This window comes from Cellulomonas humilata (assembly GCF_013359775.1).
Lineage (GTDB): Bacteria > Actinomycetota > Actinomycetes > Actinomycetales > Cellulomonadaceae > Cellulomonas > Cellulomonas humilata.
In genome coordinates, this window is sequence record NZ_JABMCI010000070.1 from 506,274 (window position 1) to 620,150 (window position 113,877).

Annotated in this window: 111 protein-coding genes and 1 tRNA gene (2 of these 112 running past the window's edge); 48 read left to right on the forward strand and 64 right to left on the reverse strand. The window is 70.0% G+C overall.

The window, feature by feature from the left end:
• From HP550_RS19550 to HP550_RS19585, 8 genes are all read right to left on the reverse strand, one after another.
• A protein-coding gene (locus HP550_RS19550) for an RNA polymerase sigma factor (RefSeq protein WP_343048282.1) crosses the window boundary here: on the reverse strand, positions 1-748 show its 5' portion. It extends 422 nt beyond the left edge of the window; the window shows 748 of its 1,170 coding nt (coding positions 1-748); it begins with the start codon at positions 746-748; its stop codon lies off the left edge, out of view.
• 56 nt (positions 749-804) lie between these two features.
• The gene (locus HP550_RS19555; RefSeq protein ID WP_175349493.1) at positions 805-1,134 is read right to left on the reverse strand and encodes a YciI family protein; all 330 of its coding nucleotides are present in this window, start codon (positions 1,132-1,134) and stop codon (positions 805-807) included.
• A gap of 55 nt (positions 1,135-1,189) precedes the next feature.
• Positions 1,190-2,551 carry a wax ester/triacylglycerol synthase domain-containing protein gene (locus tag HP550_RS19560; protein ID WP_210768273.1) on the reverse strand — a complete coding sequence of 454 codons (1,362 nt, stop codon included), beginning with the start codon at positions 2,549-2,551 and terminating at the stop codon, positions 1,190-1,192.
• The gene (locus tag HP550_RS19565; protein WP_175349320.1) at positions 2,548-3,198 is read right to left on the reverse strand and encodes a hypothetical protein; all 651 of its coding nucleotides are present in this window, start codon (positions 3,196-3,198) and stop codon (positions 2,548-2,550) included. The genes HP550_RS19560 and HP550_RS19565 overlap by 4 nt, the downstream gene beginning before the upstream one ends.
• Before the next feature lie 98 nt (positions 3,199-3,296).
• Positions 3,297-3,722 carry a hypothetical protein gene (locus HP550_RS19570; RefSeq protein WP_175349321.1) on the reverse strand — a complete coding sequence of 142 codons (426 nt, stop codon included), beginning with the start codon at positions 3,720-3,722 and terminating at the stop codon, positions 3,297-3,299.
• Positions 3,723-3,754: 32 nt separating this feature from the next.
• Positions 3,755-5,017, reverse strand: coding sequence for an MFS transporter (locus HP550_RS19575; RefSeq protein WP_175349322.1), 1,263 nt, complete (start codon positions 5,015-5,017; stop codon positions 3,755-3,757).
• A 38-nt stretch (positions 5,018-5,055) separates the two neighbouring features.
• Positions 5,056-5,649, reverse strand: coding sequence for a sugar O-acetyltransferase (locus tag HP550_RS19580; RefSeq protein ID WP_175349323.1), 594 nt, complete (start codon positions 5,647-5,649; stop codon positions 5,056-5,058).
• A complete protein-coding gene (locus HP550_RS19585) occupies positions 5,646-6,515 on the reverse strand; it encodes a helix-turn-helix transcriptional regulator (RefSeq protein WP_175349324.1) in 870 nt (289 codons plus the stop codon). Before HP550_RS19585 ends, HP550_RS19580 begins: the two co-directional genes overlap by 4 nt.
• Positions 6,516-6,659: 144 nt before the next feature.
• On the opposite strand from HP550_RS19585, the gene HP550_RS19590 reads away from it, so the two are divergent.
• Positions 6,660-7,679: a zinc-dependent alcohol dehydrogenase family protein gene (locus HP550_RS19590; RefSeq protein WP_175349325.1), complete on the forward strand. Its 1,020-nt coding sequence runs from the start codon at positions 6,660-6,662 to the stop codon at positions 7,677-7,679.
• 7 nt (positions 7,680-7,686) lie between these two features.
• Here HP550_RS19590 and HP550_RS19595 read toward each other — a convergent pair whose 3' ends face one another.
• From HP550_RS19595 to HP550_RS19605, 3 genes are all read right to left on the reverse strand, one after another.
• Positions 7,687-8,328: a winged helix-turn-helix transcriptional regulator gene (locus HP550_RS19595; protein ID WP_175349326.1), complete on the reverse strand. Its 642-nt coding sequence runs from the start codon at positions 8,326-8,328 to the stop codon at positions 7,687-7,689.
• Between the two features lie 5 nt (positions 8,329-8,333).
• Positions 8,334-8,768: a VOC family protein gene (locus tag HP550_RS19600; protein WP_175349327.1), complete on the reverse strand. Its 435-nt coding sequence runs from the start codon at positions 8,766-8,768 to the stop codon at positions 8,334-8,336.
• 63 nt (positions 8,769-8,831) lie between these two features.
• Positions 8,832-9,569, reverse strand: a complete 738-nt coding sequence (locus tag HP550_RS19605; protein ID WP_175349328.1) for an AAA family ATPase — start codon at positions 9,567-9,569, stop codon at positions 8,832-8,834.
• A gap of 118 nt (positions 9,570-9,687) precedes the next feature.
• Here HP550_RS19605 and HP550_RS19610 point away from each other — a divergent pair, with 118 nt between their 5' ends.
• The 4 genes from HP550_RS19610 (at position 9,688) to HP550_RS19625 (ending at position 12,335) form a co-directional block, all read left to right on the forward strand.
• A complete protein-coding gene (locus HP550_RS19610) occupies positions 9,688-10,560 on the forward strand; it encodes a GyrI-like domain-containing protein (protein WP_175349329.1) in 873 nt (290 codons plus the stop codon).
• A gap of 34 nt (positions 10,561-10,594) precedes the next feature.
• Positions 10,595-11,293 (forward strand): LmeA family phospholipid-binding protein, encoded by a 699-nt coding sequence (locus HP550_RS19615; RefSeq protein WP_175349330.1) that lies wholly within the window; start codon positions 10,595-10,597, stop codon positions 11,291-11,293.
• A gap of 121 nt (positions 11,294-11,414) precedes the next feature.
• Positions 11,415-11,879, forward strand: coding sequence for an inner membrane protein YiaA (gene yiaA, locus HP550_RS19620; RefSeq protein ID WP_175349331.1), 465 nt, complete (start codon positions 11,415-11,417; stop codon positions 11,877-11,879).
• A gap of 39 nt (positions 11,880-11,918) precedes the next feature.
• Positions 11,919-12,335, forward strand: coding sequence for a GNAT family N-acetyltransferase (locus HP550_RS19625; protein WP_175349332.1), 417 nt, complete (start codon positions 11,919-11,921; stop codon positions 12,333-12,335).
• A 6-nt stretch (positions 12,336-12,341) separates the two neighbouring features.
• Here the strand turns inward: HP550_RS19625 and HP550_RS22010 are convergent, their stop codons facing one another.
• Together HP550_RS22010 and HP550_RS19635 are read right to left on the reverse strand one after the other, a co-directional pair.
• Positions 12,342-12,902 carry a DUF2510 domain-containing protein gene (locus HP550_RS22010; RefSeq protein WP_210768275.1) on the reverse strand — a complete coding sequence of 187 codons (561 nt, stop codon included), beginning with the start codon at positions 12,900-12,902 and terminating at the stop codon, positions 12,342-12,344.
• A 74-nt stretch (positions 12,903-12,976) separates the two neighbouring features.
• Positions 12,977-13,339 (reverse strand): YciI family protein, encoded by a 363-nt coding sequence (locus HP550_RS19635; RefSeq protein WP_175349333.1) that lies wholly within the window; start codon positions 13,337-13,339, stop codon positions 12,977-12,979.
• Between the two features lie 176 nt (positions 13,340-13,515).
• On the opposite strand from HP550_RS19635, the gene HP550_RS19640 reads away from it, so the two are divergent.
• The 3 genes from HP550_RS19640 to HP550_RS19650 are packed head-to-tail and all read left to right on the forward strand — an operon-like array spanning position 13,516 to position 15,156.
• Positions 13,516-14,097: a hypothetical protein gene (locus HP550_RS19640; RefSeq protein ID WP_175349334.1), complete on the forward strand. Its 582-nt coding sequence runs from the start codon at positions 13,516-13,518 to the stop codon at positions 14,095-14,097.
• A 46-nt stretch (positions 14,098-14,143) separates the two neighbouring features.
• Positions 14,144-14,677: a DUF402 domain-containing protein gene (locus tag HP550_RS19645; RefSeq protein ID WP_175349335.1), complete on the forward strand. Its 534-nt coding sequence runs from the start codon at positions 14,144-14,146 to the stop codon at positions 14,675-14,677.
• A complete protein-coding gene (locus HP550_RS19650) occupies positions 14,674-15,156 on the forward strand; it encodes an HIT family protein (protein WP_343048283.1) in 483 nt (160 codons plus the stop codon). Before HP550_RS19645 ends, HP550_RS19650 begins: the two co-directional genes overlap by 4 nt.
• 20 nt (positions 15,157-15,176) lie before the next feature.
• Here HP550_RS19650 and HP550_RS19655 read toward each other — a convergent pair whose 3' ends face one another.
• Both HP550_RS19655 and HP550_RS19660 read right to left on the reverse strand, forming a co-directional pair.
• Positions 15,177-15,830, reverse strand: a complete 654-nt coding sequence (locus HP550_RS19655) for a class I SAM-dependent DNA methyltransferase (protein ID WP_343048284.1) — start codon at positions 15,828-15,830, stop codon at positions 15,177-15,179.
• A gap of 34 nt (positions 15,831-15,864) precedes the next feature.
• Positions 15,865-16,836 carry a DUF5692 family protein gene (locus HP550_RS19660; protein ID WP_175349337.1) on the reverse strand — a complete coding sequence of 324 codons (972 nt, stop codon included), beginning with the start codon at positions 16,834-16,836 and terminating at the stop codon, positions 15,865-15,867.
• Positions 16,837-17,040: 204 nt separating this feature from the next.
• On the opposite strand from HP550_RS19660, the gene HP550_RS22810 reads away from it, so the two are divergent.
• From HP550_RS22810 to HP550_RS22815, 3 genes are all read left to right on the forward strand, one after another.
• A complete protein-coding gene (locus tag HP550_RS22810; RefSeq protein WP_175349338.1) occupies positions 17,041-17,649 on the forward strand; it encodes a TetR/AcrR family transcriptional regulator C-terminal domain-containing protein in 609 nt (202 codons plus the stop codon).
• A gap of 55 nt (positions 17,650-17,704) precedes the next feature.
• A complete protein-coding gene (locus HP550_RS23135; RefSeq protein WP_210768276.1) occupies positions 17,705-18,448 on the forward strand; it encodes an aminoglycoside adenylyltransferase domain-containing protein in 744 nt (247 codons plus the stop codon).
• Positions 18,449-18,571: 123 nt separating this feature from the next.
• Positions 18,572-19,492 carry a cold shock domain-containing protein gene (locus HP550_RS22815; RefSeq protein WP_175349339.1) on the forward strand — a complete coding sequence of 307 codons (921 nt, stop codon included), beginning with the start codon at positions 18,572-18,574 and terminating at the stop codon, positions 19,490-19,492.
• A gap of 7 nt (positions 19,493-19,499) precedes the next feature.
• On the opposite strand, the gene HP550_RS19680 is transcribed toward HP550_RS22815, so the two are convergent.
• The 10 genes from HP550_RS19680 to HP550_RS19725 all read right to left on the reverse strand — a co-directional run bounded on the left by HP550_RS19680 (position 19,500) and on the right by HP550_RS19725 (position 32,944).
• A complete protein-coding gene (locus HP550_RS19680; protein ID WP_175349340.1) occupies positions 19,500-20,978 on the reverse strand; it encodes a DUF6345 domain-containing protein in 1,479 nt (492 codons plus the stop codon).
• 138 nt (positions 20,979-21,116) lie between these two features.
• Positions 21,117-22,703 (reverse strand): cellulase family glycosylhydrolase, encoded by a 1,587-nt coding sequence (locus HP550_RS19685; protein ID WP_175349341.1) that lies wholly within the window; start codon positions 22,701-22,703, stop codon positions 21,117-21,119.
• 228 nt (positions 22,704-22,931) lie between these two features.
• Positions 22,932-23,765, reverse strand: a complete 834-nt coding sequence (locus HP550_RS19690; RefSeq protein WP_175349342.1) for an SGNH/GDSL hydrolase family protein — start codon at positions 23,763-23,765, stop codon at positions 22,932-22,934.
• A 164-nt stretch (positions 23,766-23,929) separates the two neighbouring features.
• The gene (locus HP550_RS19695) at positions 23,930-25,339 is read right to left on the reverse strand and encodes a hypothetical protein (RefSeq protein WP_175349343.1); all 1,410 of its coding nucleotides are present in this window, start codon (positions 25,337-25,339) and stop codon (positions 23,930-23,932) included.
• Between the two features lie 251 nt (positions 25,340-25,590).
• The gene (locus tag HP550_RS19700) at positions 25,591-26,853 is read right to left on the reverse strand and encodes an MFS transporter (protein WP_175349344.1); all 1,263 of its coding nucleotides are present in this window, start codon (positions 26,851-26,853) and stop codon (positions 25,591-25,593) included.
• Between the two features lie 66 nt (positions 26,854-26,919).
• Positions 26,920-30,060 (reverse strand): polymorphic toxin type 4 domain-containing protein, encoded by a 3,141-nt coding sequence (locus HP550_RS19705; protein WP_175349345.1) that lies wholly within the window; start codon positions 30,058-30,060, stop codon positions 26,920-26,922.
• Positions 30,061-30,333: 273 nt separating this feature from the next.
• Positions 30,334-31,071, reverse strand: a complete 738-nt coding sequence (locus tag HP550_RS19710) for a hypothetical protein (RefSeq protein WP_175349346.1) — start codon at positions 31,069-31,071, stop codon at positions 30,334-30,336.
• Between the two features lie 56 nt (positions 31,072-31,127).
• Complete coding sequence (locus HP550_RS19715) at positions 31,128-31,709, reverse strand: hypothetical protein (protein ID WP_175349347.1); 582 nt, start codon at positions 31,707-31,709, stop codon at positions 31,128-31,130.
• Positions 31,710-31,766: 57 nt separating this feature from the next.
• A complete protein-coding gene (locus HP550_RS19720) occupies positions 31,767-32,360 on the reverse strand; it encodes a hypothetical protein (protein WP_175349348.1) in 594 nt (197 codons plus the stop codon).
• A gap of 86 nt (positions 32,361-32,446) precedes the next feature.
• Positions 32,447-32,944 carry a GNAT family N-acetyltransferase gene (locus HP550_RS19725; RefSeq protein WP_175349349.1) on the reverse strand — a complete coding sequence of 166 codons (498 nt, stop codon included), beginning with the start codon at positions 32,942-32,944 and terminating at the stop codon, positions 32,447-32,449.
• A gap of 505 nt (positions 32,945-33,449) precedes the next feature.
• Here HP550_RS19725 and HP550_RS19730 point away from each other — a divergent pair.
• The 8 genes from HP550_RS19730 to HP550_RS19765 all read left to right on the forward strand — a co-directional run bounded on the left by HP550_RS19730 (position 33,450) and on the right by HP550_RS19765 (position 41,816).
• Complete coding sequence (locus tag HP550_RS19730) at positions 33,450-33,833, forward strand: hypothetical protein (RefSeq protein ID WP_175349350.1); 384 nt, start codon at positions 33,450-33,452, stop codon at positions 33,831-33,833.
• A gap of 886 nt (positions 33,834-34,719) precedes the next feature.
• Positions 34,720-36,585, forward strand: a complete 1,866-nt coding sequence (gene dnaK, locus HP550_RS19735; RefSeq protein ID WP_175349351.1) for a molecular chaperone DnaK — start codon at positions 34,720-34,722, stop codon at positions 36,583-36,585.
• Entirely contained in the window at positions 36,582-37,142 is a 561-nt protein-coding gene (gene grpE / locus HP550_RS19740) for a nucleotide exchange factor GrpE (protein WP_343048285.1), read from the forward strand. The genes dnaK and grpE overlap by 4 nt, the downstream gene beginning before the upstream one ends.
• 80 nt (positions 37,143-37,222) lie before the next feature.
• A complete protein-coding gene (locus tag HP550_RS19745; protein ID WP_175349352.1) occupies positions 37,223-38,188 on the forward strand; it encodes a DnaJ C-terminal domain-containing protein in 966 nt (321 codons plus the stop codon).
• A 2-nt stretch (positions 38,189-38,190) separates the two neighbouring features.
• Positions 38,191-38,613, forward strand: a complete 423-nt coding sequence (locus HP550_RS19750) for a heat shock protein transcriptional repressor HspR (protein ID WP_175349353.1) — start codon at positions 38,191-38,193, stop codon at positions 38,611-38,613.
• Between the two features lie 38 nt (positions 38,614-38,651).
• Positions 38,652-39,830: an aminotransferase class V-fold PLP-dependent enzyme gene (locus HP550_RS19755; protein ID WP_343048286.1), complete on the forward strand. Its 1,179-nt coding sequence runs from the start codon at positions 38,652-38,654 to the stop codon at positions 39,828-39,830.
• A 178-nt stretch (positions 39,831-40,008) separates the two neighbouring features.
• Positions 40,009-40,989 (forward strand): ATP-binding cassette domain-containing protein, encoded by a 981-nt coding sequence (locus tag HP550_RS19760; RefSeq protein ID WP_175349354.1) that lies wholly within the window; start codon positions 40,009-40,011, stop codon positions 40,987-40,989.
• On the forward strand, positions 40,989-41,816 hold the full coding sequence (locus HP550_RS19765) for an ABC transporter permease (RefSeq protein WP_175349355.1): 828 nt from the start codon (positions 40,989-40,991) through the stop codon (positions 41,814-41,816). The genes HP550_RS19760 and HP550_RS19765 overlap by 1 nt, the downstream gene beginning before the upstream one ends.
• Before the next feature lie 26 nt (positions 41,817-41,842).
• Here HP550_RS19765 and HP550_RS19770 read toward each other — a convergent pair whose 3' ends face one another.
• Positions 41,843-45,013, reverse strand: coding sequence for a winged helix-turn-helix domain-containing protein (locus HP550_RS19770; protein ID WP_175349356.1), 3,171 nt, complete (start codon positions 45,011-45,013; stop codon positions 41,843-41,845).
• A 446-nt stretch (positions 45,014-45,459) separates the two neighbouring features.
• On the opposite strand from HP550_RS19770, the gene nrdH reads away from it, so the two are divergent.
• The 5 genes from nrdH to HP550_RS19795 all read left to right on the forward strand — a co-directional run bounded on the left by nrdH (position 45,460) and on the right by HP550_RS19795 (position 49,807).
• Complete coding sequence (gene nrdH, locus HP550_RS19775; RefSeq protein ID WP_175349357.1) at positions 45,460-45,702, forward strand: glutaredoxin-like protein NrdH; 243 nt, start codon at positions 45,460-45,462, stop codon at positions 45,700-45,702.
• Between the two features lie 100 nt (positions 45,703-45,802).
• On the forward strand, positions 45,803-46,219 hold the full coding sequence (gene nrdI / locus HP550_RS19780) for a class Ib ribonucleoside-diphosphate reductase assembly flavoprotein NrdI (RefSeq protein WP_175349358.1): 417 nt from the start codon (positions 45,803-45,805) through the stop codon (positions 46,217-46,219).
• The gene (gene nrdE / locus HP550_RS19785; RefSeq protein ID WP_175349359.1) at positions 46,189-48,336 is read left to right on the forward strand and encodes a class 1b ribonucleoside-diphosphate reductase subunit alpha; all 2,148 of its coding nucleotides are present in this window, start codon (positions 46,189-46,191) and stop codon (positions 48,334-48,336) included. Before nrdI ends, nrdE begins: the two co-directional genes overlap by 31 nt.
• A 34-nt stretch (positions 48,337-48,370) precedes the next feature.
• On the forward strand, positions 48,371-49,345 hold the full coding sequence (nrdF, locus tag HP550_RS19790) for a class 1b ribonucleoside-diphosphate reductase subunit beta (protein ID WP_056087461.1): 975 nt from the start codon (positions 48,371-48,373) through the stop codon (positions 49,343-49,345).
• Positions 49,346-49,507: 162 nt separating this feature from the next.
• Positions 49,508-49,807, forward strand: a complete 300-nt coding sequence (locus tag HP550_RS19795; RefSeq protein ID WP_175349360.1) for a DUF1540 domain-containing protein — start codon at positions 49,508-49,510, stop codon at positions 49,805-49,807.
• Positions 49,808-49,865: 58 nt separating this feature from the next.
• Here the strand turns inward: HP550_RS19795 and HP550_RS19800 are convergent, their stop codons facing one another.
• Together HP550_RS19800 and HP550_RS19805 are read right to left on the reverse strand one after the other, a co-directional pair.
• Positions 49,866-50,621 carry a phosphotransferase gene (locus HP550_RS19800; RefSeq protein WP_343048287.1) on the reverse strand — a complete coding sequence of 252 codons (756 nt, stop codon included), beginning with the start codon at positions 50,619-50,621 and terminating at the stop codon, positions 49,866-49,868.
• A 235-nt stretch (positions 50,622-50,856) separates the two neighbouring features.
• Positions 50,857-51,675: a hypothetical protein gene (locus tag HP550_RS19805; RefSeq protein WP_246281139.1), complete on the reverse strand. Its 819-nt coding sequence runs from the start codon at positions 51,673-51,675 to the stop codon at positions 50,857-50,859.
• Positions 51,676-51,820: 145 nt separating this feature from the next.
• Between HP550_RS19805 and HP550_RS19810 the strand changes: the two genes are divergently transcribed.
• A complete protein-coding gene (locus HP550_RS19810) occupies positions 51,821-55,771 on the forward strand; it encodes a sigma-70 family RNA polymerase sigma factor (protein ID WP_175349362.1) in 3,951 nt (1,316 codons plus the stop codon).
• 6 nt (positions 55,772-55,777) lie between these two features.
• On the opposite strand, the gene HP550_RS19815 is transcribed toward HP550_RS19810, so the two are convergent.
• The 3 genes from HP550_RS19815 to upp all read right to left on the reverse strand — a co-directional run bounded on the left by HP550_RS19815 (position 55,778) and on the right by upp (position 57,602).
• On the reverse strand, positions 55,778-56,443 hold the full coding sequence (locus HP550_RS19815) for an SDR family oxidoreductase (protein WP_175349363.1): 666 nt from the start codon (positions 56,441-56,443) through the stop codon (positions 55,778-55,780).
• 49 nt (positions 56,444-56,492) lie between these two features.
• Positions 56,493-56,762 carry a hypothetical protein gene (locus tag HP550_RS19820; protein WP_175349364.1) on the reverse strand — a complete coding sequence of 90 codons (270 nt, stop codon included), beginning with the start codon at positions 56,760-56,762 and terminating at the stop codon, positions 56,493-56,495.
• Between the two features lie 204 nt (positions 56,763-56,966).
• Positions 56,967-57,602 (reverse strand): uracil phosphoribosyltransferase, encoded by a 636-nt coding sequence (gene upp, locus HP550_RS19825; protein ID WP_175349365.1) that lies wholly within the window; start codon positions 57,600-57,602, stop codon positions 56,967-56,969.
• Between the two features lie 40 nt (positions 57,603-57,642).
• Between upp and HP550_RS19830 the strand changes: the two genes are divergently transcribed.
• On the forward strand, positions 57,643-58,122 hold the full coding sequence (locus HP550_RS19830) for a nucleoside deaminase (RefSeq protein WP_246281018.1): 480 nt from the start codon (positions 57,643-57,645) through the stop codon (positions 58,120-58,122).
• Here HP550_RS19830 and HP550_RS19835 read toward each other — a convergent pair.
• A complete protein-coding gene (locus HP550_RS19835) occupies positions 58,110-58,973 on the reverse strand; it encodes an NAD-dependent protein deacetylase (protein ID WP_175349367.1) in 864 nt (287 codons plus the stop codon). The two genes, HP550_RS19830 and HP550_RS19835, sit on opposite strands and share 13 nt — an antisense overlap.
• A 70-nt stretch (positions 58,974-59,043) precedes the next feature.
• Here HP550_RS19835 and HP550_RS19840 point away from each other — a divergent pair.
• A tRNA-Ser gene (locus tag HP550_RS19840) sits at positions 59,044-59,133 on the forward strand.
• A gap of 64 nt (positions 59,134-59,197) precedes the next feature.
• Here the strand turns inward: HP550_RS19840 and HP550_RS19845 are convergent.
• From HP550_RS19845 to HP550_RS19870, 6 genes are all read right to left on the reverse strand, one after another.
• A complete protein-coding gene (locus HP550_RS19845; RefSeq protein ID WP_175349368.1) occupies positions 59,198-60,301 on the reverse strand; it encodes a site-specific integrase in 1,104 nt (367 codons plus the stop codon).
• 120 nt (positions 60,302-60,421) lie between these two features.
• Entirely contained in the window at positions 60,422-60,649 is a 228-nt protein-coding gene (locus HP550_RS19850; RefSeq protein WP_175349369.1) for a helix-turn-helix transcriptional regulator, read from the reverse strand.
• A gap of 40 nt (positions 60,650-60,689) precedes the next feature.
• Complete coding sequence (locus HP550_RS19855) at positions 60,690-62,219, reverse strand: replication initiator (RefSeq protein WP_175349370.1); 1,530 nt, start codon at positions 62,217-62,219, stop codon at positions 60,690-60,692.
• The gene (locus tag HP550_RS23140) at positions 62,219-63,670 is read right to left on the reverse strand and encodes an FtsK/SpoIIIE domain-containing protein (RefSeq protein WP_210768278.1); all 1,452 of its coding nucleotides are present in this window, start codon (positions 63,668-63,670) and stop codon (positions 62,219-62,221) included. The genes HP550_RS19855 and HP550_RS23140 overlap by 1 nt, the downstream gene beginning before the upstream one ends.
• Positions 63,670-63,981 (reverse strand): hypothetical protein, encoded by a 312-nt coding sequence (locus HP550_RS19865; protein ID WP_175349371.1) that lies wholly within the window; start codon positions 63,979-63,981, stop codon positions 63,670-63,672. The genes HP550_RS23140 and HP550_RS19865 overlap by 1 nt, the downstream gene beginning before the upstream one ends.
• Before the next feature lie 74 nt (positions 63,982-64,055).
• Positions 64,056-64,481 (reverse strand): plasmid replication, integration and excision activator, encoded by a 426-nt coding sequence (locus HP550_RS19870; protein ID WP_175349372.1) that lies wholly within the window; start codon positions 64,479-64,481, stop codon positions 64,056-64,058.
• A gap of 316 nt (positions 64,482-64,797) precedes the next feature.
• On the opposite strand from HP550_RS19870, the gene HP550_RS19875 reads away from it, so the two are divergent.
• Positions 64,798-65,367 (forward strand): XRE family transcriptional regulator, encoded by a 570-nt coding sequence (locus HP550_RS19875; protein WP_246281020.1) that lies wholly within the window; start codon positions 64,798-64,800, stop codon positions 65,365-65,367.
• 17 nt (positions 65,368-65,384) lie between these two features.
• Entirely contained in the window at positions 65,385-65,855 is a 471-nt protein-coding gene (locus HP550_RS19880; protein ID WP_175349373.1) for an NUDIX hydrolase, read from the forward strand.
• Here the strand turns inward: HP550_RS19880 and HP550_RS19885 are convergent.
• Positions 65,805-66,383, reverse strand: coding sequence for an HD domain-containing protein (locus HP550_RS19885; protein ID WP_175349374.1), 579 nt, complete (start codon positions 66,381-66,383; stop codon positions 65,805-65,807). The two genes, HP550_RS19880 and HP550_RS19885, sit on opposite strands and share 51 nt — an antisense overlap.
• A gap of 329 nt (positions 66,384-66,712) precedes the next feature.
• Between HP550_RS19885 and HP550_RS19890 the strand changes: the two genes are divergently transcribed.
• Entirely contained in the window at positions 66,713-73,657 is a 6,945-nt protein-coding gene (locus HP550_RS19890) for a DUF6531 domain-containing protein (protein WP_175349375.1), read from the forward strand.
• Positions 73,654-74,205 (forward strand): hypothetical protein, encoded by a 552-nt coding sequence (locus HP550_RS19895; protein WP_175349376.1) that lies wholly within the window; start codon positions 73,654-73,656, stop codon positions 74,203-74,205. The genes HP550_RS19890 and HP550_RS19895 overlap by 4 nt, the downstream gene beginning before the upstream one ends.
• A gap of 223 nt (positions 74,206-74,428) precedes the next feature.
• Here the strand turns inward: HP550_RS19895 and HP550_RS19900 are convergent, their stop codons facing one another.
• From HP550_RS19900 to HP550_RS19940, 9 genes are all read right to left on the reverse strand, one after another.
• Positions 74,429-75,100 (reverse strand): hypothetical protein, encoded by a 672-nt coding sequence (locus tag HP550_RS19900; RefSeq protein ID WP_175349377.1) that lies wholly within the window; start codon positions 75,098-75,100, stop codon positions 74,429-74,431.
• Entirely contained in the window at positions 75,091-76,407 is a 1,317-nt protein-coding gene (locus HP550_RS19905) for a M23 family metallopeptidase (RefSeq protein WP_175349378.1), read from the reverse strand. Before HP550_RS19905 ends, HP550_RS19900 begins: the two co-directional genes overlap by 10 nt.
• A gap of 15 nt (positions 76,408-76,422) precedes the next feature.
• Positions 76,423-77,001, reverse strand: coding sequence for a hypothetical protein (locus HP550_RS19910; protein ID WP_175349379.1), 579 nt, complete (start codon positions 76,999-77,001; stop codon positions 76,423-76,425).
• On the reverse strand, positions 77,001-79,130 hold the full coding sequence (locus HP550_RS19915; protein WP_175349380.1) for a hypothetical protein: 2,130 nt from the start codon (positions 79,128-79,130) through the stop codon (positions 77,001-77,003). Before HP550_RS19915 ends, HP550_RS19910 begins: the two co-directional genes overlap by 1 nt.
• A complete protein-coding gene (locus HP550_RS19920; RefSeq protein WP_175349381.1) occupies positions 79,127-81,841 on the reverse strand; it encodes an ATP-binding protein in 2,715 nt (904 codons plus the stop codon). Before HP550_RS19920 ends, HP550_RS19915 begins: the two co-directional genes overlap by 4 nt.
• Positions 81,838-82,278 (reverse strand): hypothetical protein, encoded by a 441-nt coding sequence (locus HP550_RS19925; RefSeq protein ID WP_210768279.1) that lies wholly within the window; start codon positions 82,276-82,278, stop codon positions 81,838-81,840. Before HP550_RS19925 ends, HP550_RS19920 begins: the two co-directional genes overlap by 4 nt.
• 2 nt (positions 82,279-82,280) lie before the next feature.
• Positions 82,281-82,508 carry a hypothetical protein gene (locus tag HP550_RS19930; protein WP_175349383.1) on the reverse strand — a complete coding sequence of 76 codons (228 nt, stop codon included), beginning with the start codon at positions 82,506-82,508 and terminating at the stop codon, positions 82,281-82,283.
• Between the two features lie 278 nt (positions 82,509-82,786).
• Positions 82,787-83,068: a hypothetical protein gene (locus HP550_RS19935; RefSeq protein WP_175349384.1), complete on the reverse strand. Its 282-nt coding sequence runs from the start codon at positions 83,066-83,068 to the stop codon at positions 82,787-82,789.
• A 177-nt stretch (positions 83,069-83,245) separates the two neighbouring features.
• A complete protein-coding gene (locus HP550_RS19940) occupies positions 83,246-83,599 on the reverse strand; it encodes a hypothetical protein (protein ID WP_175349385.1) in 354 nt (117 codons plus the stop codon).
• Positions 83,600-83,830: 231 nt separating this feature from the next.
• Here HP550_RS19940 and HP550_RS19945 point away from each other — a divergent pair, with 231 nt between their 5' ends.
• On the forward strand, positions 83,831-84,352 hold the full coding sequence (locus HP550_RS19945) for a hypothetical protein (RefSeq protein WP_175349386.1): 522 nt from the start codon (positions 83,831-83,833) through the stop codon (positions 84,350-84,352).
• A gap of 91 nt (positions 84,353-84,443) precedes the next feature.
• On the forward strand, positions 84,444-85,397 hold the full coding sequence (locus HP550_RS19950) for a hypothetical protein (RefSeq protein WP_175349387.1): 954 nt from the start codon (positions 84,444-84,446) through the stop codon (positions 85,395-85,397).
• Positions 85,398-85,631: 234 nt separating this feature from the next.
• On the opposite strand, the gene HP550_RS19955 is transcribed toward HP550_RS19950, so the two are convergent.
• The 5 genes from HP550_RS19955 to HP550_RS19975 all read right to left on the reverse strand — a co-directional run bounded on the left by HP550_RS19955 (position 85,632) and on the right by HP550_RS19975 (position 90,741).
• Complete coding sequence (locus HP550_RS19955; RefSeq protein ID WP_175349388.1) at positions 85,632-85,913, reverse strand: STAS-like domain-containing protein; 282 nt, start codon at positions 85,911-85,913, stop codon at positions 85,632-85,634.
• On the reverse strand, positions 85,910-86,875 hold the full coding sequence (locus tag HP550_RS19960) for an ATP-binding protein (protein WP_175349389.1): 966 nt from the start codon (positions 86,873-86,875) through the stop codon (positions 85,910-85,912). Before HP550_RS19960 ends, HP550_RS19955 begins: the two co-directional genes overlap by 4 nt.
• Positions 86,876-87,353: 478 nt before the next feature.
• Entirely contained in the window at positions 87,354-88,139 is a 786-nt protein-coding gene (locus HP550_RS19965) for a hypothetical protein (RefSeq protein ID WP_175349390.1), read from the reverse strand.
• Between the two features lie 393 nt (positions 88,140-88,532).
• A complete protein-coding gene (locus tag HP550_RS19970; protein WP_175349391.1) occupies positions 88,533-89,438 on the reverse strand; it encodes a hypothetical protein in 906 nt (301 codons plus the stop codon).
• A 4-nt stretch (positions 89,439-89,442) separates the two neighbouring features.
• Positions 89,443-90,741: a DUF262 domain-containing protein gene (locus HP550_RS19975; RefSeq protein WP_210768280.1), complete on the reverse strand. Its 1,299-nt coding sequence runs from the start codon at positions 90,739-90,741 to the stop codon at positions 89,443-89,445.
• 227 nt (positions 90,742-90,968) lie between these two features.
• Here HP550_RS19975 and HP550_RS19980 point away from each other — a divergent pair, with 227 nt between their 5' ends.
• On the forward strand, positions 90,969-92,228 hold the full coding sequence (locus HP550_RS19980; RefSeq protein ID WP_175349392.1) for a hypothetical protein: 1,260 nt from the start codon (positions 90,969-90,971) through the stop codon (positions 92,226-92,228).
• Positions 92,229-92,926: 698 nt separating this feature from the next.
• Here HP550_RS19980 and HP550_RS19985 read toward each other — a convergent pair.
• A complete protein-coding gene (locus HP550_RS19985; RefSeq protein ID WP_175349393.1) occupies positions 92,927-93,256 on the reverse strand; it encodes a tyrosine-type recombinase/integrase in 330 nt (109 codons plus the stop codon).
• Between the two features lie 102 nt (positions 93,257-93,358).
• Here HP550_RS19985 and HP550_RS19990 point away from each other — a divergent pair, with 102 nt between their 5' ends.
• Together HP550_RS19990 and HP550_RS19995 are read left to right on the forward strand one after the other, a co-directional pair.
• Complete coding sequence (locus HP550_RS19990; protein WP_175349394.1) at positions 93,359-93,805, forward strand: hypothetical protein; 447 nt, start codon at positions 93,359-93,361, stop codon at positions 93,803-93,805.
• A gap of 61 nt (positions 93,806-93,866) precedes the next feature.
• Positions 93,867-94,544, forward strand: a complete 678-nt coding sequence (locus tag HP550_RS19995; RefSeq protein ID WP_175349395.1) for a hypothetical protein — start codon at positions 93,867-93,869, stop codon at positions 94,542-94,544.
• A gap of 556 nt (positions 94,545-95,100) precedes the next feature.
• On the opposite strand, the gene HP550_RS20000 is transcribed toward HP550_RS19995, so the two are convergent.
• Positions 95,101-95,262: a hypothetical protein gene (locus HP550_RS20000; protein WP_175349396.1), complete on the reverse strand. Its 162-nt coding sequence runs from the start codon at positions 95,260-95,262 to the stop codon at positions 95,101-95,103.
• A gap of 300 nt (positions 95,263-95,562) precedes the next feature.
• Here HP550_RS20000 and HP550_RS20010 point away from each other — a divergent pair, with 300 nt between their 5' ends.
• Both HP550_RS20010 and HP550_RS20015 read left to right on the forward strand, forming a co-directional pair.
• Positions 95,563-95,796 (forward strand): hypothetical protein, encoded by a 234-nt coding sequence (locus tag HP550_RS20010; RefSeq protein ID WP_175349397.1) that lies wholly within the window; start codon positions 95,563-95,565, stop codon positions 95,794-95,796.
• A gap of 119 nt (positions 95,797-95,915) precedes the next feature.
• Positions 95,916-96,704: a hypothetical protein gene (locus HP550_RS20015; RefSeq protein WP_175349398.1), complete on the forward strand. Its 789-nt coding sequence runs from the start codon at positions 95,916-95,918 to the stop codon at positions 96,702-96,704.
• Between the two features lie 15 nt (positions 96,705-96,719).
• Here HP550_RS20015 and HP550_RS20020 read toward each other — a convergent pair whose 3' ends face one another.
• The 4 genes from HP550_RS20020 to HP550_RS20035 form a co-directional block, all read right to left on the reverse strand.
• Positions 96,720-97,613, reverse strand: coding sequence for an RNA polymerase sigma-70 factor (locus tag HP550_RS20020; protein ID WP_175349399.1), 894 nt, complete (start codon positions 97,611-97,613; stop codon positions 96,720-96,722).
• A gap of 10 nt (positions 97,614-97,623) precedes the next feature.
• Entirely contained in the window at positions 97,624-98,214 is a 591-nt protein-coding gene (locus HP550_RS20025) for a carboxymuconolactone decarboxylase family protein (RefSeq protein WP_175349400.1), read from the reverse strand.
• A gap of 93 nt (positions 98,215-98,307) precedes the next feature.
• Complete coding sequence (locus tag HP550_RS20030) at positions 98,308-99,477, reverse strand: serine hydrolase domain-containing protein (RefSeq protein WP_175349401.1); 1,170 nt, start codon at positions 99,475-99,477, stop codon at positions 98,308-98,310.
• Positions 99,478-99,504: 27 nt separating this feature from the next.
• Positions 99,505-100,689: a serine hydrolase domain-containing protein gene (locus HP550_RS20035; protein WP_175349402.1), complete on the reverse strand. Its 1,185-nt coding sequence runs from the start codon at positions 100,687-100,689 to the stop codon at positions 99,505-99,507.
• Between the two features lie 163 nt (positions 100,690-100,852).
• Here HP550_RS20035 and HP550_RS20040 point away from each other — a divergent pair, with 163 nt between their 5' ends.
• Entirely contained in the window at positions 100,853-101,473 is a 621-nt protein-coding gene (locus HP550_RS20040) for a hypothetical protein (RefSeq protein WP_175349403.1), read from the forward strand.
• Positions 101,474-101,593: 120 nt separating this feature from the next.
• Entirely contained in the window at positions 101,594-102,955 is a 1,362-nt protein-coding gene (locus HP550_RS20045; protein ID WP_175349404.1) for a hypothetical protein, read from the forward strand.
• 5 nt (positions 102,956-102,960) lie between these two features.
• Here HP550_RS20045 and HP550_RS20050 read toward each other — a convergent pair whose 3' ends face one another.
• The 3 genes from HP550_RS20050 to HP550_RS20060 are packed head-to-tail and all read right to left on the reverse strand — an operon-like array spanning position 102,961 to position 105,289.
• A complete protein-coding gene (locus HP550_RS20050) occupies positions 102,961-103,695 on the reverse strand; it encodes a phosphatase PAP2 family protein (protein WP_175349405.1) in 735 nt (244 codons plus the stop codon).
• Positions 103,695-104,369, reverse strand: coding sequence for a phosphatase PAP2 family protein (locus tag HP550_RS20055; RefSeq protein WP_175349406.1), 675 nt, complete (start codon positions 104,367-104,369; stop codon positions 103,695-103,697). Before HP550_RS20055 ends, HP550_RS20050 begins: the two co-directional genes overlap by 1 nt.
• A 44-nt stretch (positions 104,370-104,413) precedes the next feature.
• Complete coding sequence (locus HP550_RS20060) at positions 104,414-105,289, reverse strand: L,D-transpeptidase family protein (protein WP_175349407.1); 876 nt, start codon at positions 105,287-105,289, stop codon at positions 104,414-104,416.
• Positions 105,290-105,466: 177 nt separating this feature from the next.
• On the opposite strand from HP550_RS20060, the gene HP550_RS20065 reads away from it, so the two are divergent.
• The 5 genes from HP550_RS20065 (at position 105,467) to HP550_RS20085 (ending at position 110,784) form a co-directional block, all read left to right on the forward strand.
• Positions 105,467-105,853, forward strand: coding sequence for a YciI family protein (locus HP550_RS20065; RefSeq protein WP_175349505.1), 387 nt, complete (start codon positions 105,467-105,469; stop codon positions 105,851-105,853).
• Between the two features lie 19 nt (positions 105,854-105,872).
• The gene (locus tag HP550_RS20070; RefSeq protein WP_343048296.1) at positions 105,873-107,069 is read left to right on the forward strand and encodes an RNA polymerase sigma factor; all 1,197 of its coding nucleotides are present in this window, start codon (positions 105,873-105,875) and stop codon (positions 107,067-107,069) included.
• A 5-nt stretch (positions 107,070-107,074) separates the two neighbouring features.
• The gene (locus HP550_RS20075) at positions 107,075-107,869 is read left to right on the forward strand and encodes a tyrosine-protein phosphatase (RefSeq protein WP_343048291.1); all 795 of its coding nucleotides are present in this window, start codon (positions 107,075-107,077) and stop codon (positions 107,867-107,869) included.
• Between the two features lie 124 nt (positions 107,870-107,993).
• Positions 107,994-109,886, forward strand: coding sequence for an AAA family ATPase (locus tag HP550_RS20080; protein ID WP_175349408.1), 1,893 nt, complete (start codon positions 107,994-107,996; stop codon positions 109,884-109,886).
• Between the two features lie 10 nt (positions 109,887-109,896).
• Complete coding sequence (locus HP550_RS20085) at positions 109,897-110,784, forward strand: Fpg/Nei family DNA glycosylase (protein WP_175349409.1); 888 nt, start codon at positions 109,897-109,899, stop codon at positions 110,782-110,784.
• A gap of 9 nt (positions 110,785-110,793) precedes the next feature.
• Here the strand turns inward: HP550_RS20085 and HP550_RS20090 are convergent, their stop codons facing one another.
• Together HP550_RS20090 and HP550_RS20095 are read right to left on the reverse strand one after the other, a co-directional pair.
• Positions 110,794-111,612, reverse strand: coding sequence for a hypothetical protein (locus HP550_RS20090; protein WP_175349410.1), 819 nt, complete (start codon positions 111,610-111,612; stop codon positions 110,794-110,796).
• Positions 111,609-112,262: a DUF1684 domain-containing protein gene (locus HP550_RS20095; protein WP_343048292.1), complete on the reverse strand. Its 654-nt coding sequence runs from the start codon at positions 112,260-112,262 to the stop codon at positions 111,609-111,611. The genes HP550_RS20090 and HP550_RS20095 overlap by 4 nt, the downstream gene beginning before the upstream one ends.
• A 56-nt stretch (positions 112,263-112,318) precedes the next feature.
• On the opposite strand from HP550_RS20095, the gene HP550_RS20100 reads away from it, so the two are divergent.
• The 3 genes in view from HP550_RS20100 to HP550_RS20110 are tightly spaced (at most 19 nt apart) and all read left to right on the forward strand, a layout consistent with a single transcriptional unit that may run on beyond the window.
• Positions 112,319-113,242, forward strand: coding sequence for an LLM class F420-dependent oxidoreductase (locus HP550_RS20100; RefSeq protein ID WP_175349411.1), 924 nt, complete (start codon positions 112,319-112,321; stop codon positions 113,240-113,242).
• 19 nt (positions 113,243-113,261) lie between these two features.
• On the forward strand, positions 113,262-113,846 hold the full coding sequence (locus HP550_RS20105; RefSeq protein ID WP_175349412.1) for a CDP-alcohol phosphatidyltransferase family protein: 585 nt from the start codon (positions 113,262-113,264) through the stop codon (positions 113,844-113,846).
• Positions 113,843-113,877: the 5' portion of a phosphatidate cytidylyltransferase gene (locus HP550_RS20110; protein WP_175349413.1), read on the forward strand. It continues 838 nt past the right edge of the window; only the first 35 of its 873 coding nucleotides appear in the window; the start codon lies at positions 113,843-113,845; its stop codon lies off the right edge, out of view. Before HP550_RS20105 ends, HP550_RS20110 begins: the two co-directional genes overlap by 4 nt.

Here is a 113,877-nt window from a genome sequence, read left to right on the forward strand (position 1 = left end):
TCAGGGCGGGGTCCCACGCCGCGCGGTCCTGCGTGTCGAGGGGGATCAGCTCGCCACTCGTCGACACGCGCGCCGGCCGACGAGCCTCGGTGAGGAGCATCAGCGCCAGCAGCCCGGCCACCTCGCCGTCCTCGGGCAGCAGGGTGCGGACCAGGCGGGCGAGCCGGATCGCCTCGGCGGTCAGGTGCGGGCGGAGCGGGTCGCTGTCCGGACCGGTCGCCAGGTAGCCCTCGTTGAACACGAGGTAGAGGACCGCGAGCACGCCCGAGACGCGCGCGGGGAGGTCCTCCTCCGACGGGACCCGGTAGGGGATGCCGGTGGCCTTGACCTTCGCCTTCGCGCGCGTGATCCGCTGCCCCGTGGCGGACTCCTGCACCAGGAACGCGCGGGCGATCTCCGGCACGGTCAGCCCGCCGACCATGCGCAGGGTGAGCGCCACGCGGGACTCCATCGCGAGCGCCGGGTGGCAGCACGTGAAGATGAGCCGGAGCCGGTCGTCGTCGACGGCGCCCTGCACCGGAGCGTCCCCGTCGCGCAGCATCTGCGCCGCCCTCTGCTTGTCGTCGCGCTTGCTCTCGCGCCGGATCCGGTCGATCGCCTTCCGGTTGGCGGTCGTGGTCAACCAACCGCCCGGGTTCGGCGGCACGCCGTCGGACGGCCACCGCTCGACTGCGACCGCGAACGCCTCGGCAGCCGCGTCCTCCGCGACGTCGAGGTCACCGAAGCGCCTGGTCAGCGAGGCGACCACCCGCGCCCACTCCTCGCGGTGCGCCCGGGCGATCGCCTCCCCGACCGCGGCACGGTTCAGAGGAACGGCCGCACCTCGACCTTCCGGTTGCAGGCGCGCGACCCCTCGGCGGCGAGCTTCAGCGCCACGTCGAGGTCGGGGGCCTCGATGATCCAGAAGCCGGCGACGTGCTCCTTCGTCTCGACGAACGGCCCGTCGGTGACGATCGCCTCGCCCGCACCTCGGTTGTCGATCACGGTGGCGGTGTCGGGCGCCGCGAGGCCGCCGGCGAACACCCAGCTCCCGTCGGCCCGCAGCCCGTCGTTGAACTCGTCGATCGCGGTCATCTCCTCCGGCGTCGCGAAGCCGGACGTCTCGTCGAAGATCACGGACACCAGATACTGCATCTCGGCCATCCCCTGTGCTCGGCGGACCCCCGTCGCGGGCGTCCTCTCATCCCTGCTACGAACGACCTTGCCCCGTTCCGACGCTGCGTGCCGGACTTTCGACGATCCGCCGCAGCTCGGCCCTCAGCTCCGCCGCGAGGGCGTCCGTCTCCGGCACCACGTCGGGGTCGGTGATGACGGTGACGGTGAGCGCTCCCGCGTACGACAGCGCCGCGAACGCGACGCCCACGTTGCCCGCGGTCACCGTGATCGGGACCACGCGCAGGATCGGGGCGCCGGCGAACGCCAGCTCCGCGGAGGGTCCGCGCAGGTTGGTGAGGAACGAGTTGACGAGGTGCTGCCGGTCGATGGCCCACCGGAACAGTCCGACGGCGGCCAGGAGACGGAAGGCAGGGCCGACGAGCGCGGCTGAGGCGCCCCGGGAGCTGGACTTCTGGACCCGGGTGGCGCGGGCGACCTGAGCGATCCGCTCGGGTACCCCTCCCGTGACGGGCACGCGGACGGGCATCACGCCCACCTGGTTGCCCAGGTCGGCGCTGGTGGTCGACGCCCGGGCCGAGACGGGGACCGAGACCACGAGCTCCTCGACGTGCTCGCCGCGGCGGCGCAGGGTGCACGCCATCGCTCCGGTCAGCGCCACCAGCAGCACGTCGTTGACGGTGGCGCCGTGGCGGCGACCGGCCGCGCGCACCGGGTCCAGGTCCACCTCGACCGTGGCCACCTGCCGCCGCGGACCCGTCGGAGCGTTCAGCGAGCACCGGGCGGCCTTCTGGCCACCGCCGCGGCCGAGCTCGACACGGCCGTGGCGCAGCTGCGCCAGGGCGGACGCAGCCCCCCGCAGCAGGCGGACCCGTTCCTTGGCGGCGTCGACGACGAGGTCGCGCGCGCGGGGCGAGGGGACGGGATCCCGCGGCATGCCGAGCGGCTCCGCCTGCCCGTCGACCAGGTGCGCGAGCACGGCGAGGCCACCGATGCCGTCGGCGAGCACGTGGTGCAGCACCACCACCAGCGCGACCCGCCCGTCGCTCAGCCCGCTGACCACCACCGCGCGCCACAGCGGCCGGGAGCGCGGCAGCGGTCGGGTGACGGCGCCGACGGCGACCTGGAGCATCGCGGCGTCGTCGCCCGCGCCCGGACAACGCACCCGGGACACGTGCGCCGCGAGCTCGAAGGCGGGATCGTCCACCCAGTACGGCCGCCCCAGCCCCCACGGCGGTGTCACCAGCCGCTGCCCCAGACGCGGGATGGCCCCGATCCGCTCGGCGAGGGCGGCCTCGACGTGTTCCGGACCCGTGCCGGTCGCCCCGGCGAGCACCAGCACGGCGCCGACGTTCATCGGCACCGGGCCCACGTCCGTGGCCAGCTCGACGAGGTCGCCAGGACCGATCCGCTCGACCGTGCGCGGGCGGGCCCTCACCGCAGGGTGATCGTGTGGAGAGGCGCGCCGGGCAGCTGCGCCTCGTGCGTCGCCGCGAAGCCGAGCGTGATGGAGCTGCCGTCGGTCCAGGCGTAGGTGAACGCGATCTCGGTGCCCCAGCCGCCGGACTGAGTCCCCATCCCGTACGTCGCTACCACGCTGTCCGCGGTGTCCGACCAGGTCAGGCCGGCCGGCAGCTCACCCGGGTACGCACTGAAGCTGGTGCTGGACACGGGGAGGCCCAGCGCGGTCTCGTCGTTGAAGAGCACGACCGACACGACGGTCCCGTCGCTGTCGAGGACCAGCTGGAATCCCTCGGCGTTCGCGTTGACGTCGACGCTGGTGTCCGGCGCTCCCAGGTCGGCTGCGTAGCGCGCGAGACGGGGGTCGTCCCACACGTTGCTGCCGAGCGCCCACTGCCAGATCTCCCCGACGGGTTCCGGAGTCGGCTGCGGCTCCGGGATCGGGTCCGTGGTCTCGTGCCGCGGCTGGTACGACTCCGTCGGCGTCGACGTCGACTCCGTAGGCTGGCTCGTGGGGTCCGCGGCGCACGACCCGAGGAGGGGTGCGCAGCCGAGCGCGAAGATCGCGAGGAGTGCGGATGCCCGTCGCACCGGGGCGCGGGACAGGAACGGTGTCGTCGTCATGAGATTCCCCCGAACAGCTCGCCACGTGAGCTCTCAGCTCGACACTCGTCCTGGCCGTGCCGGGAATCCAGGGTCCAACGTCCCCAACCTCGGCGGCCTCACCGGTACTCGACGACGACCTTGAACGGGTGCGGCGCGTCGAGCGGGGCGGGCCTGCGCTCGTCGACCGAGAAGCACACGGAGTACAGGGCGTAGAAGTCCTCGTCGGGCGCGTCGTCGGCCTCGAACGTGAGCTCGAGCAGGACGTCGCACGCCTGCTGCTGCGCCGCGCCCGCGACATCGATGCCGCTGAGCGTCCACGTCCCCTCGCCGCGCAGCAGGGTCGTGAGCAGCCGCACGGCGCGCGCCACGACCGCGTCGATCGAGCCGAGCACGAGGTTCGCGACCTGCAGGGCGGCCTCATCGGGGCCGGTGGCCGTGCCGCGGACCAGCACCTCGACGTCGTCGGGCAGCAGGGCCAGCCAGTCGTCAGTCACGGCGCCGTCGGCCTCCACGGCACGCCTGAGCTGGGCACTCTCGATCATCACGGGGTCCTCAGGTCGACGTCGGCGACACCCTACCCAGGGGTCGGCGTGTGCTCGTCGCCGAGCCGCGCCCGCCGCACCCCCGTGGCGAGCGACAGGGTCGCGACGACGAGCAGGGTCGCCCCGGCCACGACGAGGGCCGTGCCATAGCCGGCTGCGTCGCCGAGCAGGCCGCCCAGCGGCGCCGCGACGACGATCACCGCGCGGTTGGCGGACCGCCGCGTGGCGTTGGTCCGACCCTGCAACCGGTCGGGTGTCGCGGTCTGCCAGTAGGCCATCTCGTTGGCGTTCTCGGCACCCATGCACAGCCCGAGCAGGAGCTGTCCGAACGCGAAGAGGGCCCACGCGCCGCCGCCCGGTACCAGCAGCGCCGCCGCCGCCATCAGCCCCCACGCCATCCCCGTGCCGAGCCAGGCGACGATGACGACGTGCCCCGTGCCCCACCGGTCACCGAGCCGCACCGCGACGGAGGCCCCCGCGAGCGCCCCGACGCCGGCCGCGGCCAGCGCCAGGCCGAGCGTCGCGGGGCTGAGGTGCAGCGTCCGCAGGGCGAAGGGCGTCATCACGGCACCCGCCACGGCCGAGCACGCGAACCACGCGTGCGTGGAGAGCGCCAGTGGCCGCAGCGTCGCGTGCCGGTAGATCCACCGGACGCCCTCGCGGATCTCGGGGCCGATGTCCCGTACCCGGCGCCGGGACTCGCCTCGAGGCTCGTCCACCTTCACGGTGATCAGGAGGACGGCCGAGACGAGGTAGCTCACGGCGTCGACGAGCACCGCGAGGGGTGCTCCCAGCAGCTGCACCAGACCGCCCGCGACCGCGGGTCCGCTCGCCTGCGCCACCGCGTCGGACTGGTCCAGCCGGGCGTGCGCCGGCCCGAGCAGCCGCGTCGGGACGAGCCGGGGGACGAACGACTGGAACGCCGCGTCGCCCACCACCGTGCACAGACCGAAGACCGCCATCACCCCCGCCAGCCAGCCGACGGTCAGTGACCCCGTGGCGGACAGGACGGGGATGGCCGAGAGCGCGACCGCGCTGAGCAGGTCCGTCGCGACGAGCACGGGTCGGCGGCGGACCCGGTCGACGAGCACCCCGGCGAGCAGCCCGAACAGCAGGTACGGCACCCACCGCGCGGCGTTGACCAGCCCGACGTCCACGGCGTCGCCGGTGAGCACGTCGACCACCAGCACCTGGATCGCCAGGACGGTGATGTAGCTCCCGAACGCGGACGCCGTCGAGGCCGTCCACAGGCGGGCGAAGCCGCGCGACTCGCGCAGGGTCGCCGGTGAGGTCACCGGTGCTTTCTACCGCACCCGCGTCGGTCCGCTGACTGTCAGGCCTCGGAGGCGCCGAATCCCGTGGTCCGGATCAGCCGGGCGGGGACGCCGGCGACGATCGCGTCGGCCGGCACGGCCTTGGTCACCACCGCGCCGGCCCCGACGATCGCGCCGTCGCCGATCGTCACGCCCGGCACGATCGTCACTCCCGCACCCAGCCAGACCTTGCGGCCGATGACCACGGGCGCGGGGAGCATGTCCGCTCGTCGTGCGGGGTCCGTCGCGTGGTTGAGGGTGACGACGGTGCTCCCGTGCCCGATGAGCGTGCCGTCACCGATGGTGATGCCGCCGGCGTCCTGGAACGTGCAGCCCATGTTGATGAAGACGTCCCTGCCGAGCGTGAGGTTCTTGCCGAACTCGCAGAAGAACGGCGGGAAGAGGGTGACCGACTCGTCCACGGGACGACCCGTCAGCCGCGCGAGCAGGGCGCGCACCTCTTCAGGCGTGCGGTAGCCGGTGTTCAGCTCCGCGAGCACCTGCAGCGCGTCCTGGCCGGTCCGGTGCAGGAACGCGTGCTGCGCCGAGCCACCCTCGATGACCGCCCCGCGGCGCACGTGATCGCGGAAGCCCTCCAGGTCGACGTCAGTCATCGCGGGACCGACGGCAGGTCGGCCGCCCAGGAGGCCAACAGGCGCAGGCGCTCGGCCGACGGTGAGCCCGGTTCGGCTGTGTAGACGAGAAGCACCTGCCCCGGCTCGGCGGTGATGGCGAGCTCCTCATAGGCGAGGGTGAGGTCGCCGACCACCGGGTGGTGGAACCGCTTGGTCCCGGCGCCGTGGGTGCGCACGTCGTGGGTGCCCCAGAGCCGGCGGAACGTCTCGCTCTGCGTCGACAGCTCGCCGACGAGGTCCTGCAGGCCCTTGTCGTGCGGGTCCCGTCCGGCCTCGGCGCGCATGATCGCGACGCACATCTCCGCGAACAGGTCCCAGTCCGGGTAGAAGTCGCGCGCCGCGGGGTCGAGGAACTGGAACCGGGCGAGGTTCGGCGTGCGGCCGCCGTCGCCGATGACGGGGGAGTAGAACGCGCGGCCGAGCGCGTTGGTGGCCAGCAGGTCCTGGCGCTGGTCACGCACGAACGCCACACCGTCGGTGATCGCGGACAGTGCCCACTGCAGGCTCGGCCGGGGTGTCGACGACCGGGTCGTGCGCCGGCGTGGCCGTCCCGACGAGGGGATGCCGTCGGCGGCCCGCGCCAGGTCGAACAGGTGCGCGCGCTCGGTGTCGTCGAGCTGGAGCGCCCGCGCGACGGAGTCGAGAACCGACGCCGACGCCCCGCCGATCGCCCCGCGCTCGAGCTTGGCGTAGTACTCGACGCTCACCCCGGCCAGGATCGCGACCTCGCTGCGCCGCAGGCCGGGCACGCGGCGGTTGGTGCCGCCAAGGACGCCCGCCGCCTCGGGGGTCACCTTCGCCCGTCGCGACATGAGGAACTCGCGCACGTCCGCTCGGTTGTCCATGCTCCCGACGGTAGGCCGCGCGGCACCGACGAGGGAGTCCGTGCGGAGAGGTGCACTGCGGGTACACCCCTCAGCAGGGACTCCCCACCTCGCGCCGCGTCCGGTTGCCTGGTGGGCACACCCCCAGAGAGAGGCACCACCACCATGCGCGCAGTCGTCATGTACGCCCCGGGCGACGTCCGGGTCGACGAGACCGAGCGGCCGACGATCGTCGAGCCGACCGACGCCATCCTCAAGCTCGCAGCCACCTGCATCTGCGGGTCCGACCTGTGGCCGTACCGCGGCACGGACGCCGTCGACCACCAGCCGATGGGCCACGAGTACGTGGGCGTCGTCGAGGAGATCGGCTCAGCGGTCCAGAACGTGCAGGTCGGCGACTTCGTCGTCGGGTCGTTCTTCGCCTCCGACAACACGTGCGACATCTGCCTGGCGGGCTACCAGACCCACTGCGTGCACCGTCAGCCCGGCGCGCTCCCCGGCGCGCAGGCGGAGTACGCCCGCATCCCGCTGGCCGACGGCACCCTCGTCGCCACGCCCGGAACCCCCGACCCCGACCTGATCCCGTCGCTGCTGGCCGCCTCCGACGTCCTCGGCACCGGCTGGTTCGCCGCCGTCGCCGCCGAGGTCGGGCCGGGCAAGACCGTCGCGGTCGTCGGTGACGGCGCCGTGGGCCTGCTCGGCGTGCTCGCCGCCAAGCAGCTCGGCGCCGACCGGATCATCGCCATGTCCCGGCACGCGGACCGGCAGGCCCTTGCCCGCGAGCTCGGTGCCACCGACATCGTCGAGGAGCGCGGCGACGCCGGTGTCGCACGGATCAAGGAGCTGACCGGCGGCCTCGGCGCGCACTCCACCATCGAGGCCGTCGGCACCCAGGAGTCGATGATGCAGGCCATCCGCGCCACCCGCGCCGGCGGGCACGTCGGCTACGTCGGCGTCTCCCACAACGTGGCGCTGCCCGGCCAGGAGCTCTTCTTCTCGGGCGTCCACCTGCACGGCGGGCCCGCGCCGGTGCGCCGCTTCCTGCCCGAGCTCATCAAGCTCATCTGGGACCGGCAGATCGACCCGGGCACGGTCTTCGACCTCACGCTGCCGATCGAGCAGGCCGCCGAGGGCTACCGGGCGATGGACGAGCGCCGCGCCACCAAGGTGCTGCTCACGTTCTGACCGAGGGTCAGGCGGCCAGGTGGAACGTGCTGGCGAAGCGGTCGAGGAGCTCACCCCGCCCGCGCAGCACCTCGACCACGCCGGTCGCGATCGCGCGGTCCGGGGCGAGCTCGCCGGAGATGATCCGGCGGATGTCCGGGCCTGCGGCGAACGCGACGTCGACCGGTCCGTCACCCCGCGTCACGTCGAGGGTGGACCCGTCCACGCGGACGACCAGCTCGGCTGGACCGAACCGCGCCCCGTAGGCGGTCGCCGGCAGGGTCACCGCCACCTCCGGCCGGAACGCGGTGCGCAGGGCCATCGTCATCGAGTCGGGGGTGATGATCTGCTCGTCGCGCGGGTCGCCCATGGCCTTGAAGCCCCAGGCGCCGAGCGCGAGCACGACGGGCTCGAGCTCGTGGCCGTAGGGCGTCAGCTCGTAGATGACGATGCGTGAGCGCGGCGCCCGCCGGATGATGCCGGCGGCCTGCAGCTCCTTGAGCCGTGCGGCCAGGATGTTGGTCGGGATGCGGGGGAGCCCTGCGGCCAGCTCCCCGTAGCGGCGCGGCCCGACCAGCAGGTCCCGCACGATGAGCAGCGCCCAGCGCTCTCCGACGAGCTCCAGGGCCTGCGTGAGGCCGCAGTACTGCCCGTACTCGCGTGCAGCCATCGGCCTCAGGCCTGCTGGTCCGCGAGCGCCTCGGTGCCCTGTGTGGCGGCGGCCGGGTCGAACCAGCCGAACTCGAGGATGTTGCCGTCGGGGTCGGTGAGCTGACGCTGGTACATGAAGCCGTAGTCGGAGGCGGGTCGCTCCTCCAGCCCGCCCGCGACGAGCCCGTCGGTGACCCTCGCGTCGACCGCCTCCCGGGTGTCGAGGAAGACGACGGTCGACACCGACGGGTTCATCGCCGGGTCGCCGAGCGGCTTGTCGGTGAAGGTCTGGAAGAACTCGCGCAGCAGGACCATGAGGTAGCTGTGGTCCTGCTCGACGACGAAGCACGCGGCGTTGTGATCGGACATCTGCGGGTTGAGGGCGAATCCGACCCCTGTGTAGAACGCCTTCGCGCGCTCCAGGTCGGTCACGGGCAGGTTGACGAACATCGCGGTCATGGTGCTGCCTCTCGTGGGTCTGGTTCGTGGCGGTACCGACACTTGCAAAAAACAAGTGGACCGTCAAGACCCAGGATCGTCGATCACGTGCCGGAGGTAGCGACGCGGGTCGTCCAGGAACCCGCGGTACCTCTGCACCAGCTCCAGCTCGTCCCAGTCGCAGCGTCGTAGGCCCCAGTCGCCGACCTCGTAGATCGTCGCGCCTGGGATCGCCGCCAGCACCGGCGAGTGCGTCGACAGCAGCACCTGCGACGGCGTCGTGCGCACCAGCGTGGTCAGGTGCGAGACCAGGGCGAGGCACCCGGTGAACGAGAGCGCGGACTCGGGCTCGTCGAGCAGGAACAGACCGGGGTACCGCGGCTTCATGCGTTCGGTGACCAGCGCGAGGAACGACTCGCCGTGCGACATCTCGTGGAACACCGGCTCCGGCCCGCGGCCGGGGTTGTCCTCGAGGTACGAGTAGAACGAGTGCATCGTCTCCGCGCGCAGGAAGAACCCGCCCCGCGGGGCGCCGATCTCGCGCTCCAGCCGCAGGTACCGCCACAGCTCGGACTCGGACCGGCGGGTGGCGTGCCTCGACCCGGTCGAGCCGCCCTCGGCCCCCAGCCCGAACATCATGGCGACGGCCTCGACGAGCGTGGACTTCCCGGCCCCGTTGTCGCCGACGAGCACCGTGACCTGGTCAAGGGCCCAGCCCTCGCGCAGCACCTGGGCGACGGCGGGCACCTGCGTGAACCAGGCGTCGCGCGGAACGGGCTCCTGGTCCTGCACCCGCACGGCGCGCACGGGCAGGGGGCTCATCGGGCAACCTCACCACATGCGAGGGTCTCGTGAAGGGCTCGTCCTGATCGCATCCGACCGCGATGATCGGGTCGCGCGGCGTGTCCGGACGCCAGGGTGGACAGCGGAAGGGGGCACCGTGATCGCCTGGCTGAACCACCTCGTGGACCTCGTGGAGGAGAACCTCACCGAGGAGCTCGACGTCGACGGCCTCGCGACCGCGCTGGGCACCACCGAGTACCACCTGCGCCGCATGTTCTCCACGCTGGCCGGGATGCCGCTGTCGGAGTACGTGCGCCGCCGGCGGATGACCGTCGCCGCGGCGGACGTCGTCAGCGGGTCCGCGGACCTGCTGGGTATCGCCGTGCGCTACGGCTACGGCTCGGCGGAGGCCTTCGGGCGGGCGTTCCAGTCGGTGCACGGCGTCAGTCCGGGCCAGGCCCGGCGCGACGGTGGACCCCTCCGCACCCAGCCTCTGCTGAGGTTCCGCCTGACCGTCGAAGGAGCACTGCCCATGGACGTCCGACTCGTCTCCCGACCCGCGTTCCGCCTCGCCGGGCACGCCACCCGTGTCCCGCTCGTGCACCACGGGGTCAACACCGCCATCCAGCAGCACGTCACCTCGCTGGCCCCGCAGGAGCATGCGCGGTTGAAGGCGTTGGGTGACGCGGAACCGCACGGCCTGCTCTCCGTGAGCACCGACCTCGACCCGGACCGCCGGGAGGGCACGGAGCTCACCTACCTGCACGGGGTGGCGGTGACGGACGCCGTGGAGGTCCCCGTCGACCTCGACGTCATCGGCGTCGACGCCGGCTCGTGGGCCGTCTTCCGCGCGGCGGGTCCCTACCCGGACACCCTGCAGGCGGTGTGGGCGGCGACGGCGAGCGAGTGGTTCCCGTCGAACCCGTGGCGCCTGCGACCCGGGCCCGAGGTGGTCGCGGTACTCGAGCGCGCCGACGACTTCAGCACCGCCACGGTCGAGCTCTGGCTGCCGGTCGAAGCCGGATCGTGAGCCGGCGTCGACATGATCAGGCACGCTGTCCCCCATGAACCCGCGCCTTCGCGACGGACTCCTCGGGGCGGCGGCCGCCGTCCTCGTGATGGTGCTCGCCGTGTGGATCTTCGTGTGGTCGATCAGCGACCCGGCGCAGGGCGGTGCCGCAGCGCCCTCGACGCAGGGGCCGAGCCCGAGCGCCGGGGGCAGCGGCGAACCGCCCTCCGACCTCGACCCCGCCGAGATGTGGCTCGACGACCTCGTGCTCGACGCCGGAACCGTCGTCTTGCCGGACTCGACCCTGCGCGACGTCACCGTCACCGCCCAGGGCGTGCGGACCGGACCCGACGGGCTCGTCGCGAGCGAGATGGTCGTCGACGCCACGGTGCCGTTCGAGGTCGTGGCCGCCGAGATCGGCGAGGACGTCACGGTGCGGTCCGGCGGGTCGTCGGAGGCAGTCGTCGAGCGCACGGTCGAGGTCGGCGGCCGCAGCTTCGACGTCGTCGCGACAGGAGAGGTCGAGGTCGTCGCCGGTCGGATCGTCGTCGAGCCGACAGCCATCGACATCGGCGGCCCCTCGTTCCTCGCCGGCCTCCTCGGGACGGTCGTGCGCGGGCTCGTCACCATCGAGCACGAGGTCGAGGGCCTGCCCGAGGGGCTCGTGCTCCAGGACGTCGTCGTCCAGGACGACGGCTTCCGAGCGCACCTGAGCGGCGAGGACGTCCGCCTCGTCTTCCCCGCCTCGTCGTGACGCGGTGGTGAGGGCGGCCAGGTGAGGTTCGGGCCAGACCCTTGCGGTGGGGCGCCCGGGACCACCACCATCGGGGCCGCGGCTGGCACGGTGCCGGCAGCTCGACCTCCGGAGCGTCCCCATGTCGCAGAACCCCGTCCCCGCACGTCCGACCGCGGCATTCGTCGGCGCGTCCTGGGTCGCCCTCATCATCGCGATCGGCGCCTTCGGCATCGGACTGTGGAACGCGGAGCTGGTCCCGTCGGAGAAGGGCTTCCTCGGCACGCTGCTGCTGCTCGGTCTGTTCTCCGCGATCGCGGTGCAGAAGTCGGTCCGGGACAGGGCCGAGGGCATTCCCGTGACCGCGATCTTCCTCGGCCTGTCGTGGGCCATGGTCCTGACCTCCCTCGTGCTGGTGACCGCGGGCCTGGCCGACGCTCCGCTGGAGCTGTCGGAGAAGGGCTTCTTCGGCCTGGGCTTCGCGATGGCGCTGTTCTCCGTGGTCGCCGTCCAGAAGAACGTCCGCGACCTGGCCGCCGCCGGCCCCGCACCCGCGGCGCCCAAGGCGCCCGTCGAGCCGGACGTCAAGGCGACCGTCTGGCAGTGAGGCTTGCCTGTCACGTTCGCCAGACCGAACAATCGACGTGTGGGACAGCCCGTGACCCTCGTTGATCGCGTGCCGACGCCGGCGGAGCACCGGCGCCTGGCGGAGGCGGTCGGCTGGTCGCACGCCTTCGACTGGGCCACCGTGGCCGCCTCGCTCACCGGGTCCCGGTTGGGGGTCGTGGCGCTGGTCGACGACGAGGTCGTCGGGATGGGCCGCGTCGTCGGCGACGGCGCGCTGTACTTCTACATCCAGGACGTCGCGGTCCTGCCGGCGCACCAAGGCACGGGACTCGGCCGCGCGATCCTGCGGCGGCTGCTCGACCAGATCGCCGACTCAGCGCCGGCGCCCGCGTTCGTCGGGCTCTTCGCGACGACCGACGGCGATGCGCTCTACCGGTCGGAGGGGTTCACGACCGGAGACATGCAGGGGATGTTCCGGCTCGTGCCGCGCACGTAGCCGGGCCTACTGCCCGACGGTGTCCCCGAGGTGCGCGAGCGAGTTCATCGCGACGACCGGCCCGGCGACGAGGACGAAGAGAGCCACGGCGAGCGCGGCTCCCGCCAGCACCCAGGCGATCGGCGTGAGCGTGTGTGCCCCGCGGAACGTCGCGTTCCGGTAGTCGCGCGCCGCCCGGACGCAGAGGAACACGGCCCCCGCCACCCCGACGTACCAGATCGTGTCCGCGCCGTGCATCGCGATGCCGATCGCGCCGGTCACCAGGAGGACGACGAGGGCGATGCCGAACATCGTGAAGCCCCGGCGGCGCAGCCTGAACGCGTCGTCGAGCCGATTGCGCTGGTACTCCGCGCCCTCGACGACGTGGTCGGCGAGGTTGAGGGACTGCCCGATGCGCCCGGAGGGGACGCTGCCGAACGTCGGGGCCGACGCGGTGACAGCGACCGGCACCGGGACCTGCGCGGCGGTCGGCGTCGTGTGCTCGGTCCACGCGGAACCGTCGAACCAGCGCAGCACACCGCGGGTGGCGCCGTCGTCGTACCAGCCTGCGGCGGGGAGCGAGCTCATCCGTCGATCGTCCCAGTGCGCCGCGGGCACCCCGCGAGTTCCGAGCCGATTCACCCGGATGCGGCGACGACCGATCAGCCTTTGCGCAGCAGCTCGTCCGTCTGGGCGTCGGGCATCAGCTCCCGGACCTCCTGCGCGCAGCGGCATCCGGCGGCGATCTTGGCGGCCCACGCCAGCGCCTCCTCGCGCGTGGCGACGTCGACGACCGCGAACCCCCCGATGACCTCCTTGGTCTCCGGGAAGGGGCCGTCGGTGACCATCCCGTCCGTGCCGACGATGCTCGCCCGCTGCCTCTCGAGCCCGCCGGCGAACACCCACACCCCGGCGTCCGCGGCCTCCTGGATCACCGCGTGCGAGGCCTTGCCCACGTCACCCCAGTCCCCGTCGGGGATGTGGTCCATCGCGCCCTCGTTGAACGAGATCAAGTACCGCGGCATCGCATGACTCCCTTGCTCTCGGCAGCCGGCTCCGGCCGCCTCTCACCTGTTCCACGAACGACACGCCCCGGATCCGACACTGTGCCAGGTAGTCCATCGCGCCGCCGCGCCGATGCGTCCCCGAGGCGCGGGCGGTGCTGCCCCTTCGGTCGCGGCAAGGTCGATAGCCTGCGCCGATGAGGACGGCGGGGTGGGTGTCGCGACTGCGCGGCAGGCTGGATCTCAGCGTCGCCGCAGTCGTGTTCACGGTGCCCGAGAGGCGACTACGGGAGATGGACACCGCCACAGGGCCGTGCGTACCCACAGGCAACCGCCAGCGTGCCCTGGCAGGAGCGCTGCGCCAGGAGTACGGCGAGCTCCCGCGGCACACCGCGGCGCTGTACACCGTGCTGACCGGCCTGCCGCCGGAGGGGGCGATGGCGATCGTGGATCGGCAGGGTGACGGGACCCTGCACCGGTGCACCGACGCCTTCGTCGACGCCATGGCCGACGAGCAGGAGCTGCTGCACGGCCTTCTCGACGAGGATCTCGCGGACGGCGACGAGGACCGGACCCGGCTCGCCGCCAGAGTCGACGAGCTCGAGCGTGCGTGGCTCGCCGCCACGGGCTGGCCCCGCGACCTCGTCTCCCTCAGCGGCCGGCTCGCCAGGATGGAGTGGGCGCGTCTCGCGCGAGAGCGGGGCCACCCTCTCTACGCCTGGCACGGTCCCAGCCGGCGGATGTATGTCGCCGTGCCGAGCCGCGCCACATCCCCCTGACGATCCACGGCCTCGGGAGCGGAGTCCACAGCTAGTGTCGTCGGCTGTGCGGATCTACCAGGCGGGATCGTCGATCCAGCGGTTCGAGGTGGTGCACCGGCGGGTCTGGATGCAGCATCCGGTGACTGTCGTGTCCGACGACGGCCACACCTTGGCCGTCCGCCTCGATCCCGGCTCTCGGTTCACGTTCCCCGCGCACCCCTTCGGTCCGCATCCGTGGAGCGTGCACTCCGCCTGGGGGTCGACCGTGGTCCTCCAGCTGCACCGGGCCGGCGACCACTACGGGGTCTGGAAGTTCTTCGACCCCGCGGGGACCTTCCTGCACTGGTACGTCAACTTCGAGGCGCCGATCGTGCGCGGTGCCGAGGGATTCGAGACCGACGACCACGGCCTGGACCTGATCGTCCACCCCGACGGTCGGCGAGAGTGGAAGGACGTGGCCGACCTGCACTGGCAGCGCGTCACGGGACGGATCGACGAGGCCACCGTCGGACTCGTGCTGGCTGCGGCTGCCGACGTCACCGGGCAGCTGGACTCGAGCTCGCCCTGGTGGGCGGCGTGGAACGGATGGACCCCGTGACCACGCCCCGACACGAACCGGCCGGGTACGACTGCCCCTTCTGCCTGCTCCAGCGCGGTGTCTACGACGAGTACAACCAACCCACCGACATCGTGGCGACCACGGAGCTGGCCCTCGCCCGCATCTCGCCCAAGTGGTGGCCGGCCAACCCCGGAGGGGCGTTGGTGATCCCCCGCGAGCACCACGAGAACCTCTACGAGCTCCCCAGAGCGGTGGGTCACGGGGTGTGGGACCTGGTCCAGGAGGTCGCAGTCGCGATGCGCACGGCCTACGCCTGTGACGGCATCTCGATCCGGCAGCACAACGAGCCGGCGGGCGACCAGGACGTGTGGCATCTCCATGTCCATGTCTTCCCGCGCCATCATGGCGACCGTCTGTACGAGCAGAACCGCGAAGCGCGGTGGATCGCCGTCGGCGAGCGCACCCGGTACGCCGGCGCGCTGGCGTCCGAGCTGGACCGTCGACCTGCGTCTTCGTAGGTCTGCGGCGACGGACCTGGTCAGGCGCGCTCCGCCAGCAGCGCGCTGTGCCAGCGGTCAAGCCGGGCGGGGTTGGGGCGAGTCTCAGTGTGTCGGACCACGAACCCCGCACTCTCGAGGCGTCGCGTCAGCTCGTCGACCGGCCACGAGTAGGCCGTCGCCACCGAGTGCGGGAACGGCTCGAGCCGCTCGCTGACGAAGCACCCGAGGAGAAGCGTGCCGTCGTCCCGCAGGCAGCGTCGGAGCTCCCGCAGGACTGCGGGCACTCGTGCAGGCTCGAGATGGATCAGCGAGTACCAGGCCAGGATCCCGGCGGCCGCCTGGTCGGGCAGGCCGAGGTCGTCGAGCCGAGCCACCCGGTAGGACACCGTCGGGAAGCGTGTGCGGGCCAGCTCGACGAACGCCGGGACCAGATCGACACCCTCGACCTCGGCACCCCGCTCCTGGAGAAAGTGGGTCCAGTGCCCGGGACCGCAGCCGGCGTCGACGATCGGGCCAGGGCACTGCGCGGCCCAGTCGGAGATGAGCTGGACGTCGAGAGGGTTCATCGCCGAGAGGGAGCCGAGCGCCGCCGCGTACTCGTCTGCCCGCTCCGAGTACGCCGTCCGCACGGCGTCGTCCGTCGATGCCGCCGGCACTCCGCCTCGTGGTGGGTCGTGGGGCGAGACAGGCACGGGGAGAGCATGGCACCCGCGGACGACGTGCTGCTCAGACGGCGGCGAGCGGCTGCTCCTTGCGTGCGGCACCGTTCGTGGCGTCGAGCGGCGCGTTCGCCTCGAGGACCTCGCGGTACGGGCGCAGGTGCGTGAACAGCTCGTCCTTCAGGGGGTTGCGACGCCGGGTCACGATGACGCGCACCTGGTAGACCGCGACCGCGACGTTGGCGAGGAGCGACAGGGCCGAGACGACGAAGAGGGCGCCCTCGTCGTGCGAGGACTGGACGGCGAACTGGGAGGACGTGACGAACGTCGGGACCGCCATCGTGAACATCATCCACAGGGCGAGCGTGTGCGCGCGGTGCTGGAGCCAGGCGCCCTTCTTGAGGAAGAACGCGGGGATCGTGCAGGAGATCAGCAGCGCCGCACCGGCGTAGAACGCGTGGTCGCCGACGCAGTTGTAGACGTACGCGAAGTTCCACAGGTCGTACGCGACGATCCAGAACCAGAGCATGTCGGGCCAGACCATGTCCTTGGACCTGTCGCGCGACACGATGATCCCGACCCAGCCGCAGATGGTGAGCGCGTTGAGGATGCCGGCGATCCCGTTCATGTAGTTCCAGACGCCGCCGACCATGAACACGCCGTCGTGCATGCCCTGCAGGCCCGCCACCTGGAAGTCACGGATGACCGCCTCGCAGATGTTGAGCGCGAGGATCAGCGCGGGGAAGAGCAGCATCCAGCGGTTCGTGGAGAGTCGCCTGACGTACCGGAGCGCCATGAAGCCGAGGCAGCCGGCAAGTGCGGAGTAGACCTTCACCCAGTGGAACCAGGTGCCGGTCGACGACCCCTCGCCGGCGGTCGTCGGCCAGACGAACACGGTCAGGACCAGGGGCAGCGCGACGAAGAACGCGATGCCGGCCCACTTCCAGCGGCGGGTGACCTCGTTGAGGGCGATGAGGGCGCCGAGGACGACGAACCACATCGCCCACGACTGCCAGCTGATGGTGTCGAACAGGAACATCGCGACCTCCTCGCGGACCGCCCGTGGCCGGCACGGCCCCCGGGGTTGCTCGACGGTAGGAACGCTGCCCCCCAGCGGGCACTGGACACCGAGCGGGATGTGTCCAGCGAGCGGCTAGCGGGGGCGTCGCCGGACGCGGTGCCGGTCGTCCATTGGGACCTTCGACCTACGGCAACCAGGGGTGGGCGGACCGTTGATGGGGGAGTGAGCCACGAGCGACGTCAGGACGCGCGACGCACGGACGCGCGCGACGCCCTCGCGACGGCGCTCAAGACACGGCTCCGGTCCGAGCCGCTGGCCAGGGTCACGGTCACGCACCTGACGCAGGACTGCGGGCTGACCCGGCAGGCGTTCTACTACCACTTCCACGACGTGCCGGAGCTCGCCGCGTGGGTGTTCGAGACCGAGGTCGCGGAGCAGGTGCGCGTGTCGGCCCATCACGACGCGTGGGCGGACGGGCTGGTGCGCCTGATGGGGTACCTGCGGGACAACCGGTCGTCGACGACCGCGGTCCTCGACGGGCTGGGCCGAGCAGGGCTGGAGCGCTTCCTGTTCTGGCAGATGAGGCCGGTGACCGCAGCCGTGGTGGAGGAGGTCGGCGGCGGGGGTCCGGCGAGCCCGGCCGACCGCGCGCTGGTCGTCGACTTCTACACGTCGGCCGTGCTGGCGGTGCTGCTGCGGTGGGTCTCGGACGGGATGGTCGGGGACCCGTACCGGCTCGTCGGCGACGTGGAGCTGATGCTGCACGGCTCCGTGCGGGAGTCCGTCGCGCGGTTGGACGCCCGGGCGCGCGCCCCGCACGGCCGCGCGTAGCCGCTCAGGCCCCTCGCGCTACGAAAGCGCTGGACGACGGCGCGAGGCTGGTGGCGTGGACCAGAGGGCGGCTGTGCTCGCGGAGCTCCAGGCGATCGTCGGAGACGATCTGCTGGGGCTCTACCTCTACGGGTCGTCGGTGGCCGGGGGCCTGCGCCCCGCGAGCGACGTGGATCTTCTCGGTGTGACCCGAACCTCGCTGCACCGGTCGAGCCGAGCGCGTCTGGCGGGCCGGATACGGGCGATCTCCGGGAGCCGGGGCAACGGCCGCTCTCTCGAGCTGACCGTCGTCGTGCAGTCGCAGGTGACCCCGTGGCGCTACCCGCCGACCGCGGACTTCGTGTACGGGGACTGGCTGGGGGACTCGTTCGCCGAGCCCACGGTGACCGGACCTGCGGCGACGCCGAACCTCGCCATCGAGATCACCCAGGTGCTCGGGGCCGGACACGTCGTGGCCGGCCCGTCGGCCTCGGAGCTCCTGGACCCCGTGCCGCCCGGCGATGTCGCTCGCGCTTGTCGCGACTGCATCCCTGGGCTGCTGGCCGACCTCGACGGAGACGAGCGCAACGTCATCCTCACGTGTGCCCGCATCTGGTGCACCCTCGAGTCGGGGGAGATCCGCTCGAAGGACCAGGCGGCGGACTGGGCGCTGCCGCGGTTGTCCGCCGACCTTCGTCCGGTCCTCCAGCACGCGCGTGACCTGTACCTCACCACCACGTACGAGGACGAGACGTGGCCTTCCGGGATGCGAGGGCAGTCACGTGAGCTGGTGGAACGCATCGTGGCCCAGCTCCCGTGAGCGGGCAGCCTCGGTCGTGACCTGGCACGCACGAGGCGACCGGGAGACGACGCACGTCTCACGTATCCCGTCCGGTCGGGAGAGAATGGGTGACAGCAACCCTTGTCGCGACTAGGAGTCACCGTGCCCGAAGGAACTGTCCGTTGGTTCGACGCCGAGCGGGGGTTCGGCTTCCTCTACCTCGGGGACGGGGCCGACGACCTGTTCGTGCACGCGTCCGAGATCGTCGGCAACGACGACGTCCTCCGCGAGGGGCAGGTCGTCGAGTTCGAGCTGGGCGAGGGCGACCGCGGCCCGCAGGCCCGCCGCGTCCGGATCACCGGCGACCACGCCCCGGACGCACTCCTGGGGGTGCTCGGCACGGTCTCCTGGTACGAGCCGGGCAAGGGCTACGGCTTCATCACGCCCGATGGTGGGGGTGCGGAGATCTTCGTGCACAGCTCGGCCATCGTGGGCGGCGGCGTGATCTCGGACGGGCAGCGGGTGGCGTTCCTGGTGGTCGAGGGCGACAAGGGGCCGCAGGCGGACCACCTGCTGCCGCTCGGCGCAGAGGCGACCGGGCGGCCTCGCGCGTCCGACGGGGCGGACGGCACCGTGTCCTGGTACGACGGCGAGAAGGGCTTCGGGTTCGTCACCCCGGACTCGGGCGCCGAGGACCTCTTCGTCCACGTCCGGGCGCTGCCCGCGGGAGTGAGCGAGCTGTCCGAGGGCGATCGCGTGACCTACGACGTCGGCACGAGCGAGAAGGGCCTCCAGGCCCGCAACATCAGGCTCGTCCAGGGTGCACCCGCGGAGTCGGGTCGCAGTCGATCCGGCCCGCCGAGGGAGTCCGGCGGGCCTGTGCGTGGCGGCGAGGGCGTGGTCGCGCGCTACGACGCCGAGCGCGGCTTCGGCTTCATCACCCCGGATGCGGGGGGTGCGGACCTGTTCGTGCACGTGTCGGTGGTGCGGGGTGCCGACGCGCTGGAAGAGGGCGACCGGGTGCGGTACCAGGTGCGCCAGAGCGATCGGGGCCCGCAGGCCGACGGCGTCGAACGGGTGTGAACCGGCCCTAGAGGACCGCCTCGACGACCTTGCGGATGGCGAAGTCGCCGCTTCGGACCTCGACCTCCTCGCGGGCGACCAGGACGGCTGAGTCGTGGTCGATGCGGTAGGAGACGTCCCGCGTGTCCGGCAGGAGGACCAGCTCGGAGTCGCTGCGGCCGTCGCAGCGCAGCTGCCGCTCGAGGTCCGCGATCCTGCGATGGAGAGCCTCGTCGACGTCGACCCCGTAGCCATCGGCCGGTGCAGCCTCGACGGCGCCCACCACAGAGACGGTCCGGTCGGAGACGCTGCACACGGTGCCCCCCGCGTCGAGCGTGACGCTCACGTGACCGTCGTGACCTCGAGCCATCGGAGTCCCGTCGAACACCTGCCGGAAGTGGGCGGTGAAGTCGGCGATCGCGGTCTCGGTCTGGTCACCGTCCTGGCTCGCGCCGCCGTGCTCGGTGACCGTGACGGCGTCGAGGACCAGCTCGGTGTCCAGCTCCAGAGACCGGACCGTCCGCTCGGCGATGTCCCTCGCGGCGTCCACGTCGATCGGTCGGGCGTAGCGGTCCGGCTCGGCCAGGAACGCCTCGTAGGTTCCGTCCGGCGACAGGACGAGGCGTGGGCCGACGAGGGCGTCGCCACCGTCGTCCCGGTGCTCGGGATCGGGCGACGCCGCGGACGCGATCCACGGCCGGAGCCCGAACCGGTCGCCCAGGTTCCGCGCGGCCTCGTCGTCGACGGGCCGGCGCTCCACCGAGAGGCGCATCGGTGACGGCGGCACCGTGATCGTGATGACGACCTCGATCACCGTCGGGCCGGCCCATCTCCACCAGTACCAGTTGTCGGAGACGGCACCGCCGTGGAACAGGCGCTCGTTCCAGAGCCGGTCCTGTGCCTCGTCGGCGGTCGCGCCGCAGGCGGTCGACGACGGGCGGTGGTTCGTCAGGGTCGAGAACGCCGCGTCCTGCCACGACTGGCTGAACGACTTCCCCTTGTTCCACTCCCGGAAGAACCCGGCGCCGAGCCCACCGACGTCATAGGTGAGCCCGTCGAAACCGAAGATCATCCGCGCGCCCTTGTTCGGTTCCGCCCAGGTGCGCCAGGGGTTCTGGCCCCCCTGCATCTCGAGCGAGTGGCAGCCGTGGAGCATCAGGTAGCGCAGTCGCTGGTCGCCGAACGACATCCGCGTGGACTCAGCCAGGAAGGTGTTGTCCCAGGTGCGGCCCATCGCGGCGACGTAGCGGCCGTCCGCCGCCATACCCATGTGCGTGTACGTGTGGAGCACCCGGACGGAGTCCATGCCGAGGCTGTCCTGCCAGTTGTCGTACTCCCGGTTGAACCGCCACTCGCGCACGTCGTCGTCCTGCGCGTGGAAGTTGACCCCGCTGAACTGCCGGACGTAGTCGAGGAATGCCTTCACGTCTCCGTGCGGCGTGCTCAGCGCCGCGTCTCCGTTCGGGAACGCCTGCACCGAGACGCCTGCGTACATGTTGTCGGCCACTGTTCTCCCCTGGTGGTGCGTGGTCCGCACGGTGCGGGCTGCACAGGAGAAGAGCGCGACCAACGGGGGGTGATACCTCGGCTCGCCGCGTGGACGAGTGCCTGGCTACGCAAGCCGACATCCGTCGGGACGTCGTGGTCAGGAACCCATGATGGCGGTGATGATGCCCTGCTGGGTCACCGTCGCGGAGCTCCGGTCGAACAGCGCGAACCCGTACTGGCCGTTGTAGCCGTTGTCCCAGTAGGCCGTGGCCGCGCCGTACTTCTTCGCCGTCGCGACGAGGGTGCGGGCGTAGTCGGCGCGATACCTGTTGTTCGTCGAGTCGAACGCCGTCTTGTCGATCGAGCCGTACTCCCCGATGAACACCGGGTACCCGTTCACCACGAACTTGTCGTGCATCTTCTTCAGCTGGGCGTCCATGAAGTCCTGCTGACCCCAGGTCGACTTCTTCGACGCAGTGGTCGCATTCGGCCCCCACTGCGTGATGGTGCCGTCCTCGGTGCCGGTGAAGTCCCACGGGTCGTAGTAGTGGGCGGAGATCATGAGGCGCTTCTCGTTGCTGGGCACGGCTGACGACCGGTACTGGTCGGTCGGCACGACGAAGCCGTAGCTGCCGGCGGTGTAGTCGATGTTGGTGTTCCAGCCCGGCACCAGCAGCCACCGGGAGGTGTTGTTGCCGCCGGTCTGGCGCACCGTGTCGACGAAGATCTGGTTGTACGCGTTGATGTTGGAGTAGCACGGCTGGGTCGGGTTGCCGTACTGCCCGTCGAAGTTCTCGTTCATGGACTCGAGGATCAGGCGTCCGCCGTAGCCCTGGAACTTCGACGCCACCTGCTGCCAGACCTTCTGGTACTTGGCCTTGATCGTGTCCTGCGAGGACGCGTCGCAGATGAGCCAGGCCCCGCTGACGCTCTTGTAGCCGTCGCCGTGCATGTTGATGATCACGTACAGCCCGCGGTCGTAGGCCAGGTTCACGACCTCCTGGATCCGGCCCAGCCAGGCGGAGTCGACGGTGTAGTTCGGTGCGGAGCCGATCTTGCCGAGGTAGGAGACCGGGATCCGGATCGTCGTGAAGCCGGCGGCCTTGACCCGGTCGATCAGGGCGGACGTCACGACCGGGTTGCCCCACGCCGTCTCGCTGGGGATGCCGTTGACGTTGGCCTCCAGCTGGTTGCCCAGGTTCCAGCCCTTGCCCAGGCCGGCGATGAGCTGCGCGGCGTTGCCCGTGACCGGGCCGGTGGTCGGCGAGGGCGTCGGCGTGGGGGTCGGCGTGGTCGTCGGCCTCGGTGACTGGGACGGCGTGGCCGACGGCGACGTCGTCGGCGTGCTGCTCGGAGTGACCGGGCTCCCGGTGCACGCGACACCGTTGAGCGTGAACGCGCTCGGCTTGGGGTTGGTGCCGGAGTACGTGCCGTTGAAGCCGAACGACGCGCTGCCGTTGGTGGCGATGGATCCGTTCCACGCGGCGTTGCGCACCGACACCGCCGCCCCGGACTGGGTGACGGAGCCGTTCCACAGCTGGCTGACGGTCTGCCCGGCGCCGAAGGAGAAGCGGAGGTCCCATGCGGTGATCGGGTCGCCCAGGTTGGTCACCTGCACGTTCGCGCCGAAGCCGGTCTGCCACTGGTTGGTCACCGCGTAGTCGACACGGCAGCCGGCAGCGGCGCTCGCCTGGCTGGTGACAGCGACGGATCCGGCAACGGCGACCAGGGCCGCTGTGGCCATGGTCAGCACCTTGCGTAGTGAGAGCACGGGGGCATCCCTCTCAGGAACGGCAGCGTCCATGGGTCGTGGCGACCCTGGCTACGGAGGGGCAAGCCCACCAGACAGTCGTCGGCCACGCAGCCATGTGAAGCGATTCACACCGCCCCTGAGGAGCAGATCAGAGGAACCCGAGTCGACACGGAGTGCGGCTGCTCTCGAGCCGGTTCGACCTGGGCGACTTCGGTCACCTCACCGGTGGTGCCTGCCGCAGCCCGGCTTGACCGGACCCAGCGCCGAGTTCACCGCGGCCGTGTAGGCCCTGTAGCCCTCGACTGTCGGGTGGAACGCTCCGGGGTCGGTCGGGCCCAGGATCCACGCGTCCGGCGAGTTCGCACCGTGGCCGTCGAATCGCGTACGAACGTCCACGAACTGGAAGCCTGCGCGGTCGGCCGCGGCAGCGATCACCGCGTCGAGGGTGTCCGCGGAGGCGTTGAGAGTGCTGAGCTCTGCCGACGAGGCAGCGAGGTAGGCGCCGTACTCGGGCGAGAACAGCCGCGGATAGCCGGCCACCACGACGTGGGCGTTCGGGGCGGCTGCGGCGACCTGGGCATACACCGTGTCGAGCAGGGCCGGCAGCTGGCCCGTGGTCCGGGTGTCGACGAGGGCGACCGTGCCTGCGCACTGGGCGTCGGTGCCGCCGAGGCAGGCGGCGACCGCGCTCGACCAGCCGATGTCGTTGCCGCCGATGGTCAAGGTGACCAGGTCCGTGTCGGCGTCCAGCGCGGCGAGCTGGCCCCCGGTGACCAGCGAGGTCGTGGTGGCGCCCGCGCAGGCGACGAAGTCGTCGAGCCGCAGGCGGTGGCGCCCGTCGAGCTGCACGGCGTAGGCGCTCTGCGAGCGGCCGCACTCGGCGTAGGGCGGGACGCCGTACCCGGAGGCGTACGAGTCCCCGAGGGCGTCGTAGACGACGCGCGACGCGGCGGCGGGCGCAGCGCTCGCGACGGAGCCGACGGAGCCGACAAGGGCGAGCGCCGCGATCAGGGCCAGGACCGCGGACCGCATCGTCCGCAACGAGCGCTTCATCTTCGCACCGTAGCCACATCGCCCGAAGCGTGCCGAACGAGACGCCGTACTCCCGACGGTCGATCGTCCGGCTCCGGCCGCCTCATACCGGACGGCCGGTGCGTCGCCCTCCCTTCGTGGAAGCTCGAGCGCCGCACCGGCCCAGGTTCGGATCCGGATGATCGTCAGCTGGTCAACGGCTCGTCCTCGTCTGTGGTGTCGGCCCGCAACTGCGACGGGTCCACGATCCACTCGTACGTGACCGGCCCGTCCAGCGTGTAGTCGACGGTGCCCCACGCGTTGCTCAGTCGGCTCACGTCCGGCGTCACCTTGAGCTCGATCTGCACGCGTGCCGGGTCGCTCGGGATCAGGAATCGGAAGAGCGACAGCTCGGGGTCCCACGTGAGCGCCGGGTAGGCCTGCCCGTTGATGGTCACCGTGGCGTCGGCAAGGGTCAGCGCCGCCGAGTCCTCGGGGCTGTCCGGGTCCAGGGTGAGTCCGAGGAACCGCTGCCCCTCCGGCGCCCACTCCTGCGCCACCGAGCTGAACGCCTGCGCGGCGATCGCGGCCGAGGTGGAGTAGGCCCTGCTCCACGATCCGTTCGACCAGCCGGACGTCTCTCCGTCAGCCTCGACCTCGCGCGGGAACATGAGCTCGGCGTCGGCGCCGCCTGCGAAGTCCTTCTGCAGCAGCTCGGACCGTCCGTCGTCCTCGATCTCGGCCGTGAGGAGCGAGATGGCCTGCGCCGCGCCGCCGATCGCTGCAACGAGCGAGACGTCGGCGGCACCCTTCGGCACCGAGATGCATAGCGAGGCCGTCGCCCCGTCGGCCGTGGCACCAGCCAGGACCTCTTGAGCGGCATCGCCGGCCGGCTGGCCGTCGACCCGGAGCTCATACGCCAGCTCGTTGGTCGAGCGCGCGTCGTCGACGACGGTCAGGTCGGCGAAGACGAACCGCTGCCCGTCCGCCGGGCGCAAGTACGTGCCGTCGACGACGACGTAGTCCGCAGTCCCGAGGGGCAGGACCGTCACGGTCGAGCCGGGCGTGGTGAGCGCGCCGCTCTCGCCGGCTTCCTCGGTGCGGAACTGGTCACCGCGGGCGGCGAACTCGCCGTCGGCTGGATCCAGCGACGCGAGCCACGTGTCGTAGTCCTCGGTGACCGCCTTCGCGCGACTCTCGAGCCACTTCTTGGCTTTGTCCACGTTCTCGATACCCGGCCAGTCGTTTCCCGAGCTGTCCCGCGTGTAGAGGGCGACGTAGTACTTCTCGCCCTTGGCGCGCACCAGGTCCCCCTCGGGCTTCTTCTCGGAGACGACGAGATCGATCGTGTCGTCGTACTGCGAGGTGTATTCGCAGGTGCCGTTGGCGGAACCGTCCGGGGCGTACTCCAGTTCGAGCGACAGCCCGAGCCGCGACGCCACCTGCTTCGGCTCGCCGTAGAACTGCTCGCACGCGCTTGTCAGGGTGTCCGACTGCGCGCGCGTGATCTCGTTGAAACCGATCGCCGAGCCGTCGCCGTCGCTGGCGCACGCGCTCAACGACAGGGCTGCACCAGCACCGAGCACGGCGCTCAGGACGGTCCACGTGGTCTTCATCTGCAACATTCCTCCGGCGATCTGGCGCGGGCGATCCGCAATCCGTCGAGGAACCTAACCGCGACCCGGGGAGGCCATGATCAAGTTGCGGGTGAAAATTGCCCGAGGCACACGACCAACTCCATGTCACGTCAGGAGGTTCGTCGCGTACCGGGCGGCAGGCCCCGACCGGAGGTGTGGAGCTCATCAGAATCGTCCGACACCCAGCTCGCTGACCAGCGACTGGACAAGCAGGTGAGACCGCTCGCGTCTCAACCACTTGCCCGAATCTCACCGCCGCCGGCGACGGTAGTCGCGAGCTCGTGCTCGTCCTCCCACGCCTGCAGCGTCCGGATCCGCACGGCGCACATCGTGGCGGCGACGGCGAACAGTCCGCCCGCGACGGCGAACGGCACCAGGTATCCCACGTGCGCCGCGAGCAGGCCGCCGGCGACGGCACCCACGGTCAGACCGATCAGGCCGAGCAGCCGGCTCACCGAGCCGACCCGGCCCATCATCGCCGCGGGCGTCGCCTTCTGCCGGACCGAGGCGGCCATGACGTTCCACACCACCGCGTGCGCGATGTAGGTCGCGAGCGCGATCGCGACGACGACGACGTTGGTGGTCTGCGAGATGACGAGGAACGACACCGCACCGACGCTCAAGGCCGCCACGATCGTCCAGCCGTACCCGAGCCGGGCGCGCAGCCGGGTGGCGACGACGGAGCCGAGCAGCCCGCCGAGCGCGGAGAACGACAGCAGGAACCCGTAGCCGGCCGCGCTCAGGCCCAGCTCGTCTGTGGCGTACAGGACGAGGTAGGAGAACGGGATCATGTACGCGACGGAGGCGATGGCGCCCACGACGACGAGCAGGCGCACGACCTGGTGGCGCCACGTCCACACCGCACCCTCGCGGATCGCGGCGAGGACACCGGTAGAGCCCTGGGCGCCCTCGTCCGGCGCGACGACGTAGGAACTCCGCAGCCGGCAGTACGCGAACCCGGCGACGAGGTAGGCCGCAGCCGTGAGCGACGACGGCGCGAACGCCGCAGCCGCGAACACGAACCCGCCCAGCGGCGGCCCGACGAACTCGTCCAGCACCGTCTGCGTGCCGGCGATCTGCGAGTTCGCGCGGTCGAGGCCGGCCGGTTCGACCGCCTGCGGCAGGACCGCGAAGGCGGCGCTGTCGGACACCGTCTCGACGATGCCCAGGAACGCGTACACGGCGTACAGCACGACGAGCGGCGCCGCACCAGTCGCCACGAGGACCGCCAGCACCGCGAACATCGCCGCCCGCGAGAAGTTGGCCAGGTAGAGCAGCCGGCGTCGGTCGACCCGGTCGATCAGCACGCCGATGCCGAGCACGGAGAGCACCCGTGGCGCGGAGTACGCCACTGCGAGCGCTGCGATCGCGAGCGGGCTGTCCGTGAGCGTCGCCGCGAGCAAGGGCAGCGCGATGAAGGTGATGCCGTCCGCCAGGTTCGACGACGCGTTCCCGAACCAGATCCGGTGGTACTCATGCCCGAGCGTCGTCACCGTGCCCCTTCCGCAGGCTCTCGTGCCCGTCGTAGGTGCACGTGCACCGACTGACGACGCCCGGCGCTAGGTCCCGGTCAGGGCCAGCAGCTCGTCGGCGTCATCCGACGTCACTGCCACCTTCGCACCTGCGAACGGTGGTTCGTCGACGTCGATCTTCACCAAGGCCTCCAGCGGGTCCTGGCCAGGCCGGGTGATGGTGACCCGGTACTCAGCGGTCTGCAGGAAGTCGACGCCTTTGGGCGGCACCCATCCGCTGGGGGTCGGGTTTCCCCACGACGTCGCGGTCGCCCGGACGTGGACCTCGCCCCCCTCGGCCCGCACCCGCTTGGCCAGGTCTCTGATGTAGCCCTCGACACCTCTGTTCTGAGCGAACTGGTTCACCTGGCGGGGCGCCAGCATGAGCCCTGCCGCTGCCTCGTCGCCGAAGCCCGGTCCCCAGAGGTGTGCCCACTCCCAGTCCGAGGCCTTCAACCCCAGCTCCTTGGCCGTGAAGAGGCTGCCCGACTTCTCGGACGTCTTGTTGAAGTTGGGAGCGTTGACGTTGCGGTTCTCGATGCTCGGCAGGACGCGTCCCTCGATCGTCACCGCTTTCTCCCCGGGCCCGGCCGTGCTCGCGCTGATCTTGGAGATGCCGCCCCGGCCGGCGATCCGCAGGTCGTACTCCGAGAGCACCTTCCGGCTGTTCGCATCGGTCATCAGGTCGGTCGCGTAGCGGAACTTGCTCGCCCCCTTCGCCGCCGGCGCGGCGTACTCCGACATCTCCGTGATGACCTTCTCGACGGGATAGTGCGGGTTCTCGCCCCAGACGCGGAACCAGTTCTCGATCTCGAAGTCGCGCAGACCAAGCGTGCGCGCGTGAGCGACCACGCGCTCCTGGGCGGCAAGGGCGGCGAGGAAACCCTCGCGCAGGGCCTTCAGGCTCTCCGGGCTCGCCGCGGGGTTCGTGGCCAGGTCGCCCAGCAGCTGCTTGGCCTGGGTGGTCGCCAGGAACTTCGCGAGGTTGCGGCCGTGGACGTTGAGCGAGGTGTAGACCGCGTACACCAGCCGCGCGAAGGACTCCCCGGCCGCCGACAGGACATCGTTGAGCCGGGACGCCGGGATCAGGATGTCCGCCCAGGCTCGCTGCTCCTGAGCGCGGGCCATCGCCGCCTTCACGATGCTGGCGCGGGCATCGGCCAGCGTCTTGACGACGGCGGGGTCGGCCGTCGCGGCCACGATGGCGTCGTACTTCGTGGTGAAGGCGACGACGTTGCCGGTCGCCGTGAAGCCGTCCGTCCCGCGGATCGCCGGCAGGAGCGCTCGGGCCGCCTTTCCCACCGATGCCAGGTCCAGCCCTGCGCCGACGGCGGCCACGATCACCCACGCGATCGAGGGGTCGTCGGACACGAGCCCGGCACCGTGCGCCGCATGCATGACCTCGTAGCGGCGGTACTCCTGGAGCGCTTCGAACGCACCGATCCCGGCCGCCGTCGCCGCGCCCAGGACGGCGACGGCCCCTCCTCCGCCGGTCAGCAGCCCGGCCGCGATCGCGATGACCGCGAGCATGATGCTCTTCACCAGACCGCTGGACTCGATGTCCTCCTTCTTGCGAAGCACGATCTGGTGGTAGATCGACCCACGGTCCACCCCCTGGGCGACCATCGCGTTCTCCCGCAGAGCGTCGAAGCCGTAGACCAGGTCGGGATCCTCCTGGAGGGTGTCCCGGGTCTCGGCGATGTCCTTCTCGCGCTGCGCGGAGTGCTCCAGGAGCATCGAGAGCGCTCTCGACTTGGTGAGCACCCCGGCCAGGTCGTCGCGCAGGTCCTCGTCCCGGAGCAGCGGGTACTCCTCGGCAAGGGGCTCGAGGTCCTCGCCGGCGGCCTTGAGCCGTCCGTAGAAGACGTCCAGGTTCGCCGGTACCAGGATCCGTTCCCGCTCGACGTACAGCACGTGCAGGTAGCGGCCGAGCATCTCCCGGGCGACGAAGAGCGCTTCCTTCTCGAAGGCATCCTCGAACGCCGCGACGCGCGGATCGAACCAGGCCTCCACCTCACTGAGCTTCGAGAAGCCGTGCTGCTTCATGAGGACGTCCAGCCTCTGGTAGGCCTCGGTGACCTCCAGCTCGAGCGCCAGGTTGTCGTCCGGGCTCTTGAGTGCGGCGCTCCGCAGGGCGAGGTAGTTGTGATACGCGCTGTACAGGTCGTCGGCGCCGAACAGCTGCGTCTTCGCGTCCTCCCGCTGCTCACCGGCCTCGCCCCGCTCCTCGCGCTCGCCGACGTACAGGTCGATCGCCAGCTCGAAGCTGTCCCAGTTGTCCGTCGTCCCGGTCACGCGGGCCAGGTACTCGGCGCGCTCGGAGGCGGTGAGGCCGGCGATCTTGTCGGCGACGCGCAGCGCGGTGAGGAAGTCCTTCGGCTCCAGGGTGCCCTTCCCGTCCTTGCGGAAGAGGAACTCCCGGGCTTCGGGCGAGACCAGCTCGTACAGCTGACGGCGCAGGTCCGCGGGCTGCTGCATGTACTGCGCTCGGGCGCTCGTCAGGTGTGCCCGGAAGCGCAGCCAGTCCTTGGCCATGACCCTGTCGTCGGGATCGTTCTTCGGGTCCAGCTTCTTGCCGACCTTGTACCCGGTCTGCTCCCAGAAGTACGTGTTGGTCTGCTCGTTGATCCCAGCCTCGCTGCTGTTCCCGAGGGCATAGAAGTCCGTCCGCAGCTGGTCGAGCTCGTCCGTCGACATCGCGTCGAGTCCCTTGGCCCAGACGGTGGCGAGCTTGTACTTCTTCGCGACGTCGGCCTCGGTGACCTCCGGACCCTCGTGCACCGGGATCGGGTTACCTGCGTCGTCAACCCAGTAGATGGTGCCTGCGGCCAACGCTGCCTCGGCGTCGTCGCGGGTGGCGATGTTGTTGCCCTCGTAGTGCATGGCGAACAGGATCAGGAACTCGCGCGCATCCATGGTCCGGTCGACCGGCACGCTCAACCGGAAGTCGGGTCGAGCGGCGGGGGCTTCGGCCACCGTGCCTCCCCCGCCGCCGGGCGTGGGCCCCTTTCCGTTGTCACGCTGCACCTGCGGCACCAGCATCCTGGTCGTCGCGCGGTTGCCGGCCTGACGCTGGAGAGCGAGCACGGCCGCCGATCCGGCGGGCGCGGGTGTGCCCGCCGAGCGGGTGTCGCGGCGCGGCGCCGGCCGCCGGTCGGGGGTCGGCGGGATCGCACGCAGCGACGGCATCACGTCACCCGTGCACGCACTGGCACGCCAGACCGTGACGATCCGATCCGTCCGTCATGGTCTGCCCTCGTCCCGTGCCTCGACGTGACCTGCTGGGGAGCCAGCCTGGCCCGCGAACGGCGTGCTCGGAAGGCCGTTGCGGCGACAGGCCGTGCCGACACCGGTGCCCGATCGGGCACCGCCACTGACGACGCCGCCGAGTCAGGGCCGTGGCGCTGCTGCCAGGCTCGCGAGCTCGTCGACCTGGACCCAGCAGACGCAGCGGGTTGCGCCTCAGCGGTTCGCCCAGGCCCATCGGGAGAGCAGTGCACCGAGTGCCGGGCGGGAGATCTCTGGGTGTCGAACGGTCATGTGGACGCTGATCAGGCGGACCTCCGTGCCGAGGTCCCCGCCTGCTTCGGCCAGGGGCACACGGTTCATCTCGTGGATCACCGACCTGACTTCCGCGAGGAGCTGTTCGGGGGACCGGTGCACGGCCACGGCGGCGACCCCCTCCAGGTCGGACATCCCGCTCAACGGCCCCGACAGGCGGTTGACATACGCCTCGATACCGGCGCTCAGCTCGGCGTCGACCCGCACGGACCGACCCCACGGGTCCCCGCTGCCGGCTCGGCCGACGAGGCGCGTCATGGCGTTGTCGACCTGCTGGAGGAGATCGCGGCGCTGGATGTACGCAGGCGCCCACGTCCACTCGGTCGAGCCGTCCACGGAGTCGGACCGGTCCTCGAGGACGGTGCCGTCCGCGAGCGATACGCGGTGGGTCACACCGTGAACGCCTCGGCCGATCTCGACACGTCCGAAGACGACTGCGTCGACCAGCTGGTGCACGAGAACGACGCCCCGGTCGTCCCGCGCCACGACCCACCGTGTGGACTCCCCGACCCCGAGGCTGATCTCGTCGGCGGTCTGCGACCACCAGAACGGCACCGCGCCGACCGCCGTCGGGGTGACCAGGATGCCGTCACGATCAGCGCCGCGGTGGTCGCGGCCGAAGAGCCCACTCTGGCTCACGGTCGAGGGCTCGCTGAAGGTCGCCCGTCCCCACAGGCGTGTGCGCACGTCTCGCTTCAGGCCTCGGAGCGTCCCTGTGAGCGGGTCCTGGGGGAGGGGCCGCCAGGTACCGGTGGACGCTTCCATGGCGCGGATCTCCGCCTCGAAGCTCGCCTGATGCGCCGCCGCCACAGTGCCCAGTAGAGGCGCTGCTGGTCCTGCGCCGCGTTCCGGGGGACACCGAGGCGGTCGTCGATCTCGGGCCAGGACACCTTGTCCCGCTGGAGCGTCTCGAGCGCGGTCTCCGGGATGCGGAGCGCGGACACGAAGCTCTTGGTGAACTCGTCGCCCACGGCGTCCGACGCCGAGGGCGTTCCCGCCCTGCTCAGATGGCCGATCGCCCGGGCGAGGAGGGCTGACCGCACGGACGGATGAAGCGTCGCGGCGAGCACCACCCGCGCGCCGTGCTCGTCGCGGACGGCCGACACCGCGGCGCCGCCCTCGGGTCGGCCGACGACGACCTCGATCCCCATCCGTGCCGCCAGGACATCGACGTCCAGCGGCACCGTGCCCTCTGGCCAGTACCGCGTGAGCACGGCGGTCGCAGCCTCGACCGCGCGTGCGTGCAGGTCGAGCAGCGTGCTGTCCGCGCGGATCATCGAGCCCTCCTTGCGGGCCGGCGCGGGGGTCTAGCGGTCGACGACCCGGCGTGCGCCTCAGTCCGCACGAACTCGCCGTTGCCTCACGATCCCCAGACCGACCGCGAGGTTGACGACCCCGAGGACCAGCGGCACCGTGCCGGAGCCTTCTCCCGACACCGTGAGGATCAGACCGCCCGCGGTCGCCACCGCTCCGCACACCAGGTAGGTCCACATCCTGCGGCGCGACGGCGGCAGCCGGACGACGTCGGCGAACGATGGCCCGCGCTGGACGGGCACGTGGTCGCCCGCGGGGAGCGGTGGCGGGCTCCAGGCGCGAGACACGTCGGGCGGACGGACCTCGCCGTACGACGGATCGGGGCTCGTCCGAGGCAGCGAGTGCAGCCAGTACCGGTCCACGACCTCGGCGAGCGCGGCCGTCGCGACGCCGGGCGCCCGGACCAGCACCACCTCGCGGTCCTCCTGCCAGACGTCGATGACACCGGGCATCGCGGCCAGGACGTCGACGGTGCCGTGCACGAGTGCCTCGTACGGGCCTGCCGCGACGTCGCTGAACCCGAGCTGGACGTCGGGCTCGTCGCCGCGCGCTGGCACGCGACCGATGTCGTAGAGGGACTCCTCGTCGTCGAACACACCGAACAGACGTTCCATGCACGCAGTGATCGACGTCCTCGACGTCCGCCTTGAGGGCGTGCGTAGGAACCCGTCACCCAAGGCCCTGGACGAGGGCGTCGTCGCTAGCCCGGCGGCGGGGCCAGCCACCGACGGTGGGTCACCGACTGCTCGGTGAAGCCGTGGGCCGCGTAGAAGCGTCGGGCGCCGTCGTTGGCCGCTGCGGCGGTCACGGACAGCACCTGGGCGCCACGACCTCGCGCCCATTCGACGAACACCTCGACCAGCGCCGAGCCGCGGCCGGCCCCGCGGCGCGACTGCGACACCTGCATGCTCTCGAGGACGGCGACGGGTACGCGGCGGAAGCTGTCCGCGCGAGCGAACCGTCCGACCAGGTGGCCCTGCACCTCGCCGTCGATGCGCAGCGCGAGCAGCACCGCGTCCGGGTCGCCGGCAACCGCCTCCACATACCCCGCACCGTCGGTCTCCGGCCAGTCCCGGGCGACCACGGGGTCGAACCGACGCGAGTCGTGCGCCCACAGCCCGTCCAGCGACGCGACCAACCCGGGCACCAGTGCACCGTCGACCGGGTGCCTGACCGTGATCACCTCGACGGGTTCCATGCCCAGCGACGCTAGACGAGCAACCCCTCCATAAAAAACCCCTGGCGTGGGCCGTGCGTTCGCCACGTACGCGGGACTGAGGAGGAGTCCTGCGAGGAGGGAATCGGCCTCGGAGACCCCCGACCGTCCCTACATTGACCACGTGCCCGCCGCCCAGGTTGCACGCTCGACGTCAGAGAAGCGAGACACCGAGCTCGGCCTCGGTCATCTCCACCCGCGGGCGTTGCCTGCCCAGCAGCGCTCGTGTGTCGGCTCCCGGCGGTGGTTCAGGTGCTGGCGACTTCTGCCGATCTGCTGCACATGGCGGCATCAGGTGGCCCGCCTTGACGGTCAGGGGGCAGGGTTGGATCGTGCGGCGGTGGGCCTGGTACGGGCACGAGCGGCTGTATGCGGAGACGCCCGGCGGGACGGCGCTGGGGTACCTCGACCTGAAGACGGGCCGGTTCCACTCCGACGACCCGTCGAACCTGCCCCTAGGGCCTTTGTCATGGTCTACGGTGCCCGGATGACAGCGATAGCAGGTACCAAGACCCGAGCTCTTCGATTCGCCGCCGTCGCGGCTCTGCTCGTCGGGCTCTTCCAGTTCGGCCCGGGCTCCGTAGCGCCCGCCAACGCCCTCGGCAGTAATCGCTGGAACGTGGTCCACTCGTACTGTAATCAGGGCTATGTGGTGCAGTTGAAGTTCTACGTGATTGGCGCCACCGGTAGCGACGGGCCGAAGGTCGGGTGGGGCAACTCGGCACAGGCGGCGTCCGGGGGCAACTACCGGGAGTTCAAGACGAACGGGTGGCACACCATGAACGAGGGCATGCAGGACATGTACTGGATCAAGTGGGCCTCCACGGGGGACGTCACCTCGTATACCAAGTCGTGCGTTAGGTACTTCTGATCCTTCCTGCGCAAGTCAGTGGCCCCCGCCCCTTCTGAGGGAGCGGGGGCCCGCTGCGTTCAGGTGAACCTATTTTGCGGCGCGAGGAGAAGCGGATGTCGTTGCGGCGAGCCGGGCCTCGAGTTCACCGATGGAGGTCCCTGTGATCGGGCAACACTCGGTAGCAGCACGGATCGCATCTTCCGGAACGAGGCCCGGTCGTCTGGCAGAGGCCAAGAGCCGGACATTGCGCAGGAGCACCGCAGGCGCGCCAGACCACACCTCGTAAGCGATCCCAGCGTCACTCATGGTTCGCGAAGTCCATGCCAGAGATGCCTGCACGGCAGTCTCGGCGAGCATCGCCGCCGGCTTGACGTCGACGACCAGCCCTTGACCGTCGCCATCGACCGCTAGAAGTCGGGATACCGAACCCGCTCGCGTGGTCCTTCGCGCCCGACGATCCTGAGCGGTTGCGCGGCCAGGCGCGCGATCGTCGGGTCGAAGTCCGCGAGCCAGAGCCAATCCAGCTCGAGTCGGCTCTCGTAGACGACATGGTCGCGGTTGGTCGCCGACCAGAAGAGCCTCGGATAGTTGCGCTGGCCAGCGTAGGAGGGCGGGACTCGTACCGGAGCTCCCCACGCGTGGCCAGGTAGGTGAGATTCGTGACACGCCGTGGCCAACTAGATGAGATTTGGCCAACTCATATGAGATCCCACAGCCGGGACGTCCGTGTGCCGACGGCGAGGGAATGTCTCGCGGTCCGTCAAGGTTGAGCCCAACAGACTCAAGTTCGACCCTCTCGAGTTTGCGCATGGCGCGATGCCGACGCAGACTTGAGCCAGCCGGACTCAAGAGCGGTCCTCCACGGGCCACATGAACCCCGCACGACACGAAAGAAGGCACACACATGGCACGAGCAGTCGGCATCGACCTCGGCACCACCAACTCGGTGGTCGCAGTCCTCGAGGGCGGCGAGCCCACGGTCATCGCCAACGCCGAGGGGTCGCGCACGACGCCGTCGGTGGTCGCGTTCTCCAAGACGGGTGAGGTGCTGGTCGGCGAGATCGCCAAGCGCCAGGCCGTCACCAACGTCGACCGCACGATCTCGTCGGTCAAGCGCCACATGGGCACGGACTGGTCGCAGGCGATCGACGACAAGAAGTACACCGCGCAGGAGATCAGCGCGCGGGTGCTCTCCAAGCTCAAGCGTGACGCGGAGGCCTACCTGGGCGAGCCCGTCACCGATGCGGTCATCACCGTCCCGGCGTACTTCAACGACGCCGAGCGCCAGGCCACCAAGGACGCCGGCGCCATCGCGGGCCTCAACGTCCTGCGCATCATCAACGAGCCCACCGCTGCTGCCCTGGCCTACGGCCTGGAGCGCGGCAAGGAGGACGAGCTCATCCTCGTCTTCGACCTCGGTGGCGGCACGTTCGACGTGTCCCTCCTCGAGGTGGGCAAGGACGACGACGGCTTCTCGACGATCGAGGTGCGCGCGACCTCCGGCGACAACCGGCTGGGCGGCGACGACTGGGACAACCGGATCGTCGACTTCCTGGTCTCCGAGGTGAAGAACTCCACGGGCGTCGACCTGGCCAAGGACAAGATCGCCGTGCAGCGTCTGCGCGAGGCGGCCGAGCAGGCCAAGAAGGAGCTCTCGTCCGCGACGAGCACCAACATCTCGCTCCAGTACCTCTCGATGAGCGAGAACGGCCCGGTCCACCTGGACACCAAGCTCACGCGCGCGCAGTTCCAGCAGATGACGCAGGACCTGCTCGACCGCACCAAGGAGCCGTTCCGGTCCGTCATCCGTGACGCCGGCATCCAGCTGTCCGCGATCGACCACATCGTGCTCGTCGGCGGCTCGACGCGTATGCCGGCCGTCAGCGAGGTCGTCAAGGAGCTCACGGGCGGCAAGGAGCCCAACAAGGGCGTCAACCCGGACGAGGTCGTCGCCGTCGGTGCCGCTCTGCAGGCCGGCGTCATGAAGGGCGACCGCAAGGACGTCCTGCTCATCGACGTCACCCCGCTGAGCCTCGGCATCGAGACCAAGGGCGGCGTGATGACCAAGCTCATCGAGCGCAACACGGCCATCCCGACCAAGCGCTCGGAGATCTTCTCGACGGCCGAGGACAACCAGCCGTCCGTGCTGATCCAGGTGTTCCAGGGCGAGCGTGAGTTCGCGCGGGACAACAAGCCGCTCGGGACGTTCGAGCTCACCGGCATCGCGCCGGCTCCGCGTGGTGTGCCGCAGATCGAGGTCACGTTCGACATCGACGCCAACGGCATCGTGCACGTGTCCGCCAAGGACCGCGGCACCAACAAGGAGCAGTCGATGACGATCACCGGCGGCTCGGCCCTCCCCAAGGAGGACATCGAGCGCATGGTGCGCGAGGCCGAGGAGCACGCCGCCGAGGACAAGGCGCGTCGCGAGGAGGCCGAGACCCGCAACTCCGCCGAGCAGCTGGTCTACTCGACCGAGAAGCTGCTGGTCGACAACGCGGACAAGCTGCCCGACGACGTCAAGACCGAGGTCCAGGCCGCGGTCGGCGAGCTCAAGACGGCGCTCGCGGGCACCGACGTCGACGCGGTCAAGGCCAAGCACTCGGCCCTGCTCGCGGCCAGCCAGAAGATCGGCGAGGCGATCTACTCCGCCGAGAACATGGCGGGATCCGTGCCGGCCGACGAGCAGCCGACGGCTGACGCGTCGTCCGACGAGGACGTCGTGGACGCCGAGATCGTCGACGACGAGGACGAGGCGGCGTCGAAGTGACGTCCGGGACCGAGGACGCGGGCGGTGACCTGACGCCCGAGGAGCAGATCCTGGCCGACGCCGAGTCCATCGCGGCCTCGGCCGAGGAGGAGGTCGTCCTCGAGGGTCTGGTCGAGGCGGAGAAGCTCGCGGCGGAGCGTCTGGACGAGCTCCAGCGCTCCAAGGCGGCCTACTACAACCTCGAGCAGCAGTACTCCGGGTTCGTGAAGCGGTCGAAGGCCGACGCCCTCGCCGCCCACGACCGCGGGGTGCACGAGATCGTCGAGGCGCTGATCCCGGTGCTCGACGACATCGAGCTGGCCCGTCAGCACGGCGACCTCACCGGACCGTTCCTGCCCATCGCGGAGAAGCTCGACGCGACTCTCGGTCGCTTCGGGGTGGTCCGCTACGGCGCGGTCGGCGAGCCGTTCGACCCCGTGATCCACGAGGCGCTCATGCACTCGCACGCCCCGGACGTCTCGGAGTCGACCGTGCAGATGGTGCTCCAGCCGGGGTACCGCACCGCCGACCGGATCATCCGGGCGGCCCGCGTCGCAGTCGTGGACCCCGAGGCGTAGAAACCCCAGTAGCGTCCGGGCAGGTGCAGGCCAGAACCTGCATCTGCCCGGACGCGACGAAGATCGAGGAAGGAGGCGGCGTGACCGGACAGGACTGGCTCGAGAAGGACTTCTACTCCGTCCTCGGCGTGCCCAAGGACGCCGACGCCGCCACCATCAAGAAGGCGTACCGCAAGCTCGCGCGCCAGATGCACCCGGACCACAACCCGGGCGACGCCAAGGCCGAGGCCCGGTTCAAGGACGTCGGCGAGGCCTACGCGGTCCTGTCCGACACCGAGCAGCGCGGCCAGTACGACCAGCTGCGCGCCATGGCGGGCGGCCCGCGCTTCACGTCAGGCGGCCGCGGCGGCGCCGGGTTCGAGGACGTCTTCGGCGGCATGTTCGGGGGCCAGCAGGGCGGCGGTCGCGTCCGGTACTCCAACGCCCCCGGGGGTACCGCCGGGTTCGAGGACCTGCTCGGTGGGCTGTTCGGCAACGCGGGCGGCGGGTTCGCACCCGGCCCGCAGCAGGGCGCCGACCTGGCTACTAGTGCCACCCTCCCGTTCCGGCAGGCCGTCGAGGGATCGACCGTCTCGCTCGTGGTCGAGGGTCGTACCGTGAACGCCCGCATCCCCGCCGGTGTCCGCGACGGCCAGAAGATCCGCCTGCGCGGCAAGGGTCGGCCGGGCGAGCGCGGCGCTCCCGCGGGGGACCTGGTCATCACCGTGCGCGTCACCCCGCACCCCGTCTTCTCCCTCGACGGCGACAACCTGCGCATCACCGTCCCGGTCGCGTTCGACGAGGCCGCGCTGGGCGCGACGATCGAGGTGCCGACGCTCGACGGGTCGTCCGTCCGCGTCCGCGTGCCGGAGGGCACCCCGTCCGGGCGCGTCCTGCGCGTCAAGGGCAAGGGCGTCCCCGGCACCAAGGGAGACCTGCTGACCACCGTCCAGGTCGTCGTCCCGCAGCGGCTCAACGCTGCCGCCCGCGAGGCGGTCCAGGCGTTCGGCATCGCCACGTCCGGTGAGGACGTGCGCGCGGACCTGCTCGCGGCCGCGAAGAAGTAGCCATGGCCGGCGAGGACGCCAAGGTCTACGTCATCTCGGTCGCCGCCGAGCTGGCCGGCATGCACCCGCAGACCCTGCGCCAGTACGACCGCCTCGGACTGGTCAGCCCCAGTCGCGCGAGCGGCCGCGGCCGCCGGTACTCGCTGCGGGACATCGCCACCCTGCGCGAGGTGCAGCGGCTGTCGCAGGACGAGGGCGTGAACCTGGCGGGCATCAAGCGGATCCTCGAGCTCGAGGCGGAGCTCGACGGGTTGCGACGCCAGATCGAGTACCTGCGCGCGTTCGTCGACCCCGGCCGCCGCATCTTCACCGCCGACCCCCGCGGTGACGTGGTCGCGGTCAACCGCACGGCAAGCCGCAGCCGCCGCCCGACGACGACGACGGACCGCGCCGCAGTGGTCCTCTGGCGTCCCAGCTCCCGCTGACCTGACTCCCCGCGGGTCTGCTGCCTACACTCGGCGCCGTGACGATCGACCTCGGCATCGACCTCGACAAGGTTCGCCGCGACACGCCCGGCGTCGACCACGTCGCCCATCTGAACAACGCCGGCGGCGCCCTGCGCCCGAGCGTCGTGACGGACACGGTGGTCGCGCACCTGCGCCGCGAGGCGGAGATCGGTCCGTACGAGGCGGAGGCCGAGTCGGAGGACCGCGTCGCGGCGGTGTACGGGTCGGTCGCGCGGCTGGTCCACGCGCAGCCCGACGAGATCGCCCTGGTGCAGAGCGCGACCGCCGCCTGGAACGTGGCGTTCTCGTCGCTCCCCCTGGCCACGGGGCAGCGCATCCTCACGGCGCGCACGGAGTACATCAGCAACGCGATCGGCCTGCTCCAGGCGTGCGAGCGCACCGGCGCCACCCTCGAGATCATCGAGGACGACGAGCACGGCCAGGTCGACCTGGACCGGCTCGAGCGTCGGCTCGACGACGACGTCGCCCTCGTCGCCCTGACGCACATCCCGACCGGGGGAGGTGTCGTGAACCCGGCGGCTGAGGTCGGTGTCCTGACCCGCAAGGCCGGTGTCCCGTTCCTGCTCGACGCGTGCCAGTCGGTCGGCCAGCTGGACGTCGACGTCACGGCCCTCGGCTGCGACCTGCTCGCCGCCACCGGTCGCAAGTTCCTGCGCGGCCCCCGCGGCACCGGCTTCCTCTACGCGTCCCGCGCGATCACCGAGCGACTGGTCCCGCCGGTCCTCGGCCTGGGCGCAGCCACCTGGACCTCGCCGACGACGTGGGAGGTCGTCCCCGGCGCGCTGCGGTTCGAGACGTGGGAGCGGTCGATCGCCGACAACCTGGGCCTCGGCGCAGCGGCGGACTACGCGCTCGCGATCGGGCTGCCCGCGATCGAGGAACGGGTCACCGCGCTCGCGGACCGGCTCCGCGAGGCGCTCGCGCAGACCCTCGGCGTCACGGTCCGCGACAAGGGCGTGCGTCGGTCCGGCATCGTCACCTTCACGGTCGACGGGATGCGTGCCGACGACGTCCGCGCACGCGTCGCCGCCGCCGGGGTGAACGTCAGCGTCACGCGGATCTCGTCGGCCCAGCTCGACTACGGCGTCCGCGGCCTCACGGAGGTCGTCCGCGCGAGCCCGCACTACTACACGTCCGACGACGAGCTCGACCGCCTGCTGACGGCGCTGCGCTGACCCGGACGTCCGAGCATCTGGTCGCTCCAGCGCTCACTTCCTCGGACGTTGTGCTCGGAGAACCGGGACGTCCGAGCATCCGGCTGCCCTGGCGCTCACTTCCTCGGGCGTCCCGCCGACACGGCCCGTGTCAGCCGCGTGTCGGGGGGCTGTCAGCGGGTGCCGCCAGCCTGGGGTCATGACATCAACCGACCTCGTGATCGAGGCAGAAGGCCTCGTCAAGCACTTCGGCGAGACGAAGGCGCTCCAAGGCGTCGACCTCGCCGTCGCCCGCGGCACGGTCCTCGGCGTGCTCGGCCCCAACGGTGCCGGCAAGACGACCGCGGTCCGCATCCTGTCCACCCTGCTCGTCCCCGACGCCGGCCACGCCCGCATCGGCGGCTTCGACGTGGTCAAGGACGCCGAGCGCGTCCGCCAGTCGATCGGCCTCACCGGCCAGTACGCCTCGGTCGACGAGGACCTCTCCGGCCGGCAGAACCTCGTCCTGTTCGGCACGCTGCTGGACCTCGGCCGGGTCGGTGCCCGGGCGCGCGCCGCCGAGCTGCTCGAGTGGTTCGATCTGACCGCCGCGGCGGACCGGCCCGCCAAGACCTACTCGGGTGGCATGCGCCGCCGCCTCGACCTCGCGGCGAGCCTCGTCGGCCGCCCGGACGTCATCTTCCTCGACGAGCCGACCACCGGCCTGGACCCCGCCAAGCGCGAGGACATGTGGGACGTCGTCCGCTCGCTGGTCACCGACGGCTCGACCGTCCTGCTGACCACCCAGTACCTGGAGGAGGCGGACGCGCTCGCCGACGAGATCACGGTCATCGACCACGGTCGGGTCATCGCGCACGACACCCCCGAGGGCCTCAAGCGGATCGTCGGCGGCCAGACCCTCGAGGTGCGGCCGTCGGACCTGACCCGCATGGCGGAGGCCGCGACGATCCTCGGCCAGGTGACCTCCGGGTCGGCGCCGGAGGAGATCCGCAAGGGCGTCCTCGCGGTCCCCGTGCAGGACGACTCCGCCCTGACCGCCACGGTGTCCCGGCTGGCGAGCGCCGGCATCGGTGTCACCGAGCTGTCCCTGCACCTGCCCAGCCTGGACGAGGTGTTCTTCTCCCTCACCGGCCGCACGGCCTCTGAGGACGACACCACCGAGACGAAGGGGGTGGCCTGATGACCACGCTCACCGAGCACCGCACCCCGCGCGCCATGCCGACGTCGGCCGCCACCGTCACCCGCAAGCCGTTCCCGCTGGTCCGGCACTCGCTGTCGCTGGCCAAGCGGAGCCTGATCAAGACGTGGCGGACGCCCGAGGCGCTCATTGACGTGACGCTCCAGCCGGCGATCTTCCTGGTGATCTTCGTCTACATCTTCGGCGGGGCGGTGGCGGGGGACACCCACACCTACCTGCAGTTCCTGCTGCCGGGCATCCTCGCGCAGACCATCGCGACCGGCGCCATCGCCATCGGCGTGAACCTCAACACCGACCTGGAGAAGGGGATCTTCGACCGGTTCAAGTCGCTGCCCATCCCACGGTCGGCGCCCCTGATCGGGGCGGTGCTCGGGGATGTCGTCCGCTACGTCATCGTCACGGTGATGACGCTCGGCATCGGCTACCTGATGGGGTTCCGGATCCTCACCGACCCGCTCAGCGCCGTCGCGGGCTGCCTGCTCGCCGTGGTGTTCGCCCTGTCCCTGTCCTGGGTGTCGGTGTTCGTCGGCATGAAGGTCCGCACCTCCGGCGCCGTGCAGGGGATCATGTTCCTGATCATCATGCCGCTGAGCTTCGCGTCGAACGTGTTCGTCCCGGCCGGCACGCTGCCCGGCTGGATGCAGACGTTCGTCGCGTGGAACCCGCTGACCCACCTGGTCGAGGCGATGCGCGGACTGTTCCTCGGCACGCCGATGGGCGAGAGCGTCTACTGGACCCTCGCCTGGTGCGTCGGGCTGGTCGCGGTGTTCCTGCCGCTGGCCATGCGGGCCTACCGCCGCAAGGTCTGACGCGCGACCGGGTCCGGGCGCTCACCTCAGCCGAGGTCGGCGGTGAGCTCCCGGATCCGGTCGGCGGCAGCCGTCGACGACCGCTCGCGCCAGGGGGCCAGCAGGCGCTCGCGGTCGTCGTCGTCGCCGAGGGCGGCGGCCAGCGGTCCCTCGATCTCCAGCTGGAACATCATCACGAGGTTGGCCCCGAGCCGGATGCCGGCCGCCCACAGCTCGCGGGCGAGCCCGGTGTCGCCGCGGTGGGCCGCGAGCTCGGCGACCCCGAGCCCGAACGATCCCAGCACCGGCATGTCGGTGGTGACCCGGGCCTCGGGCGCGGCGGCGGTGATGAGCTCGGCGGCCGTGGCGGCCGAGGCGGCTGCGGACGACGGCTGCATGGCGGCGACCCGCAGGTGCACGACGGCGGTGGCCACGCGGAACGCGATGCGCACCTGGGGCACGGTCACGGTCATCGAGGCCACGATCGCCGCCGCGGCCTCCGCGCTGTCCAGCGCTTCCTCGGCCCGGCCGGCCCGGCAGGCGACGTGCGCGAGCCCGAGCAGCGCCTGGGCGGCGTCGCCGTCGTCCATCTGCGTCGACGTCGTCACCTCGCGCAGCCGCGTCAGCGCGTCGGCGTCCCCGTCGAGCGCGCGCTGCACGTCGAGCATGACCCGGATGCTCCGCACGTCTTGCATCGCCCCGACGAGCTCGAGGTGGCGCAGGCCGCGCAGGAGCCACTCCTGTGCGTCCGGTTCCCCGCGCGCGCTCTGCCACCGCCCGACGCCCTGCGCGGCCATGCCCATGCCCCAGTGGTCGCCGATCGACTCGAACGCCCGGTACGACGCGCGCGCGTCCGTGCTGGACGTCTCCGGGTCGCCCGCGTTCTCCTGCGCCGCCGCCCGCATGAACAGGCCGAGCCCCTGCAGGAACCCGTCGTCCGCGTCCGCCAGTCGATCCGCGGCCGCGTAGGTGACGGACGTGTCCGACCAGACCAGCGCAGGCATCGTGGCGACGAGGGCGGTGATGCGCGGGGAGATCGCGGTGGGCCGCTCGGCGGTCAGCAGCCGGATCGCCCGCCCGCCGAGCGCCACCAGCCGCTGGGACACGGTGACGCCGGCGTTCACCGAGGAGAACAGGCAGGTCGCGGCCAGCCGGTCGGCGTCGGGCAGCGGTCGGCCTGACGCGACGCCCTGGTAGATCGGCGAGGCGCGGCGGGCGGCGGGGTCGTCGGCGAGGAGAACCCGGTGCGCCCACTCGATGACCTCGACGTGCAGCCCGCGCACGCTCCACAGGTGGAACAGGGCGACGGTGATGTCGACCGCGCCCACGGGGTCGTCGTGCTCGACGGCCCAGCGAAGGGCGGCCAGGAACGTCTCCTGCTCGGCGGCGCACTCGTCGAACGCGCGCACCTGGCCGGAGCCGACGAACCCCGCGGACAGGCGCACGCACTCGGCGGCCGACCAGCGCACCAGGCCCGCCATCGCGTCGACGCGCCCCCCGGCGGCATCCAGGCGTGCCTCGCCGTACTCGCGGACGGTCTCGAGCATCCGGTAGCGCGCCGGACCGCCGTCCTGCTCGTCGAGCGTCAGCAGCGACTGCTCGACCAGGGTGGCCAGCCCGCGCCGGACGGCAGGTGCAGGAGCGCCCGCGACGGCGACGGCCGTCTCGGCGGTGAACGGCGCGGGGATGACCGCCAGCCGCTGGAACAGGTCCCGGTCCGGCGGGTCGAGCAGCTCGCGGCTCCAGTCCACCATCGCCCACAAGCTCGCGTGGCGTTCCGGCAGCCCGCGCAGGGCGTCGTCCAGGAGCGCGAACCGGTCGCTGAGCCCGTCCAGCACGTCGTCCACCGTCATCGCCCGCAGCCGGGCGGCGGCCAGCTCGAGCGCCAGCGGCAGGTTGTCCAGGCGGTGGCACAGCTCGCGCACCCGCTCGGGGTCCCAGCCGACCGTCGCGCGACCGGCCCGCGCGCGGGACTCCAGCAGCTCCAGGGCGTCGGCGTCGGGGAGCGCCAGCAGGCGGTGCACCGACTCGCCGACCAGGCCGAGCGGGGCGCGGCTCGTCGCCAGCACCACCACGTCCGCGGAGGCGACGGCCAGCAGGTCGCCGACGACGACCGCCGCCGCGTCGAGCACGTGCTCGCAGTTGTCGAGCACCAGGAGGCCCTCGAGGTCCGCCGCCGCGAGCCGGAGGCGGTCCTCCGGGGAGAGCAGGCGGCGCTCGGTCGGCAGGTCGGCGCGCGTCGCGGTCGTGTCGGACCCGCCGATCGCGGCGAGCACCGTGGGCAGCACCTCGGCAGGGGCGCGCAGACCGGCCAGCTCGACCACGCGCACCGGTCGGCCCGCCGCGACCGCGCGCCTGGCCACCTCGCCGGCCAGCCGCGTCTTGCCGGCTCCTCCGGTGGCCACGACGGTGACCAGCGCCGACGCCTCCAGTGCGGACTCCACCTGCGCGATGTCGGTGTCGCGGCCGACCAGCGGGGTCGCCGCGCGACGCCAGGCCGGCGGGAGGGCCGTGACGACCCGGGGTGCGGCCGCGCCCAGCTCGCCCCGCAGCAGCGCGAGATGGGCCTGCGCGACGACGGGCGACGGGTCGGTGCCGTAGCGGTCGGCCAGCTCGGTGCGGACCTGCTCGACCACCTCGAGCGCCTCGGCGTCGCGCCCCTGCGCCGCGAGCACGCGGACCAGGAGGGCGACGAGCGGCTCGTCCGGAGGGGTGCGAAGGGCGAGCAGGCGCAGCTCGTCGGCCACACCGTCCACGTCGGCGAGCGCGAGCCCGGCCTCGGCCAGGACGGTGACGACGTCGCCGAGCAGGCGGGTGGTCGCCGCGTCCGCGAGGTCCGGGACGGCGGGGACGAGAGCGCGTGCGCTCCGCGCGAGGTCGCGTGCGCGCGCGGGATGGCCGGCCCGCAGGGCGTCGCGGGCCTGCGTCAGACGGGACTCGGCGTCGTCGACGTCGATCTGGAGCCCGTCGACAGGCAGCCGGTAGCCACCCGGCGCGGCCGCGACCGGGAACCCGAGACGCCGCGCGCGCGACACGAGGGCCTGCACGGCGCCGGCCGCGTCCTCCGGCGGGAGGCCCGCCCAGACGACCTCCACGAGCGCGACCGACGACACGCCCCGACCGCGCGCGTCGAGCAGGGCGCCGACGAGCGCCGCGAGGCGGTCGCCTCGGACGGCCCGGCCGTCGATGGCGAGCCCTCCGAGCGTCGTGATCTGCACGCGGACAGCATCCCTCACGGCCGACACGCGGCGGTCGGGTGCAGGTCGGGAAATCCGTCTCTGGCGTGTCGTGCCGGGCGTTCCGGACGAATCGGACGGGCCGGGTGTGGACTGCCGTGTGGACGGGCCTGTGGGCGTCGAAGGGGCGCCTGTGGACGCCTGTGCACAGCCCCGCGTAGACGCTGGTCGGGGGCCGTGTCAGTGGTCGGCGGTAGCCTGGAACTTCTCCACAGGGTGAAGAATGACACGCTTGTCACTACAACCCCTAGTGGTCCATTGCGTCCCGGACCCCTAGGTGTAGTGTCTAGTCACGACGCAGTGCGGAACCTTCTCGTCAGGCTCAGCACCTCGTCCGGCCCGGAGACGGGCCCTTCAACTTCAAGGAAAAAGCTTCGCGAACGCTCCGGGGGGAGCGTGCCGCAGACAGACCACACGGGGAGCCCACCATGACGATCACGGTCTACAGCAAGCCGGCGTGCGTGCAGTGCAACGCGACGTACCGCGCGCTCGACAAGCTCGACACCGAGTACACGGTCGTCGACATCAGCGAGGACGCCGACGCGCGTGACTACGTCATGTCGCTCGGTCACCTCCAGGCCCCCGTCGTGATCGTTGACGGCGAGCACTGGTCGGGCTACCGCCCGGACCGCATCAAGGCGCTGGCCGACCGCCTGGCAGCCGTCGCCTGACGAGCTCCCCGGATCGGCGCCTGGTCCACGGACCGCGCCGATTCGGCGGGTCTTTTCGCGCCCGCACCACCGCACGACCCGAGCTGAGGGGATCCGATCGATGAGCTCCCTGGTCTACTTCTCCTCCGCCTCGGACAACACCCACCGCTTCGTGCAGAAGCTCCGTCTGCCGGCCGAGCGCATCCCGCTCCGGCCGTCGGACCCGTTCCTGCGCGTCTCCGAGCCGTACGTGCTGATCGTGCCGACGTACGGCGGAGGGAACGAGGGTGGAGCAGTACCCCGGCAGGTCATCAAGTTCCTCAACGACGAGGACAACCGTGCGCTGATCCGCGGAGTCATCGCGGCCGGCAACACGAACTTCGGCGAGGCCTACTGCATCGCGGGGGACATCATCGCGGCCAAGTGCCGGGTCCCCTACCTGTACGGGTTCGAGCTCATGGGAACGAACGAGGACGTCACATCCGTCCGTGAGGGATTGGGAAGATTTTGGCAACGACAGTCGCAGATACCCGCGTAGAGACGCCGGAGCTGGATTACCACTCCCTGAACGCCATGCTGAACCTCTATGGCGCCGACGGCGAGATCCAGTTCGAGAAGGACCGTGAGGCGGCGCGGGCGTACTTCCTGCAGCACGTCAACCAGAACACGGTCTTCTTCCACGACCTCAACGAGAAGCTCGACTACCTGGTCGAGAACAAGTACTACGACCCCGAGGTCCTCGCGCAGTACGACCGCGCGTTCATCAAGACCCTCTTCGAGTACGCGTACTCCAAGAAGTTCCGCTTCCAGACGTTCCTCGGCGCGTTCAAGTACTACACGTCGTACACGCTGAAGACGTTCGACGGGAAGCGGTACCTGGAGCGCTTCGAGGACCGGGTCTGCATGGTCGCCCTCGCGCTCGCGGAGGGGAACCAGGACTTCGCCATCTCCCTGGTCGACGAGATCGTCTCCGGCCGTTTCCAGCCGGCCACGCCCACGTTCCTCAACCTCGGCAAGGCGCAGCGCGGTGAGCCCGTCTCCTGCTTCCTGCTGCGCATCGAGGACAACATGGAGTCGATCGCCCGCGGCATCAACTCCGCGCTCCAGCTGTCCAAGCGCGGCGGCGGTGTGGCCCTGCTGCTCAGCAACATCCGCGAGCACGGCGCGCCCATCAAGCACATCGAGAACCAGAGCTCCGGCGTCATCCCCGTGATGAAGCTCCTCGAAGACTCGTTCTCGTACGCCAACCAGCTGGGTGCTCGTCAGGGCGCCGGCGCGGTGTACCTGCACGCGCACCACCCGGACATCTTCCGGTTCCTCGACACCAAGCGTGAGAACGCCGACGAGAAGATCCGCATCAAGACCCTCTCGCTGGGCGTCGTCATCCCGGACATCACGTTCGAGCTGGCCAAGAAGAACGAGCCGATGTACCTCTTCTCGCCGTACGACGTCGAGCGCGTCTACGGGATGCCGTTCGCGGACATCAACGTCACCGAGAAGTACTACGAGATGGTCGACGACGGGCGGATCAAGAAGACCAAGATCAGCGCCCGGGAGTTCTTCCAGACGCTGGCGGAGCTGCAGTTCGAGTCCGGCTACCCGTACGTCATGTTCGAGGACACGGTGAACCGGGCCAACCCGATCGCCGGCAAGATCACGCACTCGAACCTGTGCTCGGAGATCCTGCAGGTCTCGACCCCGTCGGAGTACAACGAGGACCTCTCGTACAAGACGGTCGGCCGGGACATCTCCTGCAACCTCGGCTCGATGAACATCGCGCTGTCGATGGACTCGCCCGACTTCGGCAGGTCGGTCGAGGTGGCCATCCGCGCCCTGACCGGTGTCTCCGACCAGACGGACATCGAGTCGGTCCCGTCGATCAAGAAGGCGAACGCCGGCGGCCACGCCATCGGCCTCGGCCAGATGAACCTGCACGGCTACCTGGCCCGCGAGCGCATCTACTACGGGTCCGACGAGGGCCTCGACTTCACCAACATCTACTTCTACACGGTGGCGTACCACGCCATCCGGGCGTCGAACCTGCTGGCCCAGGAGCGCGGGCGCGCGTTCGAGGGCTTCGCGGACTCGAAGTACGCGACCGGCGAGTACTTCGAGAAGTACACGTCGAAGGAGTGGAAGCCGAAGACGGTCCGCATCGAGGCGCTGTTCGCCGAGGCCGGCGTGCACATCCCGACGCAGGACGACTGGAAGGCGCTGGCCGAGCTCGTCAAGGAGCACGGCATCTACAACCAGAACCTGCAGGCCGTGCCGCCGACGGGCTCGATCAGCTACATCAACCACTCGACGAGCTCGATCCACCCGATCGCGTCGAAGATCGAGATCCGCAAGGAGGGCAAGATCGGGCGCGTCTACTACCCGGCGCCCTTCATGACCAACGACAACCTGGAGTACTACCAGGACGCGTACGAGATCGGCTACGAGAAGGTCATCGACACCTACGCCGAGGCCACGCAGCACGTCGACCAGGGCCTCTCGCTGACCCTGTTCTTCAAGGACACGGCCACCACCCGTGACCTGAACAAGGCGCAGATCTACGCCTGGCGCAAGGGCATCAAGACGATCTACTACATCCGCCTGCGCCAGCTCGCGCTGGAGGGTACGGAAGTCGAGGGTTGCGTCTCGTGCATGCTCTGACCCCCGTCCTGAACGACTCGAAGGAAGCACTGCGATGAGCGAGAAGCTCAAGCTCGTCAGCCGCGTCTCGGCGATCAACTGGAACCGGCTCGACGACGACAAGGACGCCGACGTCTGGGACCGCCTCGTCGGCAACTTCTGGCTGCCCGAGAAGGTCCCGGTGTCCAACGACGTGCAGTCGTGGGCCACGCTGACGGAGGAGGAGAAGACGCTCACCATGCGCGTCTTCACCGGCCTGACCCTCCTGGACACCATCCAGGGCACGGTCGGCGCCGTCTCGCTCATCCCCGACGCGATCACGCCGCACGAGGAGGCCGTCTACACGAACATCGCGTTCATGGAGTCGGTGCACGCCAAGTCCTACAGCTCGATCTTCTCGACGCTGTGCTCCACCAAGGAGATCGACGAGGCGTTCCGCTGGTCGGAGGAGAACGCGAACCTCCAGCGCAAGGCCGAGATCGTCATGGAGTACTACCGCGGCGACTCGCCCCTGAAGCGCAAGGTGGCCAGCACGCTGCTGGAGTCGTTCCTGTTCTACTCGGGCTTCTACCTGCCCATGTACTGGTCCAGCCGCGCCAAGCTCACCAACACGGCCGACCTGATCCGCCTGATCATCCGCGACGAGGCGGTGCACGGGTACTACATCGGCTACAAGTACCAGAAGGGCCTCGAGAAGCTGTCGGCGGCCGAGAAGGCGGAGATGAAGGACTACACCTTCGAGCTCCTCTTCGAGCTGTACGACAACGAGGTGGAGTACACGCAGGACCTCTACGACGGCGTCGGCCTGACCGAGGACGTCAAGAAGTTCCTGCGTTACAACGCCAACAAGGCCCTGATGAACCTGGGCTACGAGGCGCTGTTCCCGCGCGACGAGACCGACGTCAACCCGGCGATCCTGTCGGCCCTGTCGCCGAACGCCGACGAGAACCACGACTTCTTCTCCGGCTCGGGCTCGTCGTACGTGATCGGCAAGGCAGTGAACACCGAGGACGACGACTGGGACTTCTGAGCCCCCGCCCGACCCCGCACGACGAACGGCCGATCCCCCCGGGGACCGGCCGTTTCGTCGTCGGTGCACCTGCGGTCAGGCCAGGTATGCCTTCCTATGCAGGCCTGGAGGAACGGGTCTACCGTCGAGACGAACAGGCCAACCCGTCTCACGGAGGTCGTCATGAGCACCCTGATGGACATGCCCGCCGTCGCCGAGTGCTCGGTCGCCGGCTGTTCGTACAACGACCACTCGCACTGCCACGCCGCCGCCGTGAACATCGGTGGCACCACGGGTGACGCGCAGTGCACCACGTTCTTCCCGCTGGGCACCAAGGGCGGGCTCGACAAGGTCATCACGCACGTGGGCGCCTGCCAGCGCGCCGAGTGCGTGCACAACTCGTCGCTGGAGTGCTCGGCGGAGTCGATCCGCGTCGGCGCCGGGCACGAGGAGGCGGACTGCCTGACGTTCAGCCCGCGCTGACCCCTAGACGCACGACGGCCGCCCCAGCTGACCGGGGCGGCCGTCGTCGTGTCCGGGGTCAGGGGTGCGCCGCGACCTCGACCAGGTCCCTGATCAGCACCGCTGCGGCGGGGACGAGCTCGCGCTCGCCCGGCACCAGCGACGGGTCCAGCGCACGGACGGCGGCGGCCTCGTCGAGGGCCACCAGCGGGTCGATGTCCGTCGCGTGCAGGAACGCCGCCAGGAACGCGCGCGCGGCCTGCGAGTACACGCCGCCCGCATCGACGGCCACCTCGGCCAGGATCAGCGCGGTCAGCGAGACGTCCAGCTCGGCGGTGCCGGTGCGCGCGTTGGTCCAGTCGACGACCGCCGGTCCGTGGGTCTCCGTGAGGATCACGTTCGCGGGGTGCAGGTCCAGGTGGACGACTGCCGGACCGGACGTGACCAGGGGCCACGAGGCCGGCTCGCCGTGCTCCCAGCCGGCGGGCGGGGTGATCGCGTGCAGCCGGGCGTGCAGGTCGGTGAGGATCTCCGCCGCGTCCGACAGGGAGACCTCGCCCGCGGTCAGGGCCTGGAGGAGGGTCGGGCCGTGCAGGCGCTCCATGACGAGGGAGGGGCCGCTCGCCTGGAGGATCGCGGGGGCGGGGAAGCCGTGCGCGACGACGTGCTGGAGCAGGTGGACCTCGTGGGAGGCGTCGCGGCCCGAGCGGTATCGACGGAGCACCGTGTGCTCGTCGAGCGCGAACACGTCGGCCGCAGCGCCCGCGGCGAGGATCGGGCCGGGCTCGTCGGAGTCGGCCAGGGCCGGGTCGACGGCGGGGAGGGGGTGCGCCACGGCGCCGCTGAAGCGACGGTCCGGCTGCGTCGGGAGATCGCGAGCGGGGTCCTGCGGGTGCTGCTCAGCGGCGTCGGAAGCCCTTCGTCCTGAAGGCGTCGTCGGGCCGCTCGGTGCGAGTCCTGCCGAGTTCATGGATCGACGGTAGACGCATTCGCCCGAGTTGTCCCTACTCCCGTACCAAGAAGTCCCTGACCTGCGCTTTACCTCCTGGACACCCGTCAGGGTGCGTCGGTCACGGCCGCGAGACCCGGTCCAGAGTCCGCAGCGCCTGCTCGTGCGTGGCCGGCAGCGGCTCGATCCAGACCCGCACCGGCTGGCGTGTGGACGCCCGGAGCTCGAGCAGGTCGCAGCGGCGGGCGATCTCGAGGTGCAGCGCCTCGAGCGGAGGGTGCGGGTCCTCGTCGGCGCGTGCGAGCACGGCGAAGACGCCGCCGCCCAGCGTCGCCATCGGGTGGCCCTCGCCGTAGGTGGTCGTCATCGCCGCGCCGACCGCGGCCGAGCGCGCGGCACGGGTGAACGGGTCGACGTCCCCGGCGGCGACGTCGATGACCACCAGGTGGTGGCCGAGGTGGCCCGAGGTGCGGGCGCGCTGCGTGGGCAGCGTCGCGTCGCGGTAGGTCTCGGCGAGCCGGATCGCGAGGTACTGGCGGCTCGGCAGGCCCGACTCGGGGTCGAGGGCGGAGCCGAACGCGATCGTGCCGGCCTGGCCGTCGGCCCAGCCCTCGCACAGGGCGCGCAGGACCGTCGTCGGGGGCTCCGCGGCGCCGAGGGTGCGGTACAGGCAGGCGAGGTCGTCCACGGTCTCGCCGATGCCGACGCCGTCGTACCCGCGGGCGCGACCCAGCTCCTCCGCGGCGGCTGCGGGGTCGCCCGCAGTGAGCACAGCGGTGGCCAGCGCATCGACCGCCGGGTGGTACCAGTCGGACGGTCGGAGCCACACCGACCGGACGCTCTCGTCACGCCAGCGTTCCCGCAGCGCCGCGGGCAGGGCGTCCGTCGGGACTGCTCCCGAGACGTCCGGCAGGGCGGCGTTGTTCGACCCCGTGTTCATCGTCACGCCGGATGAGAGGCCGACACGTGTTGGGCGTGACGCCACTCTCGAAGTTTTTCACCCGCCGGGATCGTCTCCGCTTATGTAGAAACGACGCATATGGCAGTCTGTGCGGTCGGACGTTGAAAGCTGATAGGAGCCGTTCGTGTCAGCAAGCACGCAGCTGGACAGCGGCGTCACGGGGGACGCGGAGCTGATCGTCTCCGCGCGCTCCGGCGATGCGGCTGCCATCGGCGCGCTCTACGAGCGGCACGCGGGCGCTGCCTGGGTGGTGGCGCGGCAGTACACGGACTCCCCGGCCGACGCCGACGACGTCGTCGCCGACTCGTTCGCCGCCGTCTTCGGGGCCCTCCAGCGCGGCAACGGGCCCGAGTCTGCGTTCCGCGCCTACCTGTTCACCGTCGTGCGCCGCGTGGCTGCGGTCCGTCGGGAGAAGGCCCGGCGGGTGCAGCCGACGGACGACCTCGCGGTCCTCGAGGCCGGCACGGCCTGGGCAGGCACCGCCGACGAGCCCGCGCTGGCCGGGTTCGAGCGAGGCGTCGTCGCGCGCGCCTTCCACACGCTGCCCGAGCGGTGGCAGGCCGTGCTCTGGCACACCGAGGTCGAAGGTCTGAGTCCCGCGGAGATCGCCCCCGTTCTGGGCCTGACCGCCAACGGGGTCGCGGCGCTCGCGTACCGCGCGCGCGAAGGTCTGCGTCAGGCCTATCTCCAGCAGCACCTGCAGGACCCGCTCGACGAGGGCTGCCGCTCGGTCGCGGGGAAGCTCGGCGCCTACGTCCGCGGCGGGCTCGGCACGCGCGAGACCGGCCAGGTGGAGGCGCACCTCGAGGACTGCGGGACCTGTCGCGGGCTGCTGCTGGAGCTGGGCGACGTCAACCACGGCATGCGCGCGGTCATCGCGCCGCTGGTGCTCGGCCTGGTCGGGATCGGCGCTCTCGGCGTGCTCCTGCCGGTGGGCGGCGGGCTCGCGGCGGGCGCGGCCGCGGCGGCCGGTGTGACCGCCGGGACCGCGGGAGCCGGTACGGCGGGTGCCGGCGGTGCCGGAGCCGGTACGGCGGGTGCCGGTGGTGCGGGAGCCGGGGCCGGCGGTGCGGCGGGGGCCACTGGTGCCACCGCCGCGGTCGCGTCGACCGGGAGCGTCGGAGCGGGTGCCGCGGCGACCGGGGCGGTCGGCGTGGTCGGAGCCGGGGCTGCGGGCGGCGCGGCGGCGGCCGGAGGGGTGGCGGCATTCCTGGCGTCGATCCCGCTCGGTGCCGCGGCGATCACGGTGGGCAGCGTCGCGCTCGCGGCCGTGGCGGCCATCAGCGTCGCCACCCTGCTCAGCTCGCCGGAGGGCAGCACGGCCACGGCGCCGACGACGTCCCCGAGCGCCACCCCGAGCACCCCGACGCCCGAGCCGACGTCCACGGCCGACGACGCCCCGTCGACACGGCCCACGGACGTGCCGACGCCGGAGCCGACGGAGCTGCTGCCGGACGAGATCGTCCTCGACGACGATGACGAGGCGGTCGACCCCGACACGTCGCTGACGGCCGAGGCACCGACCGACCCCGCCGACACCACGCCGCCGGCCGACCCGGCCGAGCCCGCTGACCCGCTCGCCGCGACCCCCGCGGACGTCGGGGTCGAGCTGCCGACCGGAGGCCTCGCGCTCGAGGCCGGCCTGGGTGGGCAGGAGCTCGCCGTCGTCGTCCGCAACAACGGCGGGACCGCAGCGACGGACCTCGTGGCCGAGGTCACCCTCCCGGAGGGGGTCACGCTCGACGGCGTCGCGGCCGCCGCCTTCACCGGTCTCGCGGCGGGACGCTTCGCCGCGCCGTCCTCCGCAGGGTGGGTGTGCGTCGACGCGGGCGGGACCAACGTCGCGCAATGCACGCTCGATTCGCTGCCACCGAGGTCGACGTCGAACCTGCTCCTGCGCGTCTCCATCGACGAGTCGTACGACCGGTCGGACGGCGAGATCGGCCTGCGGGTGCTGGGCACGGGCATCGAGTACGTCGCGCCGCCGATCCGGCTGCTCATCGCCGCGTCGCCGGCCCGCCTCACCCTGCGCACCGCACCGGGCACGATCCCGCTGGTGACCGGGCGGACCCGCCAGCTCGACCTCCCGGTCGCGAACGTCGGCGGCACCGGCCTGGGCGCCGGCGCCGGCTCGGTGTCGGTGTTCCTGCCCGCGGGCGTCTCCGGGGCCGTGGCGCCCGGGTCCGCCTGGAGCTGTACCGGCGCCGGACCGATGACCTGCGTCCCGGGTGCGGTCGGCCCCCGGGCGGACGCGCCGCTGTCCCTGCTGCTGAGCGCGGGTGCGGCAGACGTGGTCACCGCCCGCTCGCTCGTGCTCCAGCTGGCCCCGAGCGGACGCCTCACGTCGGAGACCGTCACGGTGCCGTTCTCGCTGCAGCGGCCGGCGGCACTGGCCGTCAACGGACCCGGATCGGCTGCCGTCGCCCTGGGCAGCCCCGCCACCGTGCCGGTGAGCATCTCGAACACCGGCGACCTGCCGGCGGAGAACGTGCAGGTCACGCTGACCCGGCCCGGCACTCTCGGCTTCGGCCGCCCGGCGGTGGCGGACGGCGCGTGGAGCTGCCCCGGCGACGGGCCGACCGTGGTGTGCACCCTCGCCCGGATCGACCCCGGCGCCACGGTGGACCTGCCGCTCGCGGTGGAAGCCGTGCCGGGTGCATTCCCGGTCGGTGAGACGGTCACGGTGTCGGCGCAGGCCCCCGACGCCGATCCGGCCACCCCGCTCGCCGTGGCGGTCGAGGTGCTGGGCCCCGTGCTCGGCCTGGACGGCTACGACCCGCACGTCCAGCTGCGTCCGGACGGCACGGGGACGGCGTGGTTCACCGTGAGCTCGTCGGTCGCCGACGCGGCCACACCCGTCGCCACGCTGAGCCTGCCCGTCCACCTGAAGGCGGCGCTCGACGACCCGGGTCCGCAGACCTCCGGGTGCACGGCGTCCCCGAACCGCCGCACCGTGACGTGCCAGCTGACGACCGTGCAGGCCGGCACCTCGCAGCAGGTGCTGGTGAACCTGCGGTGGGCCGGGAGCGCGAAGGGGGACGCGTCGGTCGTGGTCTCTGCACCAGGGGCGGCGGACGCGCGGGCGGACCGGGCGGTGCAGACCTCGTCGGCCGGGCTGACCGCGCGCGACACCTTCTCCGGCGCGGACGTCACCGAGATCGGTGCCCCGCTGCTGACCTGTGGTGCGGCCGTGCCGGAGTGCGCCTCCGCGCTGGCGAACGGCGACCGCGACAACAACGCCTTCGCGATGGTGGCCCTCGACGAGGCGCCGCTCGCACCGAAGTCACCGCGCAGCGCGGTTCCGGTGTCCTCGACCGCGCGGCTCGATGTCCCGGCCGGCCGCGAGATCGTCTTCGCCGGCCTGTACTGGTCCGCCAACCGCGCCGCGGGCGACGACTGGAGCACCGACCTGCGCAGCGCCCGTCTGCGCGGCCCAGGCGGGACGTACGAGAAGGTCTCCGGTGACCCCGTCGCCCAGCCGACCGACAACAGCAACCGGCAGTACTACCAGTCGTTCGCGGACGTGACCGACGTCGTCGCACGCGGTGGCTCGGGTGACTGGTCGGTGGCGGACGTCGCCGTCGGTACCGGCTCCACCGACAAGGACCGGACGTACTACGCGGGCTGGTCGCTGGTCGTCGTGTTCTCGGACCCCGGGTCGGACGCGTCGGTGACCGTGTACGACGGCGGACAGTGGATCGGCACCACGGCCTCGCCGCCCGCGTTCGAGTTCGCGGCCGAGGCGGGGACCACCGCACGGATCGGCGTGGTGGCCTGGGAGGGCGACCGGACCGGCACGGGCGACCAGCTCCTGCTCGGCGACACCTGCCTGGGGTCCGGCTCCGGTGGCGCGGTCACGCGGCAGCTCGTCCCCACCCGGGTGGGCGGCTCCGGTAGCAACGCGTTCGACTCCACCGCGACCGGGTGGCGTGCCGCCAACTCCCTGGGCACCGACGCCAAGGCGTTCCGCGAGGTGACGCTCGCGTGCGACGTGAGCACCTTGCGCGGCACGACGGCGGGTGACCAGTACCTCATCGGTGCGATCACCCTGCGGTCCGCTCCGTCCGTCGGCTGACCGCGCTCAGCCTGTGCGGGTGGTGATCGCGGCGACGGCCGCGTCCACCGGCACCGCGCCCCCGACCAGCTCGAGGGTCAGCCCCGCCGACCGCGTCTCGTGCAGGAGCGCCACCAGCACCGCGGCGACGTCGGCGCGGGGGACGGAGCCGCGGGGGACCGAGGAGTCGAGTCGCACCGCACCCGTCGGCCGCTCGTCCGTGAGCGCCCCGGGGCGCAGGATCGTCCAGTCGAGGTCGCGCGCCCGCAGGTCGACCTCGGCGGCACGCTTGGCGACGAGGTACGCGGCGAACACCTCGTCGGTCCCGGGCGGGGGCGGCGCCCCGGCTCCCATCGAGGAGATCAGGACGTAGCGGCGCACCCCGGCGTGCGCTGCACCGTCGGCCAGCAGGGCCACCGCGGCGCGGTCCACGGTGTCCTTGCGGGCGATGCCGCTGCCCGGCCCGGCCCCGGCCGCGAACACGACGGCATCCGCCCCGGCGATCGCCTCGGCCACGTCGAGCGCGTTGGCCCGCTCGAGGTCGAGGACCACCGCCTCGGCACCGTCCGCGGCGACGTCGTCGACGTGCGCGAGCTGCCTGACCAGTGCCACCGGGACGTCGCCCCGCGCGCTGAGGTCGCGGGACAGGAGTCGCGCGACCTGCCCGTGGCCCCCTGCGATGGCGATGCGCATGCCGTACACGGTAAGGACAGGTGCCCCGACCTGCGACCGGAGGGCTTCCTCAGCCGACGTCCCCCGCGTCGGCGAGGACGTCGAGGAGGCGCAGGTGGCTGAGCCGGTCACCCAGCCGGTGCACGTCGTCGGACCCCGCGGGGGCGAGCGACAAGGCGGTGTAGGTGTCGGCGCCCGGCAGCATCTCGGTGGCGAACTCGCGCAGCACCTCGGCCACCTCGGCCAGGTCGCCGGGCGCGCGGCCGGACCCCTCGGGCAGGCTCACGTACAGGAGCAGCCCGGGTTGGGGGCGGGGCAACGGGGTGGTGGGAAGTGCCATGGGACGTCTCCGGGTGCGCGGTGCGCGGCCGGTCGGGCCGCGCTGGGGGTCAGGGCCTGGGGGATCAGGACCGATGACACGCGCACGGATACGCGGCGACGAGGCGCAGCGCAGACGTGGTCATAGGGCGACTGTCGCACGCCCGCTCGTCGTCACCAAGGGGGACTCGTCGGTATCCCAGGGCTTGGACACAGGGTGGACAGCTCAGACGACGCCGTACAGCCGGTCGCCCGCGTCCCCGAGCCCGGGGACGATGTACGCCTTGTCGTTCAGGCGCTCGTCGACGGCCGCGACGACGATGGACACGTCGGCCCGGTCACCCACGGCCGCCTCGACCACCGCGAGACCCTCCGGAGCGGCCAGCAGGCACACCGCCGTGACGTCGCGGGCACCGCGCGCCAGCAGGAAGTCGATGGCCGCCACCAGGGTGCCGCCCGTGGCCAGCATGGGGTCGAGCAGGAAGCACTGGCGGCCCGACAGGTCGTCGGGGAGCCGGTTGGCGTACGTGATCGCCTCGAGCGTCTCCTCGTCGCGCTGCATGCCCAGGAAGCCGACCTCGGCGGTGGGCAGCAGGCGGGTCATACCGTCGAGCATGCCCAGGCCGGCCCGCAGGATGGGCACGACCAGCGGGCGCGGGTCGGCGAGCTTGACGCCGGTCGTGGCGGTGACCGGGGTGACGATGTCGACGGACTCGACGTGCACCTCCCGGGTCGCCTCGTATGCGAGGAGCGTGACCAGCTCGTCGACGAGCAGTCGGAAGGTGGGCGACGCGGTGTGGACGTCGCGCAGGACGGTGAGCTTGTGGGCGACCAGGGGGTGGTCCGCGACGTGCAGGCGCATGGGCTCAACCTACCGGCGTCGCGTGCGCCATGATGCCTCCATGACCGACCCCCGCCGTCCGGAGCAGACGGCGGACGCCTGGGCGATGGGTCTCGCGCTCGACGAGGCGCGCCGTGCGGTGATGACGGGAGACGTCCCGGTGGGCGCGGTGGTCCTCGGACCGACCTGGGACGTCGTCGGTCGGGGTCGCAACGTGCGTGAGGCGCGGGCGGACCCGACGGGGCATGCGGAGATCCTGGCCCTACGCGCCGCGTCCGAACGGCTCGGGCGGTGGCGGCTCGACGACTGCACGCTCGTCGTCACCCTGGAGCCGTGCCTCATGTGCGCCGGCGCCACCGTGCTCGCGCGCATCCCGCGGCTGGTGCTCGGCGCGTGGGACCCGAAGGCGGGGGCGTGCGGGTCGCAGTGGGACGTGGTGCGCGACCGGCGGCTGAACCACCGGGTCGAGGTGGTCGGGGGAGTGCGCGCCGAGGAGTGCGGCCTGCTGCTCCAGCGCTTCTTCGAGGCTCAGCGCGACTGAGCGGGCGTCGGCAGCGTCTCGGCCAGGTCTGTCAGCGTCTCCGACGTCCCCGCGTCGAGCGTCACCGCCGCGTACTTGTCCCCACGGGTGGCGCCCCGGTTCACGACGACCACCGGTCTGCCGGTCTGCGCGGCGTGCCGCACGAACCGCAGCCCCGACTGCACGGTCAGTGAGGACCCGGCGACGAGCAGCGCGTCCGCGGCGTCGACCAGCGCGTACGCCCGCTCCACCCGTTCCCGCGGCACGTTCTCGCCGAAGTAGACGATGTCGGGCTTGAGCATCCCGCCGCACGCGCTGCACGCCGCGACGACGAAGTGGCTGGTCTGCTCGATGACGGCGTCCGCGTCGGGCGCGATCTCGATGTCCGCGACCGCCGCCGTGAACCCGGGGTTCAGCGTGTCCAGGCGGTCGGCCAGCTCCGCCCGGGAGATGACGATGCCGCACGACAGGCACCGCACCCGGTCGTAGCGGCCGTGCAGGTCGATCACGTGCCGGGACCCCGCCGCCTCGTGCAGCAGGTCCACGTTCTGGGTGATCAGCCCCGTGACCACCCCGCGGTGCTCCAGGGCGGCAAGCGCACGGTGGCCCGCGTTGGGCATGGTCCGGTGCACGTGCCGCCAGCCCACGTGGTTGCGGGCCCAGTAGTGCCGGCGGAACGCCTCGTCCGACGTGAACTGCTGGAACGTCATCGGCGTGCGCGGCGGGGAGTCGGGGCCGCGGTAGTCGGGGATCCCCGAGTCCGTCGACACGCCCGCACCCGTGAGCACCGCGAGCCGGTGGCCCGCGAGCACCTCGACGACGTCCGCCAGGGATCCGGCGGTCATCGGGACGGCCTCGTGCGCGGTGCTCATCGGTCCACGGTACGACGGACCGATGCCGGATTCGTGGGAGGGGCACCCGACCAGGTACCGTTCTCCCCGAGGTAGCGTGTCCGAGCGGCCTAAGGAGCACGCCTCGAAAGCGTGTGTGGGTGAAAGTCCACCGTGGGTTCAAATCCCACCGCTACCGCCAGCCGAAGGGCCCCACCCGCATGAACACGCGGAAGTGGGGTCCTTCGTCGTTCTCCACTCGCCATTTACTCGCCACTTTGGCTCCCGGAGTCGACCTCTGTTGCCGTCTGCTGGATCAGCCGATCGATGACCACACGCAGGTCTGGCGCGACGTGAACCCGCTGCACATAGTGCCGCGCCGTGGTGCTCTCGTCGGCATGCCCGAGTAGAGCCCTGGCGTTGCTCAGAGTCGTGCTGTTGGCGACCTGGGTGGCGACCGTCCGCCGGAAGTCGTGCGGCGTGACGTCCACCCCGATGCCCTCTTGAGCTTCACGCAGATGATCGCGTACTCGCCCCGGAGAGCGCGGTGTGCCCTTCGTGGACGGGAAGACGAGATCGTCTGGTCCGCCATCGAGCCCGAGCGCGAGCGCCTCGCGGATAGCCGTGACAACAAACGATGGCAGCGTGATGGTGCGCCGTGAGGAGTCGGACTTCGGCTTGGGCTGGCGCACCAGCTGGCCCTCCACTCGCACGACCGTTCCGGTCACGGTGAGCGTGGGGATCTCCGCGTCGAGGTCGACGTCCTCAACCCTCAGCGCGAGGCACTCGCCGATCCGCAGACCGGTTCCCAGCATCGTGTCCACGATCTGCGGCAGGAGCGTGATGTTGCGCCGGCCGCGAAGGAGCGCCGGCCGGTCCTCCCACTCTCGAACAGCTTTGCGAAGCAGGGTGATGTCCTCGAGCGCGATCGTCCGCACCTCCTTCCTCTTGGGCTTGCGGACCGTCACCGCATCGCGAACCGGGTTGAACGCTGCTGCGCCGTAGCGCACACACATCGTCATCACCTGCGACATCACGTTGCGGGCCTGACGAGCGGTATCGAACTTCCCCGCTTGGCCCAACGCCATGAGCACGCGGTTGACGGCGACTGGAGTCACCTCGCGTACTCGGAGGGCCCCGAAGGCCGGCCGCAGGTCCCGTTCCAGCACCCCTAGGTAGGTCGTGAGCGACTGCGGCGTGAGTTGGCCTTCGGCGCGCTTCTCCGCGATCCACTGATCCAACACGAGGGTCATCCGCGTCTCGGGATTGATTGTTGAGCCCGCGTCGGCTGTGCCGTCGAGGGTCGTCTTGTGCAGCTTGTCCTCCAGCGCGGACTGGGCGGCAGGACCCGACTTGCCGTATGCCTCCAACGACCGGAGAGCGCCGCTGACGTCGCGGTATCTCGTCCGCGCGCTCCACTTCCCCGGCCCGAGCTCTCTACGAGTGATCCGCCCCCACCTGCCTGGCTCGATCGGTTTGCGGGCCACGGCTCAGCCTTCGTCCGGGTCGCTCGTGATCCGATCCAGCCACGCCTCGACGTCCTCAGGCCGATACCGCAACCGGCCACCGACATGCAGCACCTTCGGCCCGCCCCCGCGGCTCGACCAGGCGTAGATGCAGTGCAACGTCACCCCGAGATAGTCAGCCAGCTCGTCCGGCGTCCACAGGCGCCTTCGGTCAGTCAATCGGTCTGTCGTTCCCACGCTTGCTGTGCTCATCTCAGATCCCCCTGCTCGTCGTCCTGCGTCACTCGTCCTGTCAGTTGTCGCTGGTGCGCGTGTGGCGTTGCTCGGCTCGCCACTTGGCATACTCCCGGGCGCGTGATGCGGCCGCGTCGGCGAGTGCCTGGTCTCCGGCCCGAGGCCAACCCGAGCCGTCGTAGGCCCACGAGCCGACGACCAACGTGGTCTCCTCGTCGTCAGCCATGAGCTGCTGCTCGAGCTCGCGGGTGTCCAGTGGAGTCGCCCGGCGCCTGGATTCGACGGCCAGACTCTGAAAGCGCCGGCGGGCGCGGCGCAAGGCCCCGAGCGTGACTGAGTAGTGACGGGACTTCGTCGAGAAGTGACCTCGAAAGCCGAGCATCGATGCCCACCGGCCCAAGAGCGCGTACGGGTTTTGAGCACAGTCTCCGCACAGTCGCGGGTGTCGGTCGCCGGCCCGCTCCTCGCAGGCGAACGGGCACCCGGCGAGCGCACGAGAGGACAGTGTGCGGCAGAACCAGGTGAGCCATGCCAGGTGGGGGAGAGGGTGTCTCGGGTCGGCACCAGCCGCCTTGGTCGAGTACTTCGCCAGGTAGGCGGCCACCTGCTCTGTGGTGATCTCGTCGCCAGCGACGGAGCCCGAGCGGACGATCCTGACGTCGGTCTGCGCCCCGAAACGGAGCACCCGCTCGACATCGGCGGCATCGACGGGCGGGGCGGTGCACCGCGCGGCAGCTGCGGCATAGCGCAGAGCGCCTTCCAGTCTGGCCGCGGGGATCGGTGCGGGAGATCCGGGTCCGTCGGGCCCGTCGATGCGCACGAGAGCGTGGAAGTGGACCAAGCCGCGCGCCTGAAACTCAGCGACCTTGGCGTACTCGAGCCGTGCGTGCTGCTTCAGGTCGCGATCCCTCACGCCGAGTTCGGCGGCCAGCTGGCGACGCAGCGCGATGGTGAAGCGGCGCCAAAGTTCAGGCGCGTGCCATTGCCAGACGGTCGCCGACTCGATGTCGTAGCACTCGCGGCACAGAGGCGCACCGACCCGGGGATCGTCAGCGTCGTGCCTAGCCCAACACGTCAGCCGGCGGCCGTGCGGGCACGTCGCCAACCTGGTGCGGGGGTAGCAAGGGTGCTTCCCCTCACGCACACCGTGGACGGGACCGAACGACGGAGCAGTCAGGGTGACGAACAGCAGCGGGTTCGCGTTGACCGCCGCGGGGACACCCTTGCCACCGTGCAGGCCGGTGGAGATCAGCTCGAAGGTGTCACGTGCATAGAGGCGAGAGCACGATGGGCAGACCGCGTCCCGGCGATTGCCACATGGCTTGTAGAGCAATCCCATCGGCTCGTCGGCGGAGCGGAACGTGCTCACGATCTCGCCCGTACGCAGATCGACGGTCTCCGATCGGCCGGCCAACCGGACCGGGTGGACGCAGTTGCTGGCCTTGGCGAGCGCATCGGCGAGGGCCGGCATGCTGCCGTCTGCAAGGCGCCCCACGATGGACTCCACCTGGGCCGGGGCGAGCTTGCCCAGGTCGAGGGGAGCGTCCGGGCCATGCCCCCGGAAGCCACCGCTCGTCGCCGTCGTCATCACTCCACCTCGGAGTCCTCGGATCCGCTGGTGCTGCGCGGACTCCGTCGGCGTGGAAGTGGCGCCGTGTCCATGCCGGGTGTGACGACCGAGGCGAGGCCGACAGGAGCGCGGTTCTCGTACCAGTCGACAGGTGCGGCTGGTGCCGGGTACCGCTCGGAAACCGTCCGGATGACTTCGTCCGGCCAGAAGTCCGCGCGGACTCGTTCGACGACCCCGTCGTCCCGCACGACGTAGCCGGCCCCCGGCATGGTCCGGTCGATCCGATGTGCGGGAGCCATGTCGCCGTACCCGTCACCAAGGACCATGCGTGTCTCGGACGACGAGGCGAGCCGCAGGGCGATCGTCTGGGTGAACAGCTCACGCATGCCGACGGTCTCTTTGCGCGGGTCCTGGACGAACGCCACGACCATCACGCCCAGTGCGCGTCCTTGGGTCAAGATCCGCTTGAGGAGGGTGTTTCCTTCGTGGATGACGTCACGCGAGGCGTAGCCAGTCAGGACAGCGAGCTCATCGATCAGAAGCACATGTGCTGGATCCCCCGGGGACGGCTCGAACTGACGTGACTGGCCCCTCATGGCGCTCTGCCGCTCGACGATCACCTGCTGCAGCGACCTCAGCAGGGTCAGCGCGGACTGTTCATCCATCGCGATGGACGAGAACATGCCCGCGCCCACCGCGACCTCGACGCCGCCCTTGAGGTCGATGCCCCACAGCCGCACCAGACCAGCGTGGGCAGCCGGAGCCAAGTTGCCGGCGATGCCCCAGAAGATCGACCCCTTGCCAGCGCCCGACCGGCCAACGACGAGCGTGTGAAGACCATTCAGGTCGAGCCGCCACGCTGAACCATCCGAGCGACGCCCGAGCGTCACGGCGTCCATCTCGAGAACGTGCGGCACTTGTGGCGTCGTTGGCTCGTGCAGCAGCTCGCGCATCGTCAGGACCATCTCGACCACACCCGGGCCCACGCGACGCGACTCCGCGGACTCGGCTTCGAACGCCGTCGCGATGGCCTCGACGGCCTGGTTCAAGTCATCGACGGTCTGGCCAACCGCGGCGCGAACGCGCAGCGAGAGCGTGTTGTCGCGAGCGTGCACCCTCAGTAGGCGGGGGATGGTCTTCCGCTTCCCCTTCTCCCAGGGCCACGCGAGCCCGCACCGCTCGGCGACCCGGACCCATTCCTTGCGCGCCTGACGTCGCCAGCCATGGCGACGAAGCGGACCACCGAGCGTGGCTTCGTAGGTCAGCGGACTGATGGCCTCCCAGGCGGCTCGAAAGACACACAAGGCCGGGACCAACCAGAAGACCGCGACCCCGGCCGCCTCGTGATCGGCGATCACCAATACGTTGCCGATCACGAGGCAGACGAGGATCGTGCGCCACGACTGGACCGTCCAGCACGCGAAGTGCCAGAACGCGCTGCCCAGCCGAAGCCAGGCGGCCCCATCCACTACGCGGCCTTGGTGAGCGCGGTGGTGCGCGCGACGGCCTGGAGCTCGTGGCACGGGAACGTGCGCAGGGGCGGCACGAGGTCCCCTCTGCAGAACACCTTGAACTCCGCCGCGGGCCATGCGCCTCCGCTCCAGACCGCGAATCCGTGGCATGTCCTGGTGGGCTCGTAGACCGTGACCTGGTCCAGCGCGAGTCGCCACGCCAGGTACTCGGCGGCCGACTGGCAGGTGACGTGTACCGACACGATGCCGTGTCCGATGTCGGCCGACCGCACGTGACCGTCGACCATCGCCACGACGTCGGCTGCCATGGTGAGCAGCTCAGGAATCGTCGGCCCCGGCTCTGGCGATGCGTCGCAGGCCAGCGTGGCACTGAGCGCGGACATCACGCCGCCGCCTTTGGCTCCCCGACCCTGGCCGACTGGCCCGGTGTGGCGAAGCCCTGCGCGCGGAACGACCACGCGATGCGGGGCCGCTTGCCGGAGTCGTCGACGTAGGGCAGTGCCGTCAGGCCGACGAACTCCACCGGCGTCCAGGGTAGCGACGAGGTGTTCTTCGGCGGCACCGGCTGGACCTCCCCGGCGAACTTGACCGTCACACCGATCTCGCGGCGGCCAGCCTCGTCGTCGCCGTCAATGACCGTGCACTGCCACAGCCTCAGACCCGTCTCTTTGTCGTGCTGCTGGGGTCGCGAACCGTCCGGACGCTGCTCGGCCTGGAAGTCGGTGACGGGCTCCACGAGCCCACGCAGGTAAGCCCCCTTGGGGAACACCGTCTCGTGGGCGATCTCGAAACGCTTGGCGATGGCCATGATCTCGACTCCTTGCGCTCGTGTTCGGGCTACTTGCCCACGAACAACCAGACCGCGATGGAGTGGGACGTCGTCACCCCGTTGTGGGACGTTTCGGGACGTCCTAAGATGGGTGTAAACGTCCCAAGACGCCCCTGGAGGCGTGATGACGAACGAACGACTTCGCGCGGCAATCACCGACGCGGGACTCTCGCTCCAGCAGTTCGGCGAGAAGGTCGGGGTCGATCCCAAGACGGTCGAGCGCTGGATCAGCACAGACCGGATCCCTCATCGGACGCACCGCATGAGCGCAGCGCACATCCTCGGCAGGTCCGACGTGTTCCTGTGGCCGGCCACCGACTCTGACCCGCGCACCAGGTCCGCCACACGAGCCGAGTTCCTCGACCTCTACCCCAGCCGCGCGTCGCTACCCGTCTCGACCTGGGAACAACTCATCGACGACGCTCGAGAGGCGATCGACCTGCTTGCATTCGCCGGCAGTTTCCTGCACGACGGCATCCCCGAGTTCGCTGAGCGAATCGCAGCGCGAGCGAAGAGCGGCGTCCGTGTCCGCCTGCTGTTCGGGGATCCCGAGAGCCCCGCCGTCGTCCTCCGGGGCGAGGAGGAGGGTATTGGCGAGCTCATGGCCGCCAGGTGCAACCTGACCTGGAGGTACCTCGCGCCGCTACTCGGAGACGTCGCAGGTATCGAAGGACGAAAGCACGGCAGCACGCTCTACGCCTCACTCTTCCGCTTCGACGACCAGCTGCTCGTGAACCCGCACGCTCTTGGAGCGCCCGCCGGCCAATCGCCGATCATGCACGTCAACCGGATCCCGGGCGGCCGACTGTTCGCGCACTACATGGAGTCCTTCGAGCGCACCTGGCAGGCCGCCAAACCTGTCTGAGCCGTACGCTCGAAGACATGGCTCGCGTCGACTACATCGATGACCCCAACGCGCCGGAGATCAACTCCGTCGTGCCCTCCGTCGTTGCGATCGTTCAGGACGACGAGGGGCGAGTGTTGATGATCCACAAGACCGACAACAACCGATGGGCACTTCCCGGTGGCGGTCACGAGCCCGGCGAGAGCATCGCCGACACGGTGATCCGCGAGGTCAAGGAAGAGACGGGCTACGACGTCGAGGTCGAGACCATCACCGGCACCTACACCAACCCCAACCACGTCATGCAGTACGACGACGGCGAGGTGCGCCAACAGTTTTCGATCGCGTTCCGGGCTCGGCTCATCGGAGGCGACAGGCGCACGAGTGCCGAGAGCGACGAGGTCGAGTGGCTCACGCCAGAGCAGATCGACTCTCTAGACCTTCACGCATCGATGCGGCTACGACTCGAGCACGCTCTCAAGAGCTCCGGCGGGCCATTCATCGGATAGCCCAAGCCGCAGTCGCGCCCGCTCAGCGGATGCAAAGAGCTCAGTACGGGAACGACTGACCGCCCGATGGACCGGACTTGACGCGGGGTACCTGCCCAAGATCTCGGCAATGCGGGTTTCCGGGTCTGTTAGCGCCCCGTCCGGCGCTGCAACTAGGTCGAGAAGGGTGAGGACATCGAGCTCCGCCGGATCGGCGGTAGGCATAGCGGCAAGTCCAGCGGTCAGGCCCCGCTCTTCCGCCTCGAAGTCGGCTCCGGTGTGATGCGCCACCAGACTGACGACCTTCGCGGGGACATCCTGGTTGGCGAGGAACGCTGCCCCGTCGAGGGCGTGGAGACCCGTGACCGACAGTTCCTCGGCGTAGCCCAAGTCGTGCAGCCACGCCGCTGCCGCGACGTCAGGCGAGATGCTGCCAACCGCAGCGAGCGCGTCCGCAAGTTGTCCGACTGCTCGCACGTGGTTCCACCGGCGGCCCAGGCCCGAGAGGTACTCGGACGCGACCTTCGAAGCGTGCTCGGGAGCCCACATGCCAACACATCCTGCCGCACTTGATGCGTCCGACCGACGTCCAAGTGCGGCCCTCTGTTCGAGGGAGCTGAGCAAGGGTTCACCGATCACGCGGTGACCGCGCCGCTGGCTGTGACGACGCCTTTCGCTGGGCTATACATCCTTTGGGACGCCACAACCTCGTCGCGTGGCCAGCCAGGTCAGGTCGGGCTAGTCCTAACGAGTGAAGAGTCATCAAGTTGCCGCGCGCGTGTCACGAGTCTGCTGCACTGTGCAGACAACGGACGGCGACCCCTGGGTCGGAGTCACCCTCAGTTGGCAATTGGCCGCGACTCAGGGGGATTCTCCGCATGGTTTCGCCGTTCCGCGCTGGTGCGCGTCTTCTTGTCGTCGTGGTTGCCAGCACCATGCTCTTTGCGGGCGCCGTGCCCGCTGAAGCCCTCTCTGCCACGCCGGACATTGGCGCTCCTGCCCATGCATTGAGTTCGCCAACGGGTCAGCGAGCGATCGCGGCGCAAGGCGATCTGAGGACGTTGACGTCCGCCGGCGCGTCCTCGGTCGGGATGAGCGTCGGGACGGTCACCACGTTCGCCGGATCGGGTGGCGCTGCAACTGCCGCAGGAACAGGAACTGGCGCGGTGCTCGACGCGCCCAACCTGAGTGTCGTCGGTGGTGCTGCGCTGTACGCGGCTGGCCCGGACTACCTGTCGAAGACGACGTTGTCCGGTGCGGTTGTGACGCTCGCGGGGGTTCCCGGTTCACCAGGCTGCGTCGACGGCTCCGCGGGAGTCTCGCGCTTCAGCCCCGCGACTGCGATCGCAGCGGATGAACTGTTCGTCTACACCTCGAGCGCCTGCGGCCTTCGGAAGACGTCTATCGCTGACTTCTCGACGACCACCATCTCGTCGTCGACCAGTCAGTTGCGGTCGATGGCTGCAGCGGGTGGCCTCCTGTATGCAATCACCGACTATCAGACGATCTTCCGTGTCGACTTGACCACGGGTGTCCTAACACCGTGGGTGGCGGTTACCGGCGGCTGCATGGGCGGATCGCTGTACGGGATCGCCACCGACGGTGTCAATGTGTTCGTGACGGAGAACGAGTACAACTGCAGTGGCTATGAAAGTGGCCGGTCCTTGCGAAAGGTCGATATCGCGACCGGCACGCAAGCCCTCGTCGTGTACAACGGCAATTTGGCCACCGCCCCCGGGCTCACCGTCCAGGCGGGCTCGGTGTATGCGCGGGCAGACATAGCCATCTGCACCGGAAGGGGCTGCGAGTACCCCACACGGTACGGACCACGACTCGCGCAGATCAACGTGAGCACGGGAGTGACGACCTACATCGCGGGCGCCTCGTCGGGCTACGCGAATGGCACCGGCACGGATGCGTGGTTCAGCGGCCTCGACAGCATCACCGGCGATGGCACCAACCTCTACGTCGCAGACGCTGGCAACAACCGTATACGCAAGATCGCTCCCGGTGTTGCATGGGCCGCTGGGCAACTTCCCTGGGTCAACTCGGCCGCGCCGATCTACAGCGGCGAAGTCACGACGCTTGCTGGCAACGCAACACCGACCACCATCGCAGGGACCGGCACTGCCGCCGGGTTCAACGGCACGACCGGCATCACCTACGGCGTAATCAGCAATGTCCCCACGGCGTTCGTCGGCACGGCGGACACCATCATGAAGATCAATGTCTCAACGAAAGCATCGAGCATCGTGGCGGGCTCGATCGGGCATCCCGACCGAGTCGATGGCGTTTCGGGCTCAACCTCGCGGGTGGCAAGCCCGACCGACCTCGTCACCGACGGTCACGACGTGTTCTTCATCCAGGGTGGTGTCCTGCGCAGGATGGCGATCGCCACCGGAGCAGTCTCCACGTTCTCCGCGATGAACATGTCGTTCGCGTCGTACAGCCACCTCACGATCGGTCCCGATGGCTGGCTTTACGCACTCTCGGGTGCCGTCTATCGCATCAATCCGGTCACGGGGGAGTCGAGTCTGTTCGCCTCGCCCAATGGCCCGAGTTGCGGCGGCGCGGACACGTTGGGCCTGACGGCGGACTCGACCACGCTGTACCTGGCCACCGATGACCTGAACTGCGGTGGCTACCCAGGAAAGCCATACGTTCAAGCATTTGCCTTGAACACGGGCGCGTTCGTGCGCAACTACCTAATCGCAGCCGATACACGGCTCATCAACTGGGCGAGCGGAGGTGTGGCGATCACCTCGGTCGGTAGTCAGCTGATTCTCGCGTATGCCGGCTACAACGGACTGTCCTACGGTCCCAACTACTGCTGGCCGGTCCAGGTGTTCTCGGTAGAGAAGGCAACCGGCAACAGCTCCGTCATCGCGGGAGCCGACCCATTGCCGCACGGCATCAACACGACGTTGGGATGCGACTTCCCCGACCAGGACGGTGTCGGTGCGCAAGCACAGTTCGCCGCAGTGAGTCAGATCGCCTCTAACGGGATCAATCTGTACCTCGCCGGCTCCAATGCGACGAACAACCGGGTGCGTGTCATCTCCGCGGTCAAGCCCTTCGGGCCGCCTCGATCGCTCACCAAGGAGCAGACGTTCGGCTGCGACTGCGACGCCGGGTCCTCCACGCGGAACCAGCGTCTAGTGGCTGATCCGGTGAACACCGCGACGGGCGGTCTGGTCGAGCGGTTCACCGACCTGACGGTCAGCTCGGTCGGTGTCCCGATCGACTGGACGCGGACGTACAACTCGCTGGACACCTTGAGCGGGCCATTCGGCCCGGGTTGGGCGTTCGGGTACGGCGCCAACCTGACGTCGAACTCGGCCGGGGAGGTCGTGTTTCGCGACGGTTCTGGTACGCAGACCCGCTTCAGCTCGGCCGCCGGAGGCTATGCGCCAGTGGATCCGGCCGTCTCGGCGACCCTGGCTGACGTACCGGGGGGATCCCGGACCTTGCGGATGCTGTCCGGGCAGACGATGACCTTCGACACCGCGGGGCGTCTGCTGGCGCGGGCTGATGAGCGTGGCCGTGGGCTGACGTTCGGGTATGTCGGTGATGTGCTGTCGACGATCACCGACGGTCTCGGCCAGACGCTGACCGTCACCTGGGACACCGGCACCGGTGCGGAGGCTCGGATCGCTTCGGTCGCGAGCTCGGATGGCCGTTCGGTGTCCTATGCCTACACGGTGACCGGGGGTGCGAAGCGTCTGACCGGTGCCACCGCGGTTGATGGCAAGCTGACGAAGTTCGCGTACAACACGGCCGGTTACCTGTCCCAGATCACCGACCCGCTGGGGAACCTGAGTGCGCGCAGCACGTACAACGCAGCGGGTCAGGTGATCAGCCAGCTGGACGAGACCGGCGCGAAGACGACGCTGGCCTATGACACCGCGACGCAGACCACGACGATCACCGACCCCACGGGTCGGACCCGTCAGGACGTGTACAGCGGGTACAACCTGATCCGGCAGATCGACGGCGACGGCAATGCCACCGAGATCTATTACTCGCCCGACAATGCCCCGGCCTTGACGGTCGACGCGCTGGGTCAGGAGTACCTCGATGGGTACGACGCGCACGACAACCTGATCAAGCGGACCTCCCCCGCACCGCAGAACCATGTGGAGTCCTGGACCTACGACGCCGCGGACCACCTCACCAGCTACACCGACCCCGAAGGCAACCTGACCGGCTACACCTACACCGCCAGCGGCCTGCTGCAGACGCTGACCGCGGCCGATGGTGGCGTCACGACTTACACGTACACCACGGGTGCGGGCGGCGTGCCGGCGGACCTGGTCGCCACGGCCACCGACCCGCTGAACCGCACCACGTCGTACGCGTACAACACGACCGGGGACATGACCTCGGTGACCACCCCGGCCGGTCGGGTCACCAGCTTCACCTACGACGCCGCGCACCGGATCCTGACGTCCACGACACCCAAGGGTGAGGTCACCACCTACACCTACGACGCCGCCGGACGGGTCCTAACCACGACCGACCCGCAGGCTGGGGTGACGACCAACGTCTATGACGCCGCCGGCCGGTTGACCAAGACCACGGATGCGATGGCTCGCTGGGTGTCCTACACCTACGACAAGGCCGACCGGCTGCTACAGACGAAGTATTCCTCGGGCCGGATCACCAAGCGCAGCTACGACACCGCCGGCCGGGTCGCGACGTCCACCGACGCGCGCGGGAAGGTCACTGCGTTCACCTACGACACTGCTGGGCGGCTGTTGACCTCGACCGACCCGCTGGGCGCGGTGACGACGAGCGCCTATGACGCCCTCGGGCAGCTCACGACCGTGACCGCCCCCGGTGGCGGGGTTACGACATATGCCTACGACGCGCTGGGTCAGCTGATCAGCGTGACGGACCCCGACGGCGTCACCCAGACCACCACCTACGACGCCCTGGGCAACGTCACCTCGAGCACCAACGAGGCCGGCGGCACCCAGACCACCAGCTACGACCCGCTGTCCCGAGTCGTGAGCTCCGCGGACAGTGACGGGGTCTCCACCCGCTACACCTACGACCTCGCCGGGCAGGTCACCGCGGTCGCCACAGACAGGTCAGGCAACGAGCCGATCCCCGGGTACGTCGAGGACCGCACCACCTTCACCTACGACGCCGACGGGAACCGCACCGGCACCACCGAGCCGCGCGGCAATATCCCCGGTGCCACCGCGGCCACCTATACCTCCACGATCGCTTACGACCTGAACGGACGCCCGGTCACCAGCACCGACCCGCTAGGTCGCGCGGCGGCCACGACGTACGACGCGCTCGGCCGCCCAGTCACGGTGACGGACCCCATCGGCAAGGTCACGACCACCGCATACGACAAGATCGGGCGGATCACCCAGGTCACCGGGCCGGCGGGCGCGATCACGAAGTACGCCTACAACGCAAACAGCAACCTCACCCAGGTCACCGACCCGCGCAGCCGCCTCACCAAGTACACCTACGACGCGGCCGGCAACACCCTGACCAGCACCAACCCCCTGGGTCGGGTCACCGCGATGACGTACGACGACGCCGGCCGTCTCGCCAGCACCACCAAACCGTCGGGCACCGCGACCACGACCGTGGCCGGCGACTCGATGCTCAGCTACACCTACGACACCGCCGGTCGCCTCGCGGGTGTGGACTACAGCGACACCACCCCCGACCTGAGCTACACCTACACACCGGCCGGGCGACCTGACGTCCTGAGCCGCGCCGCTGACGCCCTCGGCGACGCGAGCATCGACTACACCTACGACACCGCCGGCCGCCCCACAGCAGTCGACCGCACCGGGCCCCGGCCTACCACCGCGGCGTACGCCTACACCCCGGCGGGCCGGGTCACCGGCGCATCGTGGTCCACCGGCCAGGGAGTGGCCTACGCCTACAACACCGTCGGGCAGATCACCACGGTCACCCCCTCCGGCGCGGCGAACCTCCCCGCCATCAGCCTTGGGTATGACGCGGCCGGGCGCACCACCACCGTCACCCGCGCCGGCACGACACCCACCGTCAGCACGTCGACCTACGACGCCGCCGGCCAGCTCACCGCCCTGAACCACAGCGCCGGAACCGCGGTCATCGCGGACTACCAGCTGGTCCGCGACCCCCGCGGGTTCCCGACCCAGGTCACCAGCAAGCTCCTCAACCCCGCCACCGGGGCCCCGGCGACCGCGACGAACCTGTACACCTATGACGCGAACGGGTGGCTCACCAGCGAGTGCACCCCTGCCGCCGGGACCACCTGCACCAGCGCCTCACCCAAGACCGCGTACACCTACGACACCGCCGGCGTCCGCAAGAGCACCGCCGTCACCCGTCTGTCCGGGACGACCCCGCAGACCACCACCACCACCTACGGGTACGACACCGCCGACCAGCTCCTGACCCTCAAGGTCGGCACCACCACCAACACCACCAACACCTGGACCACCGACGGCCAGATCGCCGCCACCACCACCGCCGCCGGTACCCGCACTTACAGCACCAACCTCGCCGGCGAGGTCGCCACTGTGACGCTCGAGGACAACCGCACCATCGGCTACTCCTACGACCCCACCGGCAACCGCACCGCCCGCACCACCGACAACGCAATCGGCACCACCTGGGCCTGGGACGACCTCATCGGCCTGTCCATGCGCATCGGGGAGTACGACACCACCGGCGACCTAACCACCAGCTGGCTGCCCGACCCCACCTCCAGCACCGGCGCCACCTACGCAGCAACCACAGCAGGCACCTCAAGCTGGCTCCTGCAGGACCCCTACGCCAACACCATCGCGACCCTGCCCTCCACCGGCAACATCACCGGAGCCCGCACCCAGGCTGTCGACGCCTTCGGCAACCCCATCACTACCGCCACACCCGCCGGTTCTATCGGGTTTGCCGGTCAGTACAAAGACGGCGCGACTGGGCTGTATGACGTGCGCGCTCGCGACTACGACACACGCACCGGCCAATTCCTGTCCATCGACCCACTCGTCGACGTCACCCGCCAGCCGTACGCCTACGGCAACAACAATCCCCTTGTGTTCGTAGACGCCACTGGTAACGCGGCCACCGATGGCGACTCGGCCGGAACCGCAGCTGCCCTAGGGCTTCTCATGGGACTCCTGGACATCGCGCCACGCCTCGCCCCGACGCCAGGCACCATGGTGGTCGCGACGCAATATCAGACCCAAATGACTACGCAGAACACGCTGGCCGCGTATGGCCCCACATACGGAAGTCTGCGACTCCTTAACCCCGCTGCGGCGACGTTCACTGACGGCTATCAAGAGGGTGGCTTTGGGCTGGCGGTCAACAGATTCAATCCGCTCTACCGTATGCTCGAGAACGGATCAAGTGCCTTCGGCCAGGCCGAGAACGGGTGCATGTTCGGCGCAATGCGATCGGCGGTCCATGCAGGGGCCGACGCCGCCGACGTCGCATTGTTGGCGGCGGGAGGTGCTGGCGGAGCAAGGGCAATAGCGGGCCGCGCGGCTTCTTCAACCGCCGCGTTGAAGGTGCCCAATGTTCTTCGAGTCGGTGAGGTGAACCTTCCCGCGGTCCCGAAGGGAGCGGCAGGCAAACCAACGACATCAGGCAAGGGCTTGGAGTACGATATCCCACCAGGTACACCGGAGCTCCACGAAAAAGTTGTGAGCGTGCGAATCATGGACCCAGTCACAAGCGGTAGATACCATTACCCGAAGGGATACGCCGTCTATATGAACGAGGCAGGGCAGTCGGTCAATCCACTTACCGGAAGAGTGGTAGCCAGGTCCGACCCCTTCGCACATATCCCGTTGTCATGATGAACATATCTGACCTACTCAGCCCAGATACTGCTCACCGGTGGGAAGAAGGTTCTCTTGAGCTGAACCCGCTGACTGAGGAAGACGCGCTCCAGGAGGCGCAGATGCTCGGCCTCCGCTTCGACGCGGTCGCCGGGGTCGTCGGAATCCTGTTCGAACTTCGCCAAGCGCTGCAGCTGCAAGAGGCGAATACAGGTGTGCTTGTTGCGTACGGCGTCCGAGAGTTGACGTGGTCAGGGCCGGCTCGTGATGCAAAGCTTACGGCCTGGAGCGTGGGGAGCTCGAAACCAGCATCCAAGAATGGCCTGTTCGACCTAAGTCTCGATATGTGGCCTCAGCCCGGTGCGCGGCTGGCCGTGACGGCCGAGCGCGCAGCGTTCTTCCTAGGCAACGTCCAAGGACTCTTGGATGCGCCACCGGATTACACCGAGCACGACCGCGCGGCTGTCGCTGGACTGGTTGCAGATTGGGAGTCACTGTTCGAGACCCTAAACGCTACGTTCCTAAACCCTGACCACCGGGTATCCAGCGGTGGTGCTACCGCGTAGCTGCATGCAGCCCTGCGGCTATGCGGAGAAGTTCAGCGGCGGCAGCGGTCGCCTCGGCACGGAGGTCCGCGCCTCCAGGTTGACGTCATCGGACGGCAGTCGTGAGGGTCAGGCGCCTTGGACTGGCCCTCCGCGCGCAGTTGGCCGCGACAGAAGCCCGCTCAAGGACTCAAGACACGTGTGTCTTCAGAGCGCGCCGGCACGCGCTCGCCGGACGTGAAAGTCAGGTGTATGCAAAGAGCCGATGGATGGGAACGGACCGGACCTTGTCCTGGAGCTCGGAGTAGTAACCCACTTGGTGAAGCCACCAGTGGGACGAAGGAACGACGTGGACGCAGATCTCGCCGTGAGCGTCGACTGGCTCGGAGACGCCGACGAACCAGAACCACTCTCCCGCCGTGTTCCGTGAGCGCAAGGCTCGACCACTGAGTGCGCCGCCCTCACGCGCAGCGACCGGGCGCAAGACAGGAGGCCGGGTCGCATCGAGACGCACGCGGTCCAGCCATGAGCGTTTCGGGTCCATCGCACCGAGCGGCGTCGGGATCGACTCGCCGGGCACTCGAGCGTCCCTGTACGCCCACGCGTACTCGACTGGCCACCACTGCATGACCGGGTTGCGCGACGGATTGGCCTTCCAGGTCCAATAGTGGAGCGGCGCGCACACGGCCAGAGACTCGTGGAGCGCACCGTCCCCGGAAAACTCGACGACCTCACGCTCGGGCCGAAGAAGCACCTGCCCATCGATGAAGTACCGGTTGGGGATGCCGATCGTCAGTTCGTCACCGACCTCTAGGTCGAGCACGTACGCAGCGGGGACCGGGTGCCGCGCCGGCGGCGGCACCGTCTGCCACGTCACGTCCTCGAACGCGAAGAAGTCGGCGTCCATCATGACCATGCTCGCAGGTTGACTCCACGCTGGAGCATGAACGGCTCCGCGTCGACCGGCTCCCCATCGACGTGCACCTCGAAGTGGTAGTGCGGCCCGGTGCCGATACCGCTGCCCCCAGACAGAGCGATGATCTGCCCGCCCTGGACCTCCTCGCCGGGCGTCACCAGGGCCTCCGACAGATGCAGGTGCTGGGTCTCGATGCCGTCGGCGTGCGCGATCGTGACAGTCAGCCCACCACCCGAGGTCCACAAGACACCGCCGACGACGCCCACCGTGGGGGACGCGATCGGTGTCCCCACGGCGGCGTGAAAGTCGGTGCCGGCGTGCAGGCGCCACTCGCGGTAGATGGGATGGAACCGGCTGCCGAAGGCCGATGTGATCCTGGACTGCAGTGGTGCCGTCCACGCGCCGGTCGGAATGATCTGCCCCCCGAGGCTCGAGCCAGGACGTGTCGCCGAAGCAAGCTGAAAGCTCGACGAGCAGAACGCGTCGATGTCCACACCGCTCGCCCGGAAGTCGGCGGCCGTCACGACGCCCGGAGGATCGCTCCCCGGTGCCACCCCGGTGCCGGGAGCCGGAGCCAACGCGCCCGCAGGGACGCCGTCGATGAGTGCATCCACGATCACGGCTGCCCGGTCCTCGTGCTTCGCATAGGCATCGGGGAAGGCCGAGCGCTGAACGCTTTGTGCCGCAACCGTGACCGGTAGGTCCGCCCACCCGTACACGTCGAGCAGACCGGCGGGGGACGCCTTCCCGGCCGATGGATGGAAGTGCGGCGAGGTCGCGCCGCCGAAGAATGCCAGTGCGGCGAAACGAGGATCGAGCACCTGCTGAGCTGTGCCCCATCCCTGCGACGGGCGCTGCTGGAAGAGCCCGAGTGAGTCGCGGTCGCCGTGGTCGAGGTTCTCGAGCCCGGACTCCTGCAACGCCGTGGCGATCCCCACGATGAGGCCACGTCGCCCGACGCCGGCCTCAGCGCCAGCTGCGACGATCGCCTGAGCGTTCGCGATCTTGTCGGCATCGTCTCGACCGAACCCGGCGACGGGCCCGCCGGTCGGGATGACGGGCTTCTGGTCGACGGGCGGCGGCTGGTACGCGGCTTCGTCCACCATGTAGCCCAGCTCGGTGCACGCGTTCGCTGCCACAGCGTCCTGGTCCGTCCCAGACACCAGGGTCGCGGCCGTCACCGCCACGAACACCGCTGCCCCACCGACCGCGAGGCCGGCAGCGACGAGCTTCGGCCAGTGGCGCGCGAGCCAGCCGACGGCCCGGGTCTTACCCCAGACGACGAGCCAGGCGGCGAACGCTTCCAAGGGCTCCCCTCCGCATCAGTCCACCGGCTCGACACGGGAGACGAGCCACGTGCTGCCATCCGGATCGGTGACGACATGCACACGCACCCAGGGACCGGTCGTCGGCACGTCGAGCACGCCTTCCTCGGCATTCATCGCCACCTGCCGCGGCTCTCCGCGAACAGTGACGTCGGGCGTGCTCGACGGCTCCGTCATGCTCAGACCCGTCGACCACAACTCAGTCGTAGCCAGCGGTCGCACGCCGGCAGACCACGTCTGGACGTCGAGGTCCGGCCGGGCCCAAGCGGCGACGAATGCTGCGGCGGTATCCGCTGCGCGCGCGGAGGCGTCATCGTCGGCGGGGTCGACGCTCAGCTCGTCGGTCGCAGAGTTCTCGTTTGCGACTGTGCTCGTCGGCGTGCTGGAGGACGATGGAGATGTGTCATCCGTGGATGGCATCGGAGACGCCGTGGTTGCCACGGGCGCTGCTGAACTTGCGTCGTCGTTCGTCTCTCCGATGACGAAGACACCGACCAGCGCCAGAACGACGACAGTGGCGAACCGCGCCGGCGAGTAGAGCGGCCAGCGAATGATCGGGGCGATTGCTCCCCACATCAGCGGAACTCCTCCGATCCAGCTCCGTTCGTGCGAGCCGTCGTCGGCGGTCGCCAGATCTCGAAGACCGGGTTCCCCTCGCCGTCGTATCTCGTGGTGGCCTCGACGATGCCGGTCGGCAGCTCGGTCGAGCGTCCGATGAGCTCGCCCCTGGGGATGCGCTTGTCGACGGGAGCCGCGAGGTCGACGTCGCGGTCGTTCGCGCCCGTCGCCGGGTGTCTCAGCAGTTCCGTGGCCCCGCTGTCCCGGCCGCGCACGGGTGCAGACGTCCTTGCGGGCAGGATCGACGCCGCAGTGCCCGAGTCGGGAGCGCCCGTGAAGGTCTCTCGCGGACGTGTCGTGGCAGTGCTCTGCTCAGACACGGCACCAACAGCAGCCAGCTCTCGACGGGTGCGGCGCGAGAGCGACTGTCCGGGTGCTTGCCCCGTGGGCATCTCATTGCTGCGGCCGATCGGCTGGCTCACTGCGGGCGGCAGGACGGCGACCTCGTGCAGCTCGCGGGGGAGTGCCGCTGGGAGCTCGCGCGGACGTTCGGTGCCTGCCGTGATCGCCAGCGTGTCGCCCGTCGCCACCGGCGCACTCTTGACGTTGCCGGACTGGGTGGACCCGCGGCCGGAGGTCGGCTGGCGAGGGGAGGCGACCGCACCGTCGTTGCCCTGCGCGTCATCGACGCCCTCGCGGACGGCATGTCGTGTCACGGACGCGTTCAGGAGCGTCCCCAGCCCGAACCTCGCCATGCGGCGCGCTGCTCGTGAGCCTGGAATTGCGGCGCCAGGACGCAGAAGTTTGAACAGGACGAACGGGATGGCCGCGACGATCACGAGCTTGAGCCCGAAAGCGATGTCGGAGTCGAGCACCGCCGTATCGAGCAGTAGGTTCGCGAGCGCGGCGATGAAGAAGGCCGGCCCGAGAATGATGAACCGCCCGACCTGCTTGAGCACGCCGAGGACCCAGTCTTGTGCGGCGTAGAGAAGGCCCAGGACGCCGAACGCAGGCGCCAGCGGGACGAACACGCGGGTCACGACGTAGGCGACGACGATGAAGACCGCGGCGACCACGAGGAACGGCATCATCAGCGCCACCCGCAGCGCGACTGTTCCAGCTGCGTCCCACCGGCCGTTGTTTCCCGTGAGCTGTTGGTATGCCCCCGAGTCGTCGCGCTCAACCGCGGCCGCGGTCGAGACCCAGAGAGCCTTCTTTGCGTCAATGATCGCTTGGCCGGCGTCGGGGTCATCCCTGACGGTCTCCGCCTCGCTCCACGACAGGTGCGATGCCTGAAACAGCTCGGGGCCGTGTGCTCGGGCGACCGCACTGTCGGAGGAGCCGAGCGTGCCCTCGAGCCACGCTTCGTAGAACGTGTCGCGGTTGATCGTGTCGAACATGTCGTCGAGAGCCGCCTGCGCCTGGTTCGTGCTCTCGCGAGCTGGGGGATCGGAGGTCTCGTTCGTCGCGCCGATCGCCCGAGCCGACGTGGCGATCGTCGTCCGCACGAGCTCGTCGACGGCACGGGCCGAGGACACCGGGTAGCTCATGACGTACGTGGCACCCACGAGAACCAGCAACGCCCAGCCGACCGTGGTGACCGCGGAGGAGACCTCGGCGCGCATAGCGGCGATGAGCACGCCCGCGGCGACCAGGATCAGGATCGCGCTGAGCCACGGGTCCCAGAACCCGCCCTTGATCGCGCTGGTTGCGCTCGTCAGGACCCCGTCGAGCGGGGAGAGGAAGTCGGGAGTCACGACGAGGCTGAACAGCCCGTGCGTGAACGCCGAGACTGATGCGCTGCCGCCCAGCAGCACGTTCGCCATGTCGGTCTGCGCCTGCGGCAAGACGTCCGAGCCTGGCAGGCAGCCGTTGTCGTAGTTGACCCACTGGTAGGAGTAGCCGTAGACGTCGGCGATCTTCACGTTCTGGTTGGCGAACGGGTCGCCGCCGCTCGCCGTGGCGGGCTCTCCGTAGAACTTGCCCGACAAGCCGGCGAAGGGTGATGTCGGCTCAGGCGCCGCCGCGCACGCCTTCATCGCGACCGGGCCGATCGTCGCGACGGGAGCCGCACTGGCAGCAAGCGCAGGACCCGCGATCGTCAGACCGAGGGCGAGCACCAGACCAGTCGCGGCGCGGCGGATCATGCTGCGCCCTCCTCCGCGACGAGCTCGAGCGCTCGGCGCTTGGTCGGATCTGCCGTGGTGTTCAGGGCCACGGTCAGGCGGTCGTGGTTGCTGTAGTCGACACGGATCTTCTCGACGCCGCCCTTGCCGTCCTCGCCGCCCATGCCGTCACGGAAGATGAACTCCCTCGGTGTGCCGGTGATCTCGGAACGGCGGGAGCGGCGAGAGAGCTTCGCGAACTCTGCCTCGTACCCGACGCCCACGGGCAGGCCGAGCAGCCGGCAGTTGTGCGCCTGGGCTTCCTCGTCAGTCGTCTTCCCGACGAACGCGGCGCCGACGAAGTTGTTGATGTTCTGCCCGATGACGTTCGCGGCGTTCTGGGTGGAGACCAGTGCGGCGATGTCGTGCTTGCGGGTGTCGGTGGCGACCTTCTGCACGAGTGTGCGGCCCGTCGAGACAGCGGTGATCTCGTGTACCTCGTCGAGGAACATGCCTTTGCGCTCGTGGAAGTCGGCTCGGTAGACGGATCGCAGCGCCGACCACGCAGCAAGCGACATCACCGGACGGCTCATCAGCTCGTCGTAGGACCACTCGTTCTTGGGCTTGCTCTCGTCGATCTGAGAGAGCCCTTTCAGGCTGAAGAACGTCATGCGTCGGTCGCTCAGCGCATCCCCGTGGTTGCCACCAGACGGAGTCGCGAAGAACAGGCGCGACAGCTCGCGCTCCGACGCCTCGCGCAGCCGACGCACGACGCGGGAAGCCAAGTCGTGGTCGCCATCAGCGTTGTGGTTGAGCGCGATGAGGACCCCGTGCGCGGTCGAGTACGGCCGAGCCTCGGCGCGGGACACGGCGTCGCGGAGGATCGACAAAGCGGCAGGGTCGTTCTGGTCCTCCGCGGGCAGGCACCATCGCAACGTGTCGGTCATCAGGTCGCGGCGCTGAGCCTCGGCAGCGGACTTCGCGAGCGAGACCGCGTGGTGCGGGTCGGGCTCGTCCCGGAACCACTCCAGCTGCGGCTCAGGGACCAAGGCGTAGGGGTTGAGCGCACCGGGCTCGGACTGCAGCAGGTTGACTGCTCGGGCGACGCCCCGGAACTCGGGCAGGTCGGCCAGCGCGCCGAGCCGGCCGGACGGATCCAGGACCGTCCACGGCACGCCCTGGGCGCCGGTCTTGTAGACGATCCCGCCGGCGAAGAAGCTCTTGCCCGCCCCCAGGCCGCCGACGATCGGCACCAGACCCGAGCCCTCCACGACCTCGGGGCCGTACCAGGGGTCCCAGGTGACCGGGCGCTCCGCGAACCCGCTCGTGTAGCCGATCAGCACGCCACGCTTATCGCCCACCTCGGCCGTGGCCGCGGGAACGCCGGCGGCCAGCTTGAGGATCGGCAGGTGCCGGGTGTGGCCCGTGTTCGCCAGCGGCTCCATCGGAACGAACTCGCGCGCGAGACGGAACTGGTCGAACTCGCGCTCGATCTTGATGGCCGGTTTGTAGATCTTCTGCACGACCGCCGCCCGCTGGAGCGCTTCCTCCTGCGTGGGTGCCGACACGGCGATCCGGTACCAACCGCGAGTGCGCGTCGAGAGACCATCGAAGCCGGAGCGCTGCTCGTCCTCGACCGCGGAGGCCCGCTCGGCCTGGCGGGCAAGTTGGCGAGGAGGCTGCTTGCCGTGGTCATCGAGGTAGTGGTCGCGCTGGGCCAAGACGCGGTCAGAGAGCTTGTTCATCTCCTTCGAGGTCTCGTGCGAGGAGCGCACGTCGACGCGGAAGGCCCACTCCACGGGGAAGGGCAGCTTGTCGGTCTTGGCGATCCAGGGCTCGTCGACCTCGGGAATGTGCAGCTCGCCCATCCGCCCCACCGTCAGGACGACGACGTGCCGGGTGATGGGCTGCTCGCCCATCGTCGAGTCGATCCGCACCGACTGCGCCAGCGGCTCGGCGCTCCAGTGGGTGGCGCCGATGAACTCGTGCAGATCCTCCTTGGACCAGTGCACCTCCTCCACGGTGTCCTGCACCGGAGCAGGGCACCCGAGCGCGAACGAACGCGCCAGGAGCCACGCCATGTCATTCCCGACGGCGGGGATCGCGTCCACGCCCGGGCCGGCCATGACGTCGTCGACCTCGTCCAGCCGACGCTGCAACGCTTCGAGCTCGCGCCGTGCGACGTCGCGGATCATCCGGCCGGTCAGGTCCACTGCCGAGGACCGCGAGCCCAGGTCGACGCCGAGGTACACGAGCTTGTCGCTCTGCATCCGCGACGAGAGCTGAACCTGGTCCCGCTCGAGAATCTTGGCGAACCCTTCGGTCGGCGCCGGCGAGTTGTTCCACGCCGCCTCCGCCCAGGTCTCCACCGCGTACGGCCGCGTGGTGATCCGCCCGTACACGGTCCGGCCGACGAGCTCGGCGATCTGCGAGGCGTGCGCCTCGATCAGGGACTCGCCGTCAGCGACCGTGCGGAAGCTCCACCGCTGCGGGTCGAGCAGGTACCAGGCCACCATCCGCTTGTCGGAGAACGTGACGTGGTTCGCCACACGGGATAGTGCCCACTTCATCGGGCTCGTCAGTCTCGGCGCGTCAGGGTTTCGGCCCCGGCCCTTCGCCTTCTTGGCCGAGGTCGGCAACGGGCTCTCGACCAGATCCTCGTCTGGGTCGTAGATGATCGCGGCGTCTTCGTCCAGGTCCTCGTCCGCGTCCGGCCGACGGCCGAACAGCGACGTGAGTTTGAGCTGCATCATTCCCCCTTGTGTGCAGCGGACTTCCAGTTCGCGTACGACCGCCAGCGCCGGCGGCGGCCGAGTGGCAGTGGATGGGCGTCCTCGATCGCGGTGGTCCGAGAACGGAACGCGGACGGGCGACGAGCGTGCAGCCCCTTCAGGGGCACGCGAGTCGCGGTCAGCTCGTGCCAGAACGTCGTCACCAGGACGCCGATCGGGCGCTCGTGCGTGGTCTTGTCGACGATCCACTGCGACAGGCGCAGCGAGATCAGGACCGTCAGGGCGACCGACAGGAGCGTGAACCCGATGCCGGTCTTCACCAGGAAGGCGAGGCCGACCAGCACGACCACCGGCGTGACCGCGATCATCCGGTAGCGCAGCCGTCCGATGTAGTACCCCGGCGGACCGAGGTACGTCTGGTCGACGTCGTAGATCTCGTCGTCGTCCGGCAACCGCATGGTCAGCCCGCGTGCACCAGGCTGACGAGCCACTGCCCGACGTCGTCGGACGAGCCAGACACGACCATGGCAAGGAACGCGATCCCGACCAGGCTGACGCCGATCTTGGTCACGGCCTTGGAGATGTTGCCGGCGTTGCCGGCCCACAGAACACCGATCGCGATGACGATCAGGATGAGCGGAACAACGTTGTCCTGGATCCATTGAGCGATGCCGCCGGTACCGAGCATGATCCTGCCCCTGTCTCTAGTCGTACAACGTGCAACACGTTACACGACGTGTCTGGTTGTCGCTAGGAAGTTGCTGCCGGTGTGTGAGTGATGGTGTGGCGGCTCGCTCGCGGCTTCGGTTCACGACCGCACTGGCTGAGCCGAGCTGGCGGTGTCCCACGCGGGGCTATCTACGCCGTGCCCTTCACGGGCGCGATGACGCGCTTCCTTCGCATCCAGTGTCGGCATTGCTGCCGATTGCCCGCAGACGACGCGCCGAGTTGAGAGCGAATTCCCGGCTATGCCTCAGCCTGCTCCGCGAGGTACGCGCGAGCCTGCTCGGCGCTCTCGAAGCCGGCACGGGCGGTGCGGTCGATGTAAGCGACCATGCTCTTGGAAAGGCCGACGTCGGCGGCGACGGAGCCGAGAGATGCGCCCTGCGTTGCGAGCATCGCCAAGATCTCAGCGTCGCGTGCCATGCGGGCCTCGCGCTCCAGCTCTGCTGCTTCGTTCTGACGAGCAATGGCCTGCCGGGCGCGGTCGCGGTGAATGTCGTACTGCGAGCGGATGCCGTCGACCATGGATCGACTCTATCGGCCAAGTGTGCAATACGTTGCACACCAGCCTCCTTCGTCTGTTGCGCCCAGGCGAGGTGCCTGGGAGCACGGCGGCTGGACTTTGGGCGGACGACGGACGAGATCGCTATTGGCTCGAACTCGCAACGGCGTACGCGTGCGTATGGCGCTTCCCCGGCCTGCCTATTCCGCTGCGAAAGAGGGCTGCTCACCTGTCCCCGGGGCGGGCGGAACGTATCGCTCCAGAATCTCGCCAAAGGCATGCGCGGCCAGCAGCACGAGGCTGAGGGCACCGGTGAACACTGCGACCCCGGACGTCGTGCCCGACCGATCCACGACCCCGCCTAGGACAAGCAGGGAGATCACCGCCCCGCAAACGATCGACGTGGCGGCCGTGAGGTCGTTTGCGATCCACAACCGCGCCTGTCCGCGCGCGCGATGCCGCGCAGTGACCGGAGGCGGCCCGAACGCAAGACCGCCTGACACCGCCAGCAGGATGAACGGCGCAGTCGTCAGCACAGCCGAGTACAAGTCCACGCGTGAACCCTGCCCGAGGACGCCGGGGACGAGCTCCGGGACACTCCGGCAGATGGAGGTGAGGTCAAAGCGCGTCTCCGGACCCGTTTGGACCAGCGCGACACGCTGGGCGCCCTCTTGCCAGCGATCGCAGACTCCATTGCGGAAGGATCGATGAGGACGGCGCAGTCCATTGACTGAGCCACAGACTTCCCGTGTCCTCTCGTGGCCGGTGACGACGAAAGGACGACCATGCGTCTCGACGAGATTCGCCAGCTCATCTCCGACCACGACGACCGCGACCAGTACTGGCACATGGTTCAGACCGGTCCCTATTTCACCGATGCGCCAGACGTTGACGACGACACGTTCCGGCAGCACAGCGAACTTTTCGTGTTTGCCGCAGACGTCGACCTGACCATCCAGTCCGGCCTGGAGTGGGGCCATCTCGCCCGTCAGGTCAAGCGGGCGGACGCGATCTGGGAGCACGTGCACTTCCCCGACGAGTCCGCCCAGGTGACCTATGCGGACGTCTTCTGGCGCGGCTCCCTCGTTGACCGCGTCAGCATCATCACGGTCGACGGTGGCCGAGCGACGTTGCCCATCGGCGATCGCGCGTCGCGTAACCGCGATCTGGGCAACCTGAAGCCGGGCGTCAAGGTCGATTGGGACTACACCGCATCCGCCTTCGAGACAGCCGTTGCGAGGATCGTCGATGGCGGGCGGGACTTTGACCGCTACTTCACCCAGACGGGCATGATCGTCAGGGGCTGATGCCACCCGTCATAGCGGTTCCGCGCGGCGCCGCTCCCGCGAGCTGTGTTCGGCCACTTCTCGTCGTCGATCGACGTGCCAGGATCTGCCTGTGAAGAGCGAGGACGATCCGCGCCCCGAGTTGGCGCGCGTGGCAGAACGCGTGATCGAACAAGAGACGCGGTCGTACCGCTCCTTGTTCACCGACGCTGGCCGGGCGGTGAACGAGCCCGTAGCGGGAAGCTTGTGGCACGCAGACAGTGCCTGCGCACGCGGCAACGAGGTCGCAGACGGCTCGCTCGCGTACGCCGTAGGCCAGTTCCAACTGCTCATGCGATCGATCGACAACCATGCCGAGGCGCTGTTGCTGATGATGCGCCATGACCGGCTTCTGCGAACGCCGGCGTGGGCGGCTGCCAGAGCAGTCCTTGAGCCAGTGCTCATGTCCTGTTGGCTGACCCAACCCGACGTGTCGTCTGAGATGCGGATAGCCCGCGCGGCGTCGCTGCTTCCCGGCGTGTACCAAGGCGCGATCGCCCTACTTCCAAAGTTTCCCGGCAGCGACGAGGAGCTTGCGACCAAGAAGGAGGCACGCACAGACCTCGTCGCCTACTACGCCAAACACGGATTTGAGGTCCTAACCGCAAACAAGTCAGGGGTTTCGACCGGCGACATCACGGCGGTCGTGTACGGGGGATCGCGGGCGTCAATCAACCACAACATCACACAGCTCGCCGGCCAGTTTCTTCCCGATGACCCATATCTCTACGGCATGCTATCCGGTGCAGTTCACAGCAAGCTGTGGGTTCTCAACGACATTAGCGAGAGCGCAGACGAGGCAATTCGGGCAATCGTGGCCCCCCTAATGCCGGTGAGCGATGCCTATACCAACGCGATCTGCGGGTATCTTGGCCTAGATGCGGGGCCAATTCTTGCTCGGCGGGCGACCCGTCTCAATGCCCTGATGACCCGAGGTTCGCCACCCCGCAATGCGACGCAGCGTGGGACAGCGTTTGGGCAGCTGCAGAGTGGCTTGCGCGTCGACGAAATCGCCCGGAAGCGATGACTCGCTGCGAATACGCGCTTTGTCTGATCAGGATGCCGGCGGTGGCTCTCCTGCATCGGCTCCTTCTAGTGCAGATACCCCGGACTAAGAACCGGTCGCGACCGAGCTGATCATTCAGCCGGACGAACAGACGGCCGAGGCTGAACGCCGTTTGATTCGCGGCCGGTGAAATCTCCGGCAGTCGGACGGCTTCAGCGAGAGCCATTCCATCCACCCACGGCGCGTACGGGACCTCTAGTCGAATTGGTCCTGGGCGTACTCTGCGACGATCTCGATAAGGGACTGAACGCTCTCGTTGCAATTCACAAAATCGATGCTGCCCAGCCATTCTGGGTGCTCACGGATAACACTTGCTATCAACGCGTGAATAAACGATTGCGTGGCGAGGTCTACGCCCTCAAAGTCCAATACCGCTCGTTTGCCGCGCGTCAACGCTGGCAGAAGGTGATCCTCTCGGATCCGAGCCGCCGCGTCCTTATCGCCCGCGAAGCTACCAGCGTAGCGCTTAACCTTCATCGAAACCTCGGTCGATACTTCTCAATCTTGCTCTTCTTGACATTCAGATGGTACACCTCGCGAATATCCGCGAGAAGACGCGAGAATGCGATCGTCTCGTCGATTGAGATGTCTATCCCCACGGCGGTGCCCGGATATGGCACGGCCAAGTTGACCCACTTGACCCGATCTTCCTGTAGCCGAGCGTGAATTCTTGCCTGATGCCCGCGCGGCTGCGTTAGCAACTTCATAAGCGAGTCGCCGGTTGCCATTACCATGTGATGGCGAGACATGGTCGCCATGGCCTTCATGAAGAAGAGTCCCGCCCCACCATTCGTCTCGTTGCCGCCATAGTGTCGTGTCGTTCCGGTGATGCCGGGCCTGAAGGCCTTCTCGATCGCGTCCTGGTCAGACGTCACAGGATGTGACCTACCCATACTTGCTCGGACACCAATGCCGGAGTCGGCCACACCAACGAGTAGACGGCCGCTCTTTGTGACCTGGGCCGCAGCAAGCGCTCCGTGGGCACTTGAGGCGTGCTCGAGAACGTTCCGCACGAGCTCAAAGAGAACATACTTGACCGAATCGGCCTCTTCCGGACGTGCGTGGAGCAAGGGGACGAAGTCCACGACGAACTTGTTTAATTCTGCGTTGTCGCGAATCCGGGTGACGGGAATAAACCTGCCCGAGGGGTCGTGCTCTCTGACCGGAATCCCGGTCGGCAGGTCCATGACTTCGAAGAGCTTCATCCGCTCGAGGTATCTGATGCTCGAGTTTAAGTCCTCCCAGTGCACAGATACCTCGGCGCCCTGGTCGGAAGCCCAGTCGCCCAGCGCGCCTATCATGCAGAGCACCAACGGGTGGACGGAGAAGAGTCCGTCCGGTAGGACGAAGCGCAGGTCATCGGTTCCGTCGACCACCATCAATCTCGTAAATCGCTCGATGTCGGCGAGATAGGCGCGGTTGGGCAACGTGACCTGCATGGTGCCTCTCGTGGCCGGTGGAATCGCCGATCTACGGGGCTCACTGTAGGTCACGCGCATCCCTTGTGACCGGTCTCTTTCGATGTGATCCGTCAGGTGATGTGCGACGCATAGGCTAGGAATCTGAGGTGACCGTCCGTGGTCGGTCGGCTTCGATGCTACGGACCGGTCGGGCGGTCGTGCGGCTGGAAGTGGATCAGTGGGATCGCCTCGGCTTTCGCGAGTCGAGGGTATTGCTCGTCCGACCCGCTGTTCGTCAGCGCGGAGAAGGCCCTAGGGGGCGCAAGGCGATCTGAGTGGAACGGTCCACCCGACCGGGCGCGGTCACTACGTCATCGGCCGACGCGCGTCGCCGCGTCGGCGAAGGCGGGCCCGGTTCGGCCCCCTCGAGGGCGACACCACGCACCGCGGGCCCGTTCGTCGTCTTCCTGTGCTGCGGCGGCGGCTCCGTCCCGCTGGTGCCACCTGACCTGCCGCGCTATATGTGCCACCTCCACCTCCAAAGCCGCCAACGCCATCTCCGGCTTTGGAACGGGTCGTCTCGCGCGGCGGGTGGCTGACCCCAGATCCGGAAGTGGTGGTCGTGCAATGCGGAGACCGCTTCATGGAGCTGAAGAGCGGCGAGCGCTTCTCGTGCCGTCGCTGGAATGCGGCGCTCCCAAAGTTCTGCCGAGGGCTCGGTGAGCTCGCGGACAGCTTTGGCGACGCCGTCGACGAGTTCGACGTCGAGCCACCCGGTCCCGTGCATGTTCGCGAGCGCACCGAGGCCCTGTACCCGCTGCCATTGGGTGCGGACCTTCGCCAGTACGAGATCGTTCTCGGTACCGCTCACTGCGCCTCGTGCGATCTCGTCGTAGAGGACGTTGTCCGCAGGGGTGCCTGGCCCGGCGAGCAGCGTGCGGAGCTGCCCGACGACCTGCAGCCGGTGTGGCACTTCAGATTCGAGGGGGCTGAGTAGCTCGATCGCTAGGTGATCCAGGGCGATGAGTGCATCTTTGACGCCGTCGCGCACCTGGCGGGTGACTCGGACTTGCCGAGCGTCGTCCAGGACGAACGCGAGCACGAACGCCGTCACGGGGATCCCGATGAGCGCTCCTGTGAACGCGGACGTCATATTCACCAGGTACGGGTAGTTGTTCCACCGGCCTTGCACGTCGAGCGCGATCCCGATGGTGAGCAGTGCGACGCCGAGGGTCACGGATATGCCGGCGGCCCAGCGCATCCATCGTGGTGTCCAGGTGAACCAGTCCCGCCAGGTGTTCATGTGTGTTGATGATGTCGTTGCGGGTGTGCGTGCCGTCAAGCCCCACGCCAGGGGTCACCACCGAGCACCGCCCTGACCGCATGCAACCTGCGCTCGACCACCGCCAACCAGCCAGTCCCAACCCGGCTTCCGCTCCGACGACACCCGCGAACAGCGTCGAGCCGGAGTCCGCCATCACGGCGGACGTCAAGCAGGTTGAATCGCCGTGGGTCTGATGGAGGCTCGAGGTGCAGTGTCGTGCTGGTCTGCGGCTTGAGGCGGCTCTGTGTGGAGGATTCGTCACCCTCCCGAAACCGAGGACTGCCGGGCCCGTAAGCTGCGTCGCCACCGCCACCGCCACCCCCACAGCCACCGCCACCGGCGTCCGCAGCGGGCCTCGCTCGCTTCTGGCTCCTATCCGACCAGGGGCACTGACCACTCGGTCAACTGTCCCTGGACGTCCACAACAGTGAGAAGGTCCCGATCGCTGCAGCGTGTCGCCGCGTCAACTAGCAGCGCGTGCTTGTCAGGTCCAGTGCGATAAGCGCGCTGTCCACTCTCAGCGAACTCTGCCCAATCCCGACGCCGCTCAACTACACGTCGAATCCCAACCACGCTACTCGTCCAATCTGGGTTGTCCAGATATGCCCTCTCGGCCCGACGCAGGGGGCCAGAGGCTACAGACGCGAACGCGTCGAACGTCACGGCAAACTTGACCACCAGATTGATGGCATGCGGGATCCATATGCTCGATACCTGGTGGCTGGAGTCATGGGCCGCGCGATTTCTCTCTAACCCGAACTGCTGCAACTCCGTCTGTGGGTCTCCCGGCGGTAGTCCAAGGCGGGACGCCAAGGTTGTGATCGCATCCCAAGGCTTCTGCACGTGAAATAACTTTAACAACGCGGCGTAGTCGTCGGAGTTCATGTTGCTACCAGGCCAAAGCCACGTAAGCGCCGAGAGGTTGACCGGGCCGCTCACGGCCACCAGGCTTTGGCCAACTGTCTCAACGAACGAACGGACGTCCGTCGGCGGCAGCCTTCTCACGCGTGCGCCAGCGACGTCGAGTAGGTGTCGGGTGGCGCGCTGCTGTACTCTTTCGGGCAGATCGGCGAAATGAAGGTGCCCCTGATTTACGAATGTGGCGAGTTCGTGTACTCGCGCGTCCACAAAGGTCTCTAGGAGGTTGTAGCTGCTGACCGCCAGCCCTCGGCGCAGCATCTCCCCGGCGGGATCTGACGCGCGTACTGCAGGCTCCAGCGAAGCGATTCGCAACCCCTCGAGGCCTTTCGCGAGCGCGGCCCGCGACCGCGACGTCACGGCTTCAGCTCAGACTCGCGAGCAGGGCGTCGCGCAGCTTCTCAACCCGATATCGAAGTCTTGCGGGGGTGTTTGTCGCCTGTCGCACAGCCTCCTCAAACTCGGGGTCGTGGAACAGTCGATCCATGGAAGCCCTGACTTCACGAGCAGCGCCAATCAGTTCAGATTGTCTCTGAACACCCACTTCTGCGATAGCAATCATCTGCGCGTCGAAGAGACCCGCGAGCGCCTGGTCGCGGCCGGGCCACTTGAATGCGTCCGAGCCCCAAATCGCTTCGGACACCGTAATCGAGTTCGCAAACAGTTGCGCCAGGTGGTCGAGCTCGGCTCCCGTTGCATCGCGTTTGTCCGCCATGTAGTCGTCGAGCGTCAGCCTGATGTCTCCCGTGAATCGCCGCCAACGATCCGCCATCGAAAAGAATCTGAGCACGAACTCTGCATCGGTCATCCTGCGATACGCGGGAGAGGACGGAGGAACGACCTTAAATTGTTTCCGCAGAAAAGGATTCTCTGCCAGGGTGTAGATCAGGTCGTTGAGAGGGCCACGGTATGCGACGTTCCGGATCTCCTGAGCGTTCAGAACTTCGCCACCGGTATTGAGGCGAAGGAACACCTCGTGCTTCAGCGACTCATCGGATTGACGCAACAAGGTTGTGACACGAAGGTTCTTCATTCCCAGTGAATTGCGGACACCTGCTGGCATTGTGGAATACTTCACGCCGTTCAGAGACTCGAGCCGCGTCAGGTTCCGGAGCACCAGTTTGTCCGCAAAGAAGGCATCAATAGCGGTCAGTCGCTGTTTCCCATCGATCACCGCGTAGTGTCCGATGCGGCCTTCATCCTCGGCGAGGTAGACGGGCGGGACTGGGATGTTCACCAGGAACGACTCGATCAATAGCGACTGCTTATCGGCCATCCATCGGTCCCGGCGCTGGAACTTCGGCGAAACGTCGATGGCGCCCGATTGCACCAGTTGTGCAAGCGAGATCAGACCTTGATCGGCGATCTCGAGGACGGCCGCCTTTTGGGCGGACAGGTACTCTTCCTCAAGCGTGCGTGTATTGACCAACTTCGCCTCGCAGGTCCGCGTCTCTGCACGCTCGTGCGTGCTGTCACCCCGGAGACTACTCACGGTCGCAGCCGCGCATCCGCGCGACACCCGTGGACCCGAGGGCGCAGCGCCGCCGTCGACAAGCCACCTGCACTCAACCGCACGGACAGGCTCGGTGTCGATATGACGGACGGCAGGCGCAGGTGGGGCCCATTCGACACCGTCATCGACGCTGAGACCGCCGACGAGCACGAAGTCGAGCCAGCACGAGCATTCGGGACGGTTCCAGCCTCAGCTGCAGCCGCCACGGTGGTCTTTCGGGCTCGACGGGTGCGAGCCGTCGACTCATCACCACGGACGAACACTCACGAACTTCCACGTGGCTACGCCGACCACTGCCAGGCAACTAACTCGTAGCACCAGGGAACAAGACCCGCGCACCGACCCGCGCAGGGGTGCCGGACCAGTACCGTTGCCGCGTGATCTCGCGCTACCACCTTCGTTGCCCTGGTTGCTCCGAGATCTTCGTCGCGCGGGTAGGCGTAGAACCGACTTCCGGCACCCGGTTCTACCTCCCATGCCCTCACTGCGATCTTCCGATACGGGCCTCGATGTCCGGCCAAGAACTGGAAAACCACCGAATTTCCTTCGAGTGTGACGTCGTGAACGGAGCGGATCCCGACCTAGCTGGCGCGCTGACGGTGACCGTAAACCCATTCGTGCCGTCGCTGTACGCGGCAGACTCGTACAGCCCAATGGGTGCATTCCCGACCATGACACTTGTTCAGCTACTGGGCTTCGAGAGCTTCGAGGCCTTCGAGGCCGAACGCCATAAGTCACTTCTAGCTATTGAGCAGGTGTGGCCGAACGCCCGCATGTTGTTTCAGTATCTTGTGAACGACAATGCGAAAATGTTCGTAAGGCTTGCGAAGGACAAGTTCGGTCTTGATTGGGAGCCGGCGACGGAGCACCAACGCACATCAGTTGCATACCAGGCGCTTGGAGTTGCGACGACTGCGATCGTGGGGACAACAGGGAGCCGTTCATCGATGATCATGGCTCGGTTTGCGAAGAAGCACACAGCGGCGATGCGCCACAAGCCACACCTCCTCACGTTTCGAGAGAGAGGCGCGCTCGCGAAAGAACTCGAGCGCGATGTATTCACCGTAGTCGGTCGCTTCGTCGACGACTACGAGTCGTGGGAGATGGGCCGCCTCGTTCGCTTCGCGGAGTCTGCGGCCGTGAGCGAACTCGATAGGCTAGTTCTGTACCGAGATGAGTTCTCGATCGTCAGGGACCTCTATCAACAAGGGTTCGAGCTGTCGTGCAAGTGCATCTGGCCGCTGGTGGCCGCGCAGAACACCGTGAAACGCGGCGATCCCAACGCCTTCGGCGACGTTCACCCCCAGATCGTCGCCGTTAAGTTTCGGCCGAGGACTCTCTCGCAATTCGACAAACTTCCGAACGCTTTCAAAGTCGCCTACGCCGCGCAGGTGCCGGGCTGGGATTCATTCACGACTCTACTCAGTAGCCAGCATCGGAACACCATCAGTCACGCAACAGCCCATCACGATCTTCGAAGTGGGCGAATCGTTAGCGACAAGGATCCCACGGGGATTTCCTACCTTGACTTCCTAGGCTTGACGTTCGGGGTGTTCGAGGCGCTTTCGGTGTTGATGCAGGCACTTCGAGCGGCCAGGGTCGCCTCGTCGCGCGACTTCGATCTCCCGAGTTCATGAGCAGGAGTTAGGCGGGCCACCCACACGTACGCTCGCGCTCACCAGCGCGGCCGCCCTGACTCTGGGGTCCGTAGGGCGCTAGCTCGGCGGCCGAGGCAGCATCGGATTCGACCTACGTCGTGAGAACTTTCCTTACTGACTCAAGCGCGCGGCTCCGCCGCGCGGGTCGGCCTCCGGGGCGGGGCCCCGCGCTCCGCTCGCAAGCTCGCTACGCGCACCCCACCCCTCCGGCCGACCACGGGCATGTCGAAAGCGGCCCCAGGTCTCCCCGGAACCGCCCTTGCTTCCACCGGGCTCTTGCACCGTCCTGACGCCCGGCCCCGCACCGACCGCCGAGCATCCGGCCGTCTCCACTCCGCGTCAAGGGCGCCTACGGCGTCACCGCGTGATGGCTGCGCCACCCCTGACCCGGACCTCCGACAGCCTCTTGTGCTCCGCTATCGGTTCAGCGCCTCGAAGTGTCCCCACCGCTAAGAGGTCGCCGATTGCTCTCCTCTTTGGTGTCCAACCGGGTGCGAAACCGTGCAACGCGTTACACGATTTGAAGAGACGTCCGACCAGGTCAGATGCGAGATCGTCGAGCCGAGCCAACCCCGTCCAAGAGACACGACCCAAGCCCACCGCTACCGCCAGCCGAAGGGCCCCACCCGCGTGATCATGCGGATGTGGGGCCCTTCGTCGTTCCCGCTGCTCCCTTTTCACTCCCCTTTGCCTTCCGAGAGTGTTTCTTCCGACGTCTGCGCCACGACCTCGTCGATGACGACGCGGAGGTCCGGAGCCACGTGGATCCGCTGCACGTAGTGCCGCGACGTGGTGCTCTCATCCGCATGCCCGAGCAGGGCCGTCGCGTTGGCGAGCGTCGTGCCCCTGGCTACCTGGGTCGCGACGGTGCGGCGGAAGTCGTGGGGGGTGACGTCGATGCCGGTTCCCTGTTGCGCCTCGCGGAGTTGGTCGCGCACTCGACCGGGTGAGCGTGGCGAGCCCTTCGTGGAGGGGAAGACCAAGTCGTCAGGGTTGAGGGCCTCCATGAAGCGGCGGTTCAGATCGTCGTCAGAGACCCGGTTGCCCCGTCGCAAAGATGAGTCATGGTTTCGACCTACCCGAGTCATGGGCGCTGCTACATTGCGAGCATGCGAGCGATCCGGCGTGAGATGTTCACGGCACTTGTTGCCGCAGGGCTTGTGTTTGGAGCGGCGGGCTGCTCCGCGGACCCAGGTGCGGAAGATACGCCCTCAACGGCGCCATCGAACTCGGCGTTCGAATGCCCCCAAACCCCCGTTGACCCTGTGAGCGCCGAACAAGCTGCCTCTTGTGTCTATCGGGGATGGATCCAGAGCGACGAGGCACTCGCGGCCGCTTATGGACGCGCCGGCATCCTCGACGACCTTCCGACCGCGATGGTGGACCCCGGCATGTCGTTGACGGGCTGCGACGAAGGCGGAGGCGAGAAGATCGACGGGCTTACGTGCATCTGGGAGGGAACCAACTCCGATGGGCCGGTGTCGATCGAGATGGCCATGACGGGAAATGTCGACGACGGGTTCCGGGTATCCGCAACGGCCATCATTCATAACTAGTTCGCAGATTCGCAGTGCCGTTCCAGCCCGCGTAGGCGGGTCCCAACAGAGAGGTTGAGGCGTGAGCAAAGGCGTTGTTCGATCCATCTTGGCGATCGCGGGCTCGGTCGCCCTGGTTGCAGCCATCGGAACCCCGAGTCAGGCCGCGAAACCGGCACCGCCCGCGAGCGATCAAGGCGTAGTGATCGCTGCGGACGGCGTCGTACAGCCCGACGGCAGCATCTTCTACGCAACTGGTCCGATCAGCGCGACTACCACTGTTGTCGTCCCCGACGAGAGCGGGAAACTCCCGGGAGGACTTTCCGCCAAACGGGGACGCGCGATTCTAAAATCAGATGGCCCGCAAGCGCTGAAGGATGCGATGGCGGCGACGCAGATCGCGACACTAAGTCTTTCAGACCAGACTTTCGTTACAGGAGTTTGCTGCACCTGGACGACTTTCCGCCACCCGTCGGTCATCTGGGGCTATAACGACGCGGCGACCGCCGTTTATCGGTCTGCGCTCTCTCCGGGCACGGAACAGTGGGTGTGCACCAAGGGCTGGGGCCACTATCGTGGTTATAACGGGAGCCAGCTTGGGCTTTGGGGTAAGTGGTACCAGACGGGCTGCCAGAGGGGCTCAGACTTCGCGACATGGAACCGAACGGAAGTGCCCTGGGGCTACACCGTAGACAATCCACGGATGCAGTTCCAATCGCAGCACATCCATTCCGTCGCAATAGGCTACTGGGGAGCCTGACACGAGGCGCTAATCTCGACCCGTCATCGGAGAGTCCGAGTTGGGGCGGCGGGCAGTTCTGCTGGGTGTTGAGTGGTGATTCTGCCGTCTGGGTGTGACAGATTGGCCCGGTCTCCGAGGACGGGTCAATCTGTCTCACACTTTCCGTATCTGGCGCACGTGCCGGCGTCCGTTCGTGGCCGCTGGACCGGGCGCGAACGGACGCCACTCCGCGATGACCGAGCGCGGCATCGACGTCTCCGGTGAGTACCCCAAGCTGTGGACCGATGAGGCCGTCCGCGCCGCCGACGTGGTCATCACGATGGGCTGCGGCGATGCCTGCCCGATCTTCTCGGGCAAACGATACGAAGACTGGGTGCTCGACGATCCGGCAGACCTAGACCGCGATGACGTGCGACGAGATCTAGCGTCGAGTCCGCAACCTCGCGAGGCAGCTTCACGTGCACGTGTAGTCGACACTGGCTTCGGATTGCCTGACACCGGTGCCTCATCCGGCCTCAGGCCGCCCACCGTGTCGAGGCGGCAGCGAGCCCGACGCCCGATCGGGTGGTGGCGGTCAGGCATCCAGCGAAAGCAGCGCCTCGAGCAGGGTGATGTCGTGGTCGAGTGCACGCATCGTCGCGGCGCTCAAGGGCTGCCCGTCGTGCCGGGATCCCGACGACCGAAGCGCGCGGAGCTCGGTGAGGGACTGCAGATGTCGCGAGGTGACGTCGGACATCGGTACGCACCTTTCCGTCGAGGGTCCTTGCCCTCCTATCGGCAGGCTGGGCCGATCGTGCACGGCTCCGGGCCGACTCGTCCGTCGGAGTAGGGGGCCATCAGAGGGCGCGCCAGGGTGCAAGCCTCAGGTGGGTCCTGGGGCACCCCATCCACGAGACCGCCCGTCACCTCGACCTGCTGCGCGAGATGAGCGACGGCGTACGGGGCTACGGAGACTCTGACCTCGCGTTCCGGCCCCGGACCGACCGATGAGCATCTGGACTTCCACGGAGAGCGGGCGCCGCACGATGATCGTGGGGTGAGAGCAGAACAGGCGACCGTCACGATCGATCGGGCCGATGCCATCGCTCTGATCGGAATCGTGGCGAGCGTCGCTGGGCACGCGGCCGCCGGCGATGTGACGCCGAAGGCGATGGCGCGCATCCAGCGACGTCTCGCTGCCGACCTCGGCGTGAACCACTCGGCGCCCCTCGGTGAGCTGTTGACCATGGTCAACCAACGCCTTCGCCGCGCGATAGGTGAGCCCGTGTAGCTCGAGATCCGAGCTCGGTGGGGATCGCAGCGCTGGTCCGACCGAGTGCCCTCGCAGCGAGGGTGCGTCCGACGTGGCCAGAAGCTGGAACCTCCGCGAACCTCCGCCAAGATGCGAGCATGCCCGAGAACGCCCTTCCTCGACCGGCCCTCCGGTGGAGCCTTCGAGCGCTGCCGCTGGTGGCGTTCGTGACCGTCGGCCTCCTCACGCGCTCCACGCCAGCGGCGTTGCTCGCGGTCGCAGTCGGCTGGATCGCGGCCGCCATCCTCACGGCAGTGTGGTCTGCGACGACCGCGACAAGCACGCCACGGGCCGCCCAGACGACTGTGACGCCCGTTCCAGCGGTCGCGCCGAACGTCATCGCCACGGCCGGCCCCGAGGCTCCGGCTGCGACAGTTCCCCTGGTCGTCCCCGCCGCCGCCTCGCAGCTCGGGGGCTCGACCAGCGAACCCCCGGCCGGGGCTCTGGAGCGGGCAGAGCAGGCGGCCCGCGCGCACAGCGGCTTCCTCGCCGGGCCTTACGCCCTCGTCGACGGCGAGCTCCTCCCGACCGTGATGCCCCCGCGCGAGGGCGACCCCATCGTCGTCCGCATCGATGCGGGCCGAGCGCAGGAGCGGGACACGTTCGAGCGGGGCCAGTGGACCCGCACGCTCGCGCCCGCGGAGGTGACCGCGACGTACGCGTACGAGGCGCGCGCCCGGCACAGCGGCGGAGCGCTCCTGGCGCTGCGCAGCTACCGCGACGGCCGCATCTACGCCGAGTGGCACCAGGTCCAGGACGGCGAACCGAACCCGTTCGGGTCGATCCCCGACGAGTTCACGTGGGAGAAGAACGACAACTACTACCGCGGATGGGTCGAGCCCGGCGACCTGAGCGACCTTCGGGATGACCGCAGCATCGACGGCTGATGCGCGTCCCGGCGATCACCGGCTCAGGGCGGCCTCCTCGTCGAGCCGGCTCAGCTTGTCGGGGTTCGCGATCGACCAGACGCGTGTGACACGACCGTCGGCGACGGTGACGCTGGCGACGCCGACGAGCCGTCCGTCCAGCTCCATGCGGATGCCGGGCTGGCCGTTGATCCAGGTCGCGACGGCCAGCAGCGCGCCCTCGGTCTTCGCCATCCCACCCACCAGGTACCGCGCCAGCCGCTCGTTGCCGACGATCGGCCGCAGTGCCGCTCCGCGGGCCCTTCCTCCGCCGTCGGCGATCGCGATCACGTCGGGTGCGAGGACGTCCATGAGCCCGTGGAGGTCGCCGGTGTTGAGCGCGGCGACGAGCCGGCCGACGACCTCCTCGTGCTCCGCGCGGACGACGTGCACGCGGGGCCGGCGGGCTGTGACGTGGCTCTTCGCGCGGTGGGCGATCTGGCGCACGGCGGCCGGGGTCTTGTCGACGACGTCAGCGATCTCGTCGTAGGGCACGTCGAACACCTCCCGCAGCACGAAGACCACGGGTTCGGCCGGGCCGAGCGTCTCGAGCACGGTGAGCATCGCGATGGACATGTTCTCGGCGAGCTCGACGTCGTCCGCCACGTCGGGACTGGTCAGCAGCGGCTCCGGGAGCCACTCGCCCACGTAGTCCTCGCGGCGTCGCGCGACCGTGCGCAGGTGGTTGAGCGCCTGCCGCGTCACCGTGCGGACCAGGTAGGCGCGCGGGTCGCGGACCTCCGACCGGTCGACCGCGGCCCAGCGGAGCCAGGACTCCTGCAGCACGTCCTCGGCGTCAGCGGCTGAGCCGAGCATCTCGTACGCGACGGTGAACAGCAGCCGGCGGTGGACGACGAACGGGTCGTCGTCGGCGCGCGCGAGGTCGGGCACGTCAGCTAGCCTACGAGGCGCTCGCACCGGCGGACCGTGCAGCGAGCGGAGGGAGCCCGCACGCGGCGGCGAACTCCTCGGAGTGGATGCCGAGCGCGAGGTTCATCCGCGCGGACATGTTCATGAACGCCACCCGGGCGGCGAGCTCGACGAGTGCCGCGGGGCCCAGCTCGCCCAGCAGCGCGTCCGACAGCTCGTCGGTCACGGCCGGTGGCGTCCGGCTCGCGGCCTCGGCGTACTCCATGACCCGGCGCTCCCGTGGGGTGAACGCGGAGGACTCGCGCCAGCGCGGCACCTCACGGACCTTCGCCTCGTCGAGCCCGTGGTTGTGCGCCGTGAAGTAGTGGAGGTCGAGGCAGAAGCTGCAGCCGACCGTCGCGGCCGAGGCCATCGCCGCGTAGGTCGCGAGGTCACGGTCGAGCTCGTGCCAGCCCTCGATCTTGCCGCCGAGGCGCATCGAGTCCTTCAGTACGCCTTGGTGATGCCACAGGACTCCGACCGAGTCGGGGACGTGGCCGAGCATCCGGCGGGCCATGAGCTTCACCAACGCTCCGTATACGCCGGTGACCTCGGTCGGGGGGACGCGGGTGGTGCTGGTCATGGTCGCTCCTGGTGTCGAGGGTTCGTCTCCGTCGACATGGAGACACCGGCCGACGCCCGCGTGTGACAGATCCCGCCGGGGCCGAGGATCAGGTCACGAGCACAGGGCCGTGTCCATGGCCTGGAACACCCGCCCGGCGACCGCCGTCACCGACTCCTCGTCGCCGCGCAGCGCCGAGGGCTCTGCCGTGACGGCAATGGTGGCCTCCCGCCCGGCCTCGGTGACGGCGCTGCGGGTCTCGTAACCGGGGATGTCCCCGCCGTGGCCCCACGCGACGGTGCCGCAGCTCAGGTCGAACCGGACCAGGCCGAGGCCGTACTCGGCGTTCGGGAGGATCCCGCGGCTCCCGGGCACGGTCTGCTTCATCTGCTCGAGCTGGGCGGGCTCCAGGAGCGTGCCGTCCAGCAGCGCGGCGTAGAACCGGTTGACGTCGCTGGGGGTCGCGACGATGTCGCCTGCGGCATCGGCCATGGACGCGTCGAGGTCCGTCACGTCGACGAGGTCTCCGCTGAGCGGCTCGACGGCGTCGTACCCGTGCGGGTGCGGGGCGCGGATCGTCTGCTCGCCGCGGTCGGGGACGTAGGTGCCGGTGAGGCCCAGCGGCTCGATGATCCGCTGCGTGATGGCCTCGGCGAGCGGTCGGTGGGTGACCCGCTCGACCATCAGCCCGAGCACGACGTAGTTGGTGTTGCTGTAGTTCCAGCCCTCGGCGGGCGCGAAGTCGCGCTCCTGGGTGAGCGCCAGGTCGACGAGGTCGCGGGACGTCCAGTACCAGCCCCGGTTCTCGACGAGGTTGCCGAGACCGCCGACGTAGTCGGGCACCCCGCTCGTGTGGTTGAGGAGCTGCCGCACCGTGATGTCGTGGCCGTCGTAGTCCGGGCCCCGGACCAGTCCCGGCAGGTACGTCTCGATCGGCTCGTCGAGCCCGACGGTCCCCTCGGCGACGAGCTGCAGGACCACGACGGCCGTGTACGTCTTGCTCGACGAGCCGATGCGCACCTGCCCGTCGACGGGGACGCGGGAGCGGGTGGCCAGGTCGCCGACCCCGGCGGTGAGGTCACGCTCGCGGCCCCGGGCGTCGGTGACGGCGGCGAGCGCGCCCGGGAGGCCGTCGTCGCGCACGAGGCGGTTCAGCGCCTGCTGCGTGACGTCGGCCCGCGGCCCGCCGTGATGACCACCTCCGGCGAGTGCGGCACTGGGTGCCACCAGCGCGGTGGTGGAGGCCAGGGTCAGCGCAAGGACCGTGCGGCGGAGTGTGGACATGTCTTCCCCCTTCGGTGGTGGTGCAGGTCAGGAGCAGAGGACGGTGTCCACAAGCTCGGAGATCCGAGCCTCGACGTCGGCGGACGCGGCCTGCGGCAGGACGCCGTGCATGGTGGTCGTCGCCACCGTGATGCCCCGGCGGCCGTCCTCGGTCACGCCGCCGTCCGTCTGGTAGCCGGGGATGATCCCGCCGTGGCCCCAGGCGAGCCCGCCGCAGCTCAGCGGCGTGGACTGCAGGCCCAGGCCGTAGCGCCAGCCCTCCGGGATGCCGGGCAGGGCCATCGGGACGGTCGTCTTCATCTGCGCCAGCTCGGCGGGCCGCAGCAGCTTCCCGCCCAGCAGCGAACGGAAGAAGGTGGTCAGGTCGCCCGGCGTGGACACGATGTCGCCGGCGCCCCAGGACGCCGCGGGGTCGATGTCGGTGTGCTCGAACAGCGCGGAGCCGGCCGGCTCCGCGTAGTAGCCCTTCGGGTGCGCGCCGCGGAGGGTCTGCTCCCCGCGGCCGGGGACGTAGGTGTCGCGCAGGTGCAGGGGCTCGATGATCCGGTCGGTGATGACCTCGCCGAGTGGGCGTTGGGTGACCTTCTGCACGAGCAGGCCCGCGAGCACGTAGTTGGTGTTGCTGTACGACCACGCGCCCGGCGTGGTCGCGGGCTGCGCCAGCCCCAGGGCGACCAGCTCGTGCGGCTCGACGTACCAGTCCTTGAGCGCCCGCAGGGTGATGGCCCCGTCGGTGACGAACGGCGGACCGCTGGTGAAGCTGCCGATCCCGCTGGTGTGCTGGAGCAGGTCGCGGACGGTGATGTCGTGCCCGTCCACCGGGCCGCGCACCAGCCCGGGCAGGTAGGTCTCGACGGACGCGTCGAGGTCGACGGCCCCCTCTCCCACCAGCTGCAGGACCACGGTCGCGACGAACGTCTTGGAGTTGCTGCCGATGCGCACCTGCCCGTCGACCGGGACGCGGGCGTCGGTGGCCAGGTCGCCGACGCCGGCGACGAGGTCGCGGTCGCGTCCCTTGCCGCCGGTGACGGTGGCGAGCGCGGCGGGCACGCCGTCGACCTCGACGAGATGGTCGAGCGTCTGCTGCACGACGTCGGGCCGGGCTGGGCGCCCATGGTCGCCGGCGAACGCGATGCTCGGCACCGCCAGTGCGGCACCGGCGGCGAGCGCGCACGCCAGGACGAGGGCGGACAGCGGGGAGGGCTGCGACATGGGAGCTCCTGGGTGGGGTGCTGGCTCGTACCTGTCCAGCGTCGTGCGCGCGTCCCCCGTCCCACCATCACGGCACCACCCCACTCGAACCGTGGGTCTACCCCACCTCTCGCGTTCTGCAGCCGGTCAGCGGCACGCGCTCCGGCGGGCCAGGATGGCCCGCGTGACCCTCTATGCGCAGACCCCGTGGCGCCGTGCGCGCCAGATCGTCGGAGACCTTCTCGTCGTCGGGTGGGTGGTCCTCTGGGTCCGCGCCGGGTTGTGGGTGCACGAGGTCGTGGGGCGGCTCGCCGCTCCCGGACGCACGCTGGAGAGCGCCGGGTCGTCGCTCTCGGAGAGCCTGACCTCCGCGGGAGACACCGTGGCACGCGTCCCGCTGGTCGGCGACGAGGTGCGTGCACCGTTCACCGCGGCGGGTGGCGCCGCGGACTCGATCGCGCGTGCGGGTGTCGAGGTGCAGGACGGGGCCAACCAGCTCGCGCTGGTGCTGGGCCTCACGATCGCTGCCCTGCCGATCCTGCTCGTCGTCGCGGTCTGGCTGTACTCCCGATTGCGGTTCGTGCGCCGGGCCCGCGCGGCGACGCGCATCCTCGACTCCGCCGCCGACCTGGACCTGTTCGCCCTCCGGGCGCTGGCGACGCAGCCGGTCCGAGCGCTCGCCAGCGTCAGCGACGACCCGGCGAACGCGTGGCGCCGCGGGGATCCCGACGTCGTCCGCGCGCTGGCGTCGCTGGAGCTGCGCTCGCTCGGCCTCCGCCCGCCCGCGGTGTCGACGGCCGCCTGAACGCACCTGCCCTGTCGGGCAGCCGGCGGGTCAGGCCCCGTGCACGTTCGGGTGCGCGTCGGGGCACGGCAAGGACGTCGGACGCCCGCCTATCGTCGGTGAGACGGGAGGAGGGCCGGCATGCGCAGCTCAGCAGTGGCCGTCCGTCCCACCCGCACGGCGCCGCCGCGTCGTCCGCGTGCTCCCGGTGTGGACGTCGACCTGTTCCGCCACGGCATGCCCGTCACGCCCGCGACCGTGCTGGCTCTCCAGCGCTCGGCGGGCAACCGGGCCGTGCAGCGCCTCGTGCAGCTGCGCGAGCCGCCGCGGGCGTCGCGGATCCTGTCGCCGGCCGATCGCGAGGCGTTCGTGGTCGCCGAGCTGCCGAGAACGCGAGACCGGCGGGCGGGCCGCGAGGTCATGCGGGACATGGCGGCGACGTCGAACATCCTGGACTTCGGCTCGCGGAGCGAGCTGCGCGACGAGCTGGTCAAGCGGGTCACCGTGATCACCGTCATGGCGGACGCGCAGGTGTCGCGCGGCGGGCTCGCCCCGTTCGGCTACCCGTTCACCGGCGCCAGCCCCTACTGGGGGCCGCGGGTCGGGTACGCGGCGCGAGACCACTGGGTCCCGCCCACCCCCGACGGGTACGACCGGCGCCTCGATGCGGCGAAGCGCGCGACGGTGCGCGGGTTGCCGCGCAGCCGGCGGAACACCGTGTTCGGCGACCAGGGCTCGTCGTACCAGTTCCGGCTCAGCGCCACCGGAGCCCGGGACCCGTGGTCCGCGATCATGCTGCTGTTCGAGGCGCAACCGCCGCACAAGCGCACGCTCGTGCACTGCGACTACCTGGTGTCTCTGGTGCACTTCCGGGCGTTCATGGCTGTGAAGGGCAAGACCGCGTTCAATGCGGCGATCGCGGCGCACGGCCCGGACAAGGTCGTGCTGAAGTACGACCTGTTCACGGAGCTCGAGCCTTCCGTCGGCGGCCGGCCCGGGCTGGGGAGCATCCGGCAGGTCGTCCCGTCGTCCGAGGGTGACCTCGTGCTGGGCGACCACGTCTACTTCTTCAACCACCCGGGCTACGACCTGATCAACAAGAACGTCGGCAACGCGTGGCGGCTCGAGAACGCGGTGCTCGTCGCGCGCAAGGGTGGGGCCGACGTCTTCCTCGGCCACGGGTCGGGGCGACGGACGCATGCCGAGATGCGTGGCAAGCTCGCCGAGGAGTACAACGACGTCGCCCGGATCGTGCTGGCGCTCGTCCGCCGGACCGGTCGTGGGTCGGCGGCCTCCCGCACCGCTGCGCGCACGGAGCTCGGGACGCGGTTCCCGGCCGTGGTGCAGGTGGCGGGAGCGTGGCGCGTGGTGGGGACGGGCATGCTCGGGGTCGCCGTCGACATGCCGCTTCGGCTGCTGCGAGCGTCCGACGTGCCAGGTCTGTTCGACCCGAGCAACCCAGGGGTGCTCTACCGGGTGCGTCGCGCGGCCGAGTCAGCCTGAGCGGCTCACCGGCCGCGCTGGCCCGTCGTGGCGGACGTCGTGAGCTGGGCGGCGCCCGAGGTGTCCCGGCGCAGGTAGTGCCACGCCAGGAACGCGCACACCAGCCCGTTGAGCATCCCCATGGTGACGTCCGACAGGCTGTGCATCCCGCGGTAGAGCCGCGCGGTGCCGACAGCGATCGGGATCAGCAGGCAGACGATCGTCACCACGATGCGCAGCACGCGGTTGCCGATGCGCTGGGCCAGCATGGCGAGCACCACGTAGAACGCCGTCGACGCGCCCGTGTGACCACTCGGGTAGCTGGAGGTGGGCGGCGACTCGTCGAGCTTCTCCACGTCGGGGCGCTCGCGGCCGACCACCAGGGCGGCCGACATGAAGACGATGGCCTGCACGGCGATGGCCTGCGGCGGGATGATCGCCACCCACCACTGCTTGGTGCGCCACCAGAACAGGGCGACGAAGAGCACGCAGGCGCCGATGATGAACTCGGTCGTGCCGATGGCGGACAGGACCGCCGTGACGGCGTCGAGCGTCTCGGTGCGCTGCGCCACGAACCACTCGTTGACGGCGGCCTCGCCCGGCAGGTTGTCCAGGGGGCCGGTGATGAGGAACCCGACGCCGACGATGACCACCCACAGACCCACGGCGGGCAGCAGCACGCGGACCGCGAAGTCGCGCCACGCCTCCTTGCGGGTGGGGGCCGAGGAGTCCAGCTCGTAGCGGTGCAGGAAGGTGTGCATCACGTCTCCTGGTCGGGGGCGGTCGCGGACCAGCCGCTGTAGCCGAGGTAGGACGCCCCAGCGAGGGCCGTCCCGAGTGCGAACCCTGCGACGACGTCGGAGGGGTAGTGCACGCCGAGCATCACCCGGTCGAGGCCGGTGAGCAGCGTGACCGTGGCGGCCAGGGCGGGGACGACGACGCGTCCGCGGCGGCCGAGCAGCGGCCACACCAGCAGGGTCAGGGCCAGGGCGACCGCCGCGGTGTTCGTCGCGTGGCCGGACGGGAAGCTGGACCCGGGGGCGTGCTCGAGGGCGTCCTCGACCACCGGACGGGCGCGCTGCACCAGCCCCTTCGCGCCCAGCTGGAGGGCCCACGCGGCCATCACCGTGAGGAACGCCCACAGTGCGCGGGTGGTCAACCCGTGCCGCCGCCACACCCAGACGCAGACCAGCGTCGCGGCGAGGTTGAGCCACCTGGCCTGGAACGCCTGCTGCCAGACGATCAGCGCCTGCTGGAGGGCGGGGTGGGCGCGCGTGAAGTCCGTCACCGCCAGGATCGCCTGCTGGTCGAGCCGCAGGACGTCGTCCACCTCCGCGCGGACCAGGTAGGCGAGCACCGCGACCGGCACCGTGAACGCCACCCCGAACGCGGCGGCGCGCAGCAGCGCACGGCGGCGGAGAGGCAGCGGTCGCATCCCCGGAGGCTAGGTGTGCCGGGCCGCGCGCGCGCGTCGAACGGTCAGCCGACGGTCGTGACGACCGTGCCGGCGGGCGCCTGCCACACGAGGTCGAGCACGTCGTCGCCCACCCGGACGCAGCCGTTGGACACCGCACCCGTGCCGCGCAGGGTGGTGGTGTGGATCGCGGTCACCGAGGTGCCGGTCGGCTTGTCGTAGTGGTCGATCGTCTCGCTCTGCGTGGAGAGCAGCAGCACGCGCGGGGTGGTGGTGCCGGGCTCGAGCCAGCGGGTGCCCAGCAGGAACGCGGGGACGTGCGGGGTGGGGGTCGCGGGCGAGCCGGTCGCCGTCACGGGCAGGACGTGCGTCGTGGTGCCGTCGTCGACCGTGATGGTCTGCGCGGCGACGTCCACCCGGATGGTCCAGTCCGTGCCGGCGGCCTCGGTGTCCGCGGAGTCGATCCAGACGCTGCGGCCGTTGACCTGCGCGACGTCCTGGCTGGGCAGGGCGCCCCGCGTGGCCACCATGACGCGCAGCCACCGGCCGCGCTGGTCGATCACCGGGAGCGTGGTCCGCACCTCGAGCGTCAGGGCGGGGACGACGCCGACCGGGGCGCCGGCGGGAGCCGCGCGGGCCGCGGTGTCCCGGACGACGACCGCGGTCTGCCAACGGCCCAGCGACGGGTCGTCGTTGGCGCGCTGGGGGAGGCCGTCGGTGCCGGGCAGGCCGGGGACGACGTGCAGCAGGTCGACCACCGGCAGGGTGGCCAGGTCGGCGGCGGGCGGTGCGGGGACCGCCGGCGCCGACGCCTTGTCGACGGCGACCGGGGCGGCGACGACCACCGCAGTCGGGGGGTCGGCGACGGGCGCGTCCGCGCACGCCCCGGCGAGTGCCAGGACGGCCAGCGCGGTCAGAGCCGCGATCGTCGTGCGAACCACTCGAGCCCCCGGTCGTCCGGGCCATCGTGCGCCCCGCCGGGTCGATCGGCCAACCCGGCACCTGTCGCCGCCGTCGGATCCCCGACAGGATGCATGTCGAGAACCAGCCCGCCGCTCCGACCACTCCACGAGAGGGCCGGCCGGGCCTTCAGAGACGGAGTGCACACCGTGAAGTACATGCTGCTCATGAACTACTTCATCGAGGGCGTCCCGCCGATCGACCAGTGGGCGCCCGAGGACGTGCAGCGGCACATCCAGTTCCAGCACGACCTGGGCGCCGAGCTGGTGGCCAACGGCGAGTTCGTGGACGGCCAGGGTCTCGCGTGGCCGGCGACCGCCAAGCTCGTGCGCAGCGACGGAGTCTCCGACCCGGTGGTCACCGACGGACCGTTCCCGGAGTCCAAGGAGTTCCTCGCCGGCTACTGGACGGTCGACGTCGAGGACGAGGCCCGCGCGATCGCGATCGCGGCGAAGGCGTCGGCGGCGCCAGGACCCGGGGGCGCGCCGATCCAGCAGGTGTTCGAGGTGCGCGCACTGATGGAGGCGCCCGCTCCTGTCGAGTGACCCGCCCCTCGAGGACCTGCTGCGCGAGCTGGCGCCGCAGGTCCTCGGCGTGCTGGTCCGCCGGTCGGGAGATCTGGCGGACGCCCAGGACGCGCTGCAGGACGCGCTGCTGGCCGCGACGACGCAGTGGCCCGCGCAGGGCGTGCCCGACAACCCGCGGGCGTGGCTGGTGGTCGTCGGGCAGAACAAGCTGGTCGACCGGTACCGCAGCGAGGAGGCGCGACGCCGTCGGGAGGAGCTCGTCGGCACCATGGAGGCCGTCGACGCGGGGGACGCGTTCGAGACCGACGACTCGCTCCTGCTGCTGTTCGGCTGCTGCCACCCGGCGCTCAGCCCCGCGTCGGCCGTCGCGCTCACGCTCCGCTCGGTCGGCGGCCTGACCACGGCGGAGATCGCCCGGGCGTTCCTGGTACCGGAGGCCACGATGGCGCAGCGGCTCAGCCGGGCGCGGCGGACGCTGCGGGACCTGGACGGGCCGTTCCGGATGCCGTCGGCGCAGGACTATCCCGCCCGGCTGCGCGCGGTCCTGCGCGTGCTCTACCTGATGTTCAACGAGGGCTACGCCAGCACCACCGGGACCTCGGTGGCCCGCGCCGACCTGTCCGCCGAGGCGCTGCGGCTGACCCGGACCCTGCACGAGAGCCTCCCCGACGACCCGGAGGTCGCCGGGCTGCTCGCGCTGGTCCTGCTCACCGACGCCCGCCGGCCCGCGCGCACGGGCCCGCGCGGGGAGCTGGTCTCGCTCACGGACCAGGACCGCGGGCTCTGGGACCGGGCGATGGTCGACGAGGGGGTCGCGCTGGTCGAGGACGCGCTGGTGCGGGGTTCCGTGGGGGAGTACCAGCTCCAGGCGGCGATCGCGGCGGTGCACGACGAGGCGCCGAGCACCGACGCCACGGACTGGCCGCAGCTGCTGGCCCTGTACGGCCTCCTGGAGCGCATGACCGGCAACCCGATGGTCACCCTCAACCGCGCGGTCGCGCTCGCCATGGTGCGCGGTCCCGATGCGGGGCTCGCCCTGCTGGCCACCCTCGACGACCGGCTGCCGGGTCACCATCGCCTGGCGGCGGTCCGCGGCCACCTGATGGACCGGGCGGGCCGGCCGGGCGAGGCCGCCGACCAGCTGCTCCTGGCCGCGCGCGGCACCACCAGCCTGGCCGAGCGCGACTACCTGCTGGTGCAGGTGGCCCGGCTGCGCCACGGTTCGGCATCCTGAGTCCCGTGGCCGTCGACCCGCACATCCTCCTCTCGCCCGCCGTCACCAACCTGCGCGACGTCGGGGGCCGTGCCACCGCCGACGGGGGGACGGTCGCGACCGGGGTCGCCTACCGCTCCGCCGAGCTGGCGGCCGGCTCGGTGAGCACGGACCCGGTCCTCGCCGGCCTGCGGATCAGGACGGTGGTGGACCTGCGCACGGACGCCGAGCGCACCAGCCGGCCCGACCAGCTGCCGGAGGGCGCGCAGCTGCGGGTGCTCGACGTGCTCGCGGACCTGCCCAGCGCCGCCGCCGCCCAGATCCCCGCCGCGCTGGCCGGGGGCGGGGCCGACGCGCTCGCAGGCCTCGACCTGTCCGGGCAGATGCTCGACGTCTACCGTCGGCTGGTGGTCGGTGGGGCAGCGCGGCAGGCGTACGCCGGCCTGGTCCGCACGGTGATCGATGCCGAGCGGCGAGCCGTCCTGTTCCACTGCACGGCCGGCAAGGACCGCACGGGGTGGGCGACGACGGTCCTGCTGCTGGCCGCGGGGGTGGACGAGGACGGTGCGATGGAGGAGTTCCTGGCGGTCAACCCCGCCGTCCGGACCACCTACGCGCCGCTGCTCCAGCAGTTCGGCGACGCCGGCGGGGACCCGGACGCCCTGCGCCCGCTGCTCGAGGTGCGGGCCGAGTACCTGCACACCGCCCTGACCCTCGTGCGGGAGCGTTTCGGGTCGTTCGACGGGTACCTGACGGACGGTCTGGGCCTCGGTCAGGTCGAGGTCGAAGCCCTCCGGAGGACCCTGCGCGCCGACGGATGACCGTTGGACCGTTCGGGTGGTCCGATATGTCCGATCTTGCCGACTCACCCGGTCGGGCTGACGATGGGCGGATCGCACCACCCGCGACGCAGCGTCGTCTGACCCCAGGCGCCGAGGGAAAGGCATGCCTGTGGCCGACCAGATCGTCTCCCCCATCCGCCGGGGCGCGCACGACATCGCACTCGAGCGCGACCGGGTCCGCCGCAAGCGCGTGTACCGGTTCGCCGCGTTCGTCATCGCCGTCGAGGCCTACGTCATCGGCAGCGCGCTGCTGGGCCGCGACCTCGTCCCGCCGATGCCGACGGTCGACCCGCTGGTGCTGGTCCCGGTGCTGTTCTTCGCGGCGCTGCTGCTGCTCCTGGTCGTCACGCAGGTGGGCACGTCGCGGTCCCCGCACGTGGTCTACCGGCCCGAGCAGGTGGACGTACACCTCGACGACGTGATCGGCATCGACCCCGTCAAGGAGGACGTCCGCCGGTCGATCGACCTGTTCCAGACGCACAAGCAGTTCGCGGAGCAGATGGGCGGCACGCCTCGGCGCGGCCTGCTGTTCGAGGGCCTGCCCGGGACCGGCAAGACGATGACCGCCAAGGCGATGGCGGCCGAGGCCGGGGTGCCGTTCCTGTTCGTCTCCGCCACGTCGTTCCAGTCGATGTACTACGGCGCCACCGCCAAGAAGATCCGCGCGTACTTCAAGGCGCTGCGCAAGGCGGCCCGCACGGAGGGTGGCGCGATCGGGTTCATCGAGGAGATCGACGCCATCGCCACCCGGCGCGGGGGCATGTCGGCGGCCGCGGTGGCCAGCAGCCCGTTCGACGCCTTCCGCATCCCGCACGTGGTCACCAACGCGGTGGTCAGCGAGGGGACGGGTGGCGTGGTCAACGAGCTGCTGGTCCAGATGCAGTCGTTCGACGAGCCCACCGCGGCCGACAAGTTCGTCAACTGGTTCATTGCGCGCGCCAACCTGCTGCTGCCCGCCGCGCGTCAGCTCCAGCAGCGCAAGCCCGTGAAGGCCCCGATCCTGCTCATCGCGGCCACCAACCGCGCCGACTCGCTCGACCCCGCGCTGCTGCGCCCGGGCCGGTTCGACCGGCGGCTCACCTTCGCCACCCCGGACGCGGTGGGTCGACGCGCCCTGGTGGACCACTTCCTGGCGCGCCGATCCACGGGCTCCGAGCTGGACGACCCGGCCCTGCGCGACCGGATCGCCGCCGCCACCAACGGCTGGACGCCGGTGATGATCGAGCACCTGCTGGACGAGGCGCTGGTCAACGCCCTGCGGCGCGGGTCGATGGCCATGACGTACGCGGACATCGAGCACGCCCGGATCACCGAGATGGTCGGCATCGGCCAGCCCGTCCGGTACACGGTGGCCGAGGAGCGCCTGATCGCCACCCACGAGGCCGGCCACGCCGTGACGGCCTGGCTCGCCGCCCCGAACCGCACGCTCGAGGTGCTGACGATCATCCGCCGCGGCGACGCGCTGGGGCTGCTCGCGCACGGCGACTGCGAGGAGGTCTGGACGCACTCGCACTACGACCTGCGCGCGCTCGTGCAGATCGCGATGGGCGGCTGGGTGGCCGAGGAGCTGTTCTTCGGGCAGACGAGCACCGGCCCGGCCGGTGACCTGGCATCCGCGACGCGGACCGCCGCGCAGATGGTCGGCGCGGCCGGCATGACGGGGTCGCTCGTCTCGTTCGCCGCGACGCCCCACGACCTGGTCTCGGCGGTGCTCAGCGACGGGCAGGCCCGTGCCCAGCTGGAGGCCGTCCTCGACGACGCCCGCAGCACCGTCCGCCGGCTGCTGTCACGGCACCGCCACCTGGTCGAGGCGCTGCGGGACGCGCTGCTGGAGCGGCACGAGCTCATCGGTGACGAGATCACCGCGGTGCTCGAGGCCGCCACGCTCGCCCAGCAGCAGCTGCTGGAGCGCGAGGAGTCCGAGAAGAGCGCGGCCGTGGCAGCCGGGGCCGCGGCGCAGGCCGCCATCGCGGCGGAGCGCCTGCGGGTGGCTTAGCCTTCGGGGCGTGCCCGAGGGTCATACCGTCCACCGCGTCGCGCGGCAGCTCGCGCAGGACCTCGTCGGTCGGCGGCTGGCGGTGAGCTCGCCCCAGGGGCGCTTCGCCGCCGGCGCCGCGCGGATCGACGGGCAGGTGCTCGTGTCCGCCGACGCGGTGGGCAAGCACCTGTTCTGCACGTTCGAGTCCGGCGACGTCCTGCGGGTGCACCTGGGCCTGTACGGCGCGTGGGACTTCTTCGGCTCGTTGACGCCGCTGACGCCCGGCGGGTTCGCCGTGGGCAGCATGGGGGCGCCGCGCCTGCGCCGGGCCGTGCGGATGGGCGAGGGCGAGCAGGAGCGTGCGATCGGCGAGGCGTTCCCGCCCGAGCCGGTGGGTCAGGTGCGCGTGCGCCTGGCGAGCGAGGACACGGTGGCGGACCTGCGGGGACCGGCCGCGTGCGAGGTGCTGGACCCCGACGGAGCCGCCGCCGTCATCGCGCGGCTCGGGCCGGACCCGGCGTCGACCGACGACCTCGCGGCGGCCGGCGAGGTGATGGTCGCGCGGCTGACCTCGCGGAACGTGGCGGTCGGCCAGCTCCTCATGGACCAGTCCGTGGTGGCCGGGATCGGCAACATCTACCGCGCCGAGCTGCTGTTCCGCGCCCGCCTCGACCCGCACACCCCCGGCCGACGCGTGCCGGCCGACGTGGCACGCGCGCTGTGGGACGACTGGGCGGTGCTCCTGGCCGAGGGGATCCGCGCGGGCGCGATCGTCACGCGCGAGGACGCCGACCCCGACGAGCGCTTCTGGGTCTACCACCGCACCGGTCTGCCGTGCCGGGTCAGCGGTACCCCGGTGGTCGTCGAGCAGATGGCCGGCCGCGCGCTGTACTGGTGCCCGGTCTGCCAGGTCTGAGCCTGCGCGTCAGCCCAGGCCCAGCAGCGACCGCCACGCGCGGTGGTGCTCGACCGTCACGCCCTGGTAGCCGGGCAGCGTCCCGAAGGCGTCGGCGACCAGCGCCGTCTCGGCCTCCAGCACCGCGGGGCCCTCGTCGATGAACGTGTACTGGGCGCCGCCGGCCACCTCGGCTGTGTCCGTCTCGGCGCCGACCGTGAACGGCAGCCCGGCCGCCGACGCCGCGACGACCGCCGGCGCCGCGAGCGCGACGATCCCGTCGGGACCCTGCGCGTGGTCGCTGAACGCGACGACGCCCACCCGCGAGGCGCGCGCGAGGACCGCGTCGAGCAGCGTGCCGCCCTCCCACGCCTCGTGCGCCAGCCACCAGGGGGTGTCGACGCCCAACCCGACGCCGGCCGGCAGCGCTGCGAGCACGCCGTCCAGCAGGGTGAACCACTGCGCGCAGAGCCGGTCGCGGTCGGTGGACCAGGTGGGCGTGGCCCAGGGCTCGACGTCGAGCTGCAGGCTGTCGCTCGGGCCGGAACGCAGGGCGGTCAGTGCCCAGGTGACTGCCAGCGAGGGCTGACCGAGCCACCCGGGGTCGCCGCCGAGCGGCCCGACCGCGACGCCGGCGGTCTGCAGGGCGGTGGTCGCGGCGCCGAACCAGTCGCCCACCGGTCCCTCGTCGGCAGCCCACGGCGCGGACAGGAACACCCGCTGGATCGCGCGCTCCTGGCAGAACGCGACCAGCGCGGCGGGCTCCGCGGGTGCGTAGTCGCGTCCGCGGGCGTCCAGGGAGCGGGGGACGGGGTTGTCCCACGCCCACATCGAGGTCAGGGCGCTCATGAGAACACGCGCTCGCCGACGGGGACCTCCGCGGCGAGCGTGTTGGCGCGGGTGGCCAGCGGGCAGGTCCACGCGGGGTCGTAGGCGCAGGACGGGTTGTACGCGAAGTTCAGGTCGACGACGATCCGGTCGCCGGCCATGCCGAGGTCCGCACCCTTGATGGTGTCCAGCAGGTACCGACCGCCGCCGTACGTGCCGCCCGGCCTGCCCGCCTGCGCGTCCTTCACGGGCACGAACAGCCCGCCCGCGTACCCGCGCAACCGCCAGACCGCCAGGGTGCCCAGGTCGCCCACCTTGATGTCGGCGATGCGCTCGAAGGGCACCACCCCGTCGGTCCCGGTGCTCACGTCGAGGCGCTGCTCCGGGGCGGGCCGCAGCTCGCACTCGAACCGGTAGGCGGGGTCGTAGTGCGGGACGTCGAGGCCCTCGAACGACGCCTTCGCCGCGGCGTCCAGCGGGGACGCGGGGTGCTCGGCCAGCAGCACGTCGCGCCGCTGGACCCAGGTCGCGTGCGCGGCCGCCGGGTCGTCGGCGCCGATCCGGCGCACGTCGGCGTAGATCTCGGCGACGTGGCGCCGCCAGTCCGCGACGGCGAACGGCTCGTCGGCGGGATGCCTGCCGGGCACGATGACGGGGAATCCAGCGCTCACGTCCCCACCGTCGCACGGCGCGGTGCGCGGGGGCGACCTGTGTGAGGCTGGTGGGCATGGATCTGCGCATCTTCACCGAGCCCCAGCAGGGGGCCTCCTACGACGACCTGCTCGCGGTGGCCAAGGCCACGGAGGACCTGGGCTTCGACGCCTTCTTCCGGTCGGACCACTACCTGAGCATGGGCGACGGGGACGGGCTGCCCGGTCCGACGGACGCCTGGACGACGCTCGCCGGTCTGGCGCGCGAGACCAGCCGCATCCGCCTGGGCACCCTCGTCTCGTCGGCCACGTTCCGGCACCCCGGCGTGCTCGCCATCCAGGTGGCGCAGGTGGACCAGATGTCCGGCGGCCGGGTCGAGCTGGGCCTCGGTGCCGGCTGGTTCGCGCAGGAGCACGCGGCGTACGGGATGCCGTTCCCGGAAAAGCGGTTCGGGCTGCTGACCGAGCAGCTCGAGCTCATCACCGGCCTGTGGAGCACGCCCGTCGGCGAGCACTACGACTTCGCCGGCGAGCACTACACGCTGAAGCACTCGCCCGCGCTGCCCAAGCCCGTGCAGTCGCCCGTGCCGATCATCGTCGGTGGGAGCGGCCCGAAGCGGACCCCGGCGCTGGCCGCCCGGTACGCCGCCGAGTTCAACATGTCGTTCCCCGCGCCCGAGGACGTCGAGGGTCGCATGAAGACCGTCCGGGCCGCGTGCGAGGAAGCGGGCCGGGACCCAGAGACCCTCGTCTTCTCCGTGGCGCAGGTGCTGTGCGCGGGGCGCGACGACGCCGAGGTGGCCCGCCGGGCGGCGGCGATCGGGCGGGACGTGTCCGAGGTGCGGGCCGTCGGGTTCGCCGGGACGCCGACCGCGGTCGTCGACCGGATCGGGTCCCTCCGCGAGCTGGGTGTGACCCGCGTGTACCTCCAGGTGCTCGACCTGCACGACCTGGACCACCTGGAGCTCGTGGCGTCGGAGGTGGCGTCGCAGCTGCGCTGAGGCCCGCTAGGGTCCCGGCATGCGCGGCCTGTACGCACTCAAGCCCTGGTACACCCGGCGACTGGACGGCATCGTCCGGTGGGCCGTCGACCGGGACGTGTCCCCGGACGTCTTCACGTGGCTCGGCGTGCTCAGCGCCGCGGCCGCCGGCGTCGCGATCGCGCTCGGCTCGTGGCCCCTGGCCCTCCTGCTGCTCGCCGGGCGGCTGGCGGGGGCCAACCTCGACGGGGCCGTGGCGCGCGCTCGCGGGGTGTCCCGGCCGTGGGGTTTCGTGGTCAACGAGGTCGGCGACCGCGTCAGCGACCTGCTGATGTTCGCCGGGCTCGCGGTGCTGCTCGGGCGGCTGCAGGGCGGTGCCGCGGTCGGGTTCGTGCTCGTCGCGGCCGTCGTCGCGACCCTGCCGACGTTCGTGTCGCTGGCCGGCGCGGGAGCCGGTGCCCCGCGGCTGAACGGGGGGCCGTTCGGCAAGACCGAGCGGTGCCTCGCCGTGGTGCTCATGGTGGCCATGCCGGGGCTGTCCCCGCTCCTGCTGGCGGTCACGGTCGGGCTGTCGCTGGCCACCGCCTCGACGCGGCTGCGGCAGCTGCGCCGGGCCCTCGCGTGATCCCGGACCTCGAGCTCCACCTGAGACTGGC

Bases quoted from the DNA above. Each gene is read 5' to 3' on its own strand.
- HP550_RS19555 (WP_175349493.1), bottom strand. From the start codon at position 1,134: ATGCAGTATCTGGTGTCCGTGATCTTCGACGAGACGTCCGGCTTCGCG.
- HP550_RS19565 (WP_175349320.1), bottom strand. From the start codon at position 3,198: ATGACGACGACACCGTTCCTGTCCCGCGCCCCGGTGCGACGGGCATCC.
- HP550_RS19570 (WP_175349321.1), bottom strand. From the start codon at position 3,722: ATGATCGAGAGTGCCCAGCTCAGGCGTGCCGTGGAGGCCGACGGCGCC.
- HP550_RS19580 (WP_175349323.1), bottom strand. From the start codon at position 5,649: ATGACTGACGTCGACCTGGAGGGCTTCCGCGATCACGTGCGCCGCGGG.
- HP550_RS19585 (WP_175349324.1), bottom strand. From the start codon at position 6,515: ATGGACAACCGAGCGGACGTGCGCGAGTTCCTCATGTCGCGACGGGCG.
- HP550_RS19590 (WP_175349325.1), top strand. From the start codon at position 6,660: ATGCGCGCAGTCGTCATGTACGCCCCGGGCGACGTCCGGGTCGACGAG.
- HP550_RS19595 (WP_175349326.1), bottom strand. From the start codon at position 8,328: ATGGCTGCACGCGAGTACGGGCAGTACTGCGGCCTCACGCAGGCCCTG.
- HP550_RS19600 (WP_175349327.1), bottom strand. From the start codon at position 8,768: ATGACCGCGATGTTCGTCAACCTGCCCGTGACCGACCTGGAGCGCGCG.
- HP550_RS19605 (WP_175349328.1), bottom strand. From the start codon at position 9,569: ATGAGCCCCCTGCCCGTGCGCGCCGTGCGGGTGCAGGACCAGGAGCCC.
- HP550_RS19615 (WP_175349330.1), top strand. From the start codon at position 10,595: ATGAACCCGCGCCTTCGCGACGGACTCCTCGGGGCGGCGGCCGCCGTC.
- yiaA (WP_175349331.1), top strand. From the start codon at position 11,415: ATGTCGCAGAACCCCGTCCCCGCACGTCCGACCGCGGCATTCGTCGGC.
- HP550_RS22010 (WP_210768275.1), bottom strand. From the start codon at position 12,902: ATGAGCTCGCTCCCCGCCGCAGGCTGGTACGACGACGGCGCCACCCGC.
- HP550_RS19635 (WP_175349333.1), bottom strand. From the start codon at position 13,339: ATGCCGCGGTACTTGATCTCGTTCAACGAGGGCGCGATGGACCACATC.
- HP550_RS19640 (WP_175349334.1), top strand. From the start codon at position 13,516: ATGAGGACGGCGGGGTGGGTGTCGCGACTGCGCGGCAGGCTGGATCTC.
- HP550_RS19660 (WP_175349337.1), bottom strand. From the start codon at position 16,836: ATGTTCCTGTTCGACACCATCAGCTGGCAGTCGTGGGCGATGTGGTTC.
- HP550_RS19685 (WP_175349341.1), bottom strand. From the start codon at position 22,703: ATGGCCACAGCGGCCCTGGTCGCCGTTGCCGGATCCGTCGCTGTCACC.
- HP550_RS19690 (WP_175349342.1), bottom strand. From the start codon at position 23,765: ATGAAGCGCTCGTTGCGGACGATGCGGTCCGCGGTCCTGGCCCTGATC.
- HP550_RS19695 (WP_175349343.1), bottom strand. From the start codon at position 25,339: ATGAAGACCACGTGGACCGTCCTGAGCGCCGTGCTCGGTGCTGGTGCA.
- HP550_RS19705 (WP_175349345.1), bottom strand. From the start codon at position 30,060: ATGCCGTCGCTGCGTGCGATCCCGCCGACCCCCGACCGGCGGCCGGCG.
- HP550_RS19715 (WP_175349347.1), bottom strand. From the start codon at position 31,709: ATGATCCGCGCGGACAGCACGCTGCTCGACCTGCACGCACGCGCGGTC.
- HP550_RS19720 (WP_175349348.1), bottom strand. From the start codon at position 32,360: ATGGAACGTCTGTTCGGTGTGTTCGACGACGAGGAGTCCCTCTACGAC.
- HP550_RS19725 (WP_175349349.1), bottom strand. From the start codon at position 32,944: ATGGAACCCGTCGAGGTGATCACGGTCAGGCACCCGGTCGACGGTGCA.
- HP550_RS19730 (WP_175349350.1), top strand. From the start codon at position 33,450: ATGACAGCGATAGCAGGTACCAAGACCCGAGCTCTTCGATTCGCCGCC.
- dnaK (WP_175349351.1), top strand. From the start codon at position 34,720: ATGGCACGAGCAGTCGGCATCGACCTCGGCACCACCAACTCGGTGGTC.
- HP550_RS19750 (WP_175349353.1), top strand. From the start codon at position 38,191: ATGGCCGGCGAGGACGCCAAGGTCTACGTCATCTCGGTCGCCGCCGAG.
- HP550_RS19760 (WP_175349354.1), top strand. From the start codon at position 40,009: ATGACATCAACCGACCTCGTGATCGAGGCAGAAGGCCTCGTCAAGCAC.
- HP550_RS19765 (WP_175349355.1), top strand. From the start codon at position 40,989: ATGACCACGCTCACCGAGCACCGCACCCCGCGCGCCATGCCGACGTCG.
- nrdH (WP_175349357.1), top strand. From the start codon at position 45,460: ATGACGATCACGGTCTACAGCAAGCCGGCGTGCGTGCAGTGCAACGCG.
- nrdI (WP_175349358.1), top strand. From the start codon at position 45,803: ATGAGCTCCCTGGTCTACTTCTCCTCCGCCTCGGACAACACCCACCGC.
- nrdF (WP_056087461.1), top strand. From the start codon at position 48,371: ATGAGCGAGAAGCTCAAGCTCGTCAGCCGCGTCTCGGCGATCAACTGG.
- HP550_RS19795 (WP_175349360.1), top strand. From the start codon at position 49,508: ATGAGCACCCTGATGGACATGCCCGCCGTCGCCGAGTGCTCGGTCGCC.
- HP550_RS19805 (WP_246281139.1), bottom strand. From the start codon at position 51,675: ATGAACACGGGGTCGAACAACGCCGCCCTGCCGGACGTCTCGGGAGCA.
- HP550_RS19815 (WP_175349363.1), bottom strand. From the start codon at position 56,443: ATGCGCATCGCCATCGCAGGGGGCCACGGGCAGGTCGCGCGACTCCTG.
- HP550_RS19820 (WP_175349364.1), bottom strand. From the start codon at position 56,762: ATGGCACTTCCCACCACCCCGTTGCCCCGCCCCCAACCCGGGCTGCTC.
- upp (WP_175349365.1), bottom strand. From the start codon at position 57,602: ATGCGCCTGCACGTCGCGGACCACCCCCTGGTCGCCCACAAGCTCACC.
- HP550_RS19830 (WP_246281018.1), top strand. From the start codon at position 57,643: ATGACCGACCCCCGCCGTCCGGAGCAGACGGCGGACGCCTGGGCGATG.
- HP550_RS19835 (WP_175349367.1), bottom strand. From the start codon at position 58,973: ATGAGCACCGCGCACGAGGCCGTCCCGATGACCGCCGGATCCCTGGCG.
- HP550_RS19850 (WP_175349369.1), bottom strand. From the start codon at position 60,649: ATGAGCACAGCAAGCGTGGGAACGACAGACCGATTGACTGACCGAAGG.
- HP550_RS19855 (WP_175349370.1), bottom strand. From the start codon at position 62,219: ATGACGACGGCGACGAGCGGTGGCTTCCGGGGGCATGGCCCGGACGCT.
- HP550_RS19865 (WP_175349371.1), bottom strand. From the start codon at position 63,981: ATGGCAGCCGACGTCGTGGCGATGGTCGACGGTCACGTGCGGTCGGCC.
- HP550_RS19870 (WP_175349372.1), bottom strand. From the start codon at position 64,481: ATGGCCATCGCCAAGCGTTTCGAGATCGCCCACGAGACGGTGTTCCCC.
- HP550_RS19880 (WP_175349373.1), top strand. From the start codon at position 65,385: ATGGCTCGCGTCGACTACATCGATGACCCCAACGCGCCGGAGATCAAC.
- HP550_RS19885 (WP_175349374.1), bottom strand. From the start codon at position 66,383: ATGTGGGCTCCCGAGCACGCTTCGAAGGTCGCGTCCGAGTACCTCTCG.
- HP550_RS19890 (WP_175349375.1), top strand. From the start codon at position 66,713: ATGGTTTCGCCGTTCCGCGCTGGTGCGCGTCTTCTTGTCGTCGTGGTT.
- HP550_RS19895 (WP_175349376.1), top strand. From the start codon at position 73,654: ATGATGAACATATCTGACCTACTCAGCCCAGATACTGCTCACCGGTGG.
- HP550_RS19900 (WP_175349377.1), bottom strand. From the start codon at position 75,100: ATGGTCATGATGGACGCCGACTTCTTCGCGTTCGAGGACGTGACGTGG.
- HP550_RS19910 (WP_175349379.1), bottom strand. From the start codon at position 77,001: ATGTGGGGAGCAATCGCCCCGATCATTCGCTGGCCGCTCTACTCGCCG.
- HP550_RS19915 (WP_175349380.1), bottom strand. From the start codon at position 79,130: ATGATCCGCCGCGCCGCGACTGGTCTGGTGCTCGCCCTCGGTCTGACG.
- HP550_RS19920 (WP_175349381.1), bottom strand. From the start codon at position 81,841: ATGATGCAGCTCAAACTCACGTCGCTGTTCGGCCGTCGGCCGGACGCG.
- HP550_RS19925 (WP_210768279.1), bottom strand. From the start codon at position 82,278: ATGCGGTTGCCGGACGACGACGAGATCTACGACGTCGACCAGACGTAC.
- HP550_RS19930 (WP_175349383.1), bottom strand. From the start codon at position 82,508: ATGCTCGGTACCGGCGGCATCGCTCAATGGATCCAGGACAACGTTGTT.
- HP550_RS19935 (WP_175349384.1), bottom strand. From the start codon at position 83,068: ATGGTCGACGGCATCCGCTCGCAGTACGACATTCACCGCGACCGCGCC.
- HP550_RS19945 (WP_175349386.1), top strand. From the start codon at position 83,831: ATGCGTCTCGACGAGATTCGCCAGCTCATCTCCGACCACGACGACCGC.
- HP550_RS19955 (WP_175349388.1), bottom strand. From the start codon at position 85,913: ATGAAGGTTAAGCGCTACGCTGGTAGCTTCGCGGGCGATAAGGACGCG.
- HP550_RS19960 (WP_175349389.1), bottom strand. From the start codon at position 86,875: ATGCAGGTCACGTTGCCCAACCGCGCCTATCTCGCCGACATCGAGCGA.
- HP550_RS19965 (WP_175349390.1), bottom strand. From the start codon at position 88,139: ATGAACACCTGGCGGGACTGGTTCACCTGGACACCACGATGGATGCGC.
- HP550_RS19985 (WP_175349393.1), bottom strand. From the start codon at position 93,256: ATGGAGGCCCTCAACCCTGACGACTTGGTCTTCCCCTCCACGAAGGGC.
- HP550_RS19990 (WP_175349394.1), top strand. From the start codon at position 93,359: ATGCGAGCGATCCGGCGTGAGATGTTCACGGCACTTGTTGCCGCAGGG.
- HP550_RS20000 (WP_175349396.1), bottom strand. From the start codon at position 95,262: ATGTCCGACGTCACCTCGCGACATCTGCAGTCCCTCACCGAGCTCCGC.
- HP550_RS20015 (WP_175349398.1), top strand. From the start codon at position 95,916: ATGCCCGAGAACGCCCTTCCTCGACCGGCCCTCCGGTGGAGCCTTCGA.
- HP550_RS20025 (WP_175349400.1), bottom strand. From the start codon at position 98,214: ATGACCAGCACCACCCGCGTCCCCCCGACCGAGGTCACCGGCGTATAC.
- HP550_RS20030 (WP_175349401.1), bottom strand. From the start codon at position 99,477: ATGTCCACACTCCGCCGCACGGTCCTTGCGCTGACCCTGGCCTCCACC.
- HP550_RS20035 (WP_175349402.1), bottom strand. From the start codon at position 100,689: ATGTCGCAGCCCTCCCCGCTGTCCGCCCTCGTCCTGGCGTGCGCGCTC.
- HP550_RS20045 (WP_175349404.1), top strand. From the start codon at position 101,594: ATGCGCAGCTCAGCAGTGGCCGTCCGTCCCACCCGCACGGCGCCGCCG.
- HP550_RS20050 (WP_175349405.1), bottom strand. From the start codon at position 103,695: ATGCACACCTTCCTGCACCGCTACGAGCTGGACTCCTCGGCCCCCACC.
- HP550_RS20055 (WP_175349406.1), bottom strand. From the start codon at position 104,369: ATGCGACCGCTGCCTCTCCGCCGCCGTGCGCTGCTGCGCGCCGCCGCG.
- HP550_RS20065 (WP_175349505.1), top strand. From the start codon at position 105,467: ATGCTGCTCATGAACTACTTCATCGAGGGCGTCCCGCCGATCGACCAG.
- HP550_RS20080 (WP_175349408.1), top strand. From the start codon at position 107,994: ATGCCTGTGGCCGACCAGATCGTCTCCCCCATCCGCCGGGGCGCGCAC.
- HP550_RS20090 (WP_175349410.1), bottom strand. From the start codon at position 111,612: ATGAGCGCCCTGACCTCGATGTGGGCGTGGGACAACCCCGTCCCCCGC.
- HP550_RS20100 (WP_175349411.1), top strand. From the start codon at position 112,319: ATGGATCTGCGCATCTTCACCGAGCCCCAGCAGGGGGCCTCCTACGAC.
- HP550_RS20105 (WP_175349412.1), top strand. From the start codon at position 113,262: ATGCGCGGCCTGTACGCACTCAAGCCCTGGTACACCCGGCGACTGGAC.